This window comes from Calothrix sp. NIES-3974, from assembly GCF_002368395.1.
Lineage (GTDB): Bacteria > Cyanobacteriota > Cyanobacteriia > Cyanobacteriales > Nostocaceae > NIES-3974.
In genome coordinates this window covers 5,767,145-5,882,487 of sequence record NZ_AP018254.1, presented here as the reverse complement: position 1 = coordinate 5,882,487, position 115,343 = coordinate 5,767,145, and the positions used below count along the sequence as shown (strand labels likewise).

General features: G+C 41.7%; 92 protein-coding genes and 2 pseudogenes (2 of these 94 running past the window's edge). 43 read left to right on the top strand and 51 right to left on the bottom strand.

From position 1 onward, the window contains the following. The 5 genes from vapC to CDC37_RS23395 form a co-directional block, all read right to left on the bottom strand. Positions 1 to 116, bottom strand: the start of a protein-coding gene (gene vapC, locus CDC37_RS23415) for a type II toxin-antitoxin system VapC family toxin (RefSeq protein ID WP_096625621.1). It extends 295 nt beyond the left edge of the window; only the first 116 of its 411 coding nucleotides appear in the window; the start codon lies at positions 114 to 116; its stop codon lies beyond the left edge, outside the window. Then, on the bottom strand, positions 113 to 313 hold the full coding sequence (locus CDC37_RS23410; protein WP_096625619.1) for a type II toxin-antitoxin system VapB family antitoxin: 201 nt from the start codon (positions 311 to 313) through the stop codon (positions 113 to 115). The genes vapC and CDC37_RS23410 overlap by 4 nt, the downstream gene beginning before the upstream one ends. A 103-nt stretch (positions 314 to 416) precedes the next feature. Continuing rightward, positions 417 to 671, bottom strand: coding sequence for a hypothetical protein (locus CDC37_RS23405; RefSeq protein ID WP_096625617.1), 255 nt, complete (start codon positions 669 to 671; stop codon positions 417 to 419). Between the two features lie 604 nt (positions 672 to 1,275). Then, positions 1,276 to 2,832, bottom strand: a complete 1,557-nt coding sequence (locus CDC37_RS23400; protein ID WP_096625615.1) for a metallophosphoesterase — start codon at positions 2,830 to 2,832, stop codon at positions 1,276 to 1,278. Between the two features lie 190 nt (positions 2,833 to 3,022). Then, on the bottom strand, positions 3,023 to 3,580 hold the full coding sequence (locus CDC37_RS23395) for a GNAT family N-acetyltransferase (protein WP_096625613.1): 558 nt from the start codon (positions 3,578 to 3,580) through the stop codon (positions 3,023 to 3,025). Between the two features lie 523 nt (positions 3,581 to 4,103). On the opposite strand from CDC37_RS23395, the gene CDC37_RS23390 reads away from it, so the two are divergent. Beyond that, positions 4,104 to 4,793 (top strand): J domain-containing protein, encoded by a 690-nt coding sequence (locus tag CDC37_RS23390; protein WP_096625611.1) that lies wholly within the window; start codon positions 4,104 to 4,106, stop codon positions 4,791 to 4,793. An 875-nt stretch (positions 4,794 to 5,668) separates the two neighbouring features. Next, complete coding sequence (locus CDC37_RS23385; protein ID WP_157780830.1) at positions 5,669 to 6,013, top strand: hypothetical protein; 345 nt, start codon at positions 5,669 to 5,671, stop codon at positions 6,011 to 6,013. Positions 6,014 to 6,288: 275 nt separating this feature from the next. Here the strand turns inward: CDC37_RS23385 and CDC37_RS23380 are convergent, their stop codons facing one another. The 5 genes from CDC37_RS23380 to CDC37_RS23360 all read right to left on the bottom strand — a co-directional run bounded on the left by CDC37_RS23380 (position 6,289) and on the right by CDC37_RS23360 (position 13,137). Continuing rightward, positions 6,289 to 7,002, bottom strand: a complete 714-nt coding sequence (locus CDC37_RS23380) for a hypothetical protein (protein WP_096625607.1) — start codon at positions 7,000 to 7,002, stop codon at positions 6,289 to 6,291. Positions 7,003 to 7,164: 162 nt separating this feature from the next. Then, positions 7,165 to 8,313 carry a magnesium/cobalt transporter CorA gene (corA, locus tag CDC37_RS23375; RefSeq protein WP_096625605.1) on the bottom strand — a complete coding sequence of 383 codons (1,149 nt, stop codon included), beginning with the start codon at positions 8,311 to 8,313 and terminating at the stop codon, positions 7,165 to 7,167. Between the two features lie 38 nt (positions 8,314 to 8,351). Then, complete coding sequence (locus CDC37_RS23370; protein WP_231943158.1) at positions 8,352 to 9,386, bottom strand: peptidoglycan-binding domain-containing protein; 1,035 nt, start codon at positions 9,384 to 9,386, stop codon at positions 8,352 to 8,354. A 300-nt stretch (positions 9,387 to 9,686) separates the two neighbouring features. Further along, positions 9,687 to 10,961, bottom strand: coding sequence for a M16 family metallopeptidase (locus CDC37_RS23365; protein WP_096625603.1), 1,275 nt, complete (start codon positions 10,959 to 10,961; stop codon positions 9,687 to 9,689). A 931-nt stretch (positions 10,962 to 11,892) separates the two neighbouring features. Next, entirely contained in the window at positions 11,893 to 13,137 is a 1,245-nt protein-coding gene (locus CDC37_RS23360) for a M16 family metallopeptidase (protein WP_096625601.1), read from the bottom strand. A gap of 320 nt (positions 13,138 to 13,457) precedes the next feature. Here CDC37_RS23360 and CDC37_RS23355 point away from each other — a divergent pair, with 320 nt between their 5' ends. Further along, entirely contained in the window at positions 13,458 to 14,015 is a 558-nt protein-coding gene (locus CDC37_RS23355) for a peroxiredoxin (protein ID WP_096625599.1), read from the top strand. Between the two features lie 127 nt (positions 14,016 to 14,142). On the opposite strand, the gene CDC37_RS23350 is transcribed toward CDC37_RS23355, so the two are convergent. The 3 genes from CDC37_RS23350 to CDC37_RS23340 form a co-directional block, all read right to left on the bottom strand. Further along, positions 14,143 to 14,844 carry a hypothetical protein gene (locus CDC37_RS23350; protein ID WP_231943157.1) on the bottom strand — a complete coding sequence of 234 codons (702 nt, stop codon included), beginning with the start codon at positions 14,842 to 14,844 and terminating at the stop codon, positions 14,143 to 14,145. Between the two features lie 150 nt (positions 14,845 to 14,994). Continuing rightward, entirely contained in the window at positions 14,995 to 16,071 is a 1,077-nt protein-coding gene (acsF, locus tag CDC37_RS23345; protein WP_096625597.1) for a magnesium-protoporphyrin IX monomethyl ester (oxidative) cyclase, read from the bottom strand. 271 nt (positions 16,072 to 16,342) lie between these two features. Beyond that, a complete protein-coding gene (locus tag CDC37_RS23340) occupies positions 16,343 to 18,184 on the bottom strand; it encodes a cyclase family protein (RefSeq protein WP_231943156.1) in 1,842 nt (613 codons plus the stop codon). Positions 18,185 to 18,256: 72 nt separating this feature from the next. On the opposite strand from CDC37_RS23340, the gene CDC37_RS23335 reads away from it, so the two are divergent. Then, positions 18,257 to 19,552 carry a M16 family metallopeptidase gene (locus CDC37_RS23335; protein ID WP_096625595.1) on the top strand — a complete coding sequence of 432 codons (1,296 nt, stop codon included), beginning with the start codon at positions 18,257 to 18,259 and terminating at the stop codon, positions 19,550 to 19,552. 255 nt (positions 19,553 to 19,807) lie between these two features. Here CDC37_RS23335 and CDC37_RS23330 read toward each other — a convergent pair whose 3' ends face one another. Beyond that, positions 19,808 to 20,083 carry a hypothetical protein gene (locus tag CDC37_RS23330; RefSeq protein WP_096625593.1) on the bottom strand — a complete coding sequence of 92 codons (276 nt, stop codon included), beginning with the start codon at positions 20,081 to 20,083 and terminating at the stop codon, positions 19,808 to 19,810. A 942-nt stretch (positions 20,084 to 21,025) separates the two neighbouring features. After that, positions 21,026 to 23,557 (bottom strand): U32 family peptidase, encoded by a 2,532-nt coding sequence (locus CDC37_RS23320; protein WP_096625589.1) that lies wholly within the window; start codon positions 23,555 to 23,557, stop codon positions 21,026 to 21,028. An 817-nt stretch (positions 23,558 to 24,374) separates the two neighbouring features. Here CDC37_RS23320 and CDC37_RS23310 point away from each other — a divergent pair. Beyond that, a complete protein-coding gene (locus CDC37_RS23310) occupies positions 24,375 to 26,459 on the top strand; it encodes an S-layer homology domain-containing protein (protein ID WP_096625585.1) in 2,085 nt (694 codons plus the stop codon). A gap of 351 nt (positions 26,460 to 26,810) precedes the next feature. After that, complete coding sequence (locus CDC37_RS23305; RefSeq protein ID WP_442861055.1) at positions 26,811 to 29,753, top strand: UPF0182 family protein; 2,943 nt, start codon at positions 26,811 to 26,813, stop codon at positions 29,751 to 29,753. Here the strand turns inward: CDC37_RS23305 and ftsE are convergent, their stop codons facing one another. The 4 genes from ftsE to CDC37_RS23285 form a co-directional block, all read right to left on the bottom strand. Then, on the bottom strand, positions 29,754 to 30,500 hold the full coding sequence (gene ftsE / locus CDC37_RS23300) for a cell division ATP-binding protein FtsE (protein WP_096625583.1): 747 nt from the start codon (positions 30,498 to 30,500) through the stop codon (positions 29,754 to 29,756). Between the two features lie 536 nt (positions 30,501 to 31,036). Further along, positions 31,037 to 31,696, bottom strand: coding sequence for an MAE_28990/MAE_18760 family HEPN-like nuclease (locus CDC37_RS23295; RefSeq protein WP_096625581.1), 660 nt, complete (start codon positions 31,694 to 31,696; stop codon positions 31,037 to 31,039). After that, positions 31,693 to 32,826, bottom strand: coding sequence for a DUF262 domain-containing protein (locus CDC37_RS23290; protein ID WP_096625579.1), 1,134 nt, complete (start codon positions 32,824 to 32,826; stop codon positions 31,693 to 31,695). The genes CDC37_RS23295 and CDC37_RS23290 overlap by 4 nt, the downstream gene beginning before the upstream one ends. 351 nt (positions 32,827 to 33,177) lie before the next feature. Beyond that, positions 33,178 to 33,945, bottom strand: coding sequence for a WecB/TagA/CpsF family glycosyltransferase (locus tag CDC37_RS23285; protein ID WP_096625577.1), 768 nt, complete (start codon positions 33,943 to 33,945; stop codon positions 33,178 to 33,180). 817 nt (positions 33,946 to 34,762) lie between these two features. Between CDC37_RS23285 and CDC37_RS23280 the strand changes: the two genes are divergently transcribed. From CDC37_RS23280 to CDC37_RS23270, 3 genes are all read left to right on the top strand, one after another. Then, positions 34,763 to 35,473, top strand: a complete 711-nt coding sequence (locus CDC37_RS23280; RefSeq protein ID WP_096625575.1) for a response regulator transcription factor — start codon at positions 34,763 to 34,765, stop codon at positions 35,471 to 35,473. Positions 35,474 to 35,757: 284 nt separating this feature from the next. Next, entirely contained in the window at positions 35,758 to 37,425 is a 1,668-nt protein-coding gene (locus CDC37_RS23275; RefSeq protein ID WP_096625573.1) for a SpoIIE family protein phosphatase, read from the top strand. A gap of 5 nt (positions 37,426 to 37,430) precedes the next feature. Continuing rightward, a complete protein-coding gene (locus CDC37_RS23270) occupies positions 37,431 to 37,853 on the top strand; it encodes an ATP-binding protein (protein ID WP_096626585.1) in 423 nt (140 codons plus the stop codon). Positions 37,854 to 38,185: 332 nt separating this feature from the next. On the opposite strand, the gene CDC37_RS23265 is transcribed toward CDC37_RS23270, so the two are convergent. Further along, positions 38,186 to 38,719, bottom strand: coding sequence for a DUF3122 domain-containing protein (locus tag CDC37_RS23265; RefSeq protein WP_096625571.1), 534 nt, complete (start codon positions 38,717 to 38,719; stop codon positions 38,186 to 38,188). Positions 38,720 to 39,608: 889 nt separating this feature from the next. On the opposite strand from CDC37_RS23265, the gene CDC37_RS23260 reads away from it, so the two are divergent. Together CDC37_RS23260 and CDC37_RS23255 are read left to right on the top strand one after the other, a co-directional pair. Then, positions 39,609 to 39,974 carry a ferredoxin thioredoxin reductase catalytic beta subunit gene (locus tag CDC37_RS23260; RefSeq protein ID WP_096625569.1) on the top strand — a complete coding sequence of 122 codons (366 nt, stop codon included), beginning with the start codon at positions 39,609 to 39,611 and terminating at the stop codon, positions 39,972 to 39,974. Between the two features lie 2 nt (positions 39,975 to 39,976). Next, positions 39,977 to 40,369: a DUF309 domain-containing protein gene (locus CDC37_RS23255; protein WP_096625567.1), complete on the top strand. Its 393-nt coding sequence runs from the start codon at positions 39,977 to 39,979 to the stop codon at positions 40,367 to 40,369. Positions 40,370 to 40,390: 21 nt separating this feature from the next. On the opposite strand, the gene CDC37_RS23250 is transcribed toward CDC37_RS23255, so the two are convergent. Together CDC37_RS23250 and CDC37_RS23245 are read right to left on the bottom strand one after the other, a co-directional pair. Continuing rightward, positions 40,391 to 41,566: a DUF1822 family protein gene (locus CDC37_RS23250; RefSeq protein ID WP_096625565.1), complete on the bottom strand. Its 1,176-nt coding sequence runs from the start codon at positions 41,564 to 41,566 to the stop codon at positions 40,391 to 40,393. Positions 41,567 to 41,872: 306 nt separating this feature from the next. Beyond that, complete coding sequence (locus CDC37_RS23245; protein WP_096625563.1) at positions 41,873 to 43,042, bottom strand: sigma-70 family RNA polymerase sigma factor; 1,170 nt, start codon at positions 43,040 to 43,042, stop codon at positions 41,873 to 41,875. A 615-nt stretch (positions 43,043 to 43,657) separates the two neighbouring features. On the opposite strand from CDC37_RS23245, the gene pruA reads away from it, so the two are divergent. After that, a complete protein-coding gene (gene pruA / locus CDC37_RS23240; RefSeq protein ID WP_096625561.1) occupies positions 43,658 to 46,609 on the top strand; it encodes an L-glutamate gamma-semialdehyde dehydrogenase in 2,952 nt (983 codons plus the stop codon). Between the two features lie 299 nt (positions 46,610 to 46,908). Here the strand turns inward: pruA and CDC37_RS23235 are convergent, their stop codons facing one another. Then, positions 46,909 to 47,922, bottom strand: a complete 1,014-nt coding sequence (locus CDC37_RS23235; RefSeq protein ID WP_096625559.1) for a glycosyltransferase family 2 protein — start codon at positions 47,920 to 47,922, stop codon at positions 46,909 to 46,911. A gap of 180 nt (positions 47,923 to 48,102) precedes the next feature. Continuing rightward, on the bottom strand, positions 48,103 to 48,792 hold the full coding sequence (locus CDC37_RS23230) for a C40 family peptidase (RefSeq protein ID WP_096625557.1): 690 nt from the start codon (positions 48,790 to 48,792) through the stop codon (positions 48,103 to 48,105). 32 nt (positions 48,793 to 48,824) lie between these two features. Here CDC37_RS23230 and CDC37_RS23225 point away from each other — a divergent pair, with 32 nt between their 5' ends. Next, positions 48,825 to 49,763 (top strand): serine hydrolase, encoded by a 939-nt coding sequence (locus CDC37_RS23225; protein ID WP_096625555.1) that lies wholly within the window; start codon positions 48,825 to 48,827, stop codon positions 49,761 to 49,763. Between the two features lie 276 nt (positions 49,764 to 50,039). Here CDC37_RS23225 and CDC37_RS23220 read toward each other — a convergent pair whose 3' ends face one another. Further along, positions 50,040 to 51,140, bottom strand: a complete 1,101-nt coding sequence (locus CDC37_RS23220) for a glycosyltransferase family 4 protein (RefSeq protein ID WP_096625552.1) — start codon at positions 51,138 to 51,140, stop codon at positions 50,040 to 50,042. Positions 51,141 to 51,793: 653 nt separating this feature from the next. Here CDC37_RS23220 and CDC37_RS23215 point away from each other — a divergent pair. The 7 genes from CDC37_RS23215 (at position 51,794) to CDC37_RS24625 (ending at position 58,898) form a co-directional block, all read left to right on the top strand. Beyond that, a complete protein-coding gene (locus tag CDC37_RS23215) occupies positions 51,794 to 52,075 on the top strand; it encodes a 4a-hydroxytetrahydrobiopterin dehydratase (RefSeq protein WP_096625550.1) in 282 nt (93 codons plus the stop codon). Between the two features lie 493 nt (positions 52,076 to 52,568). Next, positions 52,569 to 54,407 (top strand): iron uptake porin, encoded by a 1,839-nt coding sequence (locus CDC37_RS23210; protein ID WP_096625548.1) that lies wholly within the window; start codon positions 52,569 to 52,571, stop codon positions 54,405 to 54,407. Between the two features lie 521 nt (positions 54,408 to 54,928). After that, positions 54,929 to 55,366 carry an RrF2 family transcriptional regulator gene (locus tag CDC37_RS23205; protein WP_096625546.1) on the top strand — a complete coding sequence of 146 codons (438 nt, stop codon included), beginning with the start codon at positions 54,929 to 54,931 and terminating at the stop codon, positions 55,364 to 55,366. A 292-nt stretch (positions 55,367 to 55,658) separates the two neighbouring features. Beyond that, positions 55,659 to 56,594, top strand: a complete 936-nt coding sequence (gene cysK, locus CDC37_RS23200; RefSeq protein ID WP_096625544.1) for a cysteine synthase A — start codon at positions 55,659 to 55,661, stop codon at positions 56,592 to 56,594. A 481-nt stretch (positions 56,595 to 57,075) separates the two neighbouring features. Further along, positions 57,076 to 57,786, top strand: coding sequence for a J domain-containing protein (locus CDC37_RS23195; RefSeq protein ID WP_096625542.1), 711 nt, complete (start codon positions 57,076 to 57,078; stop codon positions 57,784 to 57,786). A gap of 69 nt (positions 57,787 to 57,855) precedes the next feature. Further along, complete coding sequence (locus tag CDC37_RS23190) at positions 57,856 to 58,578, top strand: Ycf66 family protein (protein WP_096625541.1); 723 nt, start codon at positions 57,856 to 57,858, stop codon at positions 58,576 to 58,578. Positions 58,579 to 58,730: 152 nt separating this feature from the next. After that, the gene (locus CDC37_RS24625; RefSeq protein WP_157780829.1) at positions 58,731 to 58,898 is read left to right on the top strand and encodes a hypothetical protein; all 168 of its coding nucleotides are present in this window, start codon (positions 58,731 to 58,733) and stop codon (positions 58,896 to 58,898) included. A 216-nt stretch (positions 58,899 to 59,114) separates the two neighbouring features. On the opposite strand, the gene CDC37_RS23185 is transcribed toward CDC37_RS24625, so the two are convergent. Further along, complete coding sequence (locus CDC37_RS23185) at positions 59,115 to 60,935, bottom strand: hypothetical protein (protein ID WP_157780828.1); 1,821 nt, start codon at positions 60,933 to 60,935, stop codon at positions 59,115 to 59,117. A 1,195-nt stretch (positions 60,936 to 62,130) separates the two neighbouring features. On the opposite strand from CDC37_RS23185, the gene CDC37_RS23180 reads away from it, so the two are divergent. From CDC37_RS23180 to CDC37_RS23170, 3 genes are all read left to right on the top strand, one after another. Beyond that, on the top strand, positions 62,131 to 62,991 hold the full coding sequence (locus tag CDC37_RS23180) for a Tic22 family protein (protein WP_096625537.1): 861 nt from the start codon (positions 62,131 to 62,133) through the stop codon (positions 62,989 to 62,991). A 187-nt stretch (positions 62,992 to 63,178) separates the two neighbouring features. Further along, on the top strand, positions 63,179 to 64,096 hold the full coding sequence (gene prmC / locus CDC37_RS23175; protein ID WP_096625535.1) for a peptide chain release factor N(5)-glutamine methyltransferase: 918 nt from the start codon (positions 63,179 to 63,181) through the stop codon (positions 64,094 to 64,096). Positions 64,097 to 64,552: 456 nt separating this feature from the next. After that, entirely contained in the window at positions 64,553 to 65,455 is a 903-nt protein-coding gene (locus CDC37_RS23170) for a cell division protein FtsX (protein WP_096626583.1), read from the top strand. 525 nt (positions 65,456 to 65,980) lie between these two features. On the opposite strand, the gene CDC37_RS23165 is transcribed toward CDC37_RS23170, so the two are convergent. Next, positions 65,981 to 66,736: an SIMPL domain-containing protein gene (locus CDC37_RS23165; protein WP_096625533.1), complete on the bottom strand. Its 756-nt coding sequence runs from the start codon at positions 66,734 to 66,736 to the stop codon at positions 65,981 to 65,983. 649 nt (positions 66,737 to 67,385) lie between these two features. Between CDC37_RS23165 and CDC37_RS23160 the strand changes: the two genes are divergently transcribed. The 4 genes from CDC37_RS23160 to CDC37_RS23145 all read left to right on the top strand — a co-directional run bounded on the left by CDC37_RS23160 (position 67,386) and on the right by CDC37_RS23145 (position 71,538). Continuing rightward, positions 67,386 to 68,789, top strand: a complete 1,404-nt coding sequence (locus tag CDC37_RS23160) for a cation:proton antiporter (protein ID WP_096625531.1) — start codon at positions 67,386 to 67,388, stop codon at positions 68,787 to 68,789. A gap of 178 nt (positions 68,790 to 68,967) precedes the next feature. Further along, positions 68,968 to 69,525, top strand: a complete 558-nt coding sequence (efp, locus tag CDC37_RS23155) for an elongation factor P (protein ID WP_096625529.1) — start codon at positions 68,968 to 68,970, stop codon at positions 69,523 to 69,525. A gap of 1,053 nt (positions 69,526 to 70,578) precedes the next feature. Then, a complete protein-coding gene (accB, locus tag CDC37_RS23150; RefSeq protein WP_096625527.1) occupies positions 70,579 to 71,118 on the top strand; it encodes an acetyl-CoA carboxylase biotin carboxyl carrier protein in 540 nt (179 codons plus the stop codon). A 69-nt stretch (positions 71,119 to 71,187) separates the two neighbouring features. Then, a complete protein-coding gene (locus CDC37_RS23145; protein WP_096625525.1) occupies positions 71,188 to 71,538 on the top strand; it encodes an ArsR/SmtB family transcription factor in 351 nt (116 codons plus the stop codon). Between the two features lie 136 nt (positions 71,539 to 71,674). Here the strand turns inward: CDC37_RS23145 and CDC37_RS23140 are convergent, their stop codons facing one another. From CDC37_RS23140 to speE, 3 genes are all read right to left on the bottom strand, one after another. Beyond that, the gene (locus CDC37_RS23140) at positions 71,675 to 72,286 is read right to left on the bottom strand and encodes a GerMN domain-containing protein (protein ID WP_096625523.1); all 612 of its coding nucleotides are present in this window, start codon (positions 72,284 to 72,286) and stop codon (positions 71,675 to 71,677) included. A gap of 283 nt (positions 72,287 to 72,569) precedes the next feature. Continuing rightward, the gene (locus tag CDC37_RS23135) at positions 72,570 to 73,382 is read right to left on the bottom strand and encodes an LmeA family phospholipid-binding protein (protein WP_096625521.1); all 813 of its coding nucleotides are present in this window, start codon (positions 73,380 to 73,382) and stop codon (positions 72,570 to 72,572) included. Positions 73,383 to 73,632: 250 nt separating this feature from the next. After that, positions 73,633 to 74,520, bottom strand: a complete 888-nt coding sequence (gene speE, locus CDC37_RS23130; protein ID WP_096626581.1) for a polyamine aminopropyltransferase — start codon at positions 74,518 to 74,520, stop codon at positions 73,633 to 73,635. A 1,079-nt stretch (positions 74,521 to 75,599) separates the two neighbouring features. Between speE and CDC37_RS23125 the strand changes: the two genes are divergently transcribed. Next, positions 75,600 to 76,610, top strand: coding sequence for a sucrase ferredoxin (locus tag CDC37_RS23125; protein WP_096625519.1), 1,011 nt, complete (start codon positions 75,600 to 75,602; stop codon positions 76,608 to 76,610). Between the two features lie 803 nt (positions 76,611 to 77,413). Here the strand turns inward: CDC37_RS23125 and CDC37_RS23120 are convergent. Further along, entirely contained in the window at positions 77,414 to 78,043 is a 630-nt protein-coding gene (locus tag CDC37_RS23120; RefSeq protein WP_096625517.1) for a TenA family protein, read from the bottom strand. A 152-nt stretch (positions 78,044 to 78,195) separates the two neighbouring features. Then, positions 78,196 to 78,843: an orotate phosphoribosyltransferase gene (pyrE, locus tag CDC37_RS23115; protein ID WP_096625515.1), complete on the bottom strand. Its 648-nt coding sequence runs from the start codon at positions 78,841 to 78,843 to the stop codon at positions 78,196 to 78,198. Between the two features lie 115 nt (positions 78,844 to 78,958). Here pyrE and CDC37_RS23110 point away from each other — a divergent pair, with 115 nt between their 5' ends. Beyond that, positions 78,959 to 79,387 (top strand): hypothetical protein, encoded by a 429-nt coding sequence (locus CDC37_RS23110; protein ID WP_096625513.1) that lies wholly within the window; start codon positions 78,959 to 78,961, stop codon positions 79,385 to 79,387. A gap of 190 nt (positions 79,388 to 79,577) precedes the next feature. Here CDC37_RS23110 and CDC37_RS23105 read toward each other — a convergent pair whose 3' ends face one another. Next, complete coding sequence (locus CDC37_RS23105; protein WP_096625511.1) at positions 79,578 to 79,865, bottom strand: hypothetical protein; 288 nt, start codon at positions 79,863 to 79,865, stop codon at positions 79,578 to 79,580. Positions 79,866 to 80,166: 301 nt separating this feature from the next. Here CDC37_RS23105 and CDC37_RS23100 point away from each other — a divergent pair, with 301 nt between their 5' ends. From CDC37_RS23100 to CDC37_RS23090, 3 genes are all read left to right on the top strand, one after another. After that, positions 80,167 to 81,672 (top strand): TIGR03985 family CRISPR-associated protein, encoded by a 1,506-nt coding sequence (locus tag CDC37_RS23100; RefSeq protein ID WP_096625509.1) that lies wholly within the window; start codon positions 80,167 to 80,169, stop codon positions 81,670 to 81,672. Positions 81,673 to 81,777: 105 nt separating this feature from the next. Next, positions 81,778 to 82,356: an HD domain-containing protein gene (locus tag CDC37_RS23095; protein ID WP_096625507.1), complete on the top strand. Its 579-nt coding sequence runs from the start codon at positions 81,778 to 81,780 to the stop codon at positions 82,354 to 82,356. A 132-nt stretch (positions 82,357 to 82,488) separates the two neighbouring features. Then, positions 82,489 to 82,755 (top strand): hypothetical protein, encoded by a 267-nt coding sequence (locus tag CDC37_RS23090; RefSeq protein WP_096625505.1) that lies wholly within the window; start codon positions 82,489 to 82,491, stop codon positions 82,753 to 82,755. Here CDC37_RS23090 and CDC37_RS23085 read toward each other — a convergent pair. The 5 genes and pseudogenes from CDC37_RS23085 to CDC37_RS23065 all read right to left on the bottom strand — a co-directional run bounded on the left by CDC37_RS23085 (position 82,738) and on the right by CDC37_RS23065 (position 88,209). Then, the gene (locus CDC37_RS23085; protein ID WP_096625503.1) at positions 82,738 to 83,076 is read right to left on the bottom strand and encodes a hypothetical protein; all 339 of its coding nucleotides are present in this window, start codon (positions 83,074 to 83,076) and stop codon (positions 82,738 to 82,740) included. The two genes, CDC37_RS23090 and CDC37_RS23085, sit on opposite strands and share 18 nt — an antisense overlap. 312 nt (positions 83,077 to 83,388) lie before the next feature. Beyond that, a pseudogene (locus tag CDC37_RS25885) lies at positions 83,389 to 83,499 on the bottom strand (type III-B CRISPR-associated protein Cas10/Cmr2); the annotation flags it as partial. 42 nt (positions 83,500 to 83,541) lie between these two features. Further along, on the bottom strand, positions 83,542 to 84,618 hold the full coding sequence (locus CDC37_RS23075) for a putative CRISPR-associated protein (protein ID WP_096625501.1): 1,077 nt from the start codon (positions 84,616 to 84,618) through the stop codon (positions 83,542 to 83,544). 231 nt (positions 84,619 to 84,849) lie between these two features. Next, a complete protein-coding gene (locus tag CDC37_RS23070) occupies positions 84,850 to 85,839 on the bottom strand; it encodes a CRISPR-associated protein Csx3 (RefSeq protein WP_096625499.1) in 990 nt (329 codons plus the stop codon). Positions 85,840 to 86,367: 528 nt separating this feature from the next. Then, positions 86,368 to 88,209, bottom strand: a complete 1,842-nt coding sequence (locus CDC37_RS23065) for a tetratricopeptide repeat protein (protein ID WP_172892818.1) — start codon at positions 88,207 to 88,209, stop codon at positions 86,368 to 86,370. Positions 88,210 to 88,762: 553 nt separating this feature from the next. Here CDC37_RS23065 and CDC37_RS23060 point away from each other — a divergent pair. After that, positions 88,763 to 89,173 (top strand): annotated as a pseudogene (locus CDC37_RS23060) (cobalamin biosynthesis protein); the annotation flags it as partial. On the opposite strand, the gene CDC37_RS25880 reads toward CDC37_RS23060, so the two are convergent. The 4 genes from CDC37_RS25880 to CDC37_RS23040 all read right to left on the bottom strand — a co-directional run bounded on the left by CDC37_RS25880 (position 89,174) and on the right by CDC37_RS23040 (position 91,714). Next, positions 89,174 to 89,587 carry a phage holin family protein gene (locus CDC37_RS25880; RefSeq protein WP_096625495.1) on the bottom strand — a complete coding sequence of 138 codons (414 nt, stop codon included), beginning with the start codon at positions 89,585 to 89,587 and terminating at the stop codon, positions 89,174 to 89,176. A gap of 30 nt (positions 89,588 to 89,617) precedes the next feature. Next, the gene (locus CDC37_RS23050) at positions 89,618 to 89,986 is read right to left on the bottom strand and encodes a phage holin family protein (protein ID WP_096625493.1); all 369 of its coding nucleotides are present in this window, start codon (positions 89,984 to 89,986) and stop codon (positions 89,618 to 89,620) included. A gap of 15 nt (positions 89,987 to 90,001) precedes the next feature. Beyond that, complete coding sequence (locus CDC37_RS23045) at positions 90,002 to 90,769, bottom strand: ABC transporter permease (RefSeq protein WP_096625491.1); 768 nt, start codon at positions 90,767 to 90,769, stop codon at positions 90,002 to 90,004. 351 nt (positions 90,770 to 91,120) lie between these two features. Beyond that, positions 91,121 to 91,714 (bottom strand): pentapeptide repeat-containing protein, encoded by a 594-nt coding sequence (locus CDC37_RS23040; protein ID WP_231943155.1) that lies wholly within the window; start codon positions 91,712 to 91,714, stop codon positions 91,121 to 91,123. A 564-nt stretch (positions 91,715 to 92,278) separates the two neighbouring features. On the opposite strand from CDC37_RS23040, the gene CDC37_RS23035 reads away from it, so the two are divergent. Both CDC37_RS23035 and CDC37_RS23030 read left to right on the top strand, forming a co-directional pair. Next, positions 92,279 to 94,114, top strand: coding sequence for a DUF2779 domain-containing protein (locus tag CDC37_RS23035; RefSeq protein ID WP_096625489.1), 1,836 nt, complete (start codon positions 92,279 to 92,281; stop codon positions 94,112 to 94,114). Between the two features lie 289 nt (positions 94,115 to 94,403). Further along, entirely contained in the window at positions 94,404 to 94,835 is a 432-nt protein-coding gene (locus tag CDC37_RS23030; RefSeq protein ID WP_096625487.1) for an FKBP-type peptidyl-prolyl cis-trans isomerase, read from the top strand. A 434-nt stretch (positions 94,836 to 95,269) separates the two neighbouring features. Here CDC37_RS23030 and CDC37_RS24620 read toward each other — a convergent pair whose 3' ends face one another. Then, positions 95,270 to 95,419, bottom strand: a complete 150-nt coding sequence (locus CDC37_RS24620; RefSeq protein ID WP_157780827.1) for a hypothetical protein — start codon at positions 95,417 to 95,419, stop codon at positions 95,270 to 95,272. Between the two features lie 80 nt (positions 95,420 to 95,499). On the opposite strand from CDC37_RS24620, the gene CDC37_RS23025 reads away from it, so the two are divergent. From CDC37_RS23025 to CDC37_RS22995, 6 genes are all read left to right on the top strand, one after another. After that, positions 95,500 to 100,275 (top strand): PA14 domain-containing protein, encoded by a 4,776-nt coding sequence (locus CDC37_RS23025; RefSeq protein ID WP_096625485.1) that lies wholly within the window; start codon positions 95,500 to 95,502, stop codon positions 100,273 to 100,275. Positions 100,276 to 100,470: 195 nt separating this feature from the next. Beyond that, on the top strand, positions 100,471 to 101,901 hold the full coding sequence (gene lpdA, locus CDC37_RS23020; RefSeq protein WP_096626575.1) for a dihydrolipoyl dehydrogenase: 1,431 nt from the start codon (positions 100,471 to 100,473) through the stop codon (positions 101,899 to 101,901). 257 nt (positions 101,902 to 102,158) lie between these two features. Then, entirely contained in the window at positions 102,159 to 103,046 is an 888-nt protein-coding gene (gene trpC, locus CDC37_RS23015; RefSeq protein ID WP_096625483.1) for an indole-3-glycerol phosphate synthase TrpC, read from the top strand. 300 nt (positions 103,047 to 103,346) lie between these two features. After that, positions 103,347 to 103,604 carry a DUF5340 domain-containing protein gene (locus CDC37_RS23010; protein ID WP_096625481.1) on the top strand — a complete coding sequence of 86 codons (258 nt, stop codon included), beginning with the start codon at positions 103,347 to 103,349 and terminating at the stop codon, positions 103,602 to 103,604. A 433-nt stretch (positions 103,605 to 104,037) separates the two neighbouring features. Beyond that, a complete protein-coding gene (gene psbZ / locus CDC37_RS23000) occupies positions 104,038 to 104,226 on the top strand; it encodes a photosystem II reaction center protein PsbZ (RefSeq protein ID WP_096625476.1) in 189 nt (62 codons plus the stop codon). Positions 104,227 to 104,681: 455 nt separating this feature from the next. Then, a complete protein-coding gene (locus CDC37_RS22995) occupies positions 104,682 to 106,094 on the top strand; it encodes a serine/threonine protein kinase (protein WP_096626572.1) in 1,413 nt (470 codons plus the stop codon). Positions 106,095 to 106,347: 253 nt separating this feature from the next. Here the strand turns inward: CDC37_RS22995 and CDC37_RS22990 are convergent, their stop codons facing one another. From CDC37_RS22990 to CDC37_RS22975, 4 genes are all read right to left on the bottom strand, one after another. After that, positions 106,348 to 106,662 carry a DUF3082 domain-containing protein gene (locus CDC37_RS22990; RefSeq protein ID WP_096625474.1) on the bottom strand — a complete coding sequence of 105 codons (315 nt, stop codon included), beginning with the start codon at positions 106,660 to 106,662 and terminating at the stop codon, positions 106,348 to 106,350. 204 nt (positions 106,663 to 106,866) lie between these two features. After that, positions 106,867 to 107,814 carry a 4-(cytidine 5'-diphospho)-2-C-methyl-D-erythritol kinase gene (gene ispE / locus CDC37_RS22985; protein ID WP_096625472.1) on the bottom strand — a complete coding sequence of 316 codons (948 nt, stop codon included), beginning with the start codon at positions 107,812 to 107,814 and terminating at the stop codon, positions 106,867 to 106,869. After that, entirely contained in the window at positions 107,815 to 108,672 is an 858-nt protein-coding gene (gene rsmA / locus CDC37_RS22980; RefSeq protein WP_096625470.1) for a 16S rRNA (adenine(1518)-N(6)/adenine(1519)-N(6))-dimethyltransferase RsmA, read from the bottom strand. It abuts the gene before it with no gap. Positions 108,673 to 108,986: 314 nt separating this feature from the next. Beyond that, a complete protein-coding gene (locus CDC37_RS22975) occupies positions 108,987 to 109,166 on the bottom strand; it encodes a hypothetical protein (protein ID WP_096625468.1) in 180 nt (59 codons plus the stop codon). Positions 109,167 to 109,403: 237 nt separating this feature from the next. Between CDC37_RS22975 and CDC37_RS22970 the strand changes: the two genes are divergently transcribed. Then, entirely contained in the window at positions 109,404 to 111,245 is a 1,842-nt protein-coding gene (locus tag CDC37_RS22970; RefSeq protein ID WP_096625466.1) for a bifunctional serine/threonine-protein kinase/formylglycine-generating enzyme family protein, read from the top strand. Between the two features lie 184 nt (positions 111,246 to 111,429). Here the strand turns inward: CDC37_RS22970 and CDC37_RS22965 are convergent, their stop codons facing one another. From CDC37_RS22965 to CDC37_RS22955, 3 genes are all read right to left on the bottom strand, one after another. Further along, positions 111,430 to 111,840, bottom strand: a complete 411-nt coding sequence (locus CDC37_RS22965; RefSeq protein WP_096625464.1) for a hypothetical protein — start codon at positions 111,838 to 111,840, stop codon at positions 111,430 to 111,432. After that, the gene (locus tag CDC37_RS22960) at positions 111,833 to 112,183 is read right to left on the bottom strand and encodes a hypothetical protein (RefSeq protein ID WP_096625462.1); all 351 of its coding nucleotides are present in this window, start codon (positions 112,181 to 112,183) and stop codon (positions 111,833 to 111,835) included. The genes CDC37_RS22965 and CDC37_RS22960 overlap by 8 nt, the downstream gene beginning before the upstream one ends. A gap of 430 nt (positions 112,184 to 112,613) precedes the next feature. Beyond that, complete coding sequence (locus CDC37_RS22955) at positions 112,614 to 114,095, bottom strand: integrase (RefSeq protein WP_096625460.1); 1,482 nt, start codon at positions 114,093 to 114,095, stop codon at positions 112,614 to 112,616. Positions 114,096 to 114,252: 157 nt separating this feature from the next. Here CDC37_RS22955 and CDC37_RS22950 point away from each other — a divergent pair, with 157 nt between their 5' ends. Beyond that, entirely contained in the window at positions 114,253 to 114,810 is a 558-nt protein-coding gene (locus CDC37_RS22950) for a sporulation/spore germination protein (protein WP_096625458.1), read from the top strand. A 391-nt stretch (positions 114,811 to 115,201) separates the two neighbouring features. Here the strand turns inward: CDC37_RS22950 and CDC37_RS22945 are convergent, their stop codons facing one another. Further along, a protein-coding gene (locus tag CDC37_RS22945; RefSeq protein WP_096625456.1) for a CopG family transcriptional regulator crosses the window boundary here: on the bottom strand, positions 115,202 to 115,343 show its 3' portion. It continues 131 nt past the right edge of the window; the window shows 142 of its 273 coding nt (coding positions 132-273); the start codon falls outside the window, past its right edge; its stop codon occupies positions 115,202 to 115,204.

Genomic DNA, 115,343 nt, shown 5'->3' with positions numbered 1-115,343 from the left:
GCAACTTGGTCGTCAGTGATTAAATTCTGCAATATTGTGACGGCAGGGGAAGAATCGGGTGGCGTTCTCCGACGCAGAGCCAGTGACCAAACAGAAGTATCGACAATTACACTCATGTTTGCTGACGTTGGTGTTTGTAGTCATAGCCTTCGTCATAATCGATAGTATTAAAAAGTTCTAACACTTTCAGCCGCTTACGACGTTGAATATATTCGCGCAGTGCTGTTTCCACCAGAGAATCAATGCTCACCTGGTCGTCAAGTGCTAATGCCTCTTGTAGTAAAGCTTCGTTGATGTTAAGGAGTGTAGCCACAATTAATTCTGAGATCACAACTGACTAAATTGATAGTAGCGCAATCTGTTAGGAGTGATCGCTATAACTCGACTGGCTGGAACTGTAAATTTACAAATATTGGTCATTGCCCAGCCTGAGTACGTTTTTCTTGGAGTTTTTTTCTTAAACCTGAAAATAGTTCTTCCGCATCCACAAATTCACCTCTATTAGCTGCTGCAATTCCTAGATTAATTTCCTGCTGTAATTCTTGAAATTTTCCTTGATATAAAAGTTCCCATTCATCGTTTTCTAGTAGATTAATAAAGGCTAATACCTGGTGTTGTTTTTCTGGTGACAATACCCGTACTTTTTCTGCAATAGTTTTTTCAATATTCATATAATTCGCTTCCTTTTCTCAAAAGCATTTTCATTATTTGCTAAACATAATTTTCTTTAATTCTACATAAATTTCAGCCGCTTGCGACGTTGAATATATTCGCGCAGTGCCGTTTCCACCAGAGAATCAATGCTCACCCGTCAAGTGCTAACACCTCTTGTAGTCAAGCTTCGTTGATGTTAAGGAGTGTAGCCACAATGAATTCTGAGAGCAGAACTAACTAAATTGATAGTAGCGCACTCTGTTAGAGGATGTTTTAAAAGTCGATTTTAATACTTGAATTATCGTTTTTGGGAATAGGAAGAGACGCGACAAGTCGCGTCTGTACTCTCGAAGGAAAAATCAGCTTTATAACCCCATCTCCAGAGTCAGGACGATAGTCAAAATAGTGATAATTAATACTTGACAAACATCCTCTTAGGAGCGATCGCTCTTTCTCCCAACCATGCGATCGCTTAAAACTATCCCCGTTATGAGTGGTCGCTGTCTTAAATCAGCTAATACCATTTCACTCAACTTTTGATTTTGATACATTTTCTTTCCCTACACCCGAAAGCTCCCCAAAATGTATCAGCTCCAAAGTACAACGGTAGCACCCCCGGAACTAAAACTCAAACGGATCTAACTCATAACTAAACCATTGCTTTTGATACCGTTCCCACACATAGGGACGAACAATAAATCTGGGAGGTGTACCATCCTGCACATCTATGCGCACAAAGGAATAGGGTAAACGACGCTTGGAATTGTACCCATTACACCCAACAAACAGGTGGGAATCAGCTACTTTGCGCTGCTTCCCATCGACTACCTCCATCAACTGATTGTTGTCCTCACGTTGACGACGGGGACGATGACCGCTTCCTCCACAGACTAAACAATTAATCCCTGTATCAGCATGTCCCGTATCTGCGGTGGTTAAATATTCTAAACAATGGGCATGTCCGTTTAAAATTAAATCAACAATCGGACGCTGATTCCGGTCTTTGCCAATCACCCGCTCCACATTGTCAAAAACTTCCCGTAAACGATGACGCACCGCTAAGGTTTGAGCTTGATGCCATTTAGTTGCTTCCGTGACAAAGGGAGGATGGTGGAAATATAATACCCGTCCGCGTATTTCTGGGTTTTGCCATGATGCAATCAAGCGATTGGTTAACCATTCCAGTTGTTCGGTATCATATACGAGATTACCTGGTTCTTGTAATTGCTTCTCAATATCAATTTTGATTTCATCAATTTGATTGAGTTTCCCAGTGAGTGCTTCTAACTGCTCTGTGTGTTCTGGATTTTCCCGATCTAATTTGGCGATCGCAGTAATAATTTCGACTTCTTCCTGCTCGATTTGTTGACGACGTTTTTCTAGTTGATGACGGGTTGCATCTCCTTCACGGGTATGGGGAATGGGTGTGGGAACATTAAAGGTATTAGAATCCAGGGCAAAAAAATCTATCCCCCCGTAGGAAAATGTATAGTAACGATTGGGAATCCGGGTAAAAAATCCCGGTAAATAGCGCAATACTCGACCCGTATCCGTCTTGGCATTGTAAAATGAGTCAAAGTGGTGTGCTAACTCGGCTTCGGGAATCTGGGCTAAATAATCAATAAATGCCCTAGCAAATGCATCTCCCTGATTAGAACCATGCCAACCAATTTCTGAGTCTTTGTATTTAAACAATTTTCTCAGACTTTTTGTACTACCAGCCACTAAGCGATAGATCCAAGGTACATCGTAGTAGTCGTGATTACCTAAAACTGGTAGTATCGGCTTTTCAAACAACATGCGGTCATAGCGAATACTGCGGGGATTTTCTCCTCCAAATAAAAACTCACGATAGGGTTCAATAAAATTTTGGGGATAATACTCAGAGGAACCAACAACGTAAATTACATCACCAGTATGCAAGGTAAAAGCACAATCATCCCGATGCTTCAACATTGATTCAGCTATTAACCTTTGGGGGTGTTGGGTGTAGGTAGAACGAGTTCCCGTATCCCCAATCACCATGAAGGAAAACTGACCTTGATCTTGCTTTCCGTCGTCCAATACCATCCGTGTTTGATCAATTCCCATCTGGATGACGCTACGATGTTTCCACCGTACCCGGTGCTTCATTTTGCTGATTTTGATCGCGATCGCAGGTTCGGAGATAAGTTTCATGTGCAGTATATTTAAGCGCAGAGTAATCTCTCTTGATGCTTAAATTGTAACGAAATTTTGCAATTTTTATGGATATTCCCGATACTTGGTGTTGAATTAGACTAATTTTCACCCTGCCGTACTATTACCTACTCCCTTCTCCCTATTTCCAGTCCTAAATTACGTTAAAACCCGACTTTTGCGACAAGGATTATTCCCACAGAACCATCGGAATGATGGGATTGCCTTGATTTAATCCCAGGCTGAACTGAATTTCTAATGATAGTAGATTAGGACTAATAACTGTAAATCCAAAGCGGGAATAAAAGGGGATTAATTCTTGATAGCAACCCAGATATAGTGGTTTTTTGGCATATTGAATTATATGCTTAATTAAATAAGATCCCAATTTTTGATGTCGATATTTACGCTTGATACAGACATTGAATAATAACGAATGCTGACGCATATTTCTTAATTCTGCACACCCTAATATGACTTGATTGGCTTCAATTACCCAAAAGGTATTATAGGATTTAAAGGCATATTCAGAAAGCAGATAAATACCAAAAATACATACCGCCAGCAGCCAACTGTAAATGAAAACAATTACCAGAATTACCGACCAAGTCATCAGGATATAAAGATTATAATTCGCCACCTGTCGATTATCATCCCATGTTAATAATAGGGTTTGAATTTCCCATTTATCTTTGACTGTAGCGCGACGAATGGAAATATGAGGTGGTAAGGTCAAATGCTGATTCATAGGGTTGGGGATGGGACTTGGGGGTAATTAGATGTGGGATTTTGGATTGGAAAACGCTTACCCGAAATAAATCACAAGTAAATTATAAGCTTGCAATCGCCTCTCGATTTTCTTTCTATGCTCCTACAGACGTAACATGTTACGTCTTTTCTCTACTCCCTGCCATTTCTAGGGATTGGTGATTAATGTGGATTTTACTGACTTCAAAAATACTATTGAAAAATTTTAACAGAGGAAAGGAAATCATCATATTTTTGCTATCTCAAGGGAATAATACTCAAAGTCTAATTTCTGTAGTTAATATAGATATAAATAGATATAGCAATCCGTTGAGGATTTCTAAAATCTTACATTTAAGGTTGTTAACCGTTAACATTCATAGGTATAGATGCGCGTTGCGCGACTTCTTCTAGAGAAGCCTTCCCGCAGAATACAGTCAACAGTCAACAACCAAAACCAATGTTTTTCACTACTGAAATAGGATTGCTATCAAAATCTTAAATTTACCCTTAAAGTATAAAAAATGGCGGAGCAAAGAGGCTGGTTTGATATTCGTCTTGCATATCAGGTTCTAGGAGTTACACCGGGAACTTCCCAGACGAAAATTAAAAGTGCATATCGAGAACTAGTCAAAATTTGGCATCCCGACCGTTTTACAACAAAAGAAGATAAATTAATTGCCGAAGAAAAGATTAAGGAGATTAATGCAGCTTACCAAGCTTTAAAGTCAGAGGAGGTGGAGGATAATGGGGAAGATAAAGTTGCAAAAGCACCTGAAAACCCGGTTAACTCCTCCGGAACAAGGGTAAATGTACATACAAGGGTATCCGCAGCTGAGTTTTTCTATCAACAGGGTGTAGAAAAAGTGCAGCAAGGGGATTATGAACAAGCGATCGCATTTTTTACCCAAGCGATTAAAGCTAATCCATACTACATCGAAGCCTATAAATACCGAGGTCTATCCTGTTCCCAATTGGGTCTAGAAATTCGTGCAACCGCAGACCTCAACAAAGCTGCTTCCCTAGAATGGCATTTTCGCGGGAAAAAACCCCAAACCACCCATCACCAATCCTATCATCGAAAAAATCCCTCACGGGTTCAATATCACGTCAAAACTTCTTACTCCGAGCGGGTCAACCGTAGAAGAACTGAATCGATTTGGCAAAAAATACGTCGCTGTTGGTTCCGCATCTGGAACCATTTATTTAGCTAATTAGGGTCTGCTGAACAAGTCTTTTAGTAGGGGTAGGGAATGGGTAGAGACAACCCGTCGGGTCGTCTATTTTTCAATAAGTCCTAATTATCCCTAGAGGTTGTTTGTCAAGTATTAATTATCACTATTTTGACTATCGTCCTGACTCTGGACATGGGGTTATACAAGCTGATTTTTCCTTCGAGAGTACGGACGCGACATGTCGCGTCTCTTCCCATTCCCAAAAACGATAATTCAAGTATTAAAATCGACTTTTAAAACATCCTCTTACCGTGGCTTTTCACAGAGTCAGGTTATCTCCCCAGAACAATCTAGAATCCAATTTGGGGTATTAATTGCCATTTTGGCAACACGGTTTGATGTTTTTAGTGTTTGATAGAATCATCTGCATGAATCAATTTACCTCTGTATACCAAAACCAAAGCAAATTGCTGAAACTCTCCTTGGTATACAGAGTAATTTTTTTATTTTTTGACCAAATCCGAAATAGAGTCTGCGGAAAAATCTGAAGCGTGAGGGTAGGGAGTAGAGACGACCCGTCGGGTCATCTGGATAGGGAATAGTTTTAATCCAACAATTGGTATTAGCGTCAACCGTCGATCAACCATCAAATAGGACGGTCAACTGTCACCTGTCAACCGTCAACAAGCCAAAAAGAAAATATATCCGCGTACAAAATATAATCTTCTCAGATCCAAAATATTTTCATAGCTTGTAATCTCATTGGGATTTTTGGGCACTATCTAATTATAAAGTTTTAAATTTCACCTACGTATTCTCAGTATTTATCGGTACGGAGAGATAGTGCTATGGCGTTAAAAAAGAAAGTATCGAAACGGATATCGAAACGTGTGCTGTTTAAACGAATTAGGGCTGTGTCAATACTAGTTGGATTATGTTGTTTGGGGATGCGCGGATGTGCTGCGGTGGAAGAATCGCAAACGATGCTGGTTTTGCGAAATCAATCGAGCAATACCCTCAATTTTATGCAAGTCAAGTTAAGGGATAAAACCTTTGAAATTCGTAATGTCCTTCCTGGACAAGAACACATCTGGAAATTTAAACGTAGTGGGGAAGATTCCTTCACGGTCAATGGTCGTTTAGCTGCGACGGTTCCCATTACAATCTCATCTTTAGGTAGTTTAGCAAGCGATCGCAATCGTGAACATCGTTTAACAATTGATGAGCATGGTAAGGTGTCCTACAGTAGTCCCAAATAGCATTCTGAACTGTACAGGGAGTAGGGAGAGACGCGATATATCGCGTCTGTACGGGCGTAGAGACGACCCGTCGGGTCGTCTCTACGCCGAATAATTGGTTGCGTTGCGGTTTTATGCTTAATTGCACCTACCTACTTACACTACATTAATTTTGATGGGTAAATAAAGGCACGTAGTAGTATACCAAAGCGTTTTCAGAGCTAAAGCCACTACTACGAATCTTTAAAATTATGCCATAGACCACTGCCTCTTCAGTAAATACCGTGATATGGTATTTATCTTCTCTTGTTCCAAGGCATGGCGTAGGTCCAGGGAAGTTTACTAATAGTGACGGGACAGTTAATTAGATACATCGGTGGTCTATCTTCTCCTGGAACAAGTCCCACCCGCAGTTCGGAGATTCGTAATACCAGTTGTAGGGAAAATTCCAGGGTTTTCTTCCGACTCATAAAGTCCTTGTAGAGAATGCGTTTTGCTTTGACGGGACTTTCTTTGAGTCCTTTGCCAATAATATCTATGAGTGCTTTAGTATTAGAATAGGTCTGTTTTTCTGCATCAAAGGTAAATACATCTTCCGCAGTCAGTCCTTGAACAAGGGTTTTTTTCGGAGCTACCAAGCTAGGGATTTGGGTGATACCAAGGTCGCGGGTGACATCAGGGGATTTACGGATAACGCGGCGGGAGGATTTATCATGTTCCACAACGATGGAGCAGTTGTCCCAGTCGATATAAATTCCGCGATTTTCGGATTTATTTTCCAGGATGAGGATTAATTCCTTGAGTTCGTCGAGTTCATAGGAAGGATTAAATTTCAAGGTAATACCGACGGTATTGTCAATTCCGTATTCTTTAAGTTTTTCTTCGATGGCTTTTTTATCCATGACAAATTTGATTCTGTCATCGATGGAGTCAATCATCCGGTTGAAGGTGTAGGCTAACCCGATGACGTAAAAAGTCATCACTAATAAATTATTATTGGCTGTAGACATGTTTTCCTCCTCACTCCCGATTATGAATTATCAATACAAATTACGAATATACTTTACACGGTTAATACTCAAAAAGACGTAGCATTACTACGTCTCGACCGTCACCTGTCAACAGTCAACAATCCGACAAAGAAATATATCAGAGTGCGAAATATATATTCGTCAATTTCCAATTCGCGTTGAGCTATTTGTTAACCAACCTCGTCGCCAAAAAAACCATAATAACCCAATGGCGATCGCTAACATCATACCTAAACATAGTACATATCCCCAATAGGAATTTAATTCAGGCATATTATACGGTGATTTTTCCGGATTGAAGTTCATTCCGTAAATTCCAGCAATAAATGTGAGGGGAATAAAAATAGAAGAAATGACGGTGAGGGTTTTCATGATTTCGTTCATCTTGTTTCCCACCACCGAAAGGTACACATCCATGAGTCCGGAGGTCAGTTCCCGGTAGGTTTCTACCATGTCTATGACTTGAACTGCGTGGTCGTAACAGTCTCGAAAACCTAGACGCACGTCTTCATGAATTAGACCACTACCATCACGGATTAAAATATTAATTACATCCCGTTGTGGCCAAATTGCTCGACGTAATTGTAATAAATCGCGACGGATGGCATAGATTTTTTGCAGGGTTTGGGAGGTAGGATTTTCGATGACTTCTGCTTCTAAATCTTCGATTCGTTCGCCAAAATGCTCTAATACCGGGAAAAAACCGTCAATAATTGCATCAATTAAGGCATAGGTTAAATAATCTGCCCCTCGCTTGCGAATTATGCCACGATTTTTTTCTAATCGCATCCGTACAGGTTCAAAGCAATCATAGGATTTTTCTTCCTGGATAGTTAATAAATAGGATTTCCCCAAGACAAAGCTAACCTGTTCATGGGAAAACCTTTCACCCTCCTTGGGGGGTGTCACCATCCGCGCAATAATTACTATTTGTTCGCCGTAGTCCTCCATTTTCGGACGTTCCAGCATATTGAATACGTCTTCCAGGAGTAATCGATGTAATCCAAATAATTTCCCTAGGTTTTCAATAGTTTCCCGGTTTCCTAAACCTTGAACATCAATCCACGAGACGGATTCAGTGTCCAGATAGGGACAACATTCCTCCACTGTCAGATTTTTCCGCTCGATCCAGTCGGTCTCGTTATAATCAATCAGACGAATTTCCGTTGCTGTTGCTTCCGTGGGAAGCACAAGCTCCCCAGGAACATCATCGGGATTATAGTATTTTTTGAGTTGATACAGTTTTTGAAGTTTCCGACGCTTGAGATGCGATCGCAATGATGGGGCCATATACGGCAAAATACAGAAAGCACAACACTGGATTTAGTTTACCTTAACAGTACGTTCCAGGTTGCACCTCCCACCACACCATCGCTTTCCAAACCAAAACGTTGTTGCAAGGCTTTAACTGCGGATTCAGTTGTCGCACCAAAATTGCCATTTGCAGGAGTACTCAAATAACCTAATGCACGTAAACGCTGTTGCAAAAAGGTGACTTCTTCTCCCCGCATTCCCGGACGCAAAATCGGTCTACCGTCGCTGGTATACTGAATATTCGGCTTGCGGGTAAATTGGGGGAGGGAAACGGGTTGACGGTTTGCTGGTCGTCTCTGATTTGCAGTGGATGGGGGTTGAGGTGCTGAAGAACTACTGCGAACAGAAGTGGAGGTACTACTACGTTGGGTATTATTGTTGGTAGTACGGACTGTGGTGGAGGTGCTACTACTTTGGGTATTGTTGTTATTAGTAGTACGAACTGTGGTGGAGGTACTACTACGTTGGGTATTTTGAGGTGCTGGAGTCGCTGGACGGGGTTCCGGTGCAGGATTAACCACACTCATGATATTCTGATTGGAAGCGGGAGGATTAACCGTTTGGGTGGGAATTGGGAATGGGGTTGGGGAGATTGGTGGTCGTGGTGGGGTAATAGATGGCCCTGCTGATGAATTATTTGCTATAGGTTCGCTGGGAAAAAGTCTTTGCCAAACCCTTTCATCCACGCTATTGTCGGCAGGTAAACCAGCTGCTTGGCGAAATTGGGCAACGGAATTTGCTGTGGCGTTATCATATTCGCCGTTAACTGGACCATTATAGAATCCTAACAGTCTCAAGGCCGCTTGTAATTCATTCACAGCGTTACCTTTGCTACCAAGCTTTAAACTTGGTCGAGTCACATTAGCTACAGAAATCACCTGGGCAATATCCTGACGCACAGGTGTAGATGCCATTGCCAAGGAACCGAACAATAATGGTGCGCAGGTACAAGCTAGTAGGTAATGGCAAAACTTTTTGCGGGCAACATCTATAAAGCGGATATTACCCTTTGAGTGACAAAATTTACTACTTTCCTTATTGCTTCTCATGGAATTTGCCCCCGGTATTTCTCTTGTTTATATTACAATTGCCGTTGTCCTTCAGACAACTATCGCCGGATAACTGGGTAGCAAGGCTAAGTAATTATTCTATGTTCGAGGTAAAAATAAAACTACCCAAAGGAAGAAATTACTTTTGATTTCGGATTATCAAGGAGTAGCCTACATGTACTGCTGACACTAGAACCGTAGATGTGGGTAGCGCAGTTCCTCTTGGATATGGAAGTGGTTTTTCCCGCTCCCCTGGAGACGACCCGGTGGGTCTCAAGCGAGTATACCTGCGATACATCCTTAGCCATTAACTCCCGCTATCGCATCCCCTTGACCAAGAATGGAAATGTAAGGTTCCCGCAGATATCGATTGGCAGCTGCGATCGCGTCTTCTGGGGTGACGGACTGAATCATGGTTTGAAATTGGCTATCAAAGCTGACTCCTAGATCCAGGATTTCATACCAACCGTAGATTTGGGCAATTTGGGCATTTGTTTGTTTACCGAGGGCATATTGACCGATAATTTTATTTTTAGCAGCTTCTAGGGCTGTTTCCGTCAGGGGTATTTGGGAAAGTAAATCAACTTCATGACGCAATCCCTGCAAAGCCGTTACCGTATTTTCCGGTGCGGTTCCCATATACACCACAAAGGAAGATGTAAATAAACGTGTGGGGAAAAAAGCTGAAACATCGTAGGCTAGACCCCGTTTTTCCCGCAATTCCACAAACAACCGACTGGAAAGTCCATTTCCTAAATAGGTGGAAAGCAGTTTTAAAGCAGCATAATCAGGTTCATTGACTGCGGGAGCAAAATAACCCAGCATAATAATCGATTGTTGGGTATGTTGAGCAGTCGCCAAATAACATGGTTGGGAGCGAATTTCCGGTAAGATTAACTTAGAAGTAGGGATATTACCGATAACTCGCCAACTACCAAAAACCCTTTCTACCTGGTCAATGGCGGCGACGGGGGTAATGTTGCCAGCGATACTAATCACCATGTTATCAGGGCGAAAGTAGCAGGAGTGGAAATTCAGTAAATCCTCTCTGGTAATGCTTCTGACAGTTTCTTCTGTCCCTAAACCCGATAAACCATAGGGATGATTTTGATACATCGCCTGCCGTAACTTGTCAAATGCCACACTAAAGGGTTGCTCTGACTGGGAGCGGATATCTTGTAGTGCTAAACGACGTTCCAGTTCCACCTCCGCTTCCGGAAAAGTTGGCGATCGCAAAATTTTTCCTGCTAAACTAAAAATCTCTGCAAAATCCGCCGTCACCGTTTTTAAGGACAATAAAAAGTAATCTGCGGCAATATCCGCACTTAAACTTGCTCCAATCGACTCCACAGTTTCGGCTATTTCTAAACTGGACATCCCCGCACATCCTTTGGTGATAACTGCCGATAGCAAATGTCCTAAACCAGATTTATCCGTCGGTTCATAGCAGTTTCCCGCTCGGACAAAAATTCTTCCGGCAATAATATCAGCAGTTGGATTTTCGTGGACAAGTAGCACAATACCGTTGTCGAGAACAGTGCGATAAACAGGTGATTTTTCAAAGGAGATGGACATTTAGATTTTGGATTTTAGATTTTGGATTTGAGAATACAGGAGACAGGAGGTTATTTTGATTTTGGATTTTGGATTTTTGATTTGAGAATACAGAGGACAGTATACAGCCTGGATTTCTCACGAGTAAGTTGTAAGCCTTGAGTAACGGATTAATTTTCCTTCTATTCTCTACGGACTATCCCTATGAGTTTTAGGGTTTTGTGAGAAATGCGGGACAGGAGGTTAAGATTCTGAGATATTCATCTTTTCAGTTTTGGTTAACAACTTCAAAAAATACTTTTCCTGGATTTTGAGCGAATAAGTTATGAGTCTTGGGTGACGGATTAACTTTTCTTCTAATCCCTACTCCCTTTAAGTTTTAGGGGTTTATGAGAAATGGGGGCTTTATCTCAACGAGTATTTTTATAAAATGAATATTAAATCCCGAAAACTTCATAGTCAGTTTGCTTCGGAGTCTCCCATATCAATTGAACACACGAACAAGAAAATACAGCAATCCGATTTAAGTCGTGAAAAATAGCGTGTCGTTGACTGATGACTGGTGACTATTAAGCGTCAAATGTCAACCGTTAACAACCCTACATATAAGATTTCACAAATTATTTAGGACTGCGGTAGTTCATTCCTACTCACCAATCCCTATTTACAAGTTAGGACTTTAGCTGTGAGAAAGAGAATTTATTCTCTAGCATTTGAGGTCAAAATAGGGATGGAATCATGCTTTACTATTTGATTTATCAATACCCTCTCCCCTTTTGGGGATATATAGCAATCCGTTGAGAATTCAGAAAATATTATTAAGTAGGTTTTTGACTGTTAACCATTAACAGTAATAGGCAAAGCCTTTCTAGAGGGTACGGCCAAAACTGACATTTTTCACTGCCGAAGTAGGATTGCCATAGTTTATTTTTGCATGACGACTGATTTAATTTTACTCTGGATAAATAACAGTCACAGCATAATTGTGGGGTGAGATGAAATCCTGGGCTAGGGTTTGGATTTCTGCGGTCGTGAAAGATAGAATATTTTGGGGATAAATATAGGCAAATTCAGGTGTGGCAATGGTACTGTAGTAACCATATAAACCAGCCAATTGATTCGGTGTTTCCGTGGAAAAGGCAAAATCATTACACAGTTTGCGCTGACATCGACGCAGTTCATTGTCGCTGATACCATTTTTGCCAATATCATATAAATGATAGCGAATTAATTCCTCCACTCGTTCAACATATTCTGGTTCCAGCCAAGCATTAATTGTAAATAAACTTGATTGTTTTTGTAGGGAAAAACTACTATGAATACCTTGGACTAACTGCTGTTCTTCCCGTAAATCCCTCACTAATCTTGATATTCTCCCGTCTGCGAGTAAAACCGATAGCAAATCTAAACCGTAGGCTGTATGTAAATCCTCCGCACCCGGTGCAACCCAAGCCATCATCAACCGTGCTGATTCCAGTCGTGGTAAAGTAATTTCTTGACGACGTATACCAGCGATTATCGGCTGGTGACAGACGGATTTTAACGGCAGATGCTCGCATTTTTGAGGAAATTCCCGAAAGGCATCAGCAACTAAACCATAGGCTTTTTCTTGGCTGATACCCCCCACTATCACCACCGTCATATTCTCTGGTTGATATAAATTCCGATGGAAGCAACGCATATTTTGGGGAGTATATTTAATAATATCGCGATCGCATCCCAAAATCGATCGCCCATAGGGATGGTGGGAATATACACTTGTCATCAAATGTTGATATCCCAACCAATCTGGGTCATCACCTGCTTGACGAATTTCCTCCAACACCACGTTTCTTTCCCGCATATATTCCTCATCGGGAATGGCTGCATTCAACAGCAACTCACCCATAGGGGGCAAAATTTCCTCTATGTAGGTAGCCGCAGTTGTCAAGGAAAAATGGGCATAATCATAACTAGTAGCAGCATTACTCACTCCTCCCCGTGTTTCGATTAGTTGGTCAAAAACCCCAGGTGCAATTTTGGCTGTACCTTTGAAAATCATGTGTTCCAAAAAATGCGCCATCCCATACCAGGATTCTGGTTCTGCGGTGACTCCTGCACTCACCCACACATCTGCCACAACAACGGGGGTTGTCGGGATTTCCTGGTGAATAAACGTTAATCCATTCTCGAAAACTGAAATCGAACCTGGTGACACCTTATTATTCGTGATGATAGTTAGTTGAATAAATCATTAAAAACAATTTAGCTTACTTTGACACGGAAATCACAATATCTTGGAGACAGGATATTCCTACACAGAACCCGCATTTCTAGTCAGTAAGTGGTCAGTATTGATTTATACTACTCACCGCAATTTTTGACACATTGTCTTCCCCGATTCCCAACTCCCAATAGGGTTCGGTTAGTGATTTTTTGTGGTGATTTCGGGAGACGTGATATATCGCGTCTGTACTCTCCCCACTCCCTATTTTATGTAAACTTATATGAAGTTAGTTATGAGCAGGGTTTGTACTTATGGTTTCCCGTCGTCATTTTTTGAATGCTTGTTTAGCAATATTTTTAGTATGTTGGGGTTGGGTTAATTTCATACCAGAAGCTTTGGCTTTAGGGGGAAAGCTACCGGAGTTGAACCAAGCAGCACCAAATTTCCGTTTACCCACTAATACGGGTGACGGGGAAATTGAATTATCTGATTATGCTGGTAAATGGGTAGTTCTATACTTTTATCCCAAAGACTTTACACCTGGTTGTACCATTGAAGCGCGACGCTTCCAACAGGATTTACCTAAGTACTTGGAGAAAAACACCCAAATTATTGGCGTTAGTGCGGATGACGTGGATTCCCATGCAGAATTTTGTGATTCCGAGGGTTTAAAATTTCCCCTCCTTGCAGATACCGATGGCAAAGTTAGTCAAGCATACGGTTCCTGGCTAGGATACATGTCGATGCGCCATACTTTTATTATTGATCCTAAAGGGATAATCCGCGATCGCTTTGTTAAGGTTAATCCTACAATCCACAGTCAAGAGGTATTTGCCAGGTTAAATGAGTTACAACAATTAGATTCGTGATTAATTAGGAAGTAGAGACGTAACATGTTACGTCTGTAAGTAAGTAGGGGGAACTGGGGAAGACAATGTGTCAAAAATTTCGGGATAATGGTGTTACTCAATACATGAATATCCTGTCTCCCCTTCCCTACGGCATCCACTCCAAAACCAATCCCACCCGACTATCTTTACCATGTCGCGTATTTTGCTGTTGAATATCCGTAGAAATTCTGATATTTTTTGCGATCGCATATCCCAAAGATAAACTAGTTAAACCCACCTCTTCCCGACTTCCCGGTGCGACCCATGTCTGCGTCAGTGTAATATCCGCACCACCACCACGGGATAAACTGAATAATAATTTTCCGCCAACATTTACCCCATGTGTGTCGTCACGGTTGGTTTGTACATGACGATAACCGAAAACGGGTGCAACATTAACGTAACTTCCTAAAGGTCTTAAATAATACTGTAAATCCGCACCGTATCTCTGAAGCTGACCGTCAAAACTAGTTTCATACTCCCCTCGTACGGTAATCGGTGTATTGGGGATCAATACATCTTCAATTCCCACATTCACCCCACTACGATTTTGATTTGCAGGAAAAAGGGAATAACCGACCCGAATCCGAGTCCGAAAGCTGGGTTCATTTTTAATCTCGTGGAGAATATTGGGGACTTTGCGTAACCAACGTCGCAAAACCGGACTATTTTCGCGAATTTCTGGACTAATGTCCAAATCGTTTCCTGGGGAAGTTTGGGAAAATGCAGCAAAGGGGAAAATCAGCCAAAATACAGTGAAAAATCCGGAAATCAGGGGAATTAGATGGATGGGATGCAGCAGGGTCATGGATGGTGGATGATGGTTTTTAATTTCGTTGATAACACAGAAAAACCCGTAAAAATGTAGCAATGCCACATTATGACAAAATTGCACCCAAAATTTAGAGACGTAGCATTGCTACGTCTCTATCCCACATCAATCCGCTAGTTCCGATTCCTAACGAATACTACCTTCCGCTACCACGACATCAATCGGCTTAATAAAATACAAGCGTACCATTTGCCAAGCATTGGAGATGTAGTAGGGTAGCTTTTGCAGGAACTGAATTGGTTTGGGAGAATTTGATTCTGCGATCGCAGTGAGTTTTTGGTTATTTTTCACGCATATTTCCAGACGTTCATAAAATTCTGGTTTTGCCACATCCAGGATCACCGGGAAAACACGTCCAGCAGTTTCATTGGTTTTTTCAATCACGTATTTATCGTATTCCCGTGCATCTAAACCGATGGCAGCGTAAAAATCTTGACGCTGGATATCATTGAGATACATAGTTGCGAATACCGACAACAGGAAGAAACGACACCACAAACGGGCTTTCCAATCATTGAGGATTTGAGGTTGGGCCCGCATTACCGCGTCAAAAAAGTCACCATGACGGTTTTCGTCCTGACACCAGTTTTCAAACCATCGGAAAATTGGATAAATTCTGTCTTCTGGATGCTGCTCTAAATGGCGGTAAATCGTGATGTAGCGCCAATAACCGATTTTTTCCGACAAATAGGTGGCGTAGAAAATAAACTTCGGTTCAAAATAGGTATATTTACGACTTTTAGTTAAAAAGCTTAAATCCAAAGACAAATTAAAGTCAGCCAAAGCCTTATTTAAAAAGCCAGCATGACGTGCTTCATCCCGTGACATCAAATTAAAGCACTCAGCCAACACAGGGCTTTTATCCTTTAAACGTCTTCCCAGTTCCTTATACAGCAAAAATCCCGAAAACTCCGCCGTACAAGAACGTTCCAAAAACTCGACAAACAGACGACGAGTTTCCCCATCAATATGGTCCCAGGATTTATCAAATTCCTCATCCCGAACAAAATGATGGCGGTTATAGTCCGCACGAAATTCCTCTAAAATCGCCTTTAACTCGTCCTCATTGACGGAGATGTCCATCTCCCCCATTGCCTCGAAGTCTGTAGTATAAAACCTGGGAGTTAATAGGGTTTCCTTCGCAGGAACTTTGACTCCTGGACGAATTTCTTCAAAACCTGGTTTTTTGAGGGAATCTACCATGTCCTAATCGCTCTCGCCTTCTTGTTAATTTCGATCCACCCAAATCCTGGATTTCTCACAAACCCCTAAAACCTTCAGGGAATAGGGAGTGGGGAGAGACACGATATATCGCGTCTGTACGGGATTAGCAGGAAAAACAACCCATGACCAACCCTTATCACTCACTCGTGAGAAATACAGGAAATACGAGTTGTAATCCTCGTTGGTGTGATTTTGTGATTTTAAATATACAAATTTCAGTCTACCAAGCCATTGACTGCTACGGGAGGATTTAAACATTAAGAGTTGCAACAATTCCTGGATCGGGGATATTTGCTCCAACTATTGCCACGATACCCAGAGGAGAACCGGAACCACCCCGTAGACGTAAAGGTGCAATCACGACGGTTGTACCAACGGGAGGTAGTTGGTCTAGGTTAGTCAAATTCTCTAGGACGATACGCGGTTGGGAAAGAATTAGCCGGTTGACGGAAAAATCGGTGTTGCTTCCCCCATCAACTCCGTGGGTATCAATGCCAACTCCATTGATGTGTCGTTGTTCCAGCAAAAATTGACTCACTGCTAAACTAAAACCAGGAAAATGCATTTTCCCGTGTTCATCGGCATTCATAAATTCCGTCGGATTATGCCATTTTTGACTCCAACCTGTATTTAATAAAACAAGGCTGTGGGGGGGAATTATCCCGTGTTGATGTTCCCAAGCTTGAATATCGGCAACGGTCAGTAGGTAGTCGGGGTTCTGTTCCACTAGACGGCGAATATCAATTGTGACAGCCGCTAGTACTAGTTTGGCGGCGGGATACTTGTCAATGCTGGTACCATCAGGATAGAAACTACGCGGTACGTTCATATGGGTGGCGCTGTGTTCCCCAATACATAATTCCCGGAGAAAATAGCCCTGCTGCTCAATATCGGCAAAGCTAGTAAATTTTGTGGCTGGGTCATCTGGCCATTGGGGCATATTGGTATTGATGACATGGCTAAGATGGATGATTTGGGATTGGGTCTCAGGAATGGGAGATTTCGTTAATCGGGCGAGGGTGGCGGCAGTGATATCCTCAGTTTGTCCCGTGACAGAAAATACCAGAGCTTCGCGGTAGATACGTTGGGCTGGATGGTGGTAGTAGTTGGCCGCACCACTGGAAACTGCGATCGCGGCTTGGGTAATCCGGTGCATCAGGTTGATTGCCCAGCTGCGCATTTCTAGTTTTTGGGGGTAGGAGAAGGATTTAGGGTGAATAATTGCTTGTTCAATTTTTTGCCCACATTGATGTAATTCCTGTTGTAATTGACTATGGGCAGTATGAATGATATCTAACTGGTTTTGTTGATATTTATCAGCAATCACACGTAGTCCGGCTTGGGCACACCCCATCATCAAAAAAGTTGCTTTTAAAACATTTTTTTGGTCATTTTTGCCAATCCAACCTGGAGGTTGGGTAAAAACAACTTGGTCTTGGGAAAGAAACCAGTTGGATAGGGTTGCGGATACGGTATTTGTTGCCGGCATTGCCATTAAATCCGCAGGGTCATTAAACTGTAAACTACCACCCTTCCGTTGCTGGGTATTTTCCAAAGGAACTATCCCAAACACTGCGCTACCATCCCTCAAGGTTGCTGCCACAATAAAATCACTAAACATTCCCCAACCCGTAATCCAGGGAACAACTCCATCCAGCACATACCCCCCATTTACGCTTTTGGCTTTAACTGTGACTTGACTGCGACGCAGATGGGAGAAACCCACACCGACCAATACCTCACCATCAACTATTCTCGGTAAATACTGTCTTTGTAAGTGGCAATTATCACTTTTTACCAGCATCGCCACTGCACTTTGATGTTGGGTTTGTAAAAAGGCTAAAGCTCCGGAATAGCTAGCAACCAGGCTTTGAAACCGACCATAGTTAATATCATCGAATTCCCAACCACCGAATTTTTTTGGTATTTTCAGCCTCAAAGCACCTAGTTTTAACAATTTTTTTAAAGTCTGTAAAAGTAAACCAGCGTCAGTATCAAGTTGATTCGCATAGGGGAAAACCTCTGCTTGGAGGAAATCAGTGACACGGGAGAAGAGAATTTCTGGTTTGGAGATAATCATGATTTGAATCATTATCAATTGTATTTCCCCACTCATTCCGGTGAATCGGTAAGATAGAGAAAGATAAACCCGTATAAATAACCAATGACTTCTACGCTTACTACTCAACCTCGTCTCAACGCACCGACCATCAGCGTTTTGCCGAATGGATTAACAATTATTGCGGAACAAATGCCTATTGAGGCAATTAATCTGAATCTATGGCTCAATGTTGGTAGCTATATTGAGTCGGATGCAATTAATGGCATGGCTCATTTTCTCGAACACATGGTGTTTAAAGGTACAGACAGACTCCCTGCTGGAGAGTTTGAGCGATTAGTGGAGGAACGAGGTGCGGTGACTAATGCAGCAACTAGTCAGGATTACACCCACTATTACATTACCACCGCCCCCAAGGATTTTGCCGAGTTGGCTCCCTTACAAATTGAAGTTGTGTTAAACCCCAGTATTCCCGATGATGCTTTTGAACGGGAAAAGTTGGTAGTCCTAGAAGAAATTCGCCGTTGTGAGGATAATCCGCGACGGAGAATATATCAACGAGCAATGGAAGTTGGTTTTGAGTCCCTACCCTATCGTCGTCCCGTCCTTGGTCCGGAGTTTGTGATTGAAGATATGCAACCCCAACAAATGCGGGATTTCCATCGTAGTTGGTATCAACCACGGTCAATGACTGCTGTTGCTGTGGGTAATTTACCTGTGGATGAGTTGATCGAAATTGTGGCTTTGGGGGTTGATCAATCAAGTCAAGGTAATCTTTCTTTCCCTCCTAGATTTTTCCCTGGTTCATCCTCTGATTTGGAGAAGGAACTACCTTTTACCAGTATTACTCGCTGTGAATATACCGATGCAACTCTGCAACAAGCGCGATTGGTCATGTTGTGGCGTGTACCGGGGTTACAAGATTTACATGATACCTATGAATTGGATATTCTCGCAGCAGTTCTATCTCATGGCAGAACATCTAGATTAGTGAGGGATTTACGGGAAGAAAGGGGGTTAGTTTCTTCTATTTCTGTGAGTAATCTGAGTCACCGGGTACAGGGTTTATTTTACATTTCTGTCCATTGTCCGGTGGAAAATCTCGAAGCGGTGGAAGCAGCAATTATTGAACATATTCACCATTTGCAAACTGAATTAGTGAATATCTCAGAAATCGAGCGTATCCGTAAACGGGTTGCTAACCGCTTTGTTTTTGGTAATGAAACACCAAGCGATCGCGCTGGTCTGTATGGCTATTATCAATCATTGGTGGGGAATTTACAACCAGCTTTTGATTATCCACTCCATATCCAACGGGTTGATCAAGAGCATCTCCGTTTGGCTGCGAGAAAGTATTTAAGCACTAATGCCTATGGAGCTGTTGTCGTTAAGCCCTGTTAATGCAAAAATAATTCCAGAGGAAATATTTTCCTCTGAAAGTCTCCATTAGTTTGTTACATCCCTGATTTAAATATTTGACTATATAAAAGGAAAATTGTGAGCAAGGAGAAGACGAAGAGTCGCGGGTTTGACAACAAGAAAATACAAAGTTTGACTAAATGGAGCAGTTTTAAGTTGTTCAAACAGAGGTGATTTTGAGCCAAAATACCTATATCAAGTGTCTGAAGGCTTCCATAATCTTCAGTTAATCTGGCGTTAACTAAGATAGTAAGACAGACTCACCGCAATAATTACTGCGATCGCCGGAAATACCGTCCCTAATTCTATCTCCCTTGTTAGGCACATTTTGATGAGGGAGAAGGGAAGAACTAGGGGCCAAAACACTACTATGATACAAAACATCACGAATGAAAGAAAGTTATCTTCTGGAGAAGATGGAGGGTGACGCAAGCTAAACCTTAACCAGTTGATGAAAAAGTACCCTGTCATCAACAAATAGCTTACTAATACAATCAATTGCAACTTGCTCACAATCTACGCTCCTCAGAAGAAATATTATTTTGACTGATACTTGTATCACACCGTCGAATATATTTTAGTTCTTTACGTACCTGTTGAAGCTCAATTATTTGCATAACTGATATCAATGTCTGATTTTATATCTTATTTCTTGTAAGTAAATATTAATAGATAATTACTACCAACCAATCAGTACATCCACTTATTTTTGGCACCAATTGTTCATAGTCTAACTATCAAAACTGATCCGTAAAAGTATTGGTAAATACATTTTCCCTAATGAATTTTTTAAAATCAAATTACTCATCCTAGATATGGGGCTGACTATTGATAAAAAGCTTGTAAGATAAAGCTTTGTAGGATTTAGCTTACTTCAATTCGGGGTGTATACCCTCAAATTCATCACCTGGATAATGATGAAATCTACATCATGAATAAATTGGCAAAAATTGATATTTATCCCGATATTGGACATGCTATGCTGTATTTAATTACCATTAAATCCCGTATACATAAAAATAAATTCGATATTTGCTACATTCTGAGTCAGCAGATTGATGGTAGGAGTAAAAATAAACATTCCTGTCAGAAGCGAAACACCAATTGTACAGCATTTGAAGTATAGGTTATGACATCTAAGAAGCAATTTTTCATCAGTGTCTACGGGGAATAGTACTAACCCTTGCTTGTAAATAGGGAAGTGGGGAGTAGAAATGAACTATTTTCTTGTTTGGTTGTGTCTAAACGACATGGGGGGAATGACTTGAAAGTGTAGATGCGTAACGGTTTTCCCATGCTCCGTGTGGGAGTCCAAGGGGGGAGACACTTTTTTCGTGAATGAAGGCGTTAGCCCTCACCTAACTAGGTGACCACCCAGAGTATCGTCACCAGATAAATTAAATTCTTGACAAGGTAGTTTTGGTGACATTTGCTCCCGGTTAGGTACTCAATATACTAGCTTCTCACAGTTCCCCGCGTCACACCTAATTGATTGTGTAACTTTAAATTCCGCCACACTTGCGAGCCTGTAATTTCCCCGGCAATAAGTTGCTGATAATTACGAATAACTTGCTGTACTTGTGTCGGGGATTCGTCGAGAAATTCAATCCGTAAATGCCGTAAACCCAGTGTCACCAGATATTGCAAGTGTTCTGCTCCCGTTTGGGCTGTGCTGTTAAATACGGTGTTGCGACAACCTAAATCTGCATGGAGAACATGTTCACTACCTACCCGGTCACGTAGTTTTACTTCATACCTTTCACAGGGTCGTCCACAGTCACGAAAATCTTTCCCTGGGGAGAGGAAAGCACAAAAAACACAGTGTTCCATGTGGAACATGGGCATATGTTGATGGATTGTCACTTCATACCAGTGGGGGGGAGAAGTTCGGAATAAATCTTCTAGTTGGTTAATATTTAAATCATAGGATGCGGTCAATCGTTCCAAGCCAAACCGGTGTTTGAGATAATCAGCCGTGAGGGGGTTGGCAACATTGAGGGAAAAATCACCAATACATCTGTCCTCTGCAAAAAAGCGTAGGTGGTCGTAATTTCTGACTAGATATCCATCTGCATCGGATTGACGAACTTGGTGGAGAATCCAGTTTTCACCGGGTTTGGTAATGCGGGGAGGTGCAACAAAAATGCTGGGGTCAGGGGATTGGCGATCGCGTACCATTTGTACAGCTTCCCGATATTGGCGAGGATCTGTAAATTCGCAGTAAATTGTTTCTATACCTGCATTCAGGGTAGCTTGGAGTTGGGGGAGATTGCGAACCAAAACTATCAGGTTAACTGACTGGGAAATATCGGTCTGGGTTGATGGCGGTAGTATATCTTGTAAACTAGCTTGTTCGTGAATTGTAAAGCGTTGTGGTTTTTGGCGTTGAGTTGTAATTTGGCTGACTAATTCCCGTCGTATTCGGTTTAACTCGCTCACCGGAATAATCACATCACCCTGGAGATGATTCTGAAAATCACCTAACTGAAACGGTGTATTACCCAAGCGTCCGAATTGTTCTTTTAACTTAGCAGTTGTAAGCGGTTTGTGGTGAGCAGATGCTAACAAAATATCGGACTCCACCACAGCCATATGACCTAACCGATCCCGTGCGATCGCAACTAATTTTTCTCCCTCTGTACCATGCACTTCCAAATCCAGAGGTCGCTGGAATTTCGGAACATCCCCCTCAAAACTCTGACGGATTTTTTTATCTAATTCCGGGTCACTGGTTTTCCAAATGCGATCGCCGATGTGTATCCGTCGCCAGTTAATACTACCACCTCCAAAACTAATAACTGTTTCTTTCCCCCGATGTTCCACCCGGTACACCCTTCCCCCTTCTTCCTTTGCTTCCGGGTGTCCACAATCAAATACCACCCCATCACCCGCTTTCAGGGGTGCTACCAACCTCAGCGCAACTTCTTCCTTCCCAATCCGAGTAACAGTACCTAAATAGACCCCCCGCTTTTTCCCAAACCTTCCATGAACCAGTTCTTGATTATTAATACCAGCAAACCAACCAGTATAGAGACCACGGGAAAAAGCCATTTCCAGCTTGTAAGTGTCTTCGGTGGAATCTCCTAAATTCTCTAAATCTGCTTTTTCAACTTCCCTCTGCTCCATAGATTCCATCACTCGATCCAAACCCTGACGGTAGACCTTAGTGACATTGGCCACATATTCCGGTGTTTTTAATCGTCCTTCAATCTTTAAACAACTCACTCCGGACTTCACCAACTCCGGCAAAACACTTAAACCCGCCAAATCTTGAGGACTCAGTAAGTATTTTTTATCACCCAAATCTACCACTTCCCCATCCACAACTAATTCGTAGGGCATTCGACAAGCTTGAGCGCATTCTCCCCGGTTAGCAGAACGTCCACCCAAAGCCTCACTAGTTAAACATTGTCCGGAGTAGGCCACACACAAAGCCCCATGAACAAAGACCTCCAAAGGAAGGGATGCACCCCGATAGGCCATTTGGCTTTGGATTTTGTTAATTTCCCTTAAGGAACATTCCCGCGCCAACACCACCAAATTACAACCCAATTCCTGGGCAAATTCCACACCAACCGCACTGGTAATCGTCATTTGCGTGGATGCATGGATAGGGAAGTCGGGGGAAAGGTGACGAATTAACCGACAAATACCGATATCCTGGACAATGACCGCATCGACTCCCGCACTGATAATTGAACGCAGATATCTTTCCGCCTCCCGCAATTCCTGGGGAAAGACTAGGGTATTTAATGTGACATATCCCTTGACACCACGGCCGTGGAGATAGGTCATCAACTCCGGTAAATCCTTCTCCGTAAAATTTTCTGCCCGCATTCGCGCATTAAATTGATCCAAACCAAAGTAAATGGCATCCGCTCCATTTTCAACAGCAGCTTTAGCACATTCCCAATTACCAGCAGGAGCTAGTAATTCCGGACGGGTGAGGGTGGTAGAGGGGGTTGGGGTGGTGATTTCTGCTTGCATGTTGGATTTTGGATTTTAGATTTTGGATTTTGCGGAAAGTTGGTGGTAGATTTATTCTTCCACCAAACTTTCCAAGACGGATTTTGGATTGCTCTAAGCCTGGATTTCTCAGCAATTCCTCAAACTTCCAGGGAATAGTCCGTGACGGGAGTAGGGAATGGTAGGGAAAACAACCCATAACTCAACGCTTATCGCTCACTCACTCAAAACCTGGGTTTAACGCTATAGCAAGAGCGTTCACCCGCTTTCGCGGGAAGCAAGTTACCCAGAGTAGCGCAACTACAAGCTAAATACAGGACTCCATATCTGTGGGGAAATGAGAAAGGCTATATTTTCGCATATATCCTAATGTTGATTTTAGCTGAATCAAAAAGAAGCCTCTCGCCTACCACTCTACACTCCCATGTCGCTTGAACAAAAGCAAACAAGAAATATAAATTATTCCAACTCCCAACCCCCTAATCTCTGAAAACTTTTGATAAATGATTCCAACTCCCAATTCCCAACTCCCAACCCCCTAATCTCTGAAAACTTTTGATAAATGATTCCAACTCCCAATTCCCAACTCCCAACCCCCTAATCTCTGAAAACTTTTGATAAATGATTCCAACTTCCAACCCCCTAATCTCTGAAACTTTTGATAAATGATTCCCACTCCCAATTCCCAACTCCCTACTCCCTAGGCTTAAAATAATCCAAAATCCGTCTTGGAAAGTTTGGTGGAAGAATAAATCTACCACCAACTTTCCGCAAAATCCAAAATCCAAAATCCCCTTATTCTGTCATAATTTAAACATTTCTTGCATGACGACAGCCAATGGTGAACTCTACCCTTGTTGCGACTCTCTATGTCAATCCCGTGACTGGAAATGATGCGAATACGGGAATGCGGGGTGCGCCGTTGAAAAGTCTCTCCCGCGCTCTGAAAGTAACTTCGACTCCGGCGATTATTCGTCTTGCCCCTGGTAGCTATAATGCGGCCAATGGGGAAAAATTTCCTTTGGTTATCCCAGAGGGGGTAACTGTGGTGGGAAATGAGGCAAATCGGGGTTTAGGTATTGTGATTGATGGTGGCGGTAATTATCAAAGTTTGACGTTTGGTGTCCAGAATATTACTTTGTTGTTGCTGGATGATGCCTATTTGTTGGGGGTAACTGTTACTAATCATACACCAAAGGGGACGGGTGTGTGGATTGAATCGACGATGCCGGTGATTGCCAATAACACATTTACGAATTGTGGTCGGGAAGGGATTTTTGTCACCGGGAATGCTAAACCTGTGATTCGTGATAATGCGATCGCTCGCAATGGTTCGGGGGGGTTGGTGTTTGCGAATAACAGTAAGGGGGAGTGTATTGGCAATTTAATCCGTAAAAATCCCCTGGGGTTGGCGGTGACGGATAATGGTGCGCCAATGATTGTGAATAATCAAATTACAGAGAATAAAGTGGCGATCGCCTTAGCGAAGGATTCTCGTGCAGTTCTGCGGGGTAATATTGTTAGTCAAAATACCGATGGTGGGTTGTTGATCAATGGGAATGGAATACCAGATTTCGGTCATATCCATGACCCGGCGGCTAATCGGTTTAGTGATAATCAAAATTTTGATGTTTTTAATAATACGAAATATCCGGTAATTTCCGTTGGTAATAATCTGAATCCGGCGCATGTGAAGGGGACAATTGAGTTTCGAGCAGCGACGGTGGAGTTAAACCCCCAATTCCAGAAAGGAGGAGTATTTACGGATATTGGTGGTCATTGGGCTAGGGAGTTTATTGAGGGTTTGGCATCCCAAGATTTAATTAGTGGTTTTCCCGATGGGGGTTTTCAACCGGAAAATCGGATTAGTCGGGCTGAATATGCGGCTTTGGTGGCGAGAATTTTTAAATTACCAGCAATCAACGCCAATCGATTCTCCGATGTCCCCCAACAGTTTTGGGCTGCGGGGGTAATTAATGCGGCTGCATCTGCCGGATTTTTGGGTGGATTCCCCGATGGTACGTTTCGTCCCCAACAAGCCCTAACCAAAGTTCAAGCCCTGGTTTCCCTCGTGAATGGTTTAAAATTGACAGCCGGAGACGCAAATTTATTATCAATGTATCGCGATCGCGCCCAAATTCCCAGTTATGCAGTGGGGGCAGTGGCAACCGCTACACAAAACATGTTAGTTGTCAACTATCCCGATTGGGATGTATTGGAACCTTTAAGGGATATTACCAGGGGGGAAATCGCAGCGATTGTCTATCAAACTTTGGTGGTTCGGGGTTTAGTTCCGGCTATTCGTTCACCCTACATTGTTTTACCAAATACCCAACTACCCACCTTTAGTGATTTGCCAGGTCATTGGGCTGAACCATTTATCCGGGGATTAGCCAGTCTCAAATTGATTAATGGGTTTGCCGACGGCAGTTTTAAACCCGATCAACCCATGAACCGTGCAGAATATGCAGTCCTAATTACCAACGCCTTTAATCCTGCACCGAAACGCAATCCCAGCCAATTTGTAGACGTACCGAAGAAGTTTTGGGCACATGATGCAATTCTTAAAGCCACCGCAGGAGGATTTGTGAGTGGATTTAGCGATCGCACTTTCCGACCCGAACAACATGTCCAACGTCTGCAAGTAATTGTTTCCCTGGTGAGCGGATTATCCTTACCCCCCCAACCAGCGACCAATCTTGCTAGCATTTACAAAGATATCCAAAGTGTACCCCAAAACACCCACACCGCGATCGCCACTGCCACCCACCATCGTTTGGTGGTGAATTATCCCCATCCCAACCAACTTTTACCCCAAAAACCAGCAACCAGGGGCGAAGTAGCAGCCTTTGTATATCAAGCAATGGTGACAACAGGACGTATTCGGGCGATCGCATCCCCATATATTGTTAACAAGTCTTGACAATCCCCAATTCCAAATTCAACATGGCATCAACTGCGATCGCATCCTTAAGGGAATTTCTCTCCCAACCCAACATCGAGACTTCTCCAGCTTGGGAATTCATCAATATGGTGTATATACGTTATGTACTTACATCTTAGCTGAGACGTAATATATTACGTCTCTACACGTAATATATTACGCCTCTACCAACAAAATTTAAAATTGATATATTACGTCTTTACCAACAAAATTCATTCATCTCTACCAACAAAATCCAGCCGTCGCATTCTTGTTTCAATTGGTTAACCCAACAGAAACCCAGCCCACTTTGTCTATAATAATTTTAGATGCTTAGTATTCTCTAACTCCGTGTGGAAAATCTCCAAACTTCCCTTCCAATTCCAACTTGACTGGAAATCGCTTATCCGCCCTCTATTACTACTATTAGGAGCGTGGATTTGCTTCGACGTGATTTGTCATCTTGGTGCAGAAATTCTTTGGTATAGAGAAGTTGGCTATTTAATGGTTTTTTGGACTCGACTCCTCACCCAAGGATTTTTGTGGATTGGAGTCTTGGCGATCGCCCTGGGATACTCCCTAGGTAATTTACAATTAGCCCAGCGTTGGCGATATCGACAGCCAGTTAAACCAACCCCTGTCACCAGCCAATTATTACCACGTTATTCCTGGAAATTACCACCTACAGATACCATCTCCCCGACCCCTGTCACCTTTTACTGGCTTATCCCCACCATTTTTAGCCTGGGTGTGCTGGTCGGTCTCATACTACTCCACTACGGACAAATCGCCGTTAGTTACTGGCAACGTGGTAACAACAACTATAACATCATCAACGCCATTCCCCCCCGCTTTCAACCAGAAGTAATTTGGCAATTAGCTCAACAATTAACAGGTCAACCCTGGTATCTCCTCCCCATTCTGGTTTTATCCGTACTGATCCTGCGATATCCACGTACCTGTTTAAATGCGATCGCGATTATCCTCTCACTGATTTTTGCCCAGGTTGTCTGCCAACACTGGGGTAATTTTTTACAATTTTTCCAACCCACCGCCTTTAATACCAAAGATGCGGTTTTTCAGCAGGATATCCGCTTCTACTTCTTCAGTCTACCCGTTTGGCAATTAATCGAATTTTGGCTCGGTGGTTTATTTTTCTACACCTTTGTCGCTGTCACCTCTACCTATCTACTCTCCGGTAATAGTTGGAGTGAAGGTAAATTCCCCGGCTTTTCTTGGCAACAAAAACGCCACCTTTACGGTACCGGTGGAGCTGTAATGTTAATCGCAGCCCTGTCCTTTTGGTTGAGTCGCTACGAACTGCTATACTCACCACGGGGAGTCGCCTTTGGAGCTAGCTACACCGATATTCACGCCCAATTACCAGCCTACACATTTTTGGCAATTTTTGCCCTGGTAATTGCTTTATACCTTTTGGGACGTACAATTTTTTGGCCACGTCATCCCCGAAGTCGGCGTGTAGTCGTTTCTGGTCTTCTCCTATCCATATTCACAATGGCAATAGTTGGGGAAATTATACCTACCCTAGTCCAATACCTTATCGTTCAACCCAACGAATTTCCCCGAGAAGAACCCTACATCGAACGCACCATTGCCATGACCAGACAAGCATTTAATCTGGATAATGTCAATGCCCAAACCTTTGACCCCCAATCCAACCTCACCCCCACCGACCTGGAAAATAACGACCTGACGGTTCGCAATATTCGCCTTTGGGATCAACGTCCTTTACTAGAAACAAATCGCCAACTCCAACAAATTCGCCCCTACTACCGATTTCCCGATGCAGATATCGACCGCTACACCTTTCCCACCTCCGAAAGCAAAAAAAACACCCGTCAGGTGCTAATTGCCGCCAGAGAACTGGATTATCGAGAAATTCCCCAAGCAGCCCAAACCTGGGTCAACCGCCATTTACTTTATACCCACGGCTACGGATTTACCATGAGTCCCGTCAACACCGTTGCTCCTGGGGGTTTACCAGAATATTTCGTCAAAGATATTGGTACAGTTGAAGGGGAAGCCCTAACGGTCTCCGATCCATCGATCCGTGCCACCATACCCATTAATCATCCGCGTATTTACTATGGGGAAATCACGGATAACTACGTGATGACGAATACAAAACAACAGGAATTAGATTACCCCAGTGGTCGTGATAACGTATACACTACCTACGATGGGGAAGGGGGGATATACATTAGCTCCTGGTGGCATCGCTTGATGTTTGCCCAATACCTGAAAGACTGGCGAATGCTGGTCACTACCCAGTTTAAACCCGATACGAAAATACTATTTCGCCGTAATATCAGACAAAGAATTCAGGCGATCGCTCCCTTCTTACGCTATGACAATGACCCATATCTAGTAGTGACGGATATCGGTACACCCCACCATTTATTTTGGGTAATTGATGCCTACACCACCAGTAATTATTACCCCTATTCGGATATGGGGGAACAAGGAATTAACTATATTCGCAACTCTGTGAAAGTCGTTGTCGATGCCTATAATGGAAGTGCAAAATTTTACATCGCAGATACCAGTGACCCAGTGATTCAAACCTGGAAGAAGATTTTTCCCAGTTTGCTGCAACCTCTGGAATCAATGCCGAAAACCCTGCAAGTCCATCTGCGTTACCCAATTGACTATTTTAAAATTCAAGCCGAACGGTTAATGGTTTATCACATGACCGACCCGCGAGTTTTTTATAACCGGGAAGACCAATGGCAAATCCCCAAAGAAGTTTACGCAGACGAACCCAGTTTAGTCGAACCCTACTACCTGATTACCAGTCTTCCCAAAGTTGATTTTGAAGAATTTATTCTCCTCATACCCTACACACCCCGTCAACGCACCAATCTCATTGCTTGGTTAGCAGCTCGTTCCGACGGAGAAAATTATGGCAAACTACTTCTATACAACTTTCCCAAACAGCGTTTAGTCTTTGGTCCGGAACAAATCGAAGCTCGGATCAACCAAGACCCCGTAATCTCCCAGCAAATATCCCTTTGGAACCGTCAAGGTTCTAGAGCAATCCAAGGTAACTTACTAATTATTCCCATCGAACAGTCCCTATTGTACGTCGAACCATTATATTTACAAGCAACTGAAAACAGTTTACCAACCCTAGCACGGGTAATAGTCGTCTACGAAAACCGGATTGTCATGGCTCCAAGTCTAGAACAAGCACTCGCAGGGATTTTCCAAACAACGGAAACCCCAGCAGTACCCATCATCCGTCCCTTTGAATCACCAGGGGTTGCTCAGTAATTACCGTCGATAAATTTCCCCATTACAAACCCGAACCACGCGGGTATCACAACGTCTCACCAGTTGTTCATCATGGGTAGTTACAATTACTGTCGCACCGAAATGATTTAATTTACGTAAAATTTGGATAATTTGCCAAGAATTATCTGGGTCAAGGTTACCCGTCGGTTCATCAGCTAAAATTAGGGGTGGAGTAGCCACAATTGCTCTAGCAATACTAACCCGTTGTTGTTCTCCTCCCGAAAGTTGTTCTGGGAAACAATTGGCTTTTGTTTGTAAACCCACTAATTTCAGGGTAGGTTCCAGACGACGCTGAATTTCCTTCCGGGTGTAACCTTGTGCTTGCAGAACCACACTAATATTTTCAGTCACAGTCCGTTGGGGAATCAACTTGTAATCCTGGAAAATCACACCAATTTGTCGTCTCAAATACGATAATTGATTTCCCCGTTGCAATCCCACATTCTGTCCATTGACGATCACTTCCCCTTGACTTGCAATTTGCTCACCATACAATAACTTGAGTAAAGTGGACTTACCAGAACCACTTGGTCCAGTAATAAATAAAAATTCCCCCTTCCCAACTTGAAAGCTGACATTAGATAAAGCACCTCGTCCATTTTCATAAACCTTACTTACATTCCGAAATTCCACACAGAACTCGGTTGGGGTTTCCACGGATTTAGTCGCTGTCTCTGATGCAGGAAATTGTTGTTCTAGTATTTCTTTTGCTGTTAAAGTTGGCATTGCTGATTTAGTGGGTTCGTGAAAATTTTATATTTTTGCTATGCAATCAGTATTCCCACTCAGCAAAGGGAAATTATCATCACTCAGAAATAAATTTCCTTCTTCGTTGTGAATTGGGAATGGGGAGTAGGAAAAATCACTTTCATAAGTTCTGATTACCCTTATTAACTATTCATAGACAGATGTAACGGCAAGTAATGAAATTATGTATGATAATTAACGTGAATTCGATGAACCTCACCCCAACCCCTCTCCAGGATGGAGAGGGTCAGAAAAATCCGTAGTTTTAACCAAAAATCTATGTTTTCAAAGCCTTTCTCCAAGAGGGGAAAGGTTTGGAGAGGGGTTATTTGAATCCGTTGTAGCGAGCTACGACCTAGGAGTACTCACGTATAATTAAAGCAATCCGATTTAAGTCGCGAAAAATAGCGTGCCGTTGACTGATGACTGGTAACTGTTAACAACCCTACATGGAAGCTTTCACAAATCCCCCTCGGATGGCTGTATAATTTTTAGCCTTTGATCAACTTTTATAATTACGTGCATTGATTACGTATATACAACTTTTGACAAGCACTATTTTCTACCTGAGTACGAAAATTTTCCATCATTGCTAAGATTTCGTCGTGCAATTGTTGATACTCATCGCGGTCGAGGGATAAATATTCACCATGAGCGATCGCATTTCTGCGCTTTAGTAATTGTTCATTAATAATGACCTCTTTCGTTTGGTAGAAAGAGTAATCTAAACCCAGGAGACAAGTAATTTCCCGTAAAATAGCCGAAGATAAATTAGAAGCGGTGGAAATTATATCTTCATAGGGAATGGAGCTTGTTTGATGTACCTGAGTCAATATCAAATTTGTCACTGCTGTAAATACTGTGGCCTTGTTGGTATCATTAGCTTCATTCAGTTTCGCTTTCATTGCGATTGCCACAAAATTGATCGCCAATTCCCCATAAGTTAATTTTTGTCTAGCAACAAACTCCAAATAACTAGTTGCAGCAGTACGAATATATCCTTCCCAGTGAGCATATAACAGTGCTACTCCACTACGTAGTAAGGCATTATGTTTACTAGTCGTAAAACTCCTAGTTTCAATCAAAGCTTTCAAATCAGAAATTTCTTTTTTTCTCCAGACGAAATCATCTGTTAACCTCTGATTTAAATCCTCAAGAGTGCGAATTTTCTTCATACAGAAAATAATCTACGACCCAGGGGAATTAATTTCGGTAATCTCGCTCTAGCATCTTTGCCTCTGCCAAAAGCCGATGTAAAATCTGGATTAGACCAAATTTCAATAATTTTATTTCTCAATTCCCCAACACTTAAATGATATTGGAGATAGTTATAACCAATTCCTAGAGCTATTGTTTCAAAAGGTGCCAACATGAAGCCACCATAAAATTTTTGTTTATTAACATCATATTTTTTAAAGCTATCACTTCCCATACATTCAGATAAAACTTGAAATGTTTTTTCAAAGGCGGCTTGCTCTAATTCTTTGTCAAAATTAGGATTGTTAGCAATTTCCTGAATTTGTTCCGTAAAAAATGAATCAACATCAGGAATTTTGTTCAACAAGTTTTCGTCTATATTTCGCAGTACCAAAAATCTACATAAAATTTCAATATCATATTGTTCTTCTAGAGACTTATCATTTAAAGCAATACAGGCTTGGAAGTTTTCATTCTCACTAAGTTTTTTAATCCAGCGATAAAAATCGGGATTTAAACTGACTAAAATACAGTTTCGTAGTTCTTGAGGAGTAGCAATAGAACCACCAGTATTTAATCTTTGAAACAATTCGTATTTAGCAAAAGGGTCACTTTCTTTTAACAGAATATTCACATCTATTTTTGCCCTTTTTATTAAAAGTCGCTGAGTAGGAGTAAATCCCTTGCTAGAACCATCTGGATGCTCTTTATCCTCCCATACTTTACCTTCTAATGATGGTAAATACTCTGTTTTCTGTAAAGTCAATGGTGGTATGAGTTTTCCCTCTTCATCCTTCAATATACCCACAAATTGATATATAGTTGATAGCCGTTGTAAACCATCAACCACATCCCAAATACCATCTTCCCTTTGGGACACAAAAATAGGTGGAATCGGGATTCCTAGCAAAATAGATTCTATTAATTTTGTTTTTTGATAGTCTGACCAACGGAAAAATCTCTGGAATTCAGGATGTATTTCAATTTCACCTTGTTGATACAGGCTAATCCATTCTCCAATTGATGTTGAGTAGTTATCTGAGCGAATTTCCTGTCTTTTTTGATCAATTTCCGACTGAAGTGTGTCTGTTTTGTCTCGGATATTCATAAGCTAAAACTCGCATACATCAAATGTGTATTATATCATTGCCAAGCCATAGGGTGTATCAGCAAAGGACATGATGGCTATTCCCTATTCTCTCTTCCCTACTATTCAAGTTTAAAAAAATAGGAGACTATTTATACTTAATTATCAAGTATAAATAGCCTCCAATCACTAAAAATGTATTCCGAACCAAACCTTTTAAAACTCACAAACTTGCATCTAGAGCAAGTGATTAAGGTTGAGTCATGGGTTATTTTTCCTACTACTCCCGACTCCCCTGGAGACGACTCGGTAGGTCGTCTCTACTCCCATCACGGACTATTCCCTAAAAGTTGGTGATAAATCCAGGACAAACTAGGGTAATATTTGACTAACCGTTGCCTTGGGACTGAGACGATAACTAATGGCACGGATGGCAAACTTGGGTAATGCGAGCATCCGTTTCCAACGCCAAGGTTCTTGATAGAGGCGATACAACCACTCCAAATTATTATTCGCTAACCATTTGGGAGCGCGGGTTTTTGTTCCTGACCAAATATCTAAACTACCACCAACCCCAACCCAAGTTGCTTGGTCGCAGAGGTAACGGTGTTGTTGAATCCAAAATTCTTGACGGGGTACACCCAAACCTACCAGAATTAAATTGGGTTGAAGGACTGCTAAATTTTGTTTTAAGGCTTCTAATTCTTCGGGGGAGTGGAATCCTGAATGGGTTCCGACAATTTGTAGTCCTGGATACTGGTTTTGCCAAAATTGAGCAGCTTTTTCCGCTACCCCTGGTGTACCACCATAAAAAAACACTTTTAAAGAAGGTTCTGTTTGCGCGATCGCTCGCAATAGGGTTTCTGCTAACTCAATCCCTGGGATGCGTTTGACCCGTTGACCAAATAATAAACGCAAGTACAAAACAACTCCCGCACCATCGGGAATTACTAACTCCGCATCCCGAATCACCTGGGATAGGTCGCTGTTTGCTTCCGCTTGCATGGTCATTTCCGCATTTAATGTCACAACATGGGTTCCCAAACCCTGTTTCATCCGTTCGAGTAACCAATCTGGATAATTATCCATGACGTGGACTGGTAACTCTAAAACTGAAAATAATTTTGGTGCCTTTAACATAGACGACTTTTGATTACCCTCACACCTTACTCATTAGGAAGCATAGTTGATCAAATTTATTTCGACAAGAATGGGTATTACTTTTGACTTTATTTTCAATTAGAACACCAATATTTCCCACATTCAGTCGGCTTTGTCTTTGAGCAAAAATAATAATTACTTCAAGATGCTATCTATTCACCAGCCAATCCGGACAGAAAATACTAACCGGAAGTAGCGCTTGCTGAAAAATAGTAAAATTCTTGTCTTGTAAGCTTTTGAGGGTATTTTCATCGCCAAAAGTGCTTTCCAAATAGGTGTGCAAAGCTCAAAAACCTTGCATCTGTAATTTTTTGCAGTCAATAAAAAGTGGAATTTTTGACTTCAAACTATTCCCTACTCCCTAATCCCTGCTCCCTACCCTCACGCTTCAGACTTTTTCCGCAGACCCCAAGTAGGCGGTATATATACTTATTTGTGCCCATTGTTCATATAGTGAACTCAAAAAATGACACAATTTAGATAAAATGATTCTTTGGTTACATTGAGGAAGTATCCCGAATCAAAATTGATTAATTGGTAAATTTGAAAAAACTTGTTTGGTGTTTGGTAACGATGGCCTATTGCCAAGCTAACAAATTGTCATAGATGCTGGCTTTATCAAAGAAACATCGATATCTTTAGATCGTGGTATGGTGACATACACGGGAGATATATCGATGGGAGGTTATCAATTGTAGGTTTACATCTAGATGGCACTATAGGGCAATATTTGGATGATATTAAGTTGACAACAGACTTTATTGAACTTTGAGCGTCAAACGGGCAGAACTCGACTATGAGTAAAATTCGTGTGGTTTTGATTGAAGATCATGAATTAACCCGGATGGGTATTCGGACTACATTGCAGCAAAGCGACGATATTGAAATCGTTGGCGAAGCTGGCAATGGCAACGAAGGAATACAGCTATTATCAAATTTAAAGCCAGATGTGGCGATTGTCGATATCGGCTTACCGGATAAGGATGGTATCGAGGTGACACGGGAGCTAAAATCTAGTGTTGGTAGTGATAATCCTCACACTAAAGTACTGATTCTCACCCTGCGGGATAACCGGGAAGCCGTACTCGCTGCCTTTGCTGCTGGTGCTGATTCCTACTGTATGAAGGACAACGACGACCTTTTGAATGCAGTCCGGATTACATCCTGTGGTAACTCTTGGATTGATCCAGCGATCGCGCGAATTGTTCTGCGTCAAGCCCAAGATAATTCCCCTCCTGAAACCGGTGCTGTTCCCGCAAAACCAATTCCCCCCCGTAATGGTAGTTCTAGCGAAGAGGATTCTATCGACCCCTACACCCTGACTGAGCGCGAATTGGAAGTTTTACAATTAATTGTTGAAGGTTGTAGCAATGCTGTAATTGCCGAGCGACTGTATATTACTGTTGGTACTGTTAAAACCCATGTCCGTAATATTTTAAACAAATTATGTGCCGATGACCGTACCCAAGCTGCTGTTCGCGCCCTCCGTTCTGGTCTTGTTGGTTAATAAATACCTTGTTTCTGATGATACATAAGAATAATTAATATTTTTCTCGTGTCAGAACTAGAGAAATCCCAGGAAAATTGGGTAACTTGTAAATATGGACTCATGCTTATATTTAATATGCATAGGTATGGTCTTGTTTACAGGATACGTTTGATACTGGCTACCAACCCAAATTGGTCAAAACAAGGGTAATTTGGATTGTTGTGTTCTGTCGCTTGGATCAGAAGTATTGCTGTATACAATGCCTACTGCCAAATTTATGAAAAACAATTTAAAAGTCAAATATGACTGATACGGGGGCAGAAAAACTAAAGCTGATGGTGGTAGATGACGAGTTAGACAATCTCGAATTACTCTACCGCACCTTTCGGCGTGATTTTCAAGTTTTCCGCGCCAATAATGCGCTCAGTGCGCTGGAAATCTTGGATCAGGAAGGGGAGATGGCGGTCATAATTTCTGACCAACGAATGCCCGAAATGAATGGAACCGAATTCCTCAGCCTGACGGTGGAGCGGTTTCCAGATACAATTCGCATTTTATTAACAGGTTTTACTGATGTTGAAGATTTAGTTGATGCCATTAATTCCGGACAGGTTTTTAAGTATATAACCAAACCTTGGAAACCAGACAGATTACGTACTGTAGTTGAGCAGGCTACCGATACCTATCGTGTCGTCAAAAAAAGAACCCAAGAATTGCAGTTGGCTTTACGACGGGAATCTTTATTTAATGTGGTGACGACGGCGATTCGTGAGTCCTTGGATTACCGCAGTATGTTGGAAAAAATCGTGGCCACAATTGGCGAGAGTTTTGAAGCTACCTGTTGTTTATTAAGGCCAATCGAAGGCAATCAACCATCATTGGAGGAATTTGTTGATCATCAGTCCCGTCAAGTTCATGGTCAGTGTAGCTTCGATTCGAGCGATTTAATTGCCAAAATCCTCGAAAGCCGACAGTATAACCTATCCAGTGTTTATGATGATCGGACTGGACACGGATTAGTAGTGCCATTAACCTATCAACAACAGTTACTTGCGGTGTTGGTATTGTGTCAGCACGAACGTTCACGTCCTTGGCAAAAGGAAGATGTGCAATTGATTGCTGGTGTTGCGGAACAAGCTTCCTTAGCTTTGTCCCAAGCCAAGTTATATCAAAGCTTACAAGAAAAACAAAAACAAATTAGCACTGAATTGGAAGTCGCTCGACAAATCCAAAACAACCTGCTGCGTCAAAGTTTACCAGAAATAAAATCAGCCAAAGTACAAGCCTGTTGTTTTCCAGCACGGGAGGTGGGGGGAGACTTTTTTGAAGTGTTTTCCCATCCTAAAGGGGATTTATGGTTAGCAGTGGGGGATGTTTCCGGTAAGGGTGTTCCCGCAGCTCTATTTATGGCTAGTGTGATTTCAGTATTGCGTCGGGAATTATCCCAAGAGAACCCTCCGTCACCGAATCGAGTTATGGCCAATCTCAATTTGGCATTATTCGATGATTTAATGACCAATAACTGTTTTATTACCCTAGTTTTAGTTCGTTATACACCGACAACAAAAGAATTAGTTTGTGCTAATGCTGGACATATTTATCCTTTATGTTGGTCTCGTCATCCATCAACTTCGGAACATCCAATATATCTGAAAACACGCGGTATTCCCTTGGGAATCAAGCGGGAATGGAAAGCAGATATTGACACCTTAACTTTGCAATCAGGAGATGCATTATTACTCGCAAGCGATGGTGTCACCGAAGCGATGATCACACCATCCTATAGCAATCGAAATGGTAAATTTAATGGCTCCGTACCGCAACGTTTGATGTTGCGACCAGAGGGGTTGTGGGAGTTGTTGAAACAACAACCACCCACGTTATGTTTAGAAAAATTACTTGCCCAAATTCAAGCTGATAGCGATATCCAAGAAGACGACCAAACTATTCTTTCCCTTGAGGTGTTTTAAAAATGATGAGAACTGAGTTACACATACCCAGCGATTTAAAATTTTTAACAATTGTTGAGGATTGGCTGCTAGGATGTCTGAAATTAGAATTAGGACAGTCTGTGGATTGGCCGCGTCAATCTAGTCGTCTGCGTTTAGCTTTAGTTGAAGCCTATTCTAACGTTGTTCGCCACGCCCACAAAGAACAACCAGCTATTCCTGTGTTGATTCGTGTTGAACTACAGGATCGGGATTTAGCCCTGGAAGTGTGGGATCAGGGAGAGGGATATGATTTATCAAATTATTTTGCTCCTGACCCCAGCGATAAGCAAGAAGGTGGCTATGGTTGGTTGATTATGAATCGGTTGATGGACAAGGTTGAGTATCAGTTGCAACTTGATGGTAGTAATTGTTTAAAGCTCAAAACTAGATTACCGGAATCGGTTTAGGGAATACCTGGGTTGGTAACAAAAATTTATTTTCACTCCTGATATTGCATTTTTGGTACTTGAATCAATTGCTTTGTTTCATATTTTTTGATTCTACAGGCAATGACCAGGTAGAATACATATCACATTTAGATGGTAGTTGTGCTACTTCGTGAGAAGGCTTCGCCTATAGCGCTATCGGTGTTAGCGTAGTGTTTCGCTTGCGATAAGCGTCTTCATTCCCTGTCACAGGAAGCAAGCTACAAAAATTAGCGCAACTACAAACTAATGTGGAAATTTAAGCGATTTAATTTCATGCAGGCGATCGCAGACCGACCCCTGCTCCTGTTATATTATTTAAACTCAGACACTAATAATTGCCACTCCGCGACAATATTCTCAGGTATTTTTAAAATTAGGGGATTACTATTTGTCACTGGAAGACGTAATTGCAATTCATTAGTGGTGGGAAGTTTCTCCAAAATATCGCTAAATAAATATTCACCAACATTTGTTGCGGGGGCATTATCTGTAGTATAAACATCCTCGGCAGTTAATATTTTACCTTGGGCAGTGCTAATTTCTAAATTCCGGGGATGGAGAAACTCAAATACACCAGGAAAACCAACTAAACGGAGATGAAATCTTGGGTTGGTTACACCCTGCTGCAATTGCTGAAATAGGATTATCTGCCATGCATGACCCGTATTGTCACGTACAGATGTTTGGGAATGGTAGCGTAACACACCAGATATTTCGTGGTGCTGACGCAATAGGGCAATGGGTAGATATATTGGTGTAGATAGGGCTTGTTGGGGCGGTATCAATACCAGATAAATGAATGCTGTAATTATGATAATTGCAACTCTTAACCGTATTTTTTTCATCTCAATATCCTAGCCAAAAAGACACAAGACCATTTACTAAGTAGGTAGGTGCAAGTAAACATAAAACAGCAACGTAATCAATCATTCGGCTCAAAGCCTTACTTCCATACAGAAGCGATATATCGCGTCTCTCCCTGTAAAGAGACGACCCGACGGGTCGTCTCTATTCCCTGATCTCAACGACAATTTTTACCACCCACCTACTTAATGGGGAAATCCCTATGGGAATCAGATGTGATTCTTCAACAAGTGATATCGTTTACGCCAATGGTCGCGACTACTAGGACTACAACCATCGATTATTCTAGTTTCATTTATTTCCCAGTACAAGAGAATCGATATGAGTCATCTTTTTCCTAACTCCGCAAGTCCTTTCAATTTTATAGTGAAGTTCTGTCGAACCATATTTCAATCAGTCCTTTGTGTTGTTTAGACACAAGTCAACAAGAAAATAGCTCATTCCCACTCCCTACTCCTTCTACATCAAGCGAGATTCTGACATTCCAGCAAAATGAGGATGTACGATAGGAAGCTTGTATTGAATATATTGAAAATCATCATTATTCTTCCCGAAAAATCATAACTATTGTTAAATATTGACGCTATTTGTGAAGATTTAAAATTGCTAAATCAGGGAGATTTTTCCAGTAAAAATATCTTGTCCAATCCTTTCTGATATAGGGACAGAAGGAAATAACAGAGGGATTTACATTTAGCCGACCAACAAAGCCAAAAATCATAATTGGACACGGATTTTTCGGTACTTACAGACCCGTAAAATCAGCCGTCAGTAAAAGGCGATCGCAAAATTTGCTTAAACTAACCGCTATCACGGTGTGTAGACTGCGGTACAATGCAAAGAAATATTTAAATTATGAGCGGCAAATCCATGATGACATCAGAGGTAAATAGCAAGTCGAGCGATAAAAATCTGGAAGCAATGCGGCATTTTTCGGAGCAATATGCCAAGCGCACAGGTACTTTCTTCTGTTCTGAACCTTCGGTTACTGCGGTTGTCATCGAAGGTTTAGCCAAACATAAGGATGAATTAGGTGCGCCATTGTGTCCCTGTCGTCATTACGAAGATAAGGAAGCAGAAGTTGCAGCAGCTTATTGGAATTGTCCCTGTGTACCAATGCGGGAACGAAAAGAATGCCATTGTATGTTGTTTTTAACACCGGACAATGACTTCGCTGGGGATAAACAGGAAATTTCCCTGGAAACGATTAAAGAAGTTCGCGATAGCATGGTCTAGCCATGAGCGAACAAATGCCTCCAGAATTTTGGCAAGGTGTAGCCCAGTTTAATTCTGGGCAATTTTACGCTTGTCATGATACCCTCGAAGCTCTGTGGATTGAAGCTTTAGAACCGGAAAAAAGCTTTTATCAAGGTATTTTACAAATTGCCGTAGCCCTGTACCATCTAGGTAATAAGAATGTGCGGGGAGCGATGATTCTCCTCGGTGAAGGTAGTAACCGTTTACGCCGTTATCCCAGTGATTTTGCTGGGATTGATGTGGATGATTTATTGACGACAAGTATTAATTTTCTCCAGACACTACAAACTACCCATCCTGATGAAGTGATGAATTTATTATCAGGGGATAAAATTGATCTGCCGCGGATCAAAATTATTGCCAATCCGGGGTGAATTCGACTTGTTCACTCACTTTTAAAATCTTAAGATTTCCCGCTCATAATTTTCGGGTAAGGGTTCTATTTCCCACACGATTCCCTCATTCGGTGCTAAAGCCACCTCTACAAAGAGTAAATCAGTTGCAGTGGTAGCAACATCCTCATTATTGGGCAAAGGTTGTAAATCCTCCGTTAACAATCGTAATTTAAATCCTCCAGGAATTGCACCCCCCGCGATCGCATTTCTAAACTCAAATCGCCAAGTCCTTTCCCCATTGTGGGTTTGGGGAACAATTCTAAGTTCGTAACTTTGTCCAGCGATCGCTAACTGTCGTGATAGGATTAATGTGTTCTGGCTTTGTTCTAAACTCCGCGCACCAGCAAAACCAGTTTGAAGTTGTAATCGACTCCATCCCAGTTGGGAAGCAAATTGGGAAACTCCCCTTTCTAACCACCCCAAGATTGCAAATTGTTCCGGTAATCCTAAACGACGTAGGTACAAACTTTGTCGCCATCCTCCATTAGCAATTAATGACGACCAGGTAGCAAAAGGCACTTGTAAACGGGGAGCAAGGATTGCAGGATTGGCCAGACGATCAATTAAATTTTCTGCCTGGGTAGGAGATAGGGGTGGAGGCGGTATAATTTGCGTTCGGGTGCGTTCGTTGGGACACAATTCCCCTACGGTCGGGAAAATGCTCATATCATCAATTAGATCCGTTTGGGCGATCGCATAGGTACGGGTGTGAGGGTCATAACTTCCACGATTTTTCAAGGCTGCATGGGTTGTATAGCCCCACAAACAAACATAACTAGCATCGGGATTCACCGAGACCCCTAAATAATAATCACCAATGTATTCTGGTATATCCACCCATTCCTGGGGAATCCGTAATTCACTAAAATCAATACTTTCCTGCGGAACTACCACCATCCGCTGTTCGTCAATATCGACTACGGTTCCATTAACCAGTTCCCAAAAGCTGGGTAAAGCAGTGGTACAGAAACTTGTCTTTGCTTGCGGTGTAATTTCTGCGTGTAACCACAAAAGAATTACTTGCAGGCAAAGTTCATTTAAATAACCTTGATAGCGAGAAGATGGGTTGGAAAGGTTTTGGCTACTATCCCATGCGCGTGTATTGATTTCTGGTAAAATTGGCAAAATTAACGTGCTAGGGGATACAAAATCAAATACATTGAGTTGGACGCTCATGGTCAAATACTCCAGAATACAATTGGCATGGGTGGGGTTTGGGGTTAATGGAATGAATATAAATACTTAAAATACTTAATTTCAATATCAATAAATTAACGGGTTATACAGAGTTAATATTTAATTTGGCTGATTTTCTCCCTGGTAAATTGGGAGTTGGGAGGAGGAATAAACTATTTTCTTGTTTAGTTGTGTCCAAACCACACGGGGGGACTACCTTGTCAAGCGAGAGATGGGACATATCACGTCTTTTGTCAGCAGTACATGTAGGCGATTTCCCTGTTTTCACAGAGATTCCTGTCCCCATCAAGCAGGATGGCTATAGTAAGTTTGTAACCATTCATCAATCACGGAATTGATGCTTTTTAGTAGGTCGGAGTCCAGGGAAATATGCAGGTGTGTAGCAGTCCATTTGGCCAATATTTTTAATAAAGCTTCACGGCTACGGGTCAAACGACGAGATACTGTATATTGTTGAATTTCTAGATATTGGGCGATTTGTTGTTGAGTTTTTCCCTGACGATAATAAAGTTCGAGAATTTGCTGTGCTTGGGGGTCTAAATCTGCAACTCCAGAAGTTAAAATTTGATTGATTTGTTGTTGTTGTTGTTGACGTTTGTTTTCCTCTTCTTCTGCAATCAATTCATTTAACAATGATTCCTGTTGATTGACACTTAGATTATCTAACCATTCATTTTGATCGTCACCACTACTTTGGTTGATCGAAGTCACAGAGGGATATAAATAATTACGTGCAGCTTTAGCACAAGTAAGTAACCAATTTTCCAAAGTTTGGGCATTAATTGTAGAATTTGTTTGGGAATTGTAAGCAGTAGTGATAGCTTCCCAGGTTTGCTCATCGGGACGGTTCAACTGACGGGTACTACCAGATTGGGTGGGAACATAAATCAATTTAAAACAGTTCCAAGCATTCACATAAGCTTGAATTGTTGTTTCTCCAATTCCATCAGCCTTTAGGGATTCCACTAACCGTTTTTGGCTGATTTTGCGCAACATCCCCCAGGATGAACAAATATCGATTTCGTGACGCTGACGCAATACCTCTCGAATCACAGTGCTAAAAATAGCCCTCCCATAGTTTTTGAGGACAAATCCCTGTTTCGGATCAAACCCCTTTAACACCCGATCGATATTCGCGATCGCGATTTGAAAAAAATCCGGTAAACTATACTGGCTACTACTAAAAGTATCCGCAGTTTTACGAGCGCTCCAAAAACAAGCTTCCTGCAAATAGGCGCTGAGATGTTGTTTTGCTAAATCTGCTTTTCCCGCACTTTGCCAAACATGATACCAGTAAGTTGCCCAAAAAGCTTCCGAACCAGGGTTCGTCACCTGTTGTAAATTACCCTCCATACTCCGTCGCAACCGACCATCCATAATCCAATCAGTTGCGCGATCGCCATCAAATTGCAAAAATGTGGAAAATATTTCAATCATTTCGGTACGGGGACGCATAATCGGGTCACACTTAATATATATAAAAATTAACAATAAATAATATTTGAGAAAACAAGCAATTATACTTCCTCAAACTGTAATACACAAAGTTAGTCGGATAATCCAGTCCGCAGTCAAATTTATTAATTTGGGAGTGGGGAATCGGGAATCGGGAGTAGAGACCGGATAGAACCCATCTCGAATCATAAACTTGGGGACGTTGCTGAATACAAATATGAATTGAAAATTTGACGTTGTGTAGAGACGTAGCATCGCTACGTCTCTACGTAGACGCGCGTAGCGTAGCTTCTCGAAGAGACGATTGTGGTTTTAATACAAAATGTAAACCATCATAACCCAAATTCAGCAACACCAATTCGGGAGTAGGGAATCGGGTGTAGAGACGGGATAGAACCATCTTCACGATTGGTTGATGCTGACACCTTCTGAACATCTTCTGGGGAATTTTCTCATGTCCACTGTGGATATCCAGGGATTGAGCAGCCACAATAGAAATTGGGGAGATAGGTCTAAAAACTCCTCTGCACTGGATAATCTGGGATAATCATCAAACGATGAATTGTCCCAACCCCCATTCCCCACCCACTTTTGGCACAATCAACCTTAGAAACGATGACATACGAAGTCCAAACTCAGGAAATAGCGAAAAAGCTGCTTGCATCTACCCAAGAAAACCGTTCCTTTTTAGCCAATTTACGGGATAAACTCCGTCTGGATGACCAATTGTTAGCTTGGACGATGGAAAATCCCCATTTACGGGTGCAATTATTTCGCTTTATTGATGCTTTACCAGCTTTACGCAGTAAAACAGAAATTGCTGCCCATTTACAGGAATACCTAGGAGATGCATCTGTAGAATTACCTACAGCATTGAAAAGTATGTTAAATTTTGCCAGCCCTGATTCCGTGCCGGGACAGGTGGCGGCAACAACGGTGACAACGGCCGTGGAGGCTTTAGCCCATAGATACATTGCTGGGGAAAATATTCAACAGGTAATTAAAACTATTGAGCGCCTGCGTCGGGAGAAAATGGCATTTACCGTGGATTTACTAGGGGAAGCGGTAATTACGGAAACAGAAGCCCAATCCTATCAACAGCGTTATTTGGATTTAATCGAGCAATTGACCGCAGCCGCGAAATCCTGGTCTGTGGTGGAGCAAATAGATGCAGCCGATGGGGATTTACTGCCAAAAGTCCAGGTTTCCGTGAAATTAACGGCATTTTACTCCCAGTTTGACCCTTTAGATGCAGTCGGTAGTGAAAATCGGGTGAGTGAGCGAATTCGGGTTTTGCTGCGACGTGCGCAAGAATTGGGTGCGGCGGTACATTTTGACATGGAACAGTATGATTACAAGGATATTACCCTATCTATCCTCAAAAAAATTCTCCTGGAGGAGGAATTTAAAACCCGTACCGATATTGGGATGACAATTCAAGCCTATCTGCGGGATAGTGAAGCGGATGCACGGGGTTTAATTGATTGGGCAAAAATACGTGGTTATCCCATTACCATTCGCCTAGTCAAGGGAGCCTATTGGGACCAGGAAACCATCAAAGCCGTGCAGAAACACTGGCCACAGCCAGTATACAACGATAAAACCGCCACGGATGCCAACTTTGAGAAAATTACCCAAATCCTGCTGGAAAATCATCAATACATTTACACAGCCATTGGTAGCCATAACGTCCGTTCCCAAGCAAAAGCGATCGCCATTGCTCAAGCTTTAAATGTCCCTCGACGAGCCTTTGAAATGCAGGTCTTGTATGGGATGGGAGATAAACTGGCCAAAGCGATCGCGTCTCAAGGATACAGAGTTCGAGTTTATGCTCCCTACGGTGAATTATTACCAGGAATGGCCTATTTAATTCGTCGCCTATTGGAAAATACCGCTAATAGTTCCTTCCTGCGGCAAAACTTGGAAAATCGTCCCATAGAAGAACTTTTAGCACCACCTGACCCCAGTATAAATACAGAATACCAACCACCCCACACCGGATTTACTGGTGTTGCCGATAGCGATTACTCCATCGAGGAAACCCGTAGACAAACAGCCCAAGCGATCGCCACTGTCCGGTCAGCCCTGGGAAAAACCTATTTACCCCTCATTAACGGTACAAACGTCTCCACCCAAGACACTGTAGATTCCGTTAACCCCTCCCAACCCAGCGAAATCGTCGGTACCATTGGTCTAGCTAGCATCGACCAAGCTGAAACCGCCATCCAAGCAGCCAAAGCCGCCTTTCCTAGTTGGCGCAAAACCCCTCCCCAAAAAAGAGCCGACATTCTCCGGCAAGCAGCCCAAATCATGGAAACACGGCGAGCCGAATTATCCGCCTGGATAGTCTTGGAAGTTGGCAAACCAGTCCGGGAAGCCGATGCCGAAGTCTCCGAAGCCATCGATTTTTGCCGCTACTACGCCGAGGAAATGGAACGGCTAGCAGCAGGTGTAAATTATGACGTACTCGGTGAAACTAATCGTTATATTTACCAACCACGAGGTATTGCCGTTGTCATTTCTCCCTGGAATTTTCCCCTAGCGATCGCCTGTGGCATGACCGTTGCTGCCCTGGTTGCAGGTAACAGCACCATCCTCAAACCGGCGGAGACTTCCTCGGTAATTGCCGCTAAATTAGCAGAAATTTTAGTCAGTGCAGGCGTACCTCAAGGTGTATTTCAATACTTGCCCGGCAAAGGTTCCCAGGTGGGAGCCTACCTCGTAAACCATATCGACACCCATATTATCGCCTTCACCGGTTCCCAGGAAGTCGGTTGTCGCATTTACGCCGATGCAGCCATCCTCAAACCGGGGCAAAAACACATGAAACGGGTCATCGCCGAAATGGGAGGTAAAAACGGTATTATTATTGATGAAAGTGCCGATTTAGATCAAGCCGTCGCCGGAGTTGTCCAATCCGCCTTTGGTTACAGTGGTCAAAAATGTTCCGCCTGTTCTCGGGTCATCGTGGTTAAATCCGTATATGACAACTTTGTGGAACGACTGATTGAAGCCACCAAATCCCTAAATGTTGGAGCCGCAGAATTACCCAGTACCAAAGTGGGGCCAGTTATCGATGCTACGGCCCAAGCATGGATTCGGGAATACATCGCCATTGGTAAAACGGAAGCCAAATTAGCTTTAGAAGTACCCGTACCCGAAACTGGTTATTTCGTTCCTCCCACCATCTTCATCGATGTACCCAGGGATGGTAAAATCGCCCAAGAGGAAATATTTGGTCCTGTCCTTGCGGTGATCAAAGCCGAAAATTTCGTCGATGCATTAAATATTGCCAACAGCACCAACTATGCCCTGACCGGTGGATTGTATTCCCGTACCCCCTCCCACATCGCGATCGCCGAAACCGATTTCGAGGTTGGTAACTTGTATATCAACCGGACAATTACTGGTGCAATTGTTGCTCGACAACCCTTTGGCGGATTTAAGTTATCTGGTGTTGGCTCAAAAGCTGGTGGTCCAGATTACCTCCTGCAATTCCTTGAACCCCATACAATTACAGAGAATATTCAACGCCAAGGTTTTGCTCCCATTGCTGGAGCGGAGTAAAAAGTCCAGGTAGGGAGTAGGGAATAGACTATTATCGCCATCCGATTTAAGTAGTGAAAAATAGCGTGCCGTTGACTGATGACTGGTGACTGTCAACCGTCAACCGTTAACAACCCTACATGTAAAATTTCACAAATCCCCCTCGGACTGCGGTAGGTGTTAACTGTCATTCATTAAAAGTAGTGAATATACAACTTTAATGGGTAATAACTTAAGTTTCCCATCAGGTATCAACTTCAAAGTCAAATCTCCCTACTCCCTAAAAGTTTTCAGGTTTTATCAGAAATCCGGGTTTACCATTATTTACCATTTTGACTGATAACTTCGCGAACCCGGTAAATTGGACGACCTTGGGATTCGTGGTAGGTACGCATCAGTAATTCGGCAAGTAAGCCAAAACAAAATAGCTGGACACCTGTAACAAACATTAATACAGCTAATATTAACAAAGGGCGATCGCCGATATTTTCACCCAAACCAAATTTAATAAAGGTGAGATAAAAACCAATGAAAATTCCGGAAATCATTGATCCTAAACCAAGTAATCCAAATACATGCATCGGTCGGGTGAGGAATTTTTTCATGAAGGCAATGGTCATTAAATCCATGACCACACGAAAAGTTCTTGCTAGACCGTATTTACTACTACCGAAGCGACGTGGGTGGTGACGGACGGGTATTTCGGTGATACGTGCCCCTTCAATATAAGCAAGAGCCGGCAAAAATCGGTGTAATTCCCCATATAAATTCATATCTGCTACCAATTCCGCACGGTAAGCTTTGAGGGAACAACCATAATCATGGATACGTACCCCCGTAATCCGACGAATCAGCCAATTGGCGATTTTGGAGGGTAAAAGTCGCCGTAAAGCACCGTCTTGGCGATTTTTGCGCCAACCACTGACCAAATCGTAACCTTCATCTAACTTGGCAATTAGAATAGGGATATCAGCCGGATCATTTTGTAAATCCGCATCCAGGGTGATAATTATACTACCTTGGGCATAATTAAAGCCCGCAGCCATTGCAGCCGTTTGCCCGTAATTACGTCGGAGAATAATCGCTTTGACATCATGACGTTGGCTAGCAAATTGTTTTAATAATTGAGCCGAACCATCCGTCGAACCATCATCAACCAGAATAATTTCGTAACTGAAATCCGTACCTTTAAAAGTCGCAGCGATCGCATCTAATAAATGGGGGATGCTTTCAACTTCATTGTAAACAGGTGCAACAACCGATACATCGGGAACAGCAACAGATAGTTCATTTTGTTCGGAACTCACACCACTCTTGAATAACCCACTCCGCATATTAATTCTTACCTACTCATCGATCAAAGAAAACAGGGAACAGGAGACAGAAAACAGTAGAAGAATTTTCAAGTTAGTCCTTCAGGGGAAAACCCATAATTAAACCTGTAGGGAGTTAATAGTACTTTGCACCTAGATATTTCTTGTACTGCTCCCGATTCCCGACTCCCCATTCCCTAATTATGGAATAAACACCCGAACAACACGTCCTGCACCGCGCAGTTGTTTGTAATACGACTGACTGACCCTATCACCTTGTTCCGAGAGGATATCAATACCAATACCATTGCGACCCTGTTCTCGACCGGAACTATGGATATATTTACCATCACCCAAATACAATCCCACATGGGTGGCTTTTTGGGGAGTACCAAAAAATACTAAGTCCCCAGGTTGTAAATCCGAGATGGGGATAGGTTCTAAAAAAGCCTCCTGCTGGTAAGCATCTCGCGGCAAATTAATTCCCACCGATGCGAATGCAGCTTGCATTAACCCCGAACAATCGTAATTTGGACCAACAGTCCCCCCCCACAGGTAATAATTGGGTTGGGACATAGCTTGGTGGGTGAAATGAATTACCTGGGGAAGACGATTTTTAATCTCCTCTGTTGTCAATGATTGGACTTGATACGCTACAGTAGCAACTTGTAATAGTCCTAAATCTTGTCGTGATACCCATCCAGGATAACCATCAGCACACAAACAAACTTGGATCGCAGTTTCGTTGTCCATATTGGTGATGTACAAATGTCTCCCCTTTGCAGCTTGGGTTGCAAGGCTTTTGCACTCCGGAGAATCGTAGATATTCAAGTCAGCTTGACACTGGTATGCTTGAGTATGCAATTTTAGGATTTGAGAATTGACAACCATTCTAAATTAAAATTATAGGCTAGTTACTAACTATGAACTTTTTCGCAGCAGATGCACAAATCGAGCAACTTGGACAGGAAGTTTTAGCTGCAACCTGGGCAAAATTTCCCATCCTGGGACAAAATCAGGTGGCAATGACTTGGATTGTCTACGATTCTCCTGTAATAGTAAATACTGGTGGGGCACTAACACCGGATGTTTTTTGGCAGCATCCAGTTCGGGGATTTAGCTATCGTGGAGTCGAGCGGATTTATCCAGCCAGTATAGTTAAAATATTTTATCTGGTAGCAGCCCACGAATGGTTAGATAAGGGAATGACTCAGGATACACCGGAACTGGAACGGGCATTACGGGATATGATTGTTGAATCCAGTAACGATGCCACCAGTTTAGTTGTTGATATACTCAGTGGCACCACATCTGGTCCAGAATTGCCATCAGCACCCTTTGAAACCTGGAAATACCAACGCAATATTATTAACCGCTACTACCAATCCCTCAATTGGTTGGAACTAGAAGGTATCAACGTTTGTCAAAAAACTTGGGGGGATGGTCCCTACGGACGCGATCGCATTTTTTATGGTCAAATGTTTGAAAATCGCAATATGCTGACCACCAACGCCACAGCCAGATTATTACACAGTATTGTCGGTGGAGTTGCCGTATCCAGCACGCGATCGCAGTTAATGATGAAATTACTTCAACGCAGCACCAATCCGGAAAACCTACCCCAAGACGTAGAAGAAAACCAAGTTACAGGATTTTTAGGGGGAGGATTACCAACGGATGCGAATCTGTGGTCAAAAGCTGGATGGACAAGTCAAGTTCGTCATGACGCAGCTTACATCGAAGTTCCTGGTATCCAACCCTATTTATTGGTGGTATTCACCGAAGGTAAAGAATCTGCTCAAAATCGGGAAATTTTACCTTTTATTTCCCAACAAGTCCTGGAAGCGATGAAAACCATTTAATGGGGAATAGGAAACAGGAAACATTTATTTGGGTTTGTGGTATGTAGGTCTACCACATTAATTTTTGATGAGTAAAGAAAGTTAGCTAGTAGCGTTCGTAGCGGCTCTATTATAAACCTGTATTTCTCACGAGTGAGTGATCAGGGTTGAGCTATGGGTTGTTTTTCCTACTACTCCCGTACAGACGCGATATATCGCGTCTCTCCCTACTCCCTGTAAAGACGACCAACGGGTTGTTTCTACTCCTTGTAAAGACGACCCAACGGGTCGTCTCTACTAAATCACCCCTAATTTCCCAGATAAATCCCTTGTACCTGCCAATAATTCCGCATATATTTGCATGGTTTCCGTATTGACCCGTTGTACCTGTAAGCGTTCTAAGTTTTGCTGGGCTTTTCTTCGCCAATCTTGTAATTTCTCCGGACTAGTAAGTAAATCTGTTAATGCTTCTGCTAAGACTTGGGGATTCTTCGGTTCAATCAAAATTCCCGCTTCTCCATAATCCAGAGCTTCGGGAATACCATCCACATTCGTAGCAATAATTGCACACCCCGCTTCCCTTGCTTCCGGGATAACTAGGGGAGAAGGGTCTTTGTGGGAGGCTAACACGAAAATATCCGCCGCTAACATATACTTTTGCGGTTCGGATTGAAAACCCTCAAAGTGGATATGGTTGTTGATATATCCCCCCTTTTGACGCGCTTGCTGGATAAATTTTTCCCGGTCTGGACCATTACCCACAATATATAAATGTACGTCTGGAAATACCTGATTAACTAAAGCAAATGCCTCTATTAACCCACTAATTCCTTTACGAGTATACAATCCAGCAACTGTGACAATTGCCGGGTGATGAAGACAAGCAGGTGTATATTCTTTTACACTTTTACGTCGATGGCTGTCTAATGTACCATTAGATACAACTCGCAACTTACTTTTGGGAACACCTCGCCTTGCCATCGAGTCTGCGACGGCTTGGCTAACGGCAATCACCCGATCTGCTAATCCCATAAGAATTGCACTACGTTGAAATTCATTATGGACAGTGGAAACAATTGTATAGTCAGCAGATACTTTGAGGGTGCGAGCTAGAACTATTCCTGTCATCATGTGAGCATGAACGATATCTGGCTGAAAACTAGCGATAATTTGCTGATATCCTTGAACTGCACGCAATAAATTTAATGGCGATCGCTTCTGGTTAAGATGAAAATGTTTTACACCCTTGCGCATCAGCAACCCTTCATATTCTCCCCCAGCCGATGCAATCGCCACATCATGACCACTCTGTGACTGCAAACATGCTAAATCAACTGCAACATTAACGATCCCATTACCAATTTCTTGAACATGATTCAGGATATGTAATATTCGCATTTTACTGTATAAAATAAACCTAATATTTATTCTGTTGTAACAAACTTTATCAGGGAAAATCAGGAGGTAATTGTGTTTTTGCTATGAAGATTCAGTCTTTATTGATACTTTTATGAATTTCAACTTAACAAATCAAAAAAATGCGTTCATGGATGATAAAGACAACAGAGTTATCATCCCATTTCACGAAAATTTGACTACTATTTTTCTCCCCGGCCTCTCTAAATGTATCAACTCTCACCAAAAATGATAGGTATTTCAAGATAATTAATTACACAATGTCCAAATTGAATGTTGTGGAGCGACATGTAGACAGGCTTTGTGGGGCTGATTGTAGAGAGACAATTGCAACAGTTGGGATTGCTGCGCTTCCCTCACAATGACTGTAATTTATTTCGTTTTTTGTGTGGTTACTGACTGGGCATAGCAGCTAGAGCGAGAAAATTAACCAAGGGAAGTTCTGGTGGTATCATGGGTAGCACCTGAACATTATTATTAATAGTAGAAATAGTCAAATTTAATCCATTTATGGAGAAAACTGCTTGTCTATGCTCACACTTTCAAGGCTACATTAAAAATACAGGCGGCAGCGAATAGGCGGTTTGTACATAAGTCCTGGATTATTGACTTTTTGATGTATAGAGGTGACAACTATGGCAGAATTACTGAGTGAAAATGAAATTCGCGATCGCGCAGCTAGCTTGACGGATTGGCAGGTCAAAGGTTCCCAACTGCAACTAGATAAAAAATTTGCCGATTTTCTCGAAGCGATCGCATTTGTAAATAAACTAGTTGAACCAGCAGAAGCCGCAGGACATCACCCAGATATATCAATTTCCTATAACAAAGTCAGTATTGTTTTGACGACCCACGATGCGGGTGGATTAACCCAGAAAGACTTTGATTTGGCAAAAATCATCTCCGCAATTCAGTAGTTTTCCGGATGCTCTTTGACTATGGTTCAGGAAGGATGAAACAGAGGTCGCACAAAGAAGCAAAAAAAACTGCAAATGCCGATGTACTCTCCAGGGCTGATAATGCTATATTCAAAATTCAATGATTGGTCTCAAAATTTGAAAACAGTGGAACCCTATCCAACAGATAGGTGTCTATGTAGTTAAGGGTTCACCCCAGATAGCGAATAGCAGGTTGTGGTGTGACACTTGAGATAGCGAACAAAATAATTTTGTGTTCTCTTTCAAAAAAGTGTTTGATAGTGTTAAGTTATGAAGCAATTCATTTGCATAATTTAACCACCTCAACCAAATGGGTTGATTATAATTTAGTTATTTTAGTGTTGCTAAAACTAAAACTGTAGTAAAACAGAATCAAGACCTAAATTCACCAGCTAACGGTAACGATGGTTAATATAGCTTTCGTTATAGCAACAAAAGAAGTCTACACAAGGTGTGAGGAGAATAGAAAAAGATGTCAAATATCTTGTGGAAATCCCTAATAGTTAGTCCCGCAGTACTCAGCGCGACCATTTTGGTTTCTACTTCAGCGATCGCAGCTCCCAGCGCAGCTCAACCAGAAACTTCTGGTGTTGAATTCTCGCAACCAGAATCAACCGAAGTAAAGGAAGCTAGCGCACCCCAACCATCGCAAATAATAGCTCAAGCCCAACCCCAAACTGAAGTCAACGTACTTGACCAAGTTAATCGGTACGCATCCGAAGGTCGAAACGGTAACTCCCAAGGTCAGGTGACATCGGTATCTCAGTTTTCCGATGTTCAGCCCACCGACTGGGCATTCCAAGCACTACAATCCCTTGTAGAGCGGTATGGTTGTATTGCTGGTTATCCCAATGGAACCTATCGCGGAAATCGCGCTCTCACCCGTTATGAATTCGCGGCTGGTTTGAATGCTTGTTTAGACCGGGTAAACGAGTTAATTGCTACAGCCACCGCAGACCTGGTGACTAAGGAAGATTTAGCCACCTTACAACGCCTCCAGGAAGAATTTTCCGCAGAATTGGCCACCCTACGCGGTCGGGTAGATGCTCTCGAAGCACGGACTGCGGAGTTGGAAGCCAACCAGTTCTCCACTACAACCAAGTTAGTCGGTGAAGCGATTTTTGCTGTCACTGATAACTTCGGTGGTGGGAAGGTTGCTCGTGTTAACCCTGCCACAGGTCTACTAGTGCGCGATGCCCAGGGTAACGTCATCAAAGATGATGTCAAAAACAACACCGTTCTCCAAAATCGGGTACGTTTAAACCTCCAAACCAGCTTCACTGGAAAAGATGTATTGCAAACTCGTTTAGCAGCAGGTAACGCTACAACCCTAAACGGGGCATTAAATAGCTTTGAAGGAACCCAAACCTTTAATATCGGAGATACCGGTAACAACAACGTCACCCTCGATTGGTTAGCTTATTACATGCCATTTGGTGAGCGGGTGCAAGCCTACATCGCTGCTGCTGGTGGGATCCACAGTGACTACGCTGCCACCAACAACCCCTTCTTTGAAGACTTCGACGGTGGTAACGGTGCCCTATCAGCCTTTGCCTCAGAAAGTCCCATCTACCGAATTGGTGGCGGTGCAGGTGGCGCATTGACCTTCAACCTTGGTAAAGGTGGCGGTATTCTCCGTCCTAGCTCCGTCACCGTTGGTTTCTTAGGTTCAGAAGCAAGCAACCCCGGTACAGCAACTGAACGGGGAACAGGTCTATTCAACGGCGATTATGCTGCTCTGGGTCAATTAAACTTTAATCTTGGCGATCGCATCGGTTTAGCTGCCACCTACGTACACGGTTATCATGGTGCAGGTAGTGCCATTTTTGACGGTGGTCGTCTAATTGGCAATGGTGTGGGTGTAGTGGGAACATCCCAAGCCAACCTGATCCGAGGCGTTAACAGCCAAGGTATTCCCCAAGCTGCATCCAGTAATTCCTACGGTTTATCTGCTGCCTTCCGTCCCAGCGACAGACTATCCATCAGTGGTTTCGTTTCCTACCATGATGTGACTGGTTATGGTCGAAATGATGACTTTGAAGCATGGAGCTACGGTGCGGGAGTCGCATTACCCGACTTTGGTAAGAAAGGTAACGTACTGGGTATCTTTGCTGGTGCGCAACCCTATGCCCTATCCCAAGGTGGTAGAGGACAGCGTAGCGTTCCCTACCACGTTGAAGGGTTCTACAAGTATCGCGTGAACGACAACATCTCCATTACTCCCGGTGTGATTTGGTTAACTGCACCTGGTCAAAGTAACGAAAACGATGATGCTGTGATTGGTACTTTGCGGACAACTTTCACCTTCTAAGTTGTGAACATGTCAATTAAAATATAGATTAAGTCGGAAAAACCCCACATTCAGTGGGGTTTTTTGATTTTTTGATGCAAATAAGCAAACCCCGGTGGAGAACCGGAGTATACTATATAGTGTTATATCGTTTTGGGAGTTAAAACCAACTGGAATTACTTATATTGAGAAAACTTATAAATAGCCATCATGTAAGAAGTAAACTTAGCTGTTAATTCTTTGCTTTGTCCAGACAGCATAGCCTGCATTTTGAGCAAGGGAGTGATCAACCTTATGTAACAGGTTGATTTTCCTACTACTCCCTGTACAGACGACCCGACGGGTCGTCCCTACTCCGTACTCACTTAAAGTTTTAGGAGTTTGTGAGAAATTTCAGGATAGGAGAATCTCAATGCAAAAGACAACAGTAGAAAAAAGAACTTTTTTCGAGTTTGACATCAATGCAAATGAAAATACTCCGAAGTCCTGTATCCTACTCACTACTCCCTGCTCCCTACTCACTACTAAAAATTTTCTCGCTTGTGGAACTATCGTGTAAATCAGAATACGCAATTTTAGCCCTTTTGGAGCTAGCAACCCACTATGAAAGTGGGGAACCTTTACAAATTCGTCAAATAGCAGTCCAAAAAAATATACCTGACCGTTATTTGGAGCAATTACTAGCAACCTTACGTAGAGGTGGTTTAGTCAAAAGTGTACGTGGATCTAAGGGGGGTTATTTATTAGCACAGGAACCTTGGAAAATTAACCTATTTGATGTGTTAGTCTGCTTGGAAGGGATAGATGTACATAAATGCGAGGATCAGGTAAAATCCCCCTCTGCTGATCAAGCCATTCTGGAAGAGATTTGGACTGAAGTCAGGGAAAATGCAAATCTTGTTTTAAAAAAATATACCCTTGCGGATATTTGCGAAAAAAGAAACTCACGTCAACAGTTAGATATTATGTACTATATTTGATGCAAAAAATAGCAGCGACGATATTGTCATAATTGTCCCCATTAGTTGTCAGTGTGTGATATTAAAAACCGTTTTCAACCCTCAAAGTGTCAGCGTTTACATAATCTATCCGTAAATGTGCTACACACGACTTCCCGTAGATGCACTTAGTGCGTCTTTTCACACAGAAGAGATAGATCACTATGTATAAGTCAAATCAAAATTTTCTGGTCAATTTTAATTGATAGACAATCCAAAATCCATAGACGCGCGTAGCGCGGATCGACCGAAGAGTAATCCAAAATCCAAAATCATGCACATTGCCCGTAATATTACAGAAGTAATTGGTCGTACACCCCTGGTACAACTAAACCGGATTCCCCAAGCAGAGGGATGTGAGGCTCAAATTGTCGTTAAACTCGAAAGTATGAATCCTGCGGCTTCGGTAAAAGACCGCATCGGGATGAATATGATTAATGAAGCAGAAGCGGAAGGGTTAATTTCTCCGGGGAAAACTGTCCTCGTGGAGCCAACATCGGGGAATACGGGAATCGCCTTGGCAATGGTGGCGGCTGCCAAAGGGTATAAATTAATTCTCACCATGCCGGAGACAATGAGCAGCGAACGACGGGCTATGTTAAGGGCCTATGGGGCAGAATTAGAGCTAACTCCCGGAATTGAGGGGATGAGCGGTGCAATTCGTCGTGCCCAGGAGATTGTAGAGACGACTCCCCACGCATATATGTTGCAACAATTTCGTAACCCAGGAAATCCGCAAATTCACAGAAAAACGACAGCAGAAGAAATTTGGGCAGATACCGATGGTAAAGTTGATATATTGATTGCCGGGGTCGGGACAGGGGGGACAATTACCGGGGTAGCAGAAGTAATTAAAAGTCGCAAACCGGAATTTCAAGCGATCGCCGTTGAACCAGCTAATAGTCCGGTACTGTCGGGGGGAAGACCAGGACCCCACAAAATCCAAGGGATTGGCGCTGGATTTGTACCCCAAGTTTTGAATCGGCAAATCATCGACGAAGTAGTTACCGTTAGTGATGATGACGCGATCGCCTATGGTCGCAGGTTAGCACGGGAAGAGGGACTACTGTCGGGAATTTCCAGTGGTGCGGCCTTATTTGCCGCCATTCAAATTGGGAAACGTCCGGAAAATCAGGGAAAATTAATCGTGATGATTCAACCAAGTTTTGGCGAAAGGTACTTAAGTACACCCTTGTTTCAAGACTTGTAAACCATATTTCTCACCCATCCCTGAACTTTGTAGGGATTAGGGAGTGGGGAATAGGGAGTAGTGGGGAAATTAACCCGTTACTCAAGAGTGATGGGGATACAAGTGGGAAACACAGGTATTTTCCCCTTCCCTTTCGGAAACTTCCCAAATTGCTTAAATGTATTGACCTCAAAGTCAAACCATATTATGTGGTCTATTGTATAGGTTTTGATAGTTAGGTCAGGTAAGCTTATAGATAGGGAGTGAGAAAAATTGCAGCTATACTTTCCAAGTTCACAAACTGAGGTTTTTGTTTCGATGGTTCATGTTTCAAGACCAGCTGTCACCCGTCAACCGTCAACAAAACAAGAGAGAAATATATCAGCGTGCAAAGTATAGGAAGTTCCTTCCCCAAGGGTTAAGCGAATAGCCAATCCCCATACCTTATAATTTTATGGGTCAGATCGAAGCCTGCTGTTTATTTCCACCTACTTAGTTGTTAATGTCTGAAGCAAATCATTACAAAACTTTACGAATTGAGCCGAATGCTAGTCAGGAGGAAATAAAGCAAGCCTATCGTCGGTTAGTCAAGTTATTTCATCCCGACATTAATCCCGATGATGCCAATAGCGAACAAATCATTGAGATTAACGCAGCCTATGAAGTTTTAGGAGATGTTCATCGGCGGCGGAGATATGATAACATACTGCGTTTGCAGCAAAACAATGGAAATTTGGCAGCTGAAGCAGAGTATTATCAGCAGTGTGCCACAGAAACTCGCCAAAAACAGCATGTCACCCGGAAATCGGGGAAAGACGAGGACGCATTAATTGAAGAGTGGATGCGTTTGGTTTATCAACCAGTCAATCGGGTAATTACCAAAATACTGAAATCCTTAAAGTCTCAAATTGAAAAACTGGAAGCAGACCCCTATGATGATGATTTATTAGAAGCCTTTCAGGATTACTTGGATTTGTGTCGTGACCATTTAACCAGCGCTCAAAAAAGTTTTCGTTCCCGACCCAATCCTGCTAGCATGGCCAGGGTAGCAGCCCATTTATATTACTGCTTAAATCAAATTAGTGACGGTTTAGATGAATTAGGTTATTTCCCCACCAGCTACGATGAAAACTATTTACACAATGGTAGCGAAATGTTTCGGATTGCTCGACAATTACACCGAGAAGCCAAAGAATCGGTGAAAAATCGTTAAGAAGGAACAGGTGGCGTTAATTCTCCATGTACTGTTAATTTGCAAGTTGAAATAAAGGAGAAACCAGAAATGCTAGCATACTTCCTGGCTTTAGCAGTTGGTATTGGTAGTCTTGCGATCTATTTAATTGCCTTCCTCTTTCCGAAAATCCACCGCAAAAATGACTTGATTTGGAGTGGAGTCGGTTTATTTTATGCCTTGGTTTTATGGATTTTTGCCCGTAAAATTACAGGTGGCTTATTACTGGGACATATTGCCAGTGTAGCTCTATTAATTTGGTTTGGTTGGCAAACAATGACTTTACGCCAACAAGTTCCAGCGACAACTCAACCAGCAACCAATGGGGAAACACTCCCTAGTCAATCCAATCTGTTGCAAAACCTCAGCCAATTGACAGGGGGATTCACGAGCATATTGACAAACCTAAAATCTCGCGGACAGAAAACCCCCAAACCACAGGATACAAAAAAGGCAGAAACCACACCTGCGAGTGTAGCAGTGGAGCGTTTGCGAACAGTGCAAGAGGAATCAACCCCGACTGAATCGACGACGGAAACAGCTACAGAAGTAACTGCAAATACTCCAGAGACAAAAGTTGAAGATGAGCAGCAGACGAATATAGAATCAAGTACCGTCACCGAAGAATCTTCCCCAACTACAGGGAATCCAGCAGAAACGGAAGCCATTAATGGTGTCACCACAGAAGAAAATAGCCAAGCGATCGCTAATACAGGTAATACAGATAATACAGATAATCCCACCAATCCCCCCACTACAACTTCAGAATCGTAATTACCCGGATTAGGTACAAATCCCTAACACTTTCTTCTTTGTTGGGAGTAGGGAATAGGGAGTAGGGAAGAACCACTGTTATCTCTAAGCTCGACTTTATCCATTTTATTGAAGAGGAAATGGTAGCAAGATCAGAAATAAGATAGTTTGGTATGTTTCTGATGAACTTGCTACGGGAAGAATTTCTTGTTTTCATGCTACCGTTTGCGGCTGCATTTTCCAAGCCAGTTTGGGAATCTGCGATCGCATTAGTTGTAGGAAGCCATACTAACCCCTGGCAAACGCACCGTCAGCGCGATTTAACGAGTGCTGGGCTGTAGTACCAAGCAGCCTTGGCAACTGCAACAGTCAGCTTGGTACTGTAAATCCTGCCCTACCTTTTCGGATGCGCTTGCGCTTGTACGTTCTCGCCTGTGGGCATTTCGACTTTTTCTGATATCGGATTCAGACCCCACCTCTGTTAAAGTCCCTAGCAAGAAGATCGTCGAGACTTGCTTAGAGCTGCTTTGCTATGCTGCCTAATGGATAAAGTCGAGCTAAGGATTTGATTGATTTTTAATTTCAGCTAACTCCCGTAATTTCTGAATTCCCCTTGATTGATTGGAATTTTCATTTCTGTCATCATCGGCATTATCTTTTTGAGGAGTCAACCGTTCACGCCAACTTTGGATTCTGGTGGGTTTTGGGGACTCTCCACTCGGTTGATTTATTTGATTAATTGAGCGGGGTGTCGTCTCTAATAAGGGATTGCGAGGAGGTTGTTGGGTGGGAATGGTGACGGGTCGGGGTGTACGTAATCTAACCGGTTCTGAAAAGGATGGTTCTGCTTCTAATTGGGGTTTTGTGGTTGTGGGGGTAATTGGTTGCACAGGAGCAACTTCAACGGCATTAGGATTATTGGTGTTAGAACGTATTACCTCCGAACTTCCCACGGGTTTTCGCTCAGTAGCAGAATCAGGATTGGGACTGGGATTATTGGTGTTAGGACGGATGACTTCCAAACTTCTAACGGGTTTTTGCTCAGTTTGATTACCGTTGTTAGTGTTATTATTACCGTTATTAACCGTTAAGGGTTTGGTGGGAATAGTCACCTCATCTGCGTTGGCTGCTGGTTTCTCGGCTGTATTACCAGGGGCAATATTTGCCGTCAGATAAATTGGTTTTCCAGTGTTGGCGGGAGGGTTTTTCCGCAGGTAATCGGCAAGGAATTGGCGTATAGCATTGCTTTGCTCAAAGGAAAGCTGTTTACCATCGCTGGTAAAAACCTTAAAATCATCAATGGTTCCATCCGCCTTCACCACCAAACCCACATCCACAACATCCTTTAATCCATCTCGATCCAGGGTTAAATTCAGGGGTTGTTTGGTTTGCAGTTGACCGTGATTTTTCTGGGCTTGTTGGTAATGCTGCGCCATTAATAAAGCCTTGGAAACTCTGGTATTCCCACCGTTACCATCGGAACTATCACCTGTATTAACCGTTGTAGAATGTTGGTGCTGATTCTGATTATTCTCTAGGACTGTGGCAATTTTTTGAGTCAAGCTATTATCAGGTAAAGGTGTCACCCCAGGTATTTGTTGATTTGCTATGGAAAACTCACCTCCTGCTTGTAGAGGTTCACCGGTGGGTGTGACAAATTCCCTAGCGTCATTATTCACAACTACCGGATTTCTGTTCCCATTTTGCGGAGCCATTCCTTCGGGGACACCTTCCGGTAGGGGAGAAGAGAGGGGAGGGTCAGCAACGCGAGGACTTCCGGGATTAAATTCACCAGGAATATTGGCAACACTTACAGGTCTACCAGCAGATATTTGACTTCCCACCACATCGCCAATGCGGGGATTACCAGCCATAGCTGGGTAATTTCGTCTGGGTAAGGGATTAGCCCTAAAACCCGTATCGATATTGAAGCCACCCGTTGCTACCCGTTGTCCACGGGGAAAGGTCGGTACATTCACACTTGTTGCATTTGGTAGGGGTGGTAAGGGTTGGGAATTACCTGGAAAGGCTGGTAGGGGTGGTAAAGGGGATGCTGCTGTCGCATTTGCTGCGGCTAAATCTGGCATTGGTGGGAGTTGGGAAGCCACCCCCGCTTGGGGTTGCATGGGTGTAGCCTTAGCTTGTTGGGGATTGGCGATCGCTGTTTGGGGTAAACGAGCTTGTTCTTGGGGGGTAAGGGTGGTTATTCCCACCGCTTTGGGGGTGGTGTCTTGTTTCTCGGATTTAGACGTATTCACAGGTACTAACGGCAAAATTAACGCGATCGCACCATGAATCCCCAATGATGCTAAAACCGCAATTCCCGCTGGTTGTCCCATTATTTCTGGTATGCTTCTCAGCACAGAGATGTTTGACATAGGTTTCTCTCGTTCACTCAACTCAATCTGGTGTTAATCAGCTTTTACTTGGATAATTTGTATAGATAGATAAGAATTTATCGAATTTTGTTTATCGTTTAGAATTAAATTTTGACGCTCATCCCTAAATCAATACTTCTGTCCCAACGCTCTACAACCGGATTTTTATCCGTATTTTCCACAGTTTTTCTGGTGATTTTTACTTGGTTATCCTCGGAATACATAATCTTCAGATGAGTTTCTGTCTGGACTTTTGCTAAAGCCTATACCATTTTCCTTCTGAGATGGTTTTGGTCTTTAGGCGATTATACGAACGTGTAGCTCATCCATTTATCCCCATATTTTCCCAGCTGGTATCAGTGTATCGAGAAATCGCTTGTGAACTGCACCTGTATCAAAAACTGTAACCTCATATTTCCATAATTTGATTTTCTCCTGGGAAAATGGATTTGCCTTTGACATCCAAAATAACCCACCTACCATCCTCAAACAGCTAAATTTGAGCAAAATTGAGAAGCAATGGCAAGTCAAATGTCATCAAAGCAACAATAAAACACCCTAATTGATGAATTGTGGATCTAAATTGGTGTGGAGGAGTTATGCCAATTTGAAAAAGAGTGCAACAGATGAATCCTGTAGAGACGTAGCATTGCTACATCTCATATTGAGTATGTGTTGCAAACATTTTTGGAATCGGTATTAAAAACGGGTTTAAGTTGATTGAATCTGTATTCTACATCAAAATCACCACCTCGATGATTTTTGTTGCTGATGGTAACGAAATGTAAAGCAAACAAGACAACCCGTAGTCCCAGATTTCCCCAGAGTATGTTACTAGCCTTGCTTTTCCTTCAACACTCGAATACTATTCCCCACTCCCTGCAAGTTTGAGGAGTTGGAGAGAAATCAGGGACGCATAATCATTTTTCTGCCCACCGACTTAGGCATTAGCGAGGGAAAGAAATACAATGGGATTTATCCTTGTGAGTCGCGATGTATGTTGGGTAATTCTGAGAATTTTTGTTTTCCAGAAACATGGCAGAGAAATATGTGGTCGAATACAATACACAAGCAAAGCTAAAAACGAGAATTACCCATTGTTGAGAATGAGCGATCGCTGATTATTCAAATGTAGTTGCATGTAGATCCGCTCGTGATTTGACTGGAATTTATTTTGTTGATGCGAGGAGATGTTATGAAATCATTTGTCCGTTGGGGTACAAAGTTAGGTTTGGTTGGTAGTGTGGTTTTAGCGACTGTGATGACTGGGTTAGCTCCGGTAATAGCTTTAACACAACAACAAATAAAAGAAAAGCTCGATGATGTCCCGGTTTGGTTGATTACCAATCCCCAAGGTTTACCATTAAGTCGTCAGATTCCTGCGGGTCAAAATGGTCAAAAACCAGCTACGGTAACGGGTGTGTACATGAGTCGTCAAGAAGCACAGGCTTTTATTAGCAATTTGCAGAAAACAGCCAGTCAAGATCCAAAAATGGCAGAGATGGTTAAGTCACTGCGACCCACTGCGGTTCCTTTAGGAAGTATCTATCAGCAGTTAGAAGAAACCAAGAATAAAGCGGATCGATTGGTGTTTGCTTTTAAACCCGTTGATGCGGAGATTAAAGCTGCAACAGATTTATTGCGTGCAAGTGGTCAAGAGGTTCAGCAGTTTAAAAGTATTCCTTTGTTTATGGTCAGATTTGCACCAGATAAAGGATATGTACCGATTAAGCTCGGTCAACAAGGGAAAGAGTATATCCCGATGTTTTTGAGTAAAAAAGATGCAGACCAATTGTTAAGTCAGGTAAAACCCAAGTTTCCCCAAGCTGATATTCAAGTGGTAGATGTGGACGGGGTTTTGCAAACTATGAAGGAAAAAAATGATGCTTGGTTAAATCAAGTTGTGTTCTTTCCCTCCCAGGAAGCTAGGGAATATTTATTGAAGTTGTCCCAACAGCAAGGTGGTGGTCAAGCTCCCGCTCCGCGGACGAATAATCGGCAAAGTGGTGGTCAAACTCCCGCTCCGCGGACGAATAATGCTGCTCCGAAGAAGTAGTTTTCAACTCACGGGAAGACAGGGTTTAACTAATTACTAATTCGTAATTCGTAATACCCGCTACGCGGGAAGCAAGCTACGTAATTTGTAATACTCAATATGAGTTCAGAGGTACTAAAAGCCCACACTGTACCGTCAGGTCAGTGTGGATAGTTTACTAGTTGATTGAGGTAACGCCGTTTTTTTTATGGATCAGCAACAGCCTATTTTTGTATCTGGACAGGAGTTGGGGGAATGGCGGAATGCAGCTATTCTGGATGCTCGTGCTTATGATGTTCCTGTGACAGAGGTGGATTGGTTGTTGCTGTCTGTTTCTGATTTGGATAGTTTACAACTGCGACTGGAGTTATTTAAGACGCGATCGCAAGTTCAATTGTCTATTCCTCTAGAGGCTTTGACTGCTGGTTGGAAACGAAGATTACAGGAGCGTTTACCCATCCAGTATGTTGTTGGTAAAACCCCTTGGCGTAGGTTTAATTTATATGTATCACCAGCTGTTTTGATTCCCCGTCCAGAAACTGAATGTTTGATTGATTTGGTGGAGCGGGTTGTCCGTAAATACCCGGAGTTAGGGACGGGTAATTGGGTTGATATGGGAACAGGTAGCGGTGCGATCGCTCTGGGAATTGCCGATCTTCTCCCCCAAGCACAAGTTTTTGCTGTGGATTATAGCAATTCAGCTTTGGCAATCGCCCATAAAAATGCTTTCCAGTACGGTTTCGCTGCTAAAATTAAATTTATCCAGGGTTCATGGTGGCAACCTCTTCCATTCCTTCAAGGACAAGTCTCTGGGATGGTTGCTAATCCTCCCTATATTCCTACCCAACTCGTTCCGGATTTACAACCGGAAGTTGTCCAACATGAACCCCATTTGGCTTTAGATGGAGGAAATGACGGATTAGATGATATCCGACAGTTACTGAGGGAAGCTCCGCAATATTTAATACCTGGCGGTGTGTGGATGATTGAAATGATGGCAGGACAAGCTGAAACCGTTGCCAATTTGTTAGCTGAAAATGGTAATTACCGGGATATTCAGATACATCAAGACTTGGCAGGAATTGAAAGATTTGCGATCGCTTTTAGGAAGGGTAGTGGGGAGTAGGGAGTGGCTGACTGAAAGCCTTGAATTGTCTAGGTTAGGGAGCCACTACGTTGCGCGGGTTCCCCACCTTGAAGTAAGTGGTGTGAGAACGAATACCAATGTGAAAAAAGAAGGCGACAAATGAATTTTGACCAGACGTAGCAATGCTAAGTCTCATATTGAGTATGTGTTGCAAAATTTGTTGAATCGGTACAAGGTGAATTCGACAGATTTACAGATTTAAGGAATCCTCTCCAAAACTCTCTTTCTGAGGAACAGAGGTTTTAAAAGAATTGATTCTTGATTTGAAACTAGGGATTTTTTGGCACCCTCCAAATTCGGAGAGGGGTTGGGGTGAGGTTCACCAAATTCACGTCAGCTTCCAAACCCTTTTCCTATATACGTATTTTCTCCCTGATATTTACGTATATTTTATGCTAAGATGACGTGCCTAGAAGGCTTTGTCAGAGGGTGATGGTGTTGAAAATTTTGACTAAACTCGACTATTTACTCAAGGAAACTTTGTTGGGTTTGCGTCGCGGTGGATGGATGAATTGGGCTGCGGTATGTACGGTGACGGTGTTGTTATTTTTGTTTGGTTTGAGTTTACAAACTTCATGGCAGCTAGAACAATTACTGAATCAGTTTGGTAGTCAATTGGAAATTTCTGTATACCTTGATGCCAATGCTAATGCTGATATCTTGGAAACATCAGTAGCGAAAATGGCGGAGGTGAGCAAGGTAGAAAAAATCAGCAAGGAAGTTGCTTGGAAATCCCTAGCAAAGGAGTTGGGGATTGGGGATTTGCAAGCAGCAACCCAACAGTTAGGGAATAACCCATTAGTGGATGAATTGCGGGTAAAAGCTCGTAGTTCAGAGAGTGTTCCCAGTTTGGCAATGCAACTTGCGAAACTCAAGGGTGTGGAAACGGTGCAATATGTAGATGAAGCCGTAAAGCGCATTGGACAGTTACACAAGGGTCTAAACTGGTTCACAATTTGGGTGACAGCAATTTTAACAATCACCGCAGTTGCAGTCACAAGTATTACCATTCGTTTGATTGTATTAGCACGCAGACAGGAAATAGAAGTGATGCAGCTAGTCGGAGCAACCTTTGGCTGGATTTATTTCCCATTTATTATACAGGGTGTAACCTTTGGGATTGTTGGCGGTGCGATCGCTTGGGGTTTTATTTCTACTAGCCAACAATTTCTCAACCGCTTATTGAGCAATCAACCTGAATTTATCAAGTTTCTGGCTAATGGTTTGCAACTCAGTTTGACTCAAAATATCCTATTACCTTTAATTTTACTGGGATTTGGTGCCACAGTCGGTTTAATTGGTAGTCTATTCGCCGTCAATAAATTTGTCAGAAGTTAGTATTCGACCACACAGGTTATGAAGAGGTTAATCAACAGGTTCGTATTTGTAGCTCTAGACCAGAAAAGCTTTACTATAAAGTTGCTATGAGCGCTACTACGAACCTTTCTTTACCCATTAAAATTAATGCTATTTTAGTTTTCAAGAAGCAAAAGGGTGATACCATTTCACATAAAATATTAAATATTGATACATTATCGCCCTTACTCCCCCAGCATCCCCTAAATGTATCAACTCCAAAGTAAAATGGTACGAGGGGAAAATTGCTGACAGAAATATTTCTATCTCCCTACTCCCTTATCTAGTGACTATGCTCTGCGTGGTCACTCAGTCAGCGCACTGCCTTCATTCACGAGGTCGGAACCTCGTAGGTTCCGCACCCACGCGGAGCATGGGTGCGAGGGAAAAGCCTGAAAATCTTGTCCAGGATTATTCGTGGGAAATAAAAGTTTTTAAAAACCTCTTAAGTAGGTGAGAGGAAGAATAATATTCCTATCTCCCTACTCCCATCAATGACTACTCCCTTTAATAACTAATTTGCAGGGTGACGGAAGCTTCCACCCGTTGCTGTCCTCCTTCCACGGGAGTTGTTGCTGCATCTGCCATCTGCGCATTAACTTTGGCAAACTCGCGGTAAATTGGTTGGGGTGGGGTAGCGTTGTTAATTTGGATACTGACTATTTCTTTGGGTTGGATATTCAGGGCAGAAAATACCGCATTGGACTGTTGACGTGCGTCTTGAGTTGCCTTTTGGAGTGCGACTTTTTGGGCTTGGGAAATTGCTTCATCGCTGGCGACAAAACTAATCCCCTGAATTCGTGTTGCACCAACTTTGACCACCTCATCTAGTAACGAACCCGCTTTATCCGTAGCAATACGGAAACTAAGACTATTTGTAGCACTATAACCTGTAATTTTTTGAACGTTGTTTGTGTAACTATAAACTGGACTGAGGCTAATCCCGGCGGTTTGTAATTTTTCCACGTTGCGGGATTTCAATAGTGATACAACTGCCGATGAGCGTTTAGCAGCTTCCTGTTGCACTTCTTGAACATTTTTTCCCTGGATTTCCACACCTACATTTACCTGAGCTAAGGTTGCGGGGATTTCCTCAACTCCCCGTCCACTTACGGTTAATGTCCTGATGTGGGTTTGTTTTTCACTCGCGATGCTAGCTGGAGTACAACTGACCAGCAGCATTAAGGTTAAGGGTATCGCTGACCACCTACGCCAATTAGGTGCGGATATATGGGAAGATTGATTTTTGGTGGCAACTAACATGATTTGACTCCTCATCAATAATAATTAGTATCTGGAATAATTAGCCGTTATATTACTAGACACACAAGAACAGACGAAAGGAATTTTTCCCTACTCACTTTCAAGTCAGCCTGGAAATATCCCAAAATTTAAACATCAAATTTTGGCAATTCTACTAGTGGTATGAATAATCCACGGCCACGGGAGTATTTGCACGGATTTGTGGAATCTGCGTGTCCTGCAACGAGCGATCGCCTCATCCACATTTCTGACAATCTGTTTCGAGGGAATAGATAGCAATAGTCAATCTAGCTACTCAGTATTTACCAGTAACTCCAGAGCCATGCAGCATGGTTATACAAGACCAGAGCCTACATTTCCAGTGGCACTGGCAAATATCCTGATTTCCAATTCCTGTTTTTAGTTTCACATGCCGTTGACGGAAATTGCCTATGGTTACATTTTTGGTAACTCAAAATTTTCTGGCTTTTTTTCTATTTGGATAAAACTCCTTTCTGGAGATAGGGGAAATTTTCCCACCCGGTGCATAAGCTATTACTAATCCTATTGATAAGGGATTACCAATTTAATTCAGGGGAAAACTGAGAACAGTGGTCAGTAAATCTTGGTACAGTTAAATAATCTATTAAATTTTCGTAAAACAGACATAATGCATTTTGATTTGACTGTCTTTTCGTTACCTGTATTACCCATATTGGCAACAGCTAGTGAAAGTGCGGAACACGTTGATGGTTCACTTGTACTAGCTGCGGTCTTGCTGAGTTTAACTGTGATTTATTTAGCTAGTAAGGTCGGTGGTGAGTTATCTAACCGCATCGGTCTTCCGGCTGTATTAGGAGAGCTGGTTGGTGGTGTAGTGGTGGGGGTGTCGGTTCTGCATCTTCTCATCTTTCCGGCTGAGGGTGTAGACGCTTCTGGCTCTTTGATTATTCGTTTTTTGGAATTAACCGATGGTCTAAGTCCTGCTGCTGCGAATGGAGTTTTCCAAGCAGAGTCGGAGGTAGTGTCCACCCTTGCGGAATTGGGTGTAATTATTTTGCTGTTTGAAATTGGCTTGGAGTCCAATCTCAAAGAGTTAATGGCAGTGGGTCTGCAAGCTTCTATTGTCGCCTGTGTTGGGGTGGCTGTTCCCTTCGCTGCGGGAACCTTTGGTTTGATGACGATTTTTGGGGTTCCGGCAATTCCAGCGATTTTTGCGGGTGCAGCTTTGACTGCAACTAGTATCGGGATTACCTCAAAGGTGCTATCCGAGTTGGGGTGTTTGAACTCCAAAGAAGGACAAATCATCCTGGGTGCGGCGGTAATTGATGATATTTTGGGGATTATCGTCCTTGCGGTGGTAGCAAGTTTAGCCAAAGATGGTGTAGTTGACGTGAATAATGTGATTTATTTAATCTTCAGCGCCACCGGATTTTTAATAGGCGCGATCGCTCTAGGTAATGTGTTTAACAAGTCCTTTGTGGTAATCGTCGATCAGCTAAAAACCCGTGGTGAACTGGTATTACCCGCGTTTGTATTCGCCTTTGTCATGGCTTACGTTGCTGCTGCTGTCCATTTGGAGGCGATTTTAGGTTCCTTCGCAGCAGGTCTAGTTTTGGAAGAAACGGAAAAACGCAAGGAACTGCAAAAACTGGTAGTACCAATTGCCGATATGCTCGTACCCATATTTTTTGTCACAGTGGGTGCGCGTACCGATTTAAGCGTTCTCAACCCAGCCATTCCCAGTAATCGGGAAGGCTTAATCATGGCTGTATTTTTAGTTGCAGTCGCGATTATTGGTAAAATTGTCACTGGTTGGTCTGTATTTGGTCAAGGACAAATCAATCGGTTAGCGATTGGTGTAGGGATGATTCCTCGTGGTGAGGTGGGTCTAGTATTTTTGGGAATCGGCTCTAGCAGTGGTGTTCTCAGCAAGCCTTTAGAAGCGGCAATTATCATGATGGTGATAATTACAACTTTTTTGGCTCCACCAATGTTGAGATTTGTCTTTCCCCAATCCTGTCCGACTGAAACCGATGGGAATCCAGCTTTAGCGGAAGTTTCTTCCGATTAGATTGCTGAATTAGGGAGCAAAGAAGATCAAGCATTAATTAGGGAAGTGTGGTCTGGTTAATGGGGAGAATTTACCTCAATCCACGAATCATGCTTCCCTTTTCTCATTACCTGTTCCCTATTTTCCCCTAGAGGAGTACAATAAATGCCGATTGTCCTCCAAAATATTTGCAAGTTTCATGATCTCCAGTAACGACTTTCGACCTGGTGTTTCGATTGTACTAGACGGGTCTGTGTGGCGAGTGGTTGAATTTCTCCACGTTAAACCAGGAAAAGGTGCGGCATTTGTGCGTACTAAACTAAAAAACGTGCAGACAGGGAATACAGTAGAACGAACATTCCGAGCGGGTGAAACAGTTCCCCAAGCCACCCTAGAAAAAAGCACGATGCAACATACCTATAAAGAAGGCGATGAATACGTCTTTATGGATATGGAAACCTATGAAGAGGGTCGCTTAAGTGCTGCCCAAATTGGCGATCGCGTAAAATATCTCAAAGAAGGTATGGAAGTGAACGTTGTGCGTTGGGGAGATCAAGTTCTTGAAGTTGAACTTCCTAATTCGGTGGTCTTGGAAATTGTCGAAACCGACCCTGGAGTCAAGGGTGATACGGCTACAGGTGGTAGCAAACCCGCGAAACTAGAAACTGGTGCAACGGTTATGGTTCCCCTGTTTATTGCCCAGGGTGAGCGGATTCGCATTGATACCCGTGATGATAAATACTTAGGTCGTGAATAGTTACTTTTAGAACTATTCATCGCCTTTAGTTTATCTTAAAATTGTGTGCCGAGTCAAAATCCGGTGTTGCGGTTATTATGCAATAGATATATCCCGATTGACTATAATTCATCGGGAATCTAACCGCTCTGTCTTACCACTTGATTGAGATCAACTGTACAGCCAGTTATCAGTCACCGGTTTGTTGTGGAAATGGGTGTTTGGCAAGATTTTATTTGGGCTGGCGACTAATCCGCCAATAGTAAGCCAATAGTAAAAGGTGAAAAACCAAAGTCTGGAGAATAAGTGGTAGTGCAAAATTAACTTGACATTCCGAAACGCTGAAGTCACAAGCGAAATGCTTCTCTCAAAAGCAGCCGTTACACACGCATCTATGTTTTATCCTACGGGAGTAAACTACGCTGCGGACGATATATAAACCTCGTCCATAATCAAAACTGGAGTTTTCGTCATTGCACTTCTTCCCATAGCGGATCGACTGTAGGGTTGTAAGAAAGCAATCTTAATAATCATGATTGAAAACAACGGTTCTCAACATGGACATGGTTTATTTAATTTTGCATCAGCACTTAATACTGTTGGGGAAATTAACATAGTAGTTTGATGATAGTGGTTTGTAGGCGTAGCCTTCTCGTCAAGACTGCTGTTGTCATCAACTTTTACAGTCAGGCTAAATGTCAAAAATATGACAATAAATCCCACGGGCTATCTGGCGATGAAATTCCCGTTCCTCCAAAGTTTGCTTGCGGAAATCAACTCATGTGTTTTCCTTCTCTGAGATTAAAGTTTACCAAGCGAATCTTTAAAAATTCATAAATAATCTGTTATCTCTTGGCGTTAGCACAGACCTAGGTTTAGGTTTTAACTAAGTCTCCCCAAATTCAACCCCAACTCCCAAACCACACCGGGGAATAGCTAGAAATCAATCAGTGTTGAACGTTAACCGTTAACCGTCAACGTCAACAACCAACTTGTTTTCATTGGCAATTCCCAATTCATCTACTACAAGTATCTCCCATCGGTAATGCCTAATTGTATGAGGTAATAAAAGCTGTGCCCCTGGATTTTAATGAACTTCGCCAATTACTGGCAACAATTGCCCAAACAGATATTGCAGAAGTAACCCTCAAAACTGATGAGTTTGAGATTGCGGTACGTAAAGCAGTTAGTTTTACTCCTCCACCAACTTCATTTGTCCCAGTCACAAATGATGGTAGTGGAGCGGTACTACCATCCTCTACAGCCTCAAACTTACATCATCCCATCCCTGAAGCCTCCACAACCCGCAGCCATGACAATGCAGGTGGGAATCCCCCATCCCCACCCTCCACAGCGCCAGAAATCGATTCTCGCTGGGTTGAAGCCACTTCGCCAATGGTGGGAACCTTCTATCGTGCTGCTGCTCCCGGTGAGGCTCCCTTTGTGGAAGTTGGTACAAGGGTACGCAAGGGTCAAACCATATGCATTATCGAAGCGATGAAATTAATGAACGAAATCGAAGCCGAAGTGTCCGGTCAAGTAATGGAAATTCTCGTTCAAAATGGGGAACCTGTAGAATATGGTCAACCTTTAGTGCGAATAAACCCTGATTAAGTATTAATCTATATAACGGAACGTGTAATCAAAAAAACCTTCTGTACATTTCAAAGCGGGTCATTCGTAATGAAACAAACGTTGCCTGTACCACCTGAAGTCGTGCAACAAGTAGCGGAATACTTCAGCCTGTTGAGCGAACCGACGCGTTTGCGACTATTGCATCTCCTTCGAGATGAGGAAAAAAACGTACAAGAGTTGGTGGAGGCAACACAAACTTCTCAAGCCAATGTCTCAAAACACCTCAAAGTTATGTGGCAAGCTGGTATTCTCAGCCGTCGCAGTGAGGGAACTTGTGCATACTACCGTGTCGAAGACGAGATGATTTTTGAATTGTGTAATCGAGTTTGCGATCGCCTTGCAACTCGTCTGGAACAACAAGCTCAAAATTTTCGGGTCCTCAATACAACTAACAACTAGGAAAGGGAGACAGGAGACAGGATACAGCAGTCATAATTTTTTATAGTACAGGAATACTCCAGTACACAATTATTTGACTTCTCTGTACCTCTGTTTTCCTGCTACTCCCTACCCCTTGTATCCCTATTCCCTTGCTTTACAACTGGTACTCTCGATTAAAGCTTTCACGTGTCAAGGGTTGATCAAGTTCCAGACCTTCACCACCTAAAACTTCCAAACGCTTACCGTTAACTTCAATGAATACATTGGCATTAGCATTAAAAGTTGTGGCGGTATAGATAACTTGTCCTAAGCGTCCTGTCATGGAAGCACTACCACCTCCACTGGTAAATTCCTCCGATAGGTTGACGTGGATACCGTCATTTTCCACTCGGACTCCCAGTAATTTTGTGCCTTCGGGAATAGTACTGCTGGTGTCTCCATCATTTTTAACCGTCATTAAGCGATTAAATACAGCTTCTAGCGCTTGACTGGGATTATCTTTAGAGACTTTAACTTGAACCGGAAAGGGAACCAATACCAAATTAGTACCACTGTCTTTAATTAAATAAATATTAACCGTTTGTTCAACACCAGCGATACTTCCGGATGGACTTTGATGACCAGTGATATTTCCCTGTTGGTTCGGAACCGGTGGATTTGTGTAATTCCATGTAAACCACGCAACACCACCACTCACAGCAACCACCGCAGCAGAAACCGCAGCGACCACACCAGAAGAAATCCGATTTCTTTCTTGCTCTTTCATGGAACTACCTTCCTCCTTAAGGGCTGGAAATTTTAGACTAGCAAAGACTGCTAAAAAATAAACTTAAATTGAAGACAGAACTGGAATTTAAAGGCGAATTTATGAATATATCGTGCTATTTGAGCAAAAATACTCACCCCTATCTCAAATGACGGCATTTTCCGTCAACCTAACTGCCTATGATGATTGACTCGTTGACTTTATGTCTGTGCCCTGGATTAGGAGCGGAATGTTTCCAAACTAGCCCTATAGCCAATTTTTATCATCATCGGCAGGTTCAGAATTAGATTTTTCTCAAAGTCTGGAAAAATTTCGATGTCGGTAAAATTCGCACAAAGGAAGCAACTTCTATCTGTCCGGGTTTGATGTCTAATTGGAGAATCCGCATTTGTAAACCATCATCTTCTAACTTACGTAAGTCAAAGCGTTGATTGAGATTTTCAACAATTTGATTGAGCAATCTTGGTGGAATTTTTTCTCCCTCCACATTTCCCACTGGAGCAATTAGTTGCAATTGTCTTCCTTTGGTAATTTTGATTCCGCTTTCCACCTCCACTTCCACCCTGTCTGTGTTGTCTTGATTGCGTAATTCTATACGTAAATTTACCCGATTATTTGCTAAAAATCTTATCCGTGGATTAACAAGTGTAAAAATTGTTCCTGTTTGTTCATTTTCCAGGTTGACATCGACGATATTTAACTTCCGCAGTTGGGACAGGAATTCCGGAGATTGTAATAATTTATTTACATCTTTTTCCTGTAGGACAATTCGTAATCCAGTTTGTAGTGGTTTTTGGATTTGAGGTCGTCTACGGAGCAAACTATTAGGATCAATTTGGACTGCATCCGTTTCTACTTCTAAGGCTGCAATCCGGATATCCCGTCCTTTTATTTTTAGCCCTCGACCAGCAACTCTTATCCTTTCTATTTTACCTTGAATTAGTTGATGGGTGGGGGCGTTATCCACCCGAACTTTTAGTTCTTCAACCTGTTCAAATTGTTTTTTGATGGTATTTTCGGCAGTGCGATCGATAATTAAACCCGCAGGGGTAATTAAACCTAGGATTCCGGAAAGAATGATTGTTAACAGTTCCATAAATTTAACTGAGAAAGCAGGACACAGAATGCAGGATACAGGAGTAGAGACGACCCGTCGGGTCGTCTCTACAGGGTGTCGGGAGTAGGAATCATATATTTACATGGTTTGGTTGTGTCCAAACGACATGGAGAACTAACTGGTACAACGGGTTGATTTTCCTACAACTCCCAATTCCCTGAAAGTTTTAGGGATTTGCTGCAAATCCAAAAGATGGGTGTGTACCTGCACAATTAACTTTGGTTTGGGGTTATTTGCTGGACTGAATTTTGGCTTGGATGTACGTTGGTAAGGCAAATGCAGCTTGATGGATATCCGGATTGTAATAGCTTAAATCATGTTGCTGGGTAAATGCGATCGCTTTTTCCCGGTCAAAGTCGTGAAGCGGATGAGGTCCTTGTTTGGAACAATAGGTCAAACTCCACATTCCTGTGGGGTACATGGGTATATACACTAAATAGCAATGGACTAAATCCTTCCCAAAGACCTGTTTCAAGCATTGATTCAAATCGACAAATGCGTCGGGATGGAATAATGGGGACTCACTTTGAATGGTTACGACTCCACCGGGACGCAAACACCGATAAACGTGTTCGTAAAATGATTGACTAAATAGTCCCTCCGAAGGACCAACGGGGTCGGAGGAGTCAATGATGACTAAATCATAACTGTCGCTCGCTGCATTTTCGACAAATTTAATCCCATCATCAATCAGTAGGTTTAATTTGGGATGGTTCAAAGCAGAGGAAATATTCGGCAAAAATTGCTGAGAAGCACGCACTACTACTTCGTCAATTTCCACCATTGTCACCCGTTCAATTCCCGGATGACGCATTAATTCCCTAATCGTTCCTCCATCTCCGGCTCCAATTACCAATACATCTTTAATATTAGGATGGGTAAACATGGGCACATGCACTATCATTTCGTGATAATTAGCCTCATCCGCTTCCGTACACATGACCATCCGGTCAATCGTCAGCATTTTTCCTCGGTCATAGGTATCAAAAACTTCTACTGTTTGGTAGGGGGATGTCTCTTGAAATAGGGGTTCCCCCTTAATCCGGATTGAGAGCGCTGTTTTTCCATTAGTGTCGATTACCCATTCCTGGGGGTTGAATTGGTCGAGGATAGCCATAGGATTTTGGATTTTAGATTTTGGATTGAACAAAAACGCACCTAGAACACCGTTCATTAATCCCAGAAACTAGCTTTTTTGAGGGAATATCAGGGTGTGGACAAGCCAATATTCGCAATACCTGTATTTCTCACAAATTCCTCAAATCGAGAGGGAGAGACGACCCGACAGGTCGTCTGTACAAGGTTGAATCACCCATCATTTCCCCTGCTCCCTATTCCCGGCAAATTTCTGGGATGGTACGCGATGTATTGCCAGTCGAACAGTATACGCTGTTGGTAGCCTCGACTCAAGGTCTTGGTTGGTGCGGATGATTTGGGAGTTAAGTTTAATGCCATTATTTTTCAGTAATTTATAGGCTTGATTCGGCGATCGCTATCTCATCACTCCCTTTATTGCCCAAATTTAATCTATTATTAATATTTTTCTCATCAAAACTTAATTTATATCCATCCTGGTATATTGAGAAATACTTGCTTTTATTGCCAAGATCGGCTAGATTGGAAAAAATTGATCCCCTAGATGTCGTCTACCAAAAACAGCTATTTTCGGTGGCTTTGATGCCTACGCAGACATTTATATCCCATCTAAAAGGTGGATAGCTTTGCCGCGATAAATGAATAGATTCTCATTGTCGTCAACTTTACTATCCGTCAGGAGGATAGATTTTTTCTATGGATATATTGAGAATTAATTGCATTAATTCTCACAAAAATGAGTTTTTTAGAGTATATTGTCAGTATTCAAAATGTTAAATTTAATCCGAATAATCATTACTAAGTATGATTATCTGGACAAGTGAGCAACTTCAGAATTAGCTTAAGTATTAGACTTGCTCGGTTAGTTCACTGCCTAACTTAATTTTCAGGTATGAATAGGACATAATTTGAAAAACTATATTTACTGGTAGATGAATGAAATTAACTTATATGATATACACAAACAACAAGTTATAAATTACTAATGATATAAGGCAAATAAAAAAGTGAATTAAATTTCAGTCTGAATGGGGTGATTATATCTATAAAGCTTTGCCTATGAATCCATAAAACATTCAATATAAAAATCTAACAAGAGTCATGAGTATGTTTTTTTGTTCCGACCATTCCCGCGAAATTCAAGAAGATATAATTGGTAGCGCCAACTATTATCAAGCATATATATTAATAGAGTGTCCCCAACCTTGGGCTTACAATGCCTTGGAATCGAAATGGGTTCCTGAAAATTTACAGTTATTAGCGCAGGAAATTAAGTATAATCGATTACCCATTAAACTATTGCTAATTTCTGATAATGAATCCCATAGGCGTGAGGAGAAAAGTTTACTAATATATCAACGGGAACATGAATTTGCTAACCACTATCGAAAACATGAATTTAAGTTAAAAAAAATAGAAGAAGTAGCCCTAATTATTCGTAAATGGTTGTGGTTAGGAGACACCAGTGACGAAATTACATCTGAAGTGACAAGGGATATATTAGTTTGTACCCACGGTAGTCATGATAAATGTTGTTCTCGTTATGGTAATCCCTTTTTCTATGCAGCTTCAGCTTTAATTAGTGATTTAAAACTGCAACATATTAAAATTTGGAAATCGAGTCATTTTGGTGGACACAGATTTGCTCCAACAGCGATTGATTTATCCGATGGACGCTACTATGGTCGGTTAGATATAGAAGCATTTCGAGAGATTTTGCTGCGGGTTGGAAGTGTGGAATTATTTCAACGGGTTTATCGCGGTTGGAGTATTTTACCCCCACCTTTACAGGTATTAGAACGGGAATTAATTTTATCCCACGGATGGGATTGGTTTGATTATAAAATTATGGGTAGAATTAGCGAGCAAAACCAGAATAATAGTTTGATGCTGGGGGAAATCAGCTTTGAAACAACAGATGGCTATCATTACTTACATCAAGCTCAAATAACTTGTGATGAAAGCAAAACTGTGACAGTGAAAGGTTCCTGTAATGCGTCTAAAGAATCACTGATTCTCAAGTATTCTTTAGCTAGTTCTGGTTCAGAATCCTTGGTTATACCTAAATATGTGCGTTTAGGACATCCGGAGGTTTTGAAAACTGCTAGTTAATCTCAACAGAGGTAGGAAGTTTTGACTTCAATTCTCATTTTTTGGGAGTAGAAGTAAAATCAATCCATTACTCAAAGCTTATAACTAAACTTGTGATAAATCCGGGTAAAACCTCTGAGGGTGAAACGATATAAATTTACGATGGATGGGTAGTATATCTATAAGATAGGGCTTGCGAAAAATATAGTAAAGACACGATATATCGCGTTTCTTGCACGTGATATATCGCGTCTCCATGTCTTGCAAGAATTAGAGGGTATTTTAGTTGCTCCCTTTTTCTTAATCCTAGTAATCCCTATGTAGGGTCTGTTGAATCCGATTAAAACCTTGATTTTGCAGGTTTTGCAATTTTTTCAGGTTCCTACAAACTCAAAAATGCGCATCTTTTGATTAAATATATCTTTTCATCAAAATATGAATAAAATTTATAAAAAACAGCTTATTAATAAATTTATGATGAATAAATATTGGTTAACTATTGGAGCATTTCTATTAAGTTTTATCCTGAGAATTTGTATTTCGGCTGATGGTATGATTTCGCCTAATTAAAAAGTCATTTTGAATACTGGAATTATCATTTTTGGGAGCAGGGAGAGACGCGACATGTCGCGTCTGTACTCTCGAAGAAAAAATTAGCTTTATAACCCCATGTTCCGAGTCAGGAGGATAGTCAAAATAGTGATGATTAATACTTAAAAAACATTCTCTGAGAGTTCTTTTATGACTCTTAAATATTTTGTTGGGATATTTTGTTTGGCTTTTTGAACTCCTCAACGAAGTTGCTCAAGAGTGATTTAACAGACTTAAAATCCCTGAAAATTGTGGGCACTACTAAAAAAATCAAGCTCGCATAACATACCATAACGATAGGTATCGCCTAATATATCATTTTTACTGCCATATTTATCCACCACAGTTTCCAATTCTGCGACGAGAAACTTGAAATCATCACTGCTATAGGTCTCGATCCAATCGGAATAATCGTGCTGGGGAATACCAGCTTTTGCTAATTCCCGTCCTAAAAATCCGTACAATGCCATACAGGGGGACATTGCTGCTGCGGTCATTCCCACATCTCCACCCCAAGCGGTAGCGAGTAAAAAATCTGTGTAGCGTCTGGTGGCAATATCTGGTGTAATGTTGTGTAAATCCACTCCCCACTTTTGAGCATAACTTTGGTGAAGTTGCAATTCCTGGAGAACTCCACCTGCAAGATTGTGAAAAGTTGTCAAAATCTGAAAATTTGGGGATTTTGCCGCAGCAATACTATAAGCACGAGCGAATGCTTGCAGAAAAAAAGTATCCTGTCCTACGTAATAGGCAAATTTTTCTTGGGGAAGATTTCCTGTGGCAATTCCCTGGACAAAAGGATGGTGCAGACAAGCTTGGGCTAAATCTTGATTAAGTAACCAAAGTTCTTGGGAAATGGACATTTTTGCATCTTGATTGGCAATTTCTGCTCACAATTCTAATACCAATTCTCAAAATATTGGCTACATATACATGCGTTTTGCGGATGGGATGTATTTGTTAGACGCGGCATGTCGCGTCTCTACAATATATACGATAAATATATACGATATCATTACTGCTTGACCAGTTGTTTATACCTTTGTTGAATATCTTCAATGGGGTAAATGGCAGTAAATTCTAGACCCTGGGATTGATAAAATTCAGCCCCTCCTTGTTTACGGTCTACGAGGGAAATTACCTGATGTACAGTATATCCTGCATCTCGGAGTCGGGTGACGGCTTTCATGGCTGATTGTCCGGTTGTCACCACATCCTCTAATACCACGATGTTAGCTCCAGGGGCTAAAATTGGCCCTTCGATGTAGGCTTGGGTTCCGTGTCCCTTAGCTTCCTTACGGATAATGAGAGCGGAAATGGGACGGTTTTCATAGGCAGAAACAACGCTGACAGCGCTGACGATGGGGTCTGCACCTAGGGTTAATCCTGCGACTGCATCGGTTTGGGGAGGTAATAAGTCTAAAATGATTCGTCCAACTGCTAAAGCTCCGAAAGGGTTGAGGGTGACAAGTTTGCAGTTAATGTAGTACTTACTGCTTTGTCCCGAAGAAAGGGTAAAATCACCCTCCTGATAGGCTTGCTGACAAATCAAATCGAGTAATTGCGATCGCAAAACTTCTCCTGTAGAGAATCGTGCCGTATTTAAGTCCGTATTTGCGCTCTTGGGGGAATTTTGCGGAGAATTTTCCGTGGAATAGGTCATTACAAATCGTCAAGGGTTGTGCTACACCAAAGGTTAAACTCGCGATTCGAGTTCTTCTATTCAGCATAATTTAATCTGTGCTGAACTCAATATATTTTTAGGAGTGACCAATACCATGCGTCGTCAATTTCCAACCTGGGGTAGTCTACTTGTATTAGCCGCCACCTTTGCTTCATCCACAGTAGTTTCAGCAAGAGAACAGGAACCATCACTATACGAAACCGCAAGCGATGTGATCGAACGCGCATACTTTAAGAATAGTCCCGATTTTTACCGCAATAATTCCTTCCGTCGGGAAATTGATTGGTTATTAGGTCCTGGGACCCTATTCCGTAATTCTTTCCCCGAAAATGAAATTGCTCGTGATGCGGAATTGATTAATAAGGTATACAAAGACCTGCTAGTACAACAAGCAACCAATGACCCCTACATTCGTACCCCCGATTTACCCAATCCCTACAATTCTTCAATCCTCATGTCTCCCCAAATGAATCCTAATCGATTACGGACGGGAACTGAGTTTCGATTTGATGCAATGCCATAGGGAAGATTTCTGATATTTTCGATAGTACAGACGTGACATGTCGCGTCTGTACAGAAATGTCATGTTTTCATCCATAGTCGGCAAACAATAGGCGATCGCAATCAATCGGACTAAGGTGAGAAGTCAAATTTTATTGACTTTCCTGTCCTCCACCCTTCAGAATATAGCAAATGCATCATTACGAGAAATCTTAATACCAGTACGAATTCGGCTTTACTTGAAAATCAGCACAATCGATAGCAGCTTCCGTATTCGCAATATAGGGATGAACCGTACACTTGAGTCGATAATCATCTGTAAAAAATTGACAATTGGCACAGGGGATTTGATGCATTTTTTTTGCCGTGGTAATACTATCACGGGCAGCACTCCACATACTCCAGAGCGCCATACCTAAAATACCCCACGCAGTCACAAAACAAATCGGTACTAAAAAAGGACGAATCAGCCGAATTATTACACCAATTATTTCTAGCACTGCTGATACCTAAATTAGACAATACAGAATTAAGTATACACGAAAGTAGAGACATAGCGATGCCACGTCTTTACTACTAAATTTGGACATAAATTATAATTATTTACATTTTGTATTAAAACCAAAATTATCGTAATAATCGTAATTATTGTAGAGACGTAGCGGTGCTAGGTCTCTACTTATACACGACATAAAATATTCAACTCATATTTGTATTCGGTAACACCCGTCTGGAAATATGGAAATAGCCAATTCCATCCACTGCTAATCTATAAATATCTACCAACCAGCAGCGACAGCGATGATAACAGAGAAGAAGGAAATTTTTGACTATCTTCCGACAGTTGAAGTTTTAAAGTTATTAACACCAGGTTCTCTCAAGCAAAATTTAGCCAAAGCAGTTAGATTATGGGTGATTTTACGTTCTTTATATGGAGGTAAAAATGACGATGTAAAATTACCATTGGCAGAGGAATTTACATTTTTAGAATGGCGAAATTTATTTTTTATTGATGCCAAAAAGCATCATTCGCGTGATTCGATTCCGAGTTTACACGATTTAGAGTGTAGATGTAGTCGCAAATTAATTGATTGGTTATTTTCATCGTATTTACGCCTTGACAAAAGTCAATGGTGTCAGACATTTCGCAAATACTATGAAATTGAATCTGTGGAATTGGAGAAACTATTATTGACAGGGGTGGGTAGTAGCTGTCAAGAGAATCATCCGGGAAATAAACAGCAAGCATCTAAGCGTTTTTCCAAAGCATTAACAGATGGGAGGTTATTCGCTGTCACTAGTCGTAATTTGCAGGAAAATGATTTCCTAGCCTTGGTGAATCTGGGTTGGTTAAACGTCAAACAGAAAAATGGCAATGATGTCTATACAAAAATAGACGAATTTCCAGAAATTTTTCTGTCATCTACAGGTAATTATCTAGAAAAAGATAGAGAGCAGTTTACCCATGAAGAACTATCTGCATTTAATAATTCCCTATCCCAACCTATAAATGGGGTACAAAGATTTTTCATCCATACAGAATATATCATTCACCCCCATCTCTATAACCATGTTGAATCCCTACAACAGCAATTGAAACAGATATGGCAACAGGAAAAAATACCATTTATCAAATTAACCTATCGTAGTGCAAAACTCTATCAAGATACGATTGATTGTCTTGTTTATCCGGTCTGTATTTACTACTATCAACGCGCACCCTATTTATTTGCCTATGGACAGATACCGCGACCAGAAGAAGAGGATGCTTGGAGACAAATTAATTGGTACGACTATCGACTTGACCGGATTTTAGAATTATCAGTCCTATCACCATCAAGAGATGAATTAGATAAAAAATATCATATTCCTAAACATCTCATTGATAAATGTTGGGGAAAATATCCACCCAGTCCAAATGATATTAAAAATAAAATGTCAGAAGCTTGGGGATTTGATATTTATCAACCAGAGGAATTATTAATATTGCGATTTAACCAGTATTTTTACGCGAATAATATTCAAGGGACAGAAAGAGATGAAATGTTTATCAAAGTTGACTCGATAAAAGTACAAACTTTAATCAAATCCAAATTAACCTCATTACCTGAACAAAAATATCTAATTTCCCAGGTAAAATCATATAAAAATAGCATTTATTGCAAAATTAACTATCGTCAAAATGATAATAACATCGTCATGCGTTTGCGAGCTTGGGGTCCAAACGTGGAGGTAATTTTACCCTGGAGTTTGCGTCAGCGAATGGCAAAGGAAATTACCGAAACCTATCAATTTTATCGGGAATAGGGATGTGGAAAATAAAATTCGTCAACCCAAAATAATTGCGTAGAGACGCGATATGTCGCGTCTCTACGGGATTAATTATCATCTTTACATAGGAATCAAATTAATATGTCGAAATTAACAAATCGTTTTGAACAAGCTTTAGTTTATGCAAGTCGATTACACCAGAAGCAAACTCGAAAAGGGGGTGATATTCCCTATATTAGCCATTTACTCAGTGTTGCAGCGCTGGTTTTAGAAGATGGAGGGGATGAAGACGAAGCGATCGCTGCATTATTACATGATGCGGTGGAAGACCAGGGAGGAGTGGAAACCCGCGAAGTAATTTTAAATATGTTTGGAATAAGGGTTGTGGAAATAGTTGATAGTTGTACCGATACGGATACTATTCCTAAATCACCTTGGAAGGAACGTAAGTCTGAATATATTAAAAAATTGCGTCATGCTCCTGCTTCAGTAAATCGGGTTACACTTGCGGATAAGTTACATAATGCGCGGAGCATTTTGAAAGATTTATCTATCTATGGGGATGCAACTTGGGATAGATTTAGCGGAGGAAAATCGGGTACTTTATGGTATTACCATACTCTATTGGAATTATTTTTAGAAACTAATCCTGATTCTTGGTTAGTCAAAGAATTAAACCGCATCGTTAATCAATTTGAGATAACGGAAAACAGGGAATAGGAAATAGGAAGTAAGTCATACCAATTTTAAAAAAGAATCCAACAGATGAATTTTGTGGAGACGCGTTAGCGTTCAGCTCTTCTGAAAGAGGCTATATCGCGTCTCGTATTCTAATTCAAAATCCAAAATTTAATGGTTGATATTGTAAGTAAATTTCTCAATCTGAATAACTTTCAAGCTGCTTGGGAAAAGGTGGCAGCAAATCGCGGTGGTGCGGGAATTGATGGGGAAACTATGTTTATTACAACCAAGGATGGAATCGATATTTCAGTTTATCTCGAACTCAAGTTGACTAAGTATTTGATGCGATCGCTTTGGAGTGGATATAAATGCTTATTTGAAGTTAATTTTGACGCATCAGGCTGTATAGTATATTTGAAATCACAATTTATCGAATAAATCCTTATCTTGACTAACTTGTTTAGCTGCTTTCTTTAAGTTTCGACTATTGACGGGTATATCGGAAGAAACCAGAAAGGTGATAGCTTTGAGATAAATCCAATCCATGAGGGAGGATAAAGTATAAAAGGTAATACAAGTTACCAGCATTCCTCCAGCAGTTCCCACACCAGGTATAATTTTCAGTACAGAACCACCAAGCGATACAAGTATGGTGGCAGATATTATGGATAACACATTGGTGGCGATCGCTAATCCAACGGATTTGATAATATTTTTACCTAGGGCAATACCCAGGGCAGTATTAATACGTGCATACATTGTCCAAGTATTGAAAATAAAGGCTAATACATCGATACCTGGAACGATAAGAATCAGACCGCAAAATGCAGAGATATAAGCATGTTGTCTGATAGTTTGGACAGCTTTTTTTGCATCTTCGCCAACTAAAGATTCTAATTTTTCATATACTTGATTTGCCTGAAGATAGGGATTTTATGGTTTGGTAAGTAGGAATTTTAGATTTTGGATTGCTAACAGCCACCAAGGACATACCCATTCTAAGTAATTACCGTTATTGAATAATACCCGAAAGGCAATGCGATCGCGTCCGTTACTTTTGGCTGATTTTTCTGCTTTACAGATTACCCAAGCCAAATAGGAAAGTAAATAGGAACTACCATATAAATCTCGTAGTTTACACGATTTTTCGATAAAACCCTGCACAGGAGCAAAGGTAATCACCGTAAAACAAGATTGCTGAGTTGCTAAATTTTAAATCATGAATTAGGAATCTAACAAAGGGCGAATATATTGATCACAAAAATTCAATGTTTGGGCGAGACCTCGTGCTGTTGTCCGAATTGTAATATTTGCAGCCTTTTTATTATCAGCCCATAATACCCGAATTGAACCATCATCAAATACTTTTTTGACTCTTCGTGTTGTGGTGTTTTCAAAATGTCCACCAATAATTTCTTCTACAGGTGCAAGTTTGGCTATTTTTTGAGCAAAATTTAATGTCCCTTTCGGATAATGATGTTTGACTTCATCCAAAGAATTGGAAATTTTATCTTTCTCGGGAATTTTAGAAGTATTCGGTTCTGGTAATGATTTTCCTATATCCCGTTGTTGGTTAACTCGTTTCCATAAAATTTCTCCTGCGGGTGATAAATAAATGCAGTCTTCTGAGTCTGGTGGTAACAACAATGGAAGAATGCGATCGCGTTCTGATTCTGGAATTGCTTTTAAGCATTCTTCCACTTCTTGTCTTAGTCGTGGTTCTTCATCTAACCATTGAAAAAAATTATCATATTCCAGTAATAAATCGATATTCCAACTAACAGGTAAGGCTGGGAATGTAATGGGTTTTTGAAAATTCTGATATATATATTTAATCGGCACTTCAAAAATCATCCCTACCATTGTTGTATAAGCAATTTCCGCCTTGAAACCTCCTGTTGCATTAATTACAACTTCTCTATTTTGCCGTTGTCCCTGACTAATTTCATCGATTAATATATTTACCAGTTCTCGCAATCCATGACTTTCAAATTGAGCCTCATTATTTTCTAGTGGTAACTTTCTGAGTCTAACATGCAACCAATTTTGGCTTTTCAGATATCTTTCCACTTCTCGCGCACATCTATACCCATCAGTTGTATCTGTATGCAACAAAACAATTTCTTCGTCTGGTTTGGCAATTTTTAATAATGAATTAGTTTCTGCTGATGCGGCTTCTACTCCTACTTGTTTCCAGAATAAATGTAATTCTTTATCCGTCACATCTGCTGATTTTTTTTTAAATTCCCTCGCTGCATTTGTTAATAATGATGTTCCTGTAGTTGTAATAATTTTTCGCATAGATTAACATCCTCGCTTGAAAAGAAAAATAGAGGGTGGAAAGTAGGGAATAGTGGTGTACTTATTTTTTTACACCAATACAGGCTAGGTCATAAAAATCAAATATGACTTCTACAATTACAACAGCAAAAATATTCAGTGTATAATAAAACTCATTCCTCAATACCCAATACGGGGTATTATATTATCTTTCATCCCCATTAATATCTTTTGTTCTGTACTTTTTAATACTTAGCATTTCGTTAAATGAATTAAAACTTTTGCCAATGCTTGCACCATCGGACGCTCTGATAGGTACTCACCTCGCTTCAAACCATGTACACTACCTGTCAGTAAAGGGGTTTTTTCCAATAATTCGTTGGTGTTTTCTTGCCAACCATCCGCCAAGTATACACTATCCTCTACTGTATCAAGTTGGCTGTGGATTTTTGCGATAATTTTTAAATCCAGGGATTGACAAAAGTTTTCCCATTCGGCAAATTTATCCATATCCCTAGATAAAATTACTGCATGGGTCGCTGGTTGCATAATAGTTCTGTTTTCCGGTGAAGTTTTGCCACCGACATCAATAATATTAATTAGCTGATTGGCATTTCTGACCCATTCTGCTGCTTTCTCGGCAAATTCTGGGGTAAATTCGGCTTTATTCTGGTGTTTGCAATCCTTCGCCAATAACTCGTTATTTTCGTATGCTTCTTGATGCCAAGACCCTTCCCCATCGGGACAAGCGGTGATGATATAGGGGTAGGGTGCGCCTAAATTACCTAAAATTGCCCTTTTTAAACCATCCCGCAGACATGATTTACCCGACTGCGTTGGCCCACATAATACAACTTTAATAATACTACGTTCCCTTTGGGATTCTCTAGTTTCAATCAAATCTCCCACTTGGTATTCAGGGGAACCATGGACTGAGGTGACAATGTAGGTTTTGTGTCGAATAGAACCATCCGATGTACTGGTTTTACTACCGAGTTTGGGGTCAAGGACGGCAACTACTGAGTATAAATGAACAAGTTTATGGGATAAAACATAGGCAACGGGAACTGTTTGTGGTCCATCGATGAGTATGCGTTTACCTCCAGGGATTTCCCCCCGATCAATCATTTGGTTTAATTGTTCCAAAGCATCTTTGACAATGCGATCGCCTTGGACTGGTAAGTTACGATTAAAACCTACCTGCAATACTTCGCCCTTTAGCTCTATTTGGTAACTATACACACTCTCTCCTCACGGCGTTTTTACGATATTTTGATATTACACGGGAGTGGAATAGGCGTATTCCCATTAATGGCAATTCACTTTTATGGACTTCCTGATAATCCCAAGACAAGCCTTACTATATCGCCATTACTATACCTGCATTTCTCGCCAATTTCTCAAACTGACAGGGAGTGGGGAATAGGGATAGTCCGTAGAAGGAAAATTAATCCGTCACTCAAGACTTATAATATCGATTCTCTTGTACTTTGCAATAAATGAAACTAGAATAATCAATGGTTACAGCCCCTGATATGTAGCAAGCATTCGCGTAAACGATATAACTTACTTGTGATAAATCCGGGTATAGTAGTCCGAGCGGGTAAAATCTTACATCTAGGGTTGTTGCTGTTAACAATTGACAATAAACAGCCATAGACGTAGACACGCGTAGTGCGATTTCTTTACGAGAAGACTTCTCGTCGGGTACAGCCAAAACCAATATTTTTCACGAATTAAATCGGATTGCGATAATTATCAAATGTTTAATTACATTTCCTCTTGAAACTGGACTAATAATTTGGGAATATAGTCATACCCATCAATACCGATAATCGCAATCATCCGACTGCGACTTTGTTGGAGGTGCTGATTAAACTGCTCGCTACCGATTTGTCCGCGTAAAATTAACAACATAGATGCGGTATTCCGCCATTCCTGGGAGGAAATTTGTGCCAACAGATACATACCCAAACTACCTGTATAAATTGCTCGTTCGTAGTTTTGTAAGTTGTAGTTAGCTTGACAGAGGTAGGTGAGATTTCGACCTTGGAGGTACAAATCTCCAGAAACTTGAGCAGTATTAAATCCGGCTTCCAGGTGTTTGATGGCAGTAGTAAAATCACCCGTGACTAAATAGGCAATACCGAGACTACTTAAGCATAAAGCTTGACTTTGGGGGTCGCCAAGTTGTTCGCTCAGTCTTAGACCCTGTTCTAGATAATTAATTACTGTTGTGTAGGTTTCCGGTTCTGTAGTTTGTTGCTGTTGAGCTTGCATGACTTCGCTGTAACCCAAGTTAATCAAGGCATTAGCTTCCCCTGTTTTATCACCAACTTGACGACTGAGAATTAGAGCGCGTTGACTATAATCAATTGCTTCCGGGTATAATTCTTGGGTAACGTAGGTACGACTGAGGTGGTTGAGATTGGCGATTTCGCAAACCCGATCATCAGCACTGCGGGCAATTTCTAGAGCTTGTTGGTGAAATTCGAGGGCGCGATCGCTGTTTCCGAGTGCCCTTTGGGAGTATCCTAGTAAGGTGAGTATTCTGGCCTTTTCTTGGGTTTTATCCACCCGTTTGAGGGGTTCGTCGAGGTAGTTGAGAGCATCCCGTAGATAACTACCGGAAAAGGAGGCGAAAATTCCACCATAAAGGGGAAAATAGGGACGTTGGGCAAAGTTGCGTAAAATTTGCAGCAAAATTTGCAGACAGGCTTCGCGGTAGGTAGTTAGGTGATGAAAGCCAGTTCCTAAATAACTCCAAATCACTGCAAAGGTGAGATAGGTGGAAATGGAAAGTTTTGAGCCAGCGCTGATATTATAGGCTTGTTTATCAAACCAATTCACTAAACCCCGTTGTAGGGATTGGAGAATCATCGCAGTTTCTAGCCATTCCCGTAAACTCAGTTGATTTTGTTGAGTTGCAAAGTCGATAATTGAGGCTTCCCTTGCAAGGGTCTGGAATAAGTTGTGGGGAAAGGGACTGTGGATTTGTTTTGCCCAAATTGCCCAGGGACTATTTTCACCGGGAATACCGCCAAAACCAATATTATTTTGACGTTCGTACATCCAACTGACTAAATTATCCTGCAACCGTTGCCAAGTGGCAATCCCCTGGGTGACACCTGCACAAATTTCTGCTAAATCGGATTCTGGTTGCGCATATTGCTGGAGGGATTTGATTAACTGTTGCAGTTGGGGTTGAGTTAGGGTATATTCCTGATTCGGGTCGGTAAAACGTAAAAATACCCCCAAACGTTGCTCCGGTGTTGCGGTTGTGATTTCTTTGACAGCATTAAAAATAAATTCCGCGATTTTATTTTGGGATTGAGCGCGTTCCCACTGGGTTTGAATCGTTTTCAATGCACGCAGAGTTCTCCCAGCTTTTGCTTGTTTGAGTTCATCCTGTTGTTGAGCAACTTCCGTTTGAGTTTCAGTTAGGCGATCGCTTAAGGTCAATTCAAAAATCTCCCCTGTCCCCAAACTCACATTTTGCAACAACATTTGGTATATCTGTTCGGTGGAGCTAATTTTACCTTTTAAGGTCATCTCCACAATTTCTGCGATTAACGCCAAATATTTGTCACGCCAAGAGGGGGAATCAGACACCTTACAAACTCACAAAACGTCATTTACCTATCTTATATGATTTTGGATTACTCTAACGTTGGTGTGAGCCAGGTTATGGATTGTGAAATATTTGCTGTGTCAACTTTTCCTATAGGCTTCCGTCGTAATCATGATTCAAATTTGTATTCACTGTAGTCGTAAGTGTGCGCAGTCGTAATTGGGGATTTTCCAAATTAAAATCACCAAAATCACCCTTGACAGACTGTATAGACCGATAAATTTTAACTTAGGTTTTCCCTGATGATAATGCCAAATCGCCATAAATCAACGTAGTTTCATGAATTAGCTTGATGGTCATATAAAGAACCTATAAATCACCAATTAAAAAACCATAAATTTGCTGATTATATCTAGCCAAAATGAAACACAGTGATTAGAATGGACTCATTAATCAACTATACCGAACCTTTATACAGAAAGCTCGTGCTACCCCCCATTTCTCAATGGCAGAAACGGGGGGTCACTTATTGGATATTCAGTAAGTATATATACTGTATACTATATCATTTAAATCCCCAAAAAACCTGAAAACATGTTGTGGTTAGGAATTGGTTGCAAACGCGACACACCTGCAGATGTGATTAATCAGTCGATGCAGCAATTATGTCGAGATTATTGCCTACAAATTCGAGATTTTCAAGGTATTGCCACCCTTGATACGAAAGGAAATGAACCTGGTATAATTGCGGTTTGCAGATTATACAATTTACCATTAAAGCTATTTTCGGCTCCAGTGCTAGCTCAAGTTTCCCAGATAAACCCATCAACCCACGTCTTCAAATATGTAAACACTCCAAGTGTGGCAGAAGCAGCAGCAATGATGGCTGTTTCCGAACAGTTAAAATTAGGTAATTTTCCCAATACTCAAAGTAAACGCCCTGTGTTGTTTATTCCTAAAACCATCTTTGAGCAGAAGAATTTAGGTGTGGTTAATTTTGTGACATTAGCCGTTGCTAGTGTGATCAATGGAAATACTGCAAACCAGATGAATCAGCAGGGTCATAATACTGGAAATGCTCAAAAATATCACCAAGCCAATGACAGCAGCAGGAAAGCTAGTGATTCGGAATCCACCACCGGGGGTTAAATTACTGGCTAACACGAATAAAGCCATATTGAACACAACAGCGAGTAAGACAAAGCTCAGGAGGTTCGTAGGAATGGTAAAGATAAATTGCAAAATCCTACCCAGAAGGATATGAATGACAGTCATTATAGCCATAGCAATTATGGCGCTGGTGAAGTTGGTGACAACAAAACCATTATTGGGGAGGATTGAAGCCACCAGATAGGATGTAATTAAAAGCGCGATCGCATTACCAAAAAAAGTTAATATGTTTATAATCAAATCTTTCATCTGCTGATGAGGATGTTGTGAGTTCTGGTGTTAAACAATACGAATCAACACATTAATAATACTAGAGACGATTGAAAGAATAATTGAGCCAATCAAGGCAGCAGGAAAACTGGTAATTTGGAATCCACCACCGGGGGTAAAGTTACTTGCCAACATTAACAAAGCTGCATTCAGAACAAAGGCAAATAGACCGAAAGTCAGTAGGGTAATGGGAAAGGTCAAAATTTTCAAAATCGGGCGAATAAAAGCATTGATTAAACCAATGATAGCCGCAGCAATCATGGCGCTGTTAAAATTAGTGACGACAAAACCACCATTAGGAAGAATTTGAGCAACTAAATAGGATGTCACCAAAAGCGCGATCGCACTACCAAGCCAGGTTAAAATAAAGTTTTTCATGTGCTGATTATTTCCTTAGCGAATTAATTGGGCATTAGCATTAAAATATTGACGACAAATACCATTCACTATCAATAATGTTGCTAACATGTTAGCAAAGAGGACTACAAATGCCATGATAATTTGATAGGATACCGCTTCTTCGGGGGGAATTCCAGCTAATAATTGACCATTGACAAAATCGGGTATTGTCACCATCCCAATTAACATCATCTGATTAATGGTGGGGATTAAACCAGCACGCATCGCTGTACGTTGATATTTACTCACTGCTTGCTCGGGGGTTGCTCCCAAACACAGATGGGTTTCAATCTCCTGACTATTCCCATCTATTGCTTTTACCAAACTTTCTCCTGCGATCGCACTTGATGATATGGCACTACTTAACACCATTGCTGCTATGGGAATTATATATCTAGCTTCATACCATTGTTGTGGTTGAATAATCACATAATTTGTATAAAAAACAGCTAACCCCGTACTCAAAAATAGGGCAATCCAAACCAAAGGTAAAAAGCAGGGTATTTTCTGGGAAATCCGATTACGGGTGAATAGGGCAGAAACGGTCAACATCACTGCTAAAATCACCAATACAGTCCCTGGATTGTTCACAGCAACAACAAAGCTGAGAACGTAACCTAAAACCATTAACTGAAGAATTACCCGACCACAGGCTATCAGGATACTTAATTCTAAACCAAGACGTTGCCATGCTGATAAACCGATGGTGACACAGACAAGGGCGATCGCACTTACTAAGTCTATTAAATCTAATTTGACCATACGTCAATTGCTTCCGGGACTTAAGCACATAATTACTAAATAAGTCGGCGAACACAAAGTAATTATCCACATCTACATTACACTGTTTGACTTTGGAGTGGATACCTGACGGGGAGCCTTCGCAAGTAGGGGAAGAAAATGTATCAAAATTTGAGTGAAATGGTATGACTTCCTAGCCTACATGTACTGGGCATACCATCCCCAATATAGTTAGTTTATCACTGATATTCCCCTGAAAGAATAAAAAGATCAAAAAACTCCCTATTCCTTTGTCAGTGACAGGGAGTAACTGCAAATATAGCAGTCAGCTTTTAACTCTGGGACATAAACTTTAATATCAACCTGTTATTATCAAATATGGACAGAACCATCAGGCATAATTGCACCCGTTAAATAGGTTTCGCTCATATCAGTTGCATTTAAATTCGCCCCTGTTAAATCAGCTTCACTCAAATTAGCATCACTTAAATCTGCACCACTCAAATCCGCACCTCTGAGATCCGCTTTCCACATTTTTGCACCACTCATACGGGTTCCCCTTAAATTTGCACCCCGAAGTGAAGCTGCACTCAAACAAGCCATGTGCAAATTTGCATCACTTAAATCTGCTCCATTGAGTAATGCACCACTTAAATCTGATTCATTTAAGTTGGCATTGGTAAATATTGCTTCCCGTAAATCTGCACCACAAAAAATTGTTTCACTAAAATGGGCGCGATCGCAATTTGCTTGGTATAAATTTGCCTTACACAAATTCGCCCCTATCATGGAGACACCGACCAAATTTGCACCCCTTAAATCTGCCCAAGCAAAACCAATACTACCTAAATGTACTCCTTGTAAATTTGCATTCATTAACACAACCCCATCAAAGTTGCGTACTCCTGCTGTGTAACGCTTGAGTAATTCAGGTATATTTATGCCAGTACTTGGATGTGTATACATAAGGATATCGCGATTTCAATTGTTATTTTCTTACTGATTCTGTATCTGGTATTTCGATGGAAATACTTCAGACTCTTAACTTACGCCTCACTCCTAAAACCACTTGCTAACTAGGCAATTTATCTGGGTAAAAAAGTACGTAGTTGCGCTCATCGCGCTCTTAAATAAAGCTGTTTTGGGGTTCGAGCGACTACAAACCCTACATTTTTGGATTGCTAGACCACTAGATTCACACAGAGTTGACGCGTCAACGTCAACCATAGCCATATTTCTGTCCTTGAGCATCACCAATATAATTCTTTTCAACTATTAGAATTGATTTTGTTTATCGAGTATGCAAAATAACAGAAATATTTCCCCCACTCTTCAATATATGATTGGTTGCTGGAATTTTATCTGCCTGAATAATATATTTAACATTTTTCAATATTTTGAAACATCCTGCTTCTTCAGAGACAGATATAGTCACAGAAATTGTCATCTAACTCACCTTGTATTCATGGGTTCTTTTATTTTTCTCAAAATGGGTGCATCAATAGTCTAGATATAATTCTGACTATAATTATGCCGCATTTTTTAAGTAAATCGGATTTTCAAGTTGCTCGTAGTTGTGGAACGAAATTATACTATCGCAAATTAAATTATCCATCAAATCGTGATGAGGATGAGTTTTTAAAAATGCTTGCTCAAGGTGGATATATGTTGGAAGCGATTGCGAAATTACTCTTTCCAGAGGGAGTTAAATTAACGGAACATACAGATATTTTGACGGCAAGTAGGGCAACGATTGATGCACTCAAAGCAAAGCAGATAACTTTATTTGAGGCAACTGTATGGAGTAAGGGTAAATATGCTCGTGCAGATATTTTAGTGAAACAGAACCAGGTTTTTCATCTAATTGAAGTGAAGGCAGTCAGTTATAACAGTGAAGAAAATAAGCAACGTCTCCAAGAGGGGAAGCCAAATATTTTTCGTTCCTTGCGTTCACCGCAGCAAATTACAACGGATTGGCGAACATATTTAGAAGATATTACCTTTCAAGTTTGCATTTTAGAAGAGTTATTTCCAGATGCAGAAATAGTTCCTTTTTTGATGCTTCCCGACAGAGGGAAAACAACCTCGATTGAGGGTATACCCAGTTTATTAAAGTCTATTGGTAATCGGTTTGAGTATTGCGGTGATATTCACAAGCTGCGTCAGGATAACTTTTTAACTCTAGTTGAAGTGAAAGCGGAAGTTGAATTATTAAAGCCTGATGTCCAGTTATCTATGCAAGGATTTCTCCAATCTCTACAACCCGAATTATCTAAAATTAATACACCTATTTCCTACCATTGCCGTCACTGTGAATATCGTCACCCAAATATTGATAAAAGTGGCTTTCATCAATGCTGGGGAAACCTGGCAGAAATTAAACCTCATTTATTTGATTTATATTACTTAAATGAAAAGATTGCTAATCCCCTGATTCAACAAGGTCAAGTGAGTCTTGGGGATATTCCTAGGGAATTACTGTTAAAAAAAGATGGCTCCATTGGTACTCAAGCTCAACGCCAACTTATTCAAATTGAATATACCCAAACTGCAACTGAATGGATAGATCCACAACTCTTCCATGTCATCAACTCCTGTCAGTATCCCCTACATTTTATCGACTTTGAAACGGCAACTTTACCACTTCCCTACCACGCAGGAATGTATCCCTATGAACCCGTGGCTTTCCAATGGAGTTGTCACACAATTGAGCAACCCCAAGGACAAATCAAACATACTGAATGGATTGATTTAGGTCTTGATTTTCCTAACTTTAAATTTGCAGAATCTTTAATGCAACAACTGGGAACACAGGGAACTGTATTCATTTGGTCCCATCATGAAAATACTATTTTAAAGACCATCGCGCAACAACTAGAACGACTGACCACATATCATCCGATTACAAATCAATCCGCATTAAAAAAATGGTTAGATTTTCGTTTAAATCACTTAGCAAATAACCAGTCTACATTCGTAGACATGTGTAAATTAACTCAAAAATATTACTTTCATCCGCAAATGGGAGGTAAAAACTCCATTAAAGCCGTTTTAACTGCCATTTGGCAAAGCGATCGCAGATTACAGGAAATGTTTCCCGAATACATCTGTTACATTGATCATCAACTTCAAAGTCCCTACGCGTCCTTACCCCCATTAATCATTAATGGTAAAGAATCTGTGATTCATGCAGGAACTGGTGCTGTTGCAGCATACCATGCGGTACGTTACGGTCTTGCTGACCAGGAAGAAGCGGTTAAATCCCAATGGCAAAAGTTATTACTACAGTATTGTCAACTAGATACCCTGGCAATGGTAATGGTGTGGTTACATTGGCTACATTTATCCCCGAAGGTGGAAAGCTGAGGGTATAATGACCTTAAATTTTTCTGGAATAAGCGGTTATTTGCTTGAGGTTGAGGTAATCTTCATCTTCGGAGGGATAAATATATTGCAAGTTATACCCTAAATTGGACTTGTGATTTTAGGATTGCCAATCCTTGTATATCCCGATATCAAGGACTGCATGACTGAATTTATCCCATCTTGTGAGTCTGACTGAATTACAATCTAGTTGTTAAACTGGGGAGTAATTCATTTTGCGAAAAAACGGGTAACGTTGGATGTACCCACAAACCCTTTGAGGAGAAAATCCATGACACAAGCCAAGTACGGTGATAAAGTCACAGTCCACTACACGGGTAAACTAACCGATGGTACTGTTTTTGACTCATCCAATGGTAGTACACCCTTAGAATTTAGAATTGGAGAAGGACAAATTATCCCTGGTTTTGAAAAAGCCGTCTTGGGGATGAGTGCAGGTGAGTCAAAGACCACCCATTTGAAAATTGATGATGCTTATGGACCCCACCGTCCGGAAATGGTTGTGGAAGTGAGTCGTAGTCAAATGCCATCGGAAATTGAACCGGAAATCGGCCAGCAATTACAAATTCAACAACCCGATGGTGGCGTTATTCCTGTTGTGATTACTGAAGTGAATGATACAACTATTACCCTTGATGCTAACCATCCCTTGGCTGGGGAAGAGTTGATTTTTGATATAGAACTCATTGCGATCGCAGCTTAAAAAACCCTTTTTATTATCTCTAGACCCTCCTGTATTCAGTAAATCCAACTCAATTATTTCTGGGTTGGGTTTATTTTTATACTTGTTTTTCTAGGTATGGGTGATATTTGTTTCGGTTTGTACTGAGTGATTTTTATTTTTTATTCAATTTTGCGGTGACAAAATAAATATTCTGCAAATCATGGATCAATTTGATGGACAAGTTGATATGTGTTGTCATATTCTGTATTTCTACGTGTAATATTTGATGAGTAATTCAATGTAAATTGAAACTCATACTACCGAAGTAAGTCAATATTTCAATCGGTTCCCGATATCGTTTACACATTTCTGGTATACGTAGTCAATGATGGCTATTTCTTATTTTCCAGTGAAATTCTTATATTCTCTAAACTAACAGCTAATTAGAAATAATCACTGTTTCGGAGTCAAGGTTATTTATGTTGTTGCAATTTCAGGTATTCATCCACAAGTTGATAAAACCGTCGTGAAAGATTTAAATGATGTACCACATTTACCTGTAATCTGCTGATATCTCCCTCACCAGTGTGTTGGTCTGATAAATCAACAAAAATTTTGAGCAATTTGGCAATTCAGAATAATTTAAGTTTGTTAAACTAGGCACAAATTTTTTTGTTAAACTACCTATTCATCACCATTATCTATGCAAAATTCTACCCGAATCCCCATTAATAACCATAATAATTCCCCGTTTGCATCTACAAATCCCATAGTTAACTTAAACTCCCCTTTAGATACGAACCTTTCTATTCCCTCTGCAACAACTTTTAGGAGTGCTAGTTCGACAAATTCTTTCAGACCTGCTGCAATTGAAACCAACGGGTTGCGGGGAGAATATTTCGATAATATTGATTTTACGAACTTAAGATTAACCCGAATAGACCCGACAATTAACTTTAATTGGGGAAGCGGTTCCCCCGACCCAACCATTGAACCGGACACCTTTTCTGTACGGTGGACAGGGAGAATTAGACCAGAAACGAGTGGAAATTATCGCTTTTTTACTACCACCGATGACGGTGTTCAATTATTTATCAATGGGGAACTGGTTATTAACAGGTTTCGGGACCAGGGAGCGACGGAAATTGCCAGTATACCCCTAAATTTAGTGGCTGGACAAGATTATACCATCCAGATGAACTACTACGAAAACCGTGGTTTAGCGGTTTCCCGTCTAGCATGGGAACGTCCGGATGGAGTCAAAGAAATTGTTCCAGAATCCCGCTTATTCACACCGCAAGAGCAAACAACCGTTATCGGGACTGGAACTGGGTTGCGGGGAGAATACTACGATAATATCAACTTTACAAACTTGGTACTGACACGTATCGACCCCACGGTGAATTTTGACTGGGGAAGTGGTTCTCCTGATGCTGCGATCGCACCCGATACTTTTTCTGTCAGATGGACGGGTTTTGTCCAACCCCTATATAGTGAAACCTACACTTTCTTCACAACTACGGATGATGGTGTACGTCTGAAGTTAAATGGAAGGACGATTATTGATCGATTCCGCGACCAAGCAGCAACGGAAGTTGCGAGTACTCCGATTACTCTGGTCGCTGGGGAAAAATACGCGATTGAGTTAGAGTACTACGAAAATCGTGGTCAAGCTGTTTCCCGACTTGGATGGTCTAGTCCAAGTCAATTTAAACAAATTATCGCCCAATCCCAACTATACGCGGAAATTACCCCCCCTTCAGCAACTGTGACGACCAATACCCTGAGTACTCCGGGTAGTCAAACCTATCAATTCACCGTCACCTATACCGATGATACGGGGATTGATGTAGGTAGTATTGATAACGCAGATATTCTGGTGACAGGACCAAATTCCTTTAGTCAGTTGGCGAGGTTAGTGAGCGTCAATGATGGCATTAATGGTACTCCCCGCACCGCTACCTACGAAATTACCGCCCCATCGGGCATCTGGGGTAATGCGGATAATGGAGTGTATAATATTGCCTTGCAGGGGAATCAAGTCCGTGATATCAGTGGTAATTTTGCGGTTGCAACTAATCTGGGTACATTTAGGGTGGATATCCCGAATTCAGAGGTGGGTAACGGTTTACGAGCCGAGTATTACGATAACATTAACTTTACAAATCTAGTTCTTGTCCGAACAGACCCGACCATCAATTTTAACTTTGGTTCCGGTTCTCCTGACCCCAGAATTGCACCAGATACCTTTTCCATTCGCTGGTCAGGACAGGTTCAACCTCGATTCAGTGAAGATTATATTTTCTACACTAGAAGTGATGATGGTATCCGTGTGCGCATTAACGGACAAACGGTAATTAACCGCTTTGTGGATCAACCTGTCACAGAAGTTGCTAGCGTTCCGATTTCCCTGGTTGCTGGGCAAAAATATGACATTGTAGTTGAATACTATGAAAATAGGGGTCTTGCGGTTGCGGAGTTACTCTGGTCAAGTCCCAGTCAAACTAAACAAATTATTCCCCAATCCCAATTATTTTCCACTTCTACTCCGATTGCATCTTTAACAGCTAATGATTTAACCCTTCCCGGTCAACCCAGTTATACCTTTACTGTCACCTACACCGATGACACGGGGATTGATATTTCCAGTCTGGATAATAACGATATTCGCATCACTGGACCGGGTGGTTTTACTCAGTTAGCAGAGTTTGTGAGTATTGATACCCCTGCCAATGGAACTCCCCGTGTAGCTACCTATCGCTTAAATCCTCCGGGAGAGGCTTGGTTAGCTAGTCATAATGGACGTTACACTGTTTCCCTAGAAGCAAATCAGGTACGGGATATTAGTGGTAATTTTGCGACTGCAACGGAATTAGGTAGCTTCCTGATTAACATTTCTGGAACTGGAACTGGTTTACGGGGTGAATACTACGACAATATCAACTTTACCAACCTGCGTCTGACCCGGACTGACCCAACGATCAACTACAACTGGGGTACGGGTTCACCAGATCCATTAATTGCTCCAGATACATTTTCCGTGGTTTGGAGTGGATTGATTGAAGCTAAATACAACGAGTTATACACCTTTTACACCACCACCGACGATGGAGTCAGACTATTTATTAATGACCAATTGGTGATTAATAGTTTTATTGACCAACCAGCGACAGAACGGAGTGGAAGCATTACCTTAGAAGCAGGGAAAAAATATGACATTCGGATGGAATACTACGAAAGAGCAGGTTTAGCCAGTGCCAGATTAGAATGGTCTAGTCCCACCCAAACTCGACAAATAATTCCTTCTACCCAACTTTATCCCTTTGTGGTTCCTCCGGTTATCCGTTTAGGTAATATTCCTGGTAGTGTGGGGGAAACGGAAGGTAGTATTGAAATTGAAATTCTGCGGACTGGGGAAAACCTGAATCAAACATCTAGTGTGAGGTACTTTACCCAAGGTGTCACCGCAACTCCCGGACAGGATTTTGTACAAACTGAAGGAATTGCCACATTTGCACCGAATCAAACCCGGTTAGTGGTTAGTGTCCCCATAATTGATGATAATATAATCGATCCAGATGAAACATTTGCCTTTGTAATTGACCAAGCTGAAAATGCAACCCTGGGACCACAACGGACAGCAACAATTACCATTTTAGATAACGAATCGACCGATTTAGTGTTTGATGATATTCGTGTGGATGAAAATGTGGGAGAAGCGGTCATTACGGTGCGACGTAGTAATATAGGGAATGCAGCCAGTGTGAACTATGCAACCGTTACCGGGGTGGGAGACTTAGCCCAACCATTGAGTGATTACCAACCGGTGAGTGGGACACTCGCATTTACACCGACTCAAACGACTGCGACAATTCGTATCCCCATTATTAACGACACAATCGGGGAAATTAATGAAACCTTTACTTTGCAATTTAGTAATCCGGTGGGAGTCACCTTAAATCCCAACCGTAGCAGCAGTAAAATCACCATTATTGACGACGACCCTGGTAACTTTATTCGTGAGTTAGTGATTAGCGGGTTGACCCAACCTACATCCTTTGATTGGGTTCCCATCCCGGAAACTGCAAATCAGCAATTTTTACTGATAGCTCAAAAAGATGGAACAGTTAGGGTTGCTCGTAACGGTCAACTGCAACAGGAAGTATTTATTGATATCAGCAACGAAGTTAATAATACTCGCGATCGCGGTTTGTTAGCAATCGCTGTCCATCCGAATTTTGCGGAAAATCCCTACGTCTATCTTCTCTACACCTACGACCCACCAGAGGTCTTTAATAATATCAACCCTAACACCAACCTGGATGACCCAGATGGGAGAGGAAATCGTCCTTCCCGACTATTACGGGTCAATGGGGAATATATCCGTGATACCAATGGTAATATTACCGGATTACGGGCCGTTCCCAATAGTGGAGTTGTGATTCTGGGAACTAATAGTACCTGGGGATTTACCAGTCGTGCCGATGGTAATAGTACAAATATAGTTGTCAATAGTAGTGGTGCAATTGATTTTGCGAATAACTTTGCTCCATCGGGAATAGTCAACCAAAACGGACAATTATTTACCAGTATGGCTGATTATTACCAAAACCTGGATACAGCCGTCAATGTTCAAGATTACCTAGCGACAGACAGCGAATCCCACTCCATTGGCTATTTAGCCTTTGGTGCAGATGGTAAATTATACGTTAGTAACGGTGATGGTACTTCCTATAATCGGGTAGACCCCCGTAGTATCCGGGTTCAAGATGTAAATAACCTATCTGGAAAACTGCTCCGCATCGATCCAATTACTGGGGAAGGGTTGAGTGATAACCCCTTCTTTGATGGTAATCCCAATAGTAACCGTTCCAAGGTTTTCAGTTTAGGATTGCGTAACCCCTTCCGTTTTACCATCAATCAAACAACTGGTAGACCCTACATCGGGGATGTGGGTTGGTTCCGGTGGGAGGAAGTGAATACCGGTGGTGCGGGTAGTAACTACGGTTGGCCATACTACGAAGGAGGATTTAACCCTAGTACCAATACCCCCTTAGATATCAGACAACCAGAGTATTCCTCCCTGACCTATACCTATACTAATCCCCAGGGACAAGTTGTCACCGTCAGACCAGCTCAGGACTTCTATCGTGATTTTGGTGATGCAGCAGTCACTGCACCAGTTTATGCTTACCAACACTTTGCCCAGAATGCAATTATTATGGGTGATTTTTACACAGGGAATCAATTGCCTTCAATTTACCAGGGACAGTTATTTGTAGCCGATAGTAGTCAAGCTACCATTGATAGTATTAGATTTGACAGTGCAGGCAATTTTGTCTCGATTCAGCGTTTTGCAAGTAATGCGGGGATTCCAGTGCAAATTACCACGGGTCCTGATGAATATCTTTACTACGCAGATTTAGGGATTGGTTCTGGGGAAGGGGGTATTTATCGTTACCGAATTTCCATTGTGTGATATGTAGAGACGCGATATTGTGATATGTAGAGACGCGATATATCGCGTCTCTACAATCATATAATTTTCCAGCGATGGGGAAAATTGGCAATTTTGCAACAGGAAATCACGCTAGAATTTAGAATTGGAAAAAAGACTTGCAGCGATCGCAATCTCAGTCGAGAATAGATAGGGCAAATCCACAGGGAAATGAACGTGACTAATGGTTTTGATTATGATTTGATAATTCTAGGCGCAGGTGTCGGCGGTCATGGTGCTGCCTTACATGCTGTGGCTTGCGGTTTAAGGACGGCGATTGTGGAAGCTGCTGATATGGGAGGAACCTGTGTGAATCGCGGTTGTATCCCTTCCAAGGCTTTGTTAGCAGCATCGGGAAAGGTGCGAGAATTACGCAATGCCCACCACCTCAAAACACTGGGTATTCAGGTTGACAATGTACAGTTTGATCGACAGGCGATCGCTAACCATGCCAATAATCTCGTTGCCAAAATCCAGGGTGATTTAACCAATAGTCTCAAGCGTTTAGGTGTGGATATCCTGCGCGGTTGGGGGAAGGTGGCTGGTCAACAGAAGGTTAGTGTTTTAACTGATGGTGGCGAAAAATTTTATACGGCAAAAGATATTATTGTGGCTCCTGGTTCCGTCCCCTTTGTTCCTCCTGGGATTGAAGTTGATGGGAAAACGGTTTTTACCAGTGACCAAGCTGTGAAGTTGGAAACCTTACCCCAATGGATTGCGATTATTGGTAGTGGTTATATCGGTTTGGAATTTGCCGATATTTATTCCGCTTTGGGTTGTGAGGTGACGATGATTGAAGCTCTACCCCAGTTAATGCCTGGTTTTGACCGGGATATTGCCAAATTAGCCGAACGGGTGTTAATTACTCCCCGCGATATTGAAACCCATGTGGGGATATATGCGAAAAAAATTACTCCCGGTCATCCGGTGGTGATTGAATTGGCGGATTTCCAAACCCAAGCAGATGTGGATGTAATTGAGGTGGATGCTTGTTTAGTGGCTACAGGGAGGATTCCAGCTACCCAGAATTTAGGTTTAGACTCGGTTGGGGTGTCACTAGACAAACGCAATTTTATCCCAGTCAACGATAGCATGGCGGTGTTGAGCGGTGGTGAGGTGGTTCCCCATCTCTGGGCAATTGGTGATGCTACTGGTAAGATGATGTTAGCCCATGCTGCCTCCGCCCAGGGCATAGTCGCAGTGGAAAATATTTGCGATCGCCACAAAACTGTGGATTACCAAAGCATTCCCGCAGCTGCTTTTACCCATCCAGAGGTCAGCTATGTGGGGATGAATGAGGTGCAAGCCCAGGAAAAAGCTCAGAATGAAGGATTTAAAATTGCCACTGCCAAAAGTTACTTTAAAGGCAATTCTAAAGCCTTAGCAGAAGGAGAAGCCGACGGCATTGCCAAGGTAATTTATCGCCAAGATACTGGCGAAGTTTTAGGAGTGCATATATTTGGACTACATGCTTCCGACTTAATCCACGAAGCCGCAGTAGCGATCGCTAACCGCGAATCAGTCCACAAACTCGCTCACCTCGTCCATGCCCATCCTACCCTTTCTGAGGTCTTGGATGAAGCCTATAAGCGAGCTATAGCAGTGTAAAAATAGGCGGAGGAGACAGAGGGGAGAAGGAAAAATGGTTAATAATACTAAAATACCTAGAGATATATCAATATTCTCGTCCTCCCTCCCAATACGGTTCGGTGCATGATTTTTCGTGGTGATTTCGGGAGACGTGATATATCACGTCTACAATTGTTTTGGGTTTACGAATTTTCTGTCCGAACCGTACTGTCTTCACTCTCTTATTCCACGTACAGATGACCCGACGGGTCGTCTCTTCTACCCGATTCCTACCAATGCAAATACGTCGTCGTCCACCAAATCCAGCAGTTAACGTATCTACCCTGTGTTACCAGGTTGCGGTTCCCGATGCGGAACCCCGGAATATTTTAGAAAAAATTGTTTGGCAAAAAGAAATCGAAGTCCAAGCAATGCGGGAACGTACACCCCTATTGGAATTGCAAAAACAGGTCAAGGATTTACCTCCAACTAGAGACTTTTTGGCTGCGTTACGTCAGGGAAGGACAAAACCAGCAATTATCGCCGAAGTCAAAAAAGCCTCCCCCAGTAAAGGTGTGTTGCGGGAAGATTTCAACCCCGTGGAAATTGCTCAACAGTATGAACGGGGGGGAGCAAGTTGTATTTCCGTGTTGACCGACCAGGAATTTTTTCAAGGCAGTTTTGAAAATTTAGTCAACATTCGTGCCTCCGTCGATCTACCATTGTTATGTAAGGAGTTTATTATCTATCCTTACCAAATGTATTTGGCTAGAGTTCGGGGTGCAGACGCAGTATTGCTGATTGCTGCCATTTTAAGCGATCGCGATTTGCAATATTTCGTCAAAATTGCCAAGGCACTGCAAATGACAGCCCTGATTGAGGTTCACACCTTGACAGAGCTTGACCGGGTATTAGCCCTAGAAGGCGTAGAGTTGATTGGCATTAACAACCGTAATTTGGAGGATTTTTCCGTCGATTTGCAAACAACCTGTGATTTGCTTGCTCAACGGGGTAATCAAATACGCGATCGCAATATTTTAATTGTGAGCGAATCCGGTTTATTCGTAGCTGAAGACCTGGAGCGTGTTCAAAAAGCTGGTGCATCAGCTGTTTTGATCGGCGAATCCCTCGTTAAACAGGCTAATCCAGAAACTGCTATTTCCCAAATCATCCCCAAATCCTAATCATGATGATTGGATGGAAATATTGATCGAAAACTCGAAATTTCCAACTTACGGGTAAAATGGTTATGTGGGCAAAGGCATTACAGTATACTAACCCTTCCTGTTTCCTGATGACTCCGTGTACCTGTAGGTGTTTTCCCTATTGCCAATTTGGCTATATGCAGATAGCGTCAACTTTGTCAAATCTTCACGCACTAATCTTCGTCAAATAGCTGTTTGCTGTGCCACAATTCTGGATAGAAATTAACGCCCAGGTCAAAAGTAAACCCTACTAGTTAATCACCACTATTTACTATCTACATGGAGCAAATTCCTCTTCCTTCCCCCGTTCACTACGAGTTGATTCTGCAATTATTGGAGCGACAAACCATGTCCGCAGTCTATCAGAATCCGGATCTACGCCAACAGGTGAACCAGCTAATTATCACCCTGCGTAAGGCCGCAGTTCAGCAAAAACACCTAGAGGATGCATGTCAATTCTCTTCCGTCCCCGTCGATCATCGCTGGTCAATCAACCATGTGAAGGCAGAAAAAGCCTTGCCAGATAAAGTGTTGTAACTAGGGTGATTGGGATAGCAGCGAAAAACGCCAGTGAGTGTTAGAGAGACAAAATGCAAATTTGCCTAAATTGCGGTGAGTATCCCCTAGAGCGACTAAATAGCCTTATTCGCGATGGGGGCTTTCACTTAACTTTAGCAGTCAAAGTCCCATTGAAAAACGCTATTATTATACCACTTGTGTACTTTTTCCGGGAACAAAAATATCTGCTTGGGAAATTTTTTTACATCTGGACAGATAAAATTGCACCCCCTATAAAAAAAACTCATTTTCTGATACGGTACAAATAATCAGCATTAACATTTAGGTGTTTTTGCGTGAAAATAAATTATCTTTGAAATAAGTAATCTTTATTATCTGTTCAACTAGATGACCAAGATAATAGGGAAATCAAGCTAACTTAAGTATTCTGCTGTTTTCGGGAGAAGGGATAATGACTTTCATATTCCAATTTGCATTACTTGCACTGGTTGTAGTTTCCTTTGCGATGGTAATTGGTGTACCTGTAGCCTATGCAACACCTCAATCCTGGGTTGAGTCAAAAAAACTGCTATGGCTTGGCTCTGCTGTATGGGCTGCATTAGTAGTTTTAGTCGGGATATTAAACTTTTTAGTTGTTTAAGCAGAGGTATTCTTCAATACCTAATTGGATAGGTGTTGGGGAAGAGTAAAATGAATCTAAATCACTTTGGTAGCGTAGTCTGGTGTGAAAAATTCCCACGCTACCATTTTTTATAACCTCAACAGATGCGACGTGTCCCGTCTGTACAGGAATGGTGTTAACCCAACTATTCCAATTTTCACAAGATCCAAAAAATGACAAAACCTATTTGGAAAGCACTTTTTACGACTAAAATTTCCTCAATCCCGTGTGGAATATAGAGACGCGATATATCGCGTCTTTACTATTTTTCAGTAAGTCCTAAGTACTATAGGGTCTGCTGTAAAAGTCTTTTGGTGAGGGTAGGGAATAGAAAAAAATGACTAGAAATCTGGAGTAACTTGGGAAAAGCTCGAATAGGGAGTGTATATAAAGGTATACCGCTAGTGACCTATTTACTTTTACTTTCCCTAGCAATGGAACAACTAATTGGTCAAGTTCTGCACAAACGCTATCGCATTCAATCTTTGTTAGGTCAGCAGAAGGGTCGGAGAACATTTTTAGCCAGTGACTTGGAAACCGGATCATCGGTTGTTGTCAAGTTGTTGTTTTTTGCTCCCGACTTTACCTGGGATGATTTGAAACTGTTTGAGCGAGAAGCGGAAGTTCTCAAGTCTCTTGCTCATTCCCAGATACCTAAATATCTGGACTATTTCGAGGTGGAAACCGGATTAGGGAAAGGTTTTGCCCTAGTTCAAACCCACATAGAAGCTAAATCATTACAGGATTTGGTGTTGTCGGGATACACTTTTAGTGAGGAAGATTTAAAAGCGATCGCGAAACAAATATTAGAGCTTTTGGATTATCTCCACAACCGTCAACCTCCAATTGTTCACCGAGATATTAAACCAAGTAATATCTTACTGGGCGATCGCAGTGGGAATAGTCCTGGTCGAGTTTACCTGGTTGATTTCGGTTCTGTGCAAACAGCAATACATCAAGGGACACGAACCATTGTCGGTACTTACGGATATATGCCACCGGAACAATTTGGGGGTAATTCTACTCCTGCTTCTGACCTTTATGCGGTGGGAGCAACGCTGATTTATTTAGCCACGGGAGAGCATCCGGATCAGTTACCGCAGCAGGATACGCGTATTATATTTGAAAATAGAGTCAATCTCAATCCTAATTTGATTAACTGGTTGAAGTTGTTGACGCAGCCAAGTGTCGATCGACGCTTCAAGTCTGCAAAGGAGGCTTTAGTTGCACTGGAAAGGTTAAATTTACCAGAGCAGGTAAATTTACAACAAGGTACTTTGAGTCGGGTTGATAAGCCTTTTGGTAGTAAGGTCAAACTTACCAGTAATCATGAAATCTTGGAGGTTCTCCTCCCACCTAGGGGGTTTCATCTTGGACTTATTCCCTTGATTGGATTTGCAATTGCTTGGAACTCCTTTCTTGTGATGTGGTACGGTATTGCTTTTGCAAGTTGGAACTCTGGTGGTTGGTTCGCTGCTTTATTTGCAATTGGCCACTTGGGTGCTGGGATTTTTTTGATTTGGCAGATTTTATTTACCCTATTCGGAACAGTTAAATTGGCTATTACCCCATCAAAAATCCATCTTCAACATCGTATATTTGGATTCAGGTGTTTCCCATCCCAGACTGCTGTTCGAGAGCATATCAGTAAAATCGAAAGGACTTCTGTTTCCTACAAAAAAGATTCTGACGGAGACCGGGTACGTGTTCCACCTGAGATTAATATTTGGGTTGGAACTAAGAAATTTTCTCTGGGTGGTGGGGATGTTCTGAGTGAACCTGAACTGGATTGGTTAGCTTGGGAGTTGAGTGGTTGGCTAAATTTACCTATTGCCAAGAATGGATAGATTTGTTGAAATTGAGTAATATGCGGTTTTTGTGTTTTGTTTCTATAGCAGTCCTAGATGATACGTGAGAATAGATCAAGGCTAGGATGCTTGTAGACTGAGGATTTTTCTTTGAGTGTTTTCTCACGAATGGTTCTGGATTGCTATATTTCTCTGTCAGAGTCTAACCATAAACGTATCATTACAAATTGGCATGAGAACAATTTTTGCATGAGTTTGTCTTCCCGAAAGGTTATAAACCAAGGGAGGTTTTCTATGATTCTTGATTTTTCTTTCCTTGTACAAGTAGCTGCAATCCCAAAATAAACAAACCCAATCCGACGATTGTAAATACCCCTGTTCCCAAACTCACTACTCCTACTACTAGAGTCCGGACTGCGATGGAAATTCTCATGACGATTTGGTTGTCGGAATGGAGGGGTTTTTCGGCAAAACTTGTTGCGATCGCTATCATCATATTATAGCCTGCGTAGGCTAGTCCGGCGGAGATGAATGCTCCTGTGAAGCATCGCAATGGTGTTGTTTGTTTTTCGGTGGCTGATTTTTCTGTCAGGTTCGGTTCGTTCATAGTCAGTGGGGGTGAGATGGGTTGGGTCTGACTGGATTTGGGATTTTGGATTTAAATTTTGACGTTCTGTAGAGACGTAGCATCGCTACGTCTCTACAATAATTTCGGTTTTAATCCTGGAGGTCAATTAAACAAATTTATTATTCCCAGTCCTTGATTCCAATCCTTGGGATTAATCCAAAATCTAAAATCGTCTGACCTATCTTAATTATTCACCACTTGAATCCCATGCGATACCATCTGGGTGACGAACAATTCTAAATCTGGGTCGGGTATTTGCGATCGCACTTGTTGTTTGACGAGTTGAGCATGTTGGGGGGATTCACAAATGGCGAAAACGCTTGGTCCAGACCCTGACATGATTGTACCAATTGCTCCGGCTTTGGCAAATGCTGCTTTTAATTCTACTACGGCTGCATATTCTGGTAATACTACTTTTTCTAAATCGTTATATAACTTACTGGCTATCTCTTTGACATCCCGGTGTAGGATAGCTTTGACCATTTCTCCGGAGTGGACTGCTGCGGCACGGGCTGCTAAACTATTCCTATCTCTAATGTAGCTCTCCCCATAGACTGTGCGGTAGGTTTTGTAAGCCCAAGCTGTAGATACTGCTTGACTTTGATGTTTTCCCAATACTATATATATGTTATCCAATCCCAACAAAGGAGATAACTTTTCACCTCTTCCAGTTGCGATCGCGGTTCCCCCTGCAATACAAAAGGGTATGTCGGAACCTAGTTCTGCTCCGATTTCGGCAATCTCTGATTGGGTTAATCCCAATTCCCATAATAAATCAATCCCTACCAATACGGCTGCTGCATCGGTGGAACCTCCTGCTAATCCTGCTGCGACGGGAATATGTTTGCGAATGGCAATTTCTACTCCTCCATATTTCCCATACTGCTGGGGAAACTTGTGTGCCATTAAAGCGGCTGCGCGATAGGCTAAATTTGTTTTATCATTGGGAACATCGGCGCGATCGCATTGAACGTTGATGGCTTCATTCCCACTCAAGACCATTTCCATTTCGTCAGCTAAGGCAATACTCTGCATCACCATTGCCAATTCATGGAAACCATCTTCTCTATCACCAATAATCTCCAAATACAAGTTTATCTTGGCTGGGGCATTTATCTTTAAACTTTGCATTTACAACTTCGCTGTTAATAAGTTACTCAACTGCACCCACTGCTCGACACTGACATCTTCAGCACGTGCTTGGGGATTTATCTCTAATTGTTCCAGAACTTGTGTCAATTTCTCGCCGTCTACCTGTGATTTTAAATTATTCCGCAACATTTTCCGCTTGGCACTAAAACCCAATTTGACTAAACTCTCCAACCACTTTGGGTCGTCTGCTACTACCTGTAACTGTCGGGGTTTTAACCTAACTACTGCTGAATCGACCTTGGGTGCTGGATAAAAAGCTTTCGCTGGTACTGTGCTGATATATTCACACTCTGCTAAATACTGCACTCTTACTGTCAAAGCACCAAAAGTCTTTGTTCCCGGCTTTGCCACCAATCTTTCGGCAACTTCTTTCTGTACCAATAGCACTATTGTCTCATAGGGATAGGGATTAGGACTAGATATTCTTCCCAACAATTTTTCAATAATCGGTCCAGTAATATTATAGGGGATATTCGCCACTACCTTATTCACCCTTTTCCTAATGCCAACCCCCTGGTAAAAAGCATCTAAATCTATTTCTAAAAAATCTCCTTCCACTACTAAAAAATTATCCTTGTTAGTAAATTCTTTTTGCAAACATTTTACTAAACCTCGGTCAATTTCCACTGCAATTAACTTCTCCACTAAAGGTAATAAACAGCGCGTTAATACCCCTGTTCCTGGACCAATTTCCAAAATCCAATCATTTGTACTACACCCGGCTGCGGTGATAATTTCTGCCAAAGCCTTATCACTACGTAGCCAATGCTGCGCATGAACCCTGCGCGGTTTTACCTCTCTTTTTCCTTTATTTACAGTCTTCTCTGGGTTTACCATGTTGTGTACTTCTTAAATATTGCTTACTTTTACGAAGCGTTTTTTCGGTTGGTTGACTGGGTCTTCCGCTAGGGTGGAGTTTCATCATGTTTCAGGGTGTTTACTTTCATCTTACTATTTATAGTTGGATTCAAGATGTTTTTACAAGCTGTATATACTGATTATTTATCAAGTTATTTGGCCGCAAATATCAAGTAAATATCATATAGTAATTTTTCAGTTTTGATGATGGAATTTATCTTGCGATCGCAAACCCCAGAGTTTCTAAGCAAGATACTTGAAAGTAGACAAAATCATCATCGAAACCCAAATTCTCACCCCTCCCCGTAGCAAGTTCCCGTAGGGTAATCGGGGAGGGATAGGATGGGGTTGCAAATAGCGATCGCAAACCCACAAACCACTAGAAGTAGGGATTCTAGGTAAGATACTTGAAAATACTCAGAACTGAAATTGCGATCGCACCCAATACCCTCCTCAAATAATTGTAGAGACATGTTAGCGTTCAGCTGCTTTGAAAGAGGCTATGTCACGTCTCCCGAAAGCACCTATAAACCGGACTTCTCACCTCAAAAGCTTATAAAACAGAATTTCCAACTAAGATACTCAAAACCCTTATCAAAAGGAACTTATCACCATCGGAAGGAAATTCCCAAGTGTATTGTGCTGCTCTTCTGAATCCAACTCACTTATGTAAAAATTGGGTTACATTAACATGCCATTGAAGTAAATCCATGTACATCGGTCAAACACTGCGCAACCGATACAAAATCATCAAAATTCTTGGAAGCGGTGGATTTGGTGACACCTATCTCGCGCAAGACATCGATTTACCCAATCACCCTCTATGCGTTGTCAAACGGCTAAAACGAAGCCCTGACCCCAACATCTTAGATACATGCAAAAGACTATTTGACAGGGAAGCACAGGTTTTGTATCGCTTAGGAAATGAATGCGAGCAAATCCCTAAATTATTTGCTCATTTCGAGGAAAATGGCGAATTTTATTTGGTTCAGGAATTTGTTGATGGGGAGAACTTGAGTAAGGAAATATATCCTGGTAAGCAATGGAGTGAATCGGAAGTTGTTCAGTTACTAGAGGAGATATTGGAAGTTTTTACAGTTATCCACGGTAAAGATATCATTCATCGCGACATCAAACCAGAAAACTTAATGCGTCGTCACAAAGACGGTAAAATTGTTGTCATCGACTTTGGTGCAGTCAAAGAAATCGGTACTTTACTGATAAATACCCAAGGGCAAACAATACCTTCTGTAGCAATTGGGACTCGCATTGGAACTTCCGGCTATATGCCAAATGAACAAGAAGCTGGACAGCCAAAGCTTTGCAGCGATATTTATGCCATTGGGATATTGGCAATTTACGCTTTAACAGGAGTAAATCCCCGTGAATTAGCAAAAGACCCCAGAACCGGGGAGGTAATTTGGCGAAATCAAGCCAATGTCAGTGACAAAATGGCTGATGTGATTACCAAGATGGTGCGATACCACTTCAATGATAGGTATCATAGCGCCTTGGATGCGATGGATGCAATTACCAGTTTAAAGCCAAAACCACCCTCGAATAAAACATCAACATCACGACGAGAAATCCTCAAAACCCTCGGTTGGTTAGGTACAGGAGTTGGGTTAACCGTGGTTGGAGGTAAATTATTGCAAGGTAATTCCGAACCAGGAATAGAATCTCCTTTAAACTCAATATCTTCAAGGTCAGAATCAGAAATAAAATCCCCAGAAACAAGCAAAAACCTATCTCTACAAACCTTTACATTTGAAACCGTCACAGTAGACCCGAAGGGAACAATTACCAACCGCAGACAATTAGATGCGCAATACTTTGTCGAAGACCTAGGAAACGGTATCACCCTGGAAATGGTACAGATACCCCCAGGAACCTTCACAATGGGTTCCCCCAGCAAGGAAGCGGAAAGAAGTAGTAATGAGGGACCCCAGCGTCAAGTTACAGTACGTGGTTTTTATATAGGTAAATATACAATTACCCAAGCTCAGTATGAAGCAATTATGGGGAATAATCCTGCTAGATTTAAAGGTGCAAAGCGACCAGTAGAAAATGTATCCTGGGATGATGCGGTGGCATTTTGTCGGAAACTTAGTCAGAAAACCGGGAGAAGCTATAGATTGCCTAGCGAAGCGGAATGGGAATATGCTTGTCGTGCTGGGACAACTACACCCTTTTATTTTGGGGAGACGATTACCACCGATTTAGTTAACTACGATGGGAATCACACCTACGGTTCCGCACCCAAAGGAGTGTACAGAAAGGAAACCAGCGAAGTAGGTAAATTTCCTCCCAATGCTTTTGGTTTATACGACATGCACGGGAATGTCTGGGAATGGTGTCAAGATGATTGGTATGCTGATTATAAAGGCGCGCCAACCGATGGAAGCGCAAGGTTGAGTGGGAATAATAATCAAAATAAGCTGGTGCGTGGTGGTTCTTGGTACTTCAGTCCAGCATACTGTCGTAGTTCCTTCCGCAACAGCAATACGCGTGACGGTCGTTATATCTACAATGGATTTAGAGTCGTGTTGTAAGCCTCTCAACCCTGAATAATTCAGGTTTCTAGGTAAGATACTCGAAACCAGGCAAAATCATCGAAACCAGACTTATCACCCCACCCCCTACCCCGCTTCCAGGGAGGAGGAACTAATCTTGTTCCCTCCCCGTAGCTTACTTCCCGTAGGGTAATCGGGGAGGGTTAGGGTGGGGTTCTTGATTTTAATGTGATCCCAACAAACAAACTAAATACTCCACCAGCAGCGATCGCAAATAATCTAAAGTACGAATGTACGCCTTAGTCTGTGGATAATCATCACCCGTTTCCAGATAAAACAAAGCAATCGCAGGTATATTAATCACCGCAAGAGAGTGTAATTTTGCGATCGCTTGCTGTTTATTTTCCACCTGACCCGTCACCAAGATTTGACTTGCGTAACCCCTAATATCTACCGTTAACAGTTCCAACTCTTCTAAGAATGTAAATTCATCATCCGACTGAGATGATAATGAAGCAATTTTTTTGGTTTCTGATTTGATATTTTTATAATCATGGGTTAGCTGATTTAATAAACGATGAATGTAAACTTGATGAATATCAGGATTTTGGATACTTAGGGTTGTATCAGTCATCGTTAACACCATATGTAACTATTTTCTCAACACCAAAGCGGTCAATTCGTACAATCAAAAATTCACTCCCCCTACGGTAAACAGCAGAACCATCTTGACGAAAACCTGTTTTAGGAACTCTCCTAGCTCCTCTTTTATTAAAATTATGCGCTTTACGCAAATATTTCAATGGCTCTAATTCCTTTCTGCAAGCATGGTCTAAAATATTATGGGATACACTAATATATATATATGTAGCAGCATCCCACTCTTGCACATACTGTTTAATCTCAGCAACTTCTGTTTCCGAATACCCCTCACAAAGCTGTTCTAAAAACGGATCAATAGATGACTCATCTGTCATACTCAAAAATTACGAGTAGGTGCTGATTTAATTCCACCCATAATATTAAACGATGAGGTCTCCAGAAGTCAGGTTTCTAACCAAATACTCAAAAGCACCCAAAGTCATCACAGAAACCCAAATTCTCATCCTAAAAAACTAACTAAATACTCCACCAGCAGCGATCGCAAATAATCTAAAGTACGAATGTACGTATTAGTCTGTGGATAATCATCACCCGTTTCCAGATAAAACAGAGCGAGATCGACGGATTCAAATAACCTCTTTCCAATTCTCTCCCCCTTTTGGAGGGAGGCTTTGTAAACATTGATTTTTTTGGTTAAAACTAAAGATTTTTCTACCCCTCTCCGATTACCCTACGGGAACTTGCTACGGAGAGGGGTTGGGGTTACTTACATAGTCTCCAGAATTAAAAAAAACATCCAAACATTCAAACATCTGCATTCAAACTATCCGGTGCATACTTACCCAACAAACCCCGTAAACTCGAATTCTCAGCCTTCAAAGCCAAAATCTGTGCTTCCAATTCCCGAATTCGTTCCCGTAGCGCTTCCTTCGTTGTCCCCTGCTTCTGAATCACCACTTCTTTGTAAATTTCCAAATTCGTATCTGCACTCATCCACCGTTGATAGGTTCTGGTATGTTCATTAACCGTATGACCCATATAATCAGCCATAGTTTTAATCGGTATTCGTAGTCGATGTCCACGAATTGCATAAGCATGACGCAGGTCATAGGGACGAAAACCCAAATTCAGGTTGCGGAAACGGATATGCAGCTTTGCGGTACGATTATTTAAAGTTCCCCCGGAAGCAGGTAATTTCACATTCATTAAATCAAACAAATCCACCCAATCAGGATACAAAGGAGGGATACCACAACTACGTTCCCCAGTTTTTGTCCCCCCCGTTAACTCCGGTTTCAAGGTGACTAGGTGTAGGGTGTTATTAGGGTCAATAAAAGCTGGTAAATCAATTGCAAATAACTCGTGGGGACGTAATCCGTAGGTAGCAAGCATACCATAAGCCCATTGCCATTGGTCAGGGAAGGTAATATTATCCTTACTGGTGTAGGGGGATAGGGGAGTACCCATTTTTTCAAAACCAGCGACAATTTCCGCATCATCGGGAATTTGACGTAAACTGGGATTTGGTTTTGAAGTTGCGTAGGAATCAATTAAACGTTGCGCATCAAATTGACAAAAATCACAAAACTTTCTTAATTGCCAAATTAAAAAAAAGCGAGCAGATGAATTAGGACGGGTAGAAAGTAAAGCAGATTCTAACGCTTGGTTAGTTAAAGGTAAATCTGCGGGAAGTTTTTTTAAATGACGTAGATAATGACTTTCCCAAGTACGCATTCCTTGACGATTCTTCTCATGGGTTTTCCAAAACTCCTGTTCGTAATCTTGAATTAGTTCCCCAATTGATTTGCTTTTTATCGTTTTAATACTTCCAGTACTTGCAACTTTTTCTCCTTCCCTTCCCAATAACTCCGGAGTCCAAACAAACTGCTTCGTCACCAATAACAAATCCAACTCCCGCGCTTTTGCAACAGCAGCTTTTACCCCCACATCATTCGCAGTAAAACCCAGAGAAATTGTGTACTGCTTATTTCTACACCCATTATTCTCCCCATCACCCGGTTTACAGGGGAACGTTCCCTGTAATCCAATCGACTTGTAACTAGTAAATTTTAACTTAATCTTGACCCGTTCTAAACTTAATCCTGAATTTGCAGTTTGCACTGCATATTTAATTCGTAAATATTCCCGTTCAATACCCGCTTTCACATCCGACTTAGGAGCATCTACTTTCCATTTTTTCCATTGAGAAGCATCCCACCTATCAATAGAAACACCCTCATACTCTGCATGACGGGGATTATAGTTATTCGTCAATAAATTAGACATGATAACTGCAATACTTATTAATTAATTACCCAGATGATATTGGTTAAACAGATTTCGAGGAAAACAACATCTAAGATTATATCGGGTAAACCTATTTGTCCACGAACCTCAACATTCGTATTTAGTACATAATACCAATTAAATATCAATTAAAATCATGGAAATCAAATATAGATACCTGTTAACTACAACTGTAGCGATCGCGATCGCCGGTTTAAGCGCTTGTAATACTCCTACCCCACCAACCACTCCCATACCCACCCAAACACCCCCAGAATCGCCTACAGCACCCCCTTCCCCCACTCCAACCCCTAACACACCCACAACCGAACCAACCCCCCCTACAGACGATTCTCAGGGGGAGAAAAAAACAGTTAAAGCTGTAATTTATACCATTGACAATGAATGTCAAGATTTTGTCCCCGAAGAAGTAACAGTTTCAGCAAAAGAACCTGTTCAGGATGCAGTCGGTAAGGTAATTGCCAAAACTGAAACTGGTGATTTTAGAATTGCGGGATATCGTGTCAGCATCAGCAATGGAGTTGCGACTATAGATTTACGCATACCACCGGAATCACAACGACAGATTGCGTCCCTATCAAGTTGTGAAAATAACGCCCTATTTGGTAGTTTGCGTAGAACCCTAACCGCAAACTCCCAATGGAATATCAAAGATGTACGTTTCACCGAAAAAGGAGAAGAAGTTATCTTTTGAAGTGGGTATGTGGTGAAAATTGTCTTTCAGATCAGGGGGAGAGACGCGATATATCGCGTCTGTACGGGGGTAGAGATGACCCGTCGGGTCGTCTCTACGCCGAATGATTGGTTACATTGTGGTTTTATGTTTAATTGTACCGACCTGACTTGAAAGTGAGTCGAGAGTAGTGAGTTAGGGAGTGGGGGAAAATCACTTTCATACATCCTGGTGTACGCAGTTCATGATGACTACTTAAGTAAATTAAGTAAAACTCACATAAATCACATAATTAATTGATCTGCGGTTGATGGTTAACAGTTAACTGTCATCCATCAACAGCAATGAATATACAACTTCAATATGTAACAGTTTATAGTAAAAAATCCAGTCTCCTCAGTTTATCCAATAATCACTCACCCCTTTGATTTCGTGTTTTTAACCATGCTTCAATGAGTTCCGTCACAATATCACTCATCTGTCGTTCTTCCAAGGCTGCGGTAACTTTAAATTGACGGTGTAAAGATTTCGGTAAATAAATCGTAGTCCGTATA

What these genes read in the sequence shown, in the direction of transcription:
- CDC37_RS23190 (WP_096625541.1), top strand. Translation starts at nt 57,856, where the DNA reads ATGCTAGCATACTTCCTGGCTTTAGCAGTTGGTATTGGTAGTCTTGCG.
- efp (WP_096625529.1), top strand. Translation starts at nt 68,968, where the DNA reads ATGATCTCCAGTAACGACTTTCGACCTGGTGTTTCGATTGTACTAGAC.
- CDC37_RS23120 (WP_096625517.1), bottom strand. Translation starts at nt 78,043, where the DNA reads ATGTCCATTTCCCAAGAACTTTGGTTACTTAATCAAGATTTAGCCCAA.
- CDC37_RS23370 (WP_231943158.1), bottom strand. Translation starts at nt 9,386, where the DNA reads ATGAGAAGCAATAAGGAAAGTAGTAAATTTTGTCACTCAAAGGGTAAT.
- CDC37_RS23040 (WP_231943155.1), bottom strand. Translation starts at nt 91,714, where the DNA reads ATGTATACACATCCAAGTACTGGCATAAATATACCTGAATTACTCAAG.
- CDC37_RS23395 (WP_096625613.1), bottom strand. Translation starts at nt 3,580, where the DNA reads ATGAATCAGCATTTGACCTTACCACCTCATATTTCCATTCGTCGCGCT.
- CDC37_RS23145 (WP_096625525.1), top strand. Translation starts at nt 71,188, where the DNA reads ATGAAACAAACGTTGCCTGTACCACCTGAAGTCGTGCAACAAGTAGCG.
- CDC37_RS23365 (WP_096625603.1), bottom strand. Translation starts at nt 10,961, where the DNA reads ATGTCCATCTCCTTTGAAAAATCACCTGTTTATCGCACTGTTCTCGAC.
- CDC37_RS23245 (WP_096625563.1), bottom strand. Translation starts at nt 43,042, where the DNA reads ATGCGTCCCCGTACCGAAATGATTGAAATATTTTCCACATTTTTGCAA.
- CDC37_RS23085 (WP_096625503.1), bottom strand. Translation starts at nt 83,076, where the DNA reads ATGTATGCACGTATTAATACTGCCCTGGGTATTGCCCTAGGTAAAAAT.
- CDC37_RS23010 (WP_096625481.1), top strand. Translation starts at nt 103,347, where the DNA reads ATGGAGCAAATTCCTCTTCCTTCCCCCGTTCACTACGAGTTGATTCTG.
- CDC37_RS23405 (WP_096625617.1), bottom strand. Translation starts at nt 671, where the DNA reads ATGAATATTGAAAAAACTATTGCAGAAAAAGTACGGGTATTGTCACCA.
- ispE (WP_096625472.1), bottom strand. Translation starts at nt 107,814, where the DNA reads ATGCAAAGTTTAAAGATAAATGCCCCAGCCAAGATAAACTTGTATTTG.
- psbZ (WP_096625476.1), top strand. Translation starts at nt 104,038, where the DNA reads ATGACTTTCATATTCCAATTTGCATTACTTGCACTGGTTGTAGTTTCC.
- CDC37_RS23290 (WP_096625579.1), bottom strand. Translation starts at nt 32,826, where the DNA reads ATGAATATCCGAGACAAAACAGACACACTTCAGTCGGAAATTGATCAA.
- CDC37_RS25880 (WP_096625495.1), bottom strand. Translation starts at nt 89,587, where the DNA reads ATGAAAGATTTGATTATAAACATATTAACTTTTTTTGGTAATGCGATC.
- prmC (WP_096625535.1), top strand. Translation starts at nt 63,179, where the DNA reads ATGGATCAGCAACAGCCTATTTTTGTATCTGGACAGGAGTTGGGGGAA.
- CDC37_RS23250 (WP_096625565.1), bottom strand. Translation starts at nt 41,566, where the DNA reads ATGAGCGTCCAACTCAATGTATTTGATTTTGTATCCCCTAGCACGTTA.
- CDC37_RS23110 (WP_096625513.1), top strand. Translation starts at nt 78,959, where the DNA reads ATGCGTCGTCAATTTCCAACCTGGGGTAGTCTACTTGTATTAGCCGCC.
- CDC37_RS23355 (WP_096625599.1), top strand. Translation starts at nt 13,458, where the DNA reads ATGGTTTCCCGTCGTCATTTTTTGAATGCTTGTTTAGCAATATTTTTA.
- CDC37_RS23075 (WP_096625501.1), bottom strand. Translation starts at nt 84,618, where the DNA reads ATGCGAAAAATTATTACAACTACAGGAACATCATTATTAACAAATGCA.
- CDC37_RS23050 (WP_096625493.1), bottom strand. Translation starts at nt 89,986, where the DNA reads ATGAAAAACTTTATTTTAACCTGGCTTGGTAGTGCGATCGCGCTTTTG.
- CDC37_RS22975 (WP_096625468.1), bottom strand. Translation starts at nt 109,166, where the DNA reads ATGTCTCTACAATTATTTGAGGAGGGTATTGGGTGCGATCGCAATTTC.
- CDC37_RS23390 (WP_096625611.1), top strand. Translation starts at nt 4,104, where the DNA reads ATGGCGGAGCAAAGAGGCTGGTTTGATATTCGTCTTGCATATCAGGTT.
- CDC37_RS23160 (WP_096625531.1), top strand. Translation starts at nt 67,386, where the DNA reads ATGCATTTTGATTTGACTGTCTTTTCGTTACCTGTATTACCCATATTG.
- CDC37_RS22965 (WP_096625464.1), bottom strand. Translation starts at nt 111,840, where the DNA reads ATGACTGATACAACCCTAAGTATCCAAAATCCTGATATTCATCAAGTT.
- CDC37_RS22950 (WP_096625458.1), top strand. Translation starts at nt 114,253, where the DNA reads ATGGAAATCAAATATAGATACCTGTTAACTACAACTGTAGCGATCGCG.
- CDC37_RS23220 (WP_096625552.1), bottom strand. Translation starts at nt 51,140, where the DNA reads ATGCGAATATTACATATCCTGAATCATGTTCAAGAAATTGGTAATGGG.
- CDC37_RS23295 (WP_096625581.1), bottom strand. Translation starts at nt 31,696, where the DNA reads ATGAAGAAAATTCGCACTCTTGAGGATTTAAATCAGAGGTTAACAGAT.
- CDC37_RS23285 (WP_096625577.1), bottom strand. Translation starts at nt 33,945, where the DNA reads ATGTTAAAGGCACCAAAATTATTTTCAGTTTTAGAGTTACCAGTCCAC.
- CDC37_RS23100 (WP_096625509.1), top strand. Translation starts at nt 80,167, where the DNA reads ATGATAACAGAGAAGAAGGAAATTTTTGACTATCTTCCGACAGTTGAA.
- ftsE (WP_096625583.1), bottom strand. Translation starts at nt 30,500, where the DNA reads ATGCCAACTTTAACAGCAAAAGAAATACTAGAACAACAATTTCCTGCA.
- acsF (WP_096625597.1), bottom strand. Translation starts at nt 16,071, where the DNA reads ATGGTAGATTCCCTCAAAAAACCAGGTTTTGAAGAAATTCGTCCAGGA.
- CDC37_RS23185 (WP_157780828.1), bottom strand. Translation starts at nt 60,935, where the DNA reads ATGTCAAACATCTCTGTGCTGAGAAGCATACCAGAAATAATGGGACAA.
- CDC37_RS23045 (WP_096625491.1), bottom strand. Translation starts at nt 90,769, where the DNA reads ATGGTCAAATTAGATTTAATAGACTTAGTAAGTGCGATCGCCCTTGTC.
- CDC37_RS23210 (WP_096625548.1), top strand. Translation starts at nt 52,569, where the DNA reads ATGTCAAATATCTTGTGGAAATCCCTAATAGTTAGTCCCGCAGTACTC.
- pruA (WP_096625561.1), top strand. Translation starts at nt 43,658, where the DNA reads ATGACATACGAAGTCCAAACTCAGGAAATAGCGAAAAAGCTGCTTGCA.
- CDC37_RS23335 (WP_096625595.1), top strand. Translation starts at nt 18,257, where the DNA reads ATGACTTCTACGCTTACTACTCAACCTCGTCTCAACGCACCGACCATC.
- CDC37_RS23230 (WP_096625557.1), bottom strand. Translation starts at nt 48,792, where the DNA reads ATGGTTGTCAATTCTCAAATCCTAAAATTGCATACTCAAGCATACCAG.
- CDC37_RS23275 (WP_096625573.1), top strand. Translation starts at nt 35,758, where the DNA reads ATGACTGATACGGGGGCAGAAAAACTAAAGCTGATGGTGGTAGATGAC.
- CDC37_RS23195 (WP_096625542.1), top strand. Translation starts at nt 57,076, where the DNA reads ATGTCTGAAGCAAATCATTACAAAACTTTACGAATTGAGCCGAATGCT.
- CDC37_RS23320 (WP_096625589.1), bottom strand. Translation starts at nt 23,557, where the DNA reads ATGCAAGCAGAAATCACCACCCCAACCCCCTCTACCACCCTCACCCGT.
- CDC37_RS23225 (WP_096625555.1), top strand. Translation starts at nt 48,825, where the DNA reads ATGAACTTTTTCGCAGCAGATGCACAAATCGAGCAACTTGGACAGGAA.
- CDC37_RS23235 (WP_096625559.1), bottom strand. Translation starts at nt 47,922, where the DNA reads ATGCGGAGTGGGTTATTCAAGAGTGGTGTGAGTTCCGAACAAAATGAA.
- CDC37_RS23025 (WP_096625485.1), top strand. Translation starts at nt 95,500, where the DNA reads ATGCAAAATTCTACCCGAATCCCCATTAATAACCATAATAATTCCCCG.
- CDC37_RS23030 (WP_096625487.1), top strand. Translation starts at nt 94,404, where the DNA reads ATGACACAAGCCAAGTACGGTGATAAAGTCACAGTCCACTACACGGGT.
- CDC37_RS23140 (WP_096625523.1), bottom strand. Translation starts at nt 72,286, where the DNA reads ATGAAAGAGCAAGAAAGAAATCGGATTTCTTCTGGTGTGGTCGCTGCG.
- trpC (WP_096625483.1), top strand. Translation starts at nt 102,159, where the DNA reads ATGCAAATACGTCGTCGTCCACCAAATCCAGCAGTTAACGTATCTACC.
- CDC37_RS23035 (WP_096625489.1), top strand. Translation starts at nt 92,279, where the DNA reads ATGCCGCATTTTTTAAGTAAATCGGATTTTCAAGTTGCTCGTAGTTGT.
- CDC37_RS23265 (WP_096625571.1), bottom strand. Translation starts at nt 38,719, where the DNA reads ATGAAAAAAATACGGTTAAGAGTTGCAATTATCATAATTACAGCATTC.
- CDC37_RS23180 (WP_096625537.1), top strand. Translation starts at nt 62,131, where the DNA reads ATGAAATCATTTGTCCGTTGGGGTACAAAGTTAGGTTTGGTTGGTAGT.
- CDC37_RS23310 (WP_096625585.1), top strand. Translation starts at nt 24,375, where the DNA reads ATGGTGAACTCTACCCTTGTTGCGACTCTCTATGTCAATCCCGTGACT.
- rsmA (WP_096625470.1), bottom strand. Translation starts at nt 108,672, where the DNA reads ATGGTAAACCCAGAGAAGACTGTAAATAAAGGAAAAAGAGAGGTAAAA.
- CDC37_RS23125 (WP_096625519.1), top strand. Translation starts at nt 75,600, where the DNA reads ATGAGTATGTTTTTTTGTTCCGACCATTCCCGCGAAATTCAAGAAGAT.
- CDC37_RS22995 (WP_096626572.1), top strand. Translation starts at nt 104,682, where the DNA reads ATGGAACAACTAATTGGTCAAGTTCTGCACAAACGCTATCGCATTCAA.
- CDC37_RS23095 (WP_096625507.1), top strand. Translation starts at nt 81,778, where the DNA reads ATGTCGAAATTAACAAATCGTTTTGAACAAGCTTTAGTTTATGCAAGT.
- corA (WP_096625605.1), bottom strand. Translation starts at nt 8,313, where the DNA reads ATGGCCCCATCATTGCGATCGCATCTCAAGCGTCGGAAACTTCAAAAA.
- CDC37_RS23165 (WP_096625533.1), bottom strand. Translation starts at nt 66,736, where the DNA reads ATGTTAGTTGCCACCAAAAATCAATCTTCCCATATATCCGCACCTAAT.
- CDC37_RS23270 (WP_096626585.1), top strand. Translation starts at nt 37,431, where the DNA reads ATGAGAACTGAGTTACACATACCCAGCGATTTAAAATTTTTAACAATT.
- CDC37_RS22955 (WP_096625460.1), bottom strand. Translation starts at nt 114,095, where the DNA reads ATGTCTAATTTATTGACGAATAACTATAATCCCCGTCATGCAGAGTAT.
- CDC37_RS23380 (WP_096625607.1), bottom strand. Translation starts at nt 7,002, where the DNA reads ATGTCTACAGCCAATAATAATTTATTAGTGATGACTTTTTACGTCATC.
- CDC37_RS22990 (WP_096625474.1), bottom strand. Translation starts at nt 106,662, where the DNA reads ATGAACGAACCGAACCTGACAGAAAAATCAGCCACCGAAAAACAAACA.
- CDC37_RS24625 (WP_157780829.1), top strand. Translation starts at nt 58,731, where the DNA reads ATGTTTCTGATGAACTTGCTACGGGAAGAATTTCTTGTTTTCATGCTA.
- cysK (WP_096625544.1), top strand. Translation starts at nt 55,659, where the DNA reads ATGCACATTGCCCGTAATATTACAGAAGTAATTGGTCGTACACCCCTG.
- speE (WP_096626581.1), bottom strand. Translation starts at nt 74,520, where the DNA reads ATGGCTATCCTCGACCAATTCAACCCCCAGGAATGGGTAATCGACACT.
- CDC37_RS23215 (WP_096625550.1), top strand. Translation starts at nt 51,794, where the DNA reads ATGGCAGAATTACTGAGTGAAAATGAAATTCGCGATCGCGCAGCTAGC.
- CDC37_RS23340 (WP_231943156.1), bottom strand. Translation starts at nt 18,184, where the DNA reads ATGATTCAAATCATGATTATCTCCAAACCAGAAATTCTCTTCTCCCGT.
- CDC37_RS23350 (WP_231943157.1), bottom strand. Translation starts at nt 14,844, where the DNA reads ATGACCCTGCTGCATCCCATCCATCTAATTCCCCTGATTTCCGGATTT.
- CDC37_RS23400 (WP_096625615.1), bottom strand. Translation starts at nt 2,832, where the DNA reads ATGAAACTTATCTCCGAACCTGCGATCGCGATCAAAATCAGCAAAATG.
- pyrE (WP_096625515.1), bottom strand. Translation starts at nt 78,843, where the DNA reads ATGACCTATTCCACGGAAAATTCTCCGCAAAATTCCCCCAAGAGCGCA.
- CDC37_RS23090 (WP_096625505.1), top strand. Translation starts at nt 82,489, where the DNA reads ATGGTTGATATTGTAAGTAAATTTCTCAATCTGAATAACTTTCAAGCT.
- CDC37_RS23280 (WP_096625575.1), top strand. Translation starts at nt 34,763, where the DNA reads ATGAGTAAAATTCGTGTGGTTTTGATTGAAGATCATGAATTAACCCGG.
- CDC37_RS23260 (WP_096625569.1), top strand. Translation starts at nt 39,609, where the DNA reads ATGATGACATCAGAGGTAAATAGCAAGTCGAGCGATAAAAATCTGGAA.
- CDC37_RS22960 (WP_096625462.1), bottom strand. Translation starts at nt 112,183, where the DNA reads ATGACAGATGAGTCATCTATTGATCCGTTTTTAGAACAGCTTTGTGAG.
- CDC37_RS23135 (WP_096625521.1), bottom strand. Translation starts at nt 73,382, where the DNA reads ATGGAACTGTTAACAATCATTCTTTCCGGAATCCTAGGTTTAATTACC.
- CDC37_RS23255 (WP_096625567.1), top strand. Translation starts at nt 39,977, where the DNA reads ATGAGCGAACAAATGCCTCCAGAATTTTGGCAAGGTGTAGCCCAGTTT.
- CDC37_RS22970 (WP_096625466.1), top strand. Translation starts at nt 109,404, where the DNA reads ATGTACATCGGTCAAACACTGCGCAACCGATACAAAATCATCAAAATT.